Raw genomic sequence first — 115343 nt, 5'->3', positions numbered from 1 at the left:
AGCCCGCGTAGCGGTGGGTCCGTGGGCTGTTGAGGTGGCGGGCCAGCGCCAGCGGAGCGCGCCCGCTGTGATCCGGCCGCCCGCCTCGCGGACTGCGTCGCCGAAACCATGGTTGTCCAGCGCCGCCAGCGCGATGGGTCAGATACTGACGGCGGCGCCGGTCGCAGTTTCGGTGCGCGCTTCGATGATGCTGACATCGCAATGCCGCCGCTGCAGCGCCACCGCGGTTGGCGAGCCGGCGATGCCCGCTCCGATGACGACGATCCGATCCCATGTGCCATGGGATGAACCCAACCCGAGCTTTCCGGGTAGCGTCGGGCGCGTGAGTGCAACGCCAGCTGAATTCGACATCGTGTTGTACGGCGCGACCGGCTTCGTCGGGAAGCTGACGGCCGAGTACCTGGCCAGGGCCGGCGGAGACGCGCGGATCGCGTTGGCCGGCAGGTCGACTGAACGTGTGCTCGCCGTCCGCGAAACGCTCGGCGAATCTGCCCAGGCCTGGCCAATTATGACCGTCGATGCGACCGCGCCGTCGACGCTTGATGCGATGGCCGCGCGCACTCGGGTGGTCATCACCACGGTGGGGCCGTACACCCGCTACGGTCTGCCGCTGGTGGCGGCGTGCGCCGCGGCCGGCACCGACTACGCCGACCTGACCGGCGAGGCGATGTTCGTCCGCCAAAGTATCGACCTCTACCACAAGCAGGCCGCCGACACCGGTGCCCGCATCGTTCATGCCTGCGGATTCGACTCGGTCCCTTCGGATCTGAGCGTGTACGCGCTGTACCGGGCGGCACGGGACGACGGCACCGGCGAGCTGACCGACACCAACTTCGTGGTGCGTTCCTTCCGGGGCGGGCTTTCCGGTGGCACCATCGCATCGTTGGTGGAAGTATTGCGCACCGCCTCCAGTGATCCCGACGCGCGCCGCCAGCTCGCCGATCCCTACACGCTGACCACCCATCGCGGCGCCGAACCGGAACTGGGCCCGCAGCCCGACCTACCGTTGCGTCGCGGCCGTCAACTCGCGCCGGAACTGACCGGCCTGTGGACGGCAGGATTCATGATGGCGCCCTACAACACCCGGATCGTGCGGCGAAGCAACGCATTACTGGACCGGGCCTACGGCCGGGGGTTCCGCTACAGCGAAAACATGAGCGTCGGGTCGTCGCTCCTCGCGCCAATCGCGTCGGCCGTCGTCACCGGGTTCACCAACGCCACGTTCGGACTGGGCAGTCGCTACTTCAGGCTGTTGCCGCGCGGACTGGTTGAGCGTGTCGTTCCCAAACCCGGCACCGGCCCGAGCGCGAAGGCCCGGGAGCGCGGCTACTACAAGGTTGAGACCTACACCACCACGACCAGCGGCGCCCGCTATGTGGCGCGCATGGAGCAGCGGGGCGACCCCGGCTACAAGGCGACCTCGGTGCTGTTGGGGGAGTGCGGCCTCGCGCTCGCGCTCGACCGCGACAAACTCTCCGACCTGCATGGCGTGCTGACTCCGGCGGCGGCGATGGGGGATGCGTTGCTGGCGCGCCTGCCGGCCGCGGGGGTGTCCCTGCAGACCGAGCGGCTTGGCTGATCCGTGCCCCCAGGGCAGCAGAACTCCCAAGATCCCGAACACGCCGGCAGGATCGAGTCCGCCGCCAGTGGTCGGCTCGGCACGGTCGACGCATACGGAGACTGACGTCCCGCCGCCCGGGTCCGCTGCCGCGCGGGAAACCTCTGCCGCCGAGTCGGCCCAGCCTGCCGGGCAAGCGGCCAGGGAGCCCGTCGCAGGGGCTGTGTCGGAGACGCAGCCCGCCCCAGCGCTCGCGCCGGAACCCGCCGCGCTGACCTACACCGACGTTTCGGGCGACACCGCGTGGGCCATCGCGGAGCGGCTCTACGGCGACGGCAGCAAATATCGGATGATCGCCGCTACCAGCGGCGTTCCGAATCCGGATCTGATCCACACCGGCGCCAGGTGCTCACGACACCCCGATTGCGGTCCCCGACGGGCCCATCACCTGGGGATTCGGGCGCTTACACGCCCGTAAGTGGCGGTTCCTAGAATTGACCGGTGACCGCCAGCCCCCGTCCCACCGCCGACCCGCTGCCCAAGTCGTGGGATCCGGCCGCGATGGAGAGTGCGATCTATCAGAAGTGGCTGGACGCCGGCTACTTCACGGCAGACCCGAGCAGTCCCAAGCCCGCATATTCGATCGTGCTGCCACCGCCGAACGTGACCGGCAGCCTGCACATGGGCCACGCGCTGGAACACACCATGATGGACGCCTTGACCCGTCGCAAGCGAATGCAAGGCTACGAGGTGCTGTGGCAACCGGGGATGGACCACGCCGGCATCGCCACCCAGAGCGTGGTGGAAAAGCAGCTCGCGGTCGACGGCAAGACCAAGGAGGACTTTGGCCGGGAGCTGTTCGTCGAGAAGGTGTGGGACTGGAAGCGTGAGTCTGGCGGTGCCATCGGCGGCCAGATGCGCCGGCTCGGTGACGGGGTGGACTGGAGCCGCGACCGGTTCACCATGGACGAGGGCCTGTCGCGGGCGGTGCGGACGATCTTCAAGCGGCTCTACGACGCCGGGCTGATCTATCGGGCCGAGCGGCTGGTCAACTGGTCACCGGTGCTCGAGACGGCGATCTCCGACCTCGAGGTCAACTACGTTGACGTCGAGGGCGAGCTGGTGTCGTTTAGGTATGGCTCGCTCGATGACTCCCAACCACACATCGTCGTCGCCACCACCCGGGTCGAGACGATGCTCGGCGATACCGCGATCGCGGTGCATCCCGACGACGAGCGCTACCGCCATCTGGTCGGTACCAGCCTGCCGCACCCCTTCGTGGACCGGGAGCTCGTCGTCGTCGCCGACGAACACGTCGACCCCGAATTCGGCACCGGCGCAGTCAAAGTCACGCCAGCGCACGACCCGAACGACTTCGAGATCGGGCTGCGGCACCAGCTGCCGATGCCCTCGGTCATGGACACCAAGGGCCGGATCACCGGCACCGCAACGCAATTCGACGGCATGGACCGCTTCGAGGCCAGGGTCGCGGTGCGGGAGGCCCTTGCGGCTGCGGGCCGTGTCGTCGAGGAGAAACGCCCGTACGTGCACAGCGTCGGCCATTCGGAGCGCAGCGGCGAGCCGATCGAGCCACGGCTGTCGCTGCAGTGGTGGGTGCGGGTGGAATCGCTGGCCAAGGCCGCCGGCGACGCGGTGCGCAACGGCGACACCCTGATCCACCCCGCAAGCCTGGAACCGCGCTGGTTTTCCTGGGTCGACGACATGCACGACTGGTGCATCTCGCGACAGCTGTGGTGGGGCCACCGCATCCCGATCTGGTACGGGCCCGACGGCGAGCAGGTGTGCGTCGGTCCGGACGAATCGCCCCCGGCAGGCTGGGAGCAGGACCCCGACGTGCTGGACACCTGGTTTTCGTCCGCGCTGTGGCCGTTCTCGACGCTGGGCTGGCCGGACAGGACTCCCGAGCTGGAAAAGTTCTATCCCACAAGCGTTCTGGTCACCGGCTACGACATCCTGTTCTTCTGGGTCGCGCGGATGATGATGTTCGGCACCTTCGTCGGCGGCGACGACGCCATCACGCTCGACGGCCGCCGGGGCCCGCAGGTGCCGTTCACCGACGTGTTCCTGCACGGACTGATCCGTGACGAGTTCGGTCGCAAGATGAGCAAATCCAAGGGAAACGTCATCGACCCGCTGGACTGGATGGAGATGTTCGGTGCCGACGCGCTGCGGTTCACGCTGGCGCGCGGCGCCAGTCCCGGCGGTGACCTGTCCGTCGGCGAGGACGCCGTCCGGGCGTCGCGCAATTTCGTTACCAAGCTGTTCAACGCCACCCGCTACGCTCTGCTCAACGGTGCGAAACCGGCATCGCTACCCCCGCTAGACGAGCTGACCGACGCCGACCGGTGGATCCTTGGGCGGCTGGAAGAGGTTCGCGCCGAAGTCGATTCGGCCTTCGACGGGTACGAGTTCAGCCGCGCGTGCGAGGCGCTCTACCACTTCACCTGGGACGAATTCTGCGACTGGTATGTCGAACTGGCCAAGACGCAACTTGCCGAGGATCGCACGCACACCACCGCGGTGCTGGCCGCGGCGCTGGACACACTGCTGCGGTTGCTGCACCCGGTGATCCCGTTCATCACCGAGGCATTGTGGCAGGCTTTGATGAACGGGGAGACCGGCCGGGAGTCGCTGGTGATCGCCGAGTGGCCGAAGCCATCCGGCATCGCGCTGAATTCAGCTGCCGCACAGCGGATTAGCGACATGCAGAAGCTGGTGACCGAGGTCCGTCGGTTTCGTAGCGATCAGGGTCTGGCCGACCGGCAACGGGTCCCGGCCCGGTTGGCCGGTGCCGAGGAGTCGGATCTGAACCCTCAGGTGGCCGCCGTGATGTCGCTGGCGTGGCTCACCGGGCCGGGCCCGGATTTCCGCTCGTCGGTGTCGTTGGAGGTCCGGCTTGGCCCCAACATGAACCGTACGGTTGTCGTTGAGCTCGACACCTCCGGCGCCATCGATGTGGCCGCCGAACGCCGCCGCCTCGAAAAAGATTTGGCCGCAGCGCAAAAGGAGCTGGCCTCGACGACCGCCAAACTGGCGAACGCCGACTTTCTGGCCAAGGCGCCGGAAGCTGTCGTCGACAAGATCCGCGACCGGCAACGGGTGGCGACCGAAGAAGCCGACCGGATCACCGCCCGGCTGGCCGCGCTGCAATGACTTTCGAGACTTCCGGCCCTACCGACGTGGCCCCGACCCCGGACGAGATCGCTTCCCTGTTGCAGGTCGAGCACCTGCTGGACCAGCGCTGGCCGGAGACCCGGATCGAGCCGAGCTTGACGCGGATTAGCGCGCTGATGGACCTGCTCGGCTCGCCGCAACTCGGCTACCCGTCGATCCACATCGCGGGCACCAACGGCAAAACGTCGGTGGCGCGGATGGCCGACGCGCTGCTGACCGCGCTGCACCGGCGCACGGGTCGAACCACCAGCCCGCACCTGCAGTCGGCGGTGGAACGCATCGCCATCGACGGCAAACCGATCAGCCCGGCCCAGTACGTGGCGACCTACCGGGAGCTCGAGCCGTTGGTGCAGATGGTCGACCGGCAGTCTCAGGCTGGTGGCGGGCCGGCGATGAGCAAGTTCGAGGTCCTCACCGCGATGGCGTTCGCCGCGTTCGCCGACGCCCCGGTCGAGGTGGCGGTGGTCGAGGTGGGCCTCGGGGGGCGTTGGGACGCCACCAACGTGATCAATGCACCGGTGGCCGTCATCACCCCGATCAGCGTCGACCACGTCGACTACCTCGGTCGCGACATCGCCGGGATCGCCGGCGAGAAGGCGGGCATCATCACCCGTGCCGCCGAGGGTGCACCGGACACCGTGGCGGTCATCGCACGTCAGGCGCCAGAGGCGATGGAGGTGTTGTTGGCCCGAGCGGTGCGCGCCGACGCCGCGGTCGCGCGCGAGGACTCGGAATTCGGGGTCTTGGGCCGGCAGGTCGCGGTGGGTGGCCAGGTGCTGCAACTTCAGGGTCTTGGCGGCGTGTACTCCGACGTCTACCTGCCGCTGCACGGTGAGCACCAGGCGCACAACGCGGTGGTGGCGCTGGCGGCGGTCGAGGCCTTTTTCGGCGCCGGTGCGCAGCGTCAGCTCGACGTGGATGCGGTCCGGGCCGGTTTCGCCGCCGTCACCAGCCCTGGGCGGCTGGAACGCGTGCGCAGCGCGCCCACGGTGTTCATCGACGCGGCCCACAATCCGGCCGGCGCGGGTGCGCTGGCGCAGACGCTGGTCGGCGAGTTCGACTTCCGATACCTGGTCGGGGTGCTCAGCGTGCTGGCCGACAAGGACGTGGACGGAATTCTCGCCGCGCTCGAGCCGGCGTTCGGGTCCGTCGTGGTGACGCACAACGGGTCGCCGCGGGCCCTGGAGGTTGAGTCCCTGGCGGTGGCGGCACGGCAGCGGTTCGGATCCGACCGGGTGATGACTGCCGGGAACCTGCGCGACGCCATCGACGTCGCGACCGCGCTGCTCGACGATGTCGCGGCACAGGAGGACACGTTCTCCGGCACCGGAATCGTCATCACGGGCTCGGTCGTCACCGCAGGCGCGGCTCGGACGTTGTTTGGGCGTGATCCGGAATGACTGACCGCCCCGAGGATCGGGCCCCGAGGCCGCCGGCGGACCCGTGGCGGAGTTTCGGGGCGGTGATGGCCGCGACGCTGTTCCTGGAGGCGATCGTGGTGCTGTTGGCCGTGCCGGTCGTGGGCACGGTCGGCGGCGGGCTGACTGCGATATCGCTGGCCTACCTGATCGGGCTGGCCGCGCTGCTGATCCTGCTTGCCGGCCTGCAGCGCAAACCCTGGGCAATCTGGGTGAACCTCGGCGTGCAGGCGGTGCTGCTCGCCGGCTTCGCGGTCTACCCGGGCATCGGCTTCATCGGTGTCATGTTCACCGGGGTGTGGGCGTTGATCGCGTACTTCCGCGCCGAGGTCCGGCGGCGCCAGGGATACGAACGGTCGCGGCGCCCGCCGGCGCGGTGATCGCTGCGGCATCCGCGGTCTGGCCGGCGGGTTGCGTTGATGGCGGAGCAGGCACCTTGACCGGGTTGCCGCCGCGGTCCGACGCCGTCGTCGCGGTGCCCACGGGCGCCTAGCAGGCAAACCCGGCGACGTGCCCGGAACCGCCGGCAGCCAAGCCGGTACCCCCTCCTCAAACCACACGCCCACCCGCTGGATTCGGGCCGGCCCCGGGCAAGCCACGCCCACCTCACCGCATCCGAATGCGGGGGCTTGGGCATCCACAATTAGCCATCTACTGTTGGGCACCGTGACCGAACGGACCCTCGTGTTGATCAAACCGGACGCCGTCGAAAGGCGGCTGATCGGCGAAATCATCAGCCGCATTGAGCGCAAAGGCCTCACCATCACGGCGCTGGAATTCAGGAACGTCAGCCAGCAGCTGGCCGGCGATCATTACGCCGAACACGAAGGCAAGCCATTTTTTGGCTCGCTGCTGGAGTTCATCACTTCGGGACCGGTGGTGGCGGCGATCGTCGAGGGACCGCGAGCGGTCGCGGCGTTTCGCCAGCTGGCCGGGGGCACCGACCCGGTGGACAACGCTACGCCCGGCACAATCCGGGGCGACTTCGGATTGGAAACGCAGTTCAATTTGGTGCATGGTTCGGATTCGACCGATTCGGCGCAGCGTGAGATCGCGCTCTGGTTTCCGGGCGCTTAGCGCCGAGGCAGGCGTGCGTTAGCGGGTAGCGGAGTACCCAGCTCAGGCGGGAGTGACCGCGCTCGGCGATGTGGGATACTGATCGCGGGTGAACGTCGTCGAACCGGCGACAGACACCCGAATGAAGACTTAGACAAGCGCGACCATCGGTCATACCGCGATGCGGCGCGGCATGTCGAGCCGTCATTCAGCACGGCGCCGAGTGGGTTCTCTTCGAGCCGCTCGGGGCAAGACCATCACAAGCCCGGGAGAAGTGACCCGGGCACATAGCGAAGCCCTCGCGTGGCCGCGTCGATCGGACGCGCCCGGGGGCTTGAGGAGAATACGTGGTAGACGGTGCCCCATCTTCAGACCCAGCAAAAGAGCCGATACAGCGTGAAGAACTGCCGGATCGCCTAAGAGTCCACACGCTGGCGCGAACGCTGGGAACCACCAGCAGGCGGGTGCTGGACGCGCTGACCGCACTCGATGGGCGGATCCGCAGCGCGCATTCCAGCGTGGATCGCGTCGACGCCGTGCGGGTGCGCGATTTGCTGGCCGCGCAAGCAGAGCCCGGCGCCTCCGACCTCCCAGCCGCCCCGGTGGCGCCGGGGGCGCCGGCCGCGCCCGAAGAACCCGAATCGCGGTTGATGCTGGAGACCCTCGTCGAGCGGCCGCACTACATGCCGCTGTTCGTCGCGCCGCAACCGATCGAGGTCGACGACGGCGGCGACGACGACGATGATGACGCCGACGGTGACGACGCCGGCGAAGAGGGCGAGGTCGACCGCCCCGCCAATCGGCGGCGGCGGCGTGGTCGTCGCGGTCGTGGCCGCGGCCGGGGTGAACAGGGTGGACCCGACCGTCCCGGCCCAGCCGGTGACGACACGAACCCCCCAACCGACCAGCGGTCCGAAGCCGAATCCACCAAAACCGAGGATGTGGACGGCCAAGAGGCCGAAGACACCGACGAGACCGAAAACGGCGAGGAAGACAACGGACCGGCGGAGGTCGGCAGCCGGCGCCGCCGCCGCCGGCGGCGGCGCAAGTCCGGCTCCGGTGACGACAACGAGGACGGACCGGCACCCGACGATCCGCCCAACACCGTCGTGCATGAGCGGGCGCCCCGCATGGCCGGCAAGTCCGGCGGCTCGGAGGATGGGGGCGGCTCTGACCCCACTGAGATCAAGGGCATCGACGGCTCGACTCGGCTGGAGGCCAAGCGCCAACGTCGTCGGGACGGGCGCGACGCCGGACGGCGCCGCCCACCGGTGTTGAGCGAGGCCGAATTCCTGGCTCGCCGCGAGGCCGTCGAGCGAGTAATGGTGGTGCGCGACAGGGTCCGCGCCGAGCCGCCGCACCCAGGGACGCGGTACACCCAGATCGCCGTGCTCGAGGACGGCATCGTCGTCGAGCATTTTGTGACCTCCGCCGCTTCTGCGTCTTTGGTGGGCAACATCTACCTCGGGATCGTGCAGAACGTGCTGCCCTCGATGGAGGCGGCCTTCGTCGACATCGGCCGCGGCCGCAACGGCGTGCTCTACGCCGGTGAAGTCAATTGGGATGCCGCGGGATTGGGCGGGGCCGACCGCAAGATCGAACAGGCCCTCAAACCCGGCGACTACGTCGTCGTGCAGGTCAGCAAGGACCCGGTCGGACACAAGGGCGCGCGGCTGACCACCCAGGTGTCACTGGCCGGGCGCTTTCTGGTTTACGTGCCGGGTGCGTCGTCGACCGGGATCAGTCGCAAGCTGCCCGACACCGAACGCCAACGGCTCAAGGACATCCTGCGGGAGGTAGTGCCGGCCGATGCGGGCGTCATCATCCGCACCGCGTCGGAGGGCGTCAAAGAGGACGACATCCGCGCGGACGTCAGCCGGCTGCAGGAGCGTTGGAGCCAGATCGAGACCAAGGCAAACGAGATCAAAGAGAAGGCCGCCGGCGCCGCGGTGGCGCTCTACGAAGAGCCCGACGTGCTGGTCAAAGTCATCCGGGATTTGTTCAACGAGGACTTCGCCGGCCTCGTCGTCTCCGGCGACGAGGCGTGGACCACCATCAACGACTACGTGAATTCGGTTGCGCCCGATCTCGTTTCGAAGCTGACGAAGTATGAACCCCCCACCGGGGAGGACGGGCAGGCCGGGCCCGACGTGTTCGCGGTGCATCGCATCGACGAGCAGCTGGCCAAAGCGATGGACCGCAAGGTGTGGCTGCCCTCGGGCGGCACACTGGTGATCGACCGCACCGAGGCGATGACGGTGATCGACGTCAACACCGGCAAGTTCACCGGGTCCGGGGGCAACCTGGAGCAGACGGTCACCAAGAACAACCTGGAGGCCGCCGAGGAGATCGTGCGCCAGCTGCGCCTGCGTGACATCGGCGGCATCGTGGTCATCGACTTCATCGACATGGTGCTGGAATCCAACCGCGACCTAGTGCTGCGCCGGCTGACCGAGGCGCTGGCCCGTGACCGCACCCGTCACCAGGTGTCCGAGGTGACTTCGCTCGGCCTGGTCCAGCTGACCCGCAAGCGGCTGGGAACCGGGCTGATCGAGGCGTTCTCGACATCGTGTCCCAACTGTTGTGGTCGCGGGCTCCTGCTGCACGCCGACCCGGTCGAGTCGCCGCCAGCCAACGGGCGCAAGTCCGACTCTGGTGGTCGGCGGGCCAGGCGGTCGAAGAAGAACCGATCCGAAGAGTCGGCTGAGAAAGGCGTCGTGGCCAAGGTGCCCGCCCACGCGCCCGGTGAGCATCCGATGTTCAAGGCGATGGCGGCGGGTGGGTCCGGGCTGGCTCGTCGCGGTGAGGACGAATCCGGCGAGTCCGCTGAGGAATTCACCGAAGAGATTCAAGAGCAGACCGAAGCCGAGGTTCCCGCAGACCTGGAGGACACCGACCGGGAAGACTACGAGGACACCGAAGAGGACGAGGACGAGCTCGACGACGCGGAGGACCTCGATGACGATGAGGACCTTGACGTCGATGAGGACCTCGACCTAGACGACGACCTCGACGACTCGGAAGACTCCGACGACGAAGACTCCGATTCGGAGTCCGAAGACGTCGACTCCGACGTCGAGAGCCCCGTCAGTTACGGTGTTGCAGCCGGCTCCGCGTCACTCCTTGGACGTCCGCGGCGGCGGCGCGCCGCCGGCCGGCCGGCCGGCCCACCGATCCATGCGGACTGAAACCCGGCGGTCAACGGGTCCGGTTTGACCCTGTAGCCGCTGGTCACGTACCCTTGGACAGTTGTCGTCAGGGCACGCCAGCCGACGACGGCGGGATACGTGACCCCGCACCACAAGACCCACCACGCGCGCCGCCGGTAGCCCGCGCGCGAGGCGCAACGAACGTAGAAGACGCAGACAAGGGCAGGAGCGCAACGATGGCGACCTACGCAATCGTCAAGACCGGCGGCAAGCAGTACAAGGTCGCCGTCGGAGACGTGGTCAAGGTCGAGAAGCTCGAGTCCGAGCCCGGAGCCAAGGTGTCGCTGCCGGTGGCCCTGGTCGTCGACGGCGCCAAAGTCACCACTGATGCCGCGGCGCTGGCCAAGGTCGCCGTGACGGGTGAGGTGCTCGAGCACACCAAGGGCCCAAAGATCCGTATCCACAAGTTCAAGAACAAGACCGGCTACCACAGGCGGCAGGGCCACCGTCAGCAGCTGACCGTCCTGAAGGTCACCGGCATCAAGTAGGGAGCGAACAGATGGCACACAAGAAGGGCGCTTCCAGCTCGCGCAACGGTCGCGATTCCGCAGCCCAGCGGCTGGGCGTCAAGCGGTTCGGCGGCCAGATCGTCAAGGCCGGCGAGATCCTGGTCCGTCAGCGCGGCACCAAATTCCACCCGGGCGCGGGCGTCGGACGCGGCGGCGACGACACGCTGTTCGCCAAGGCGGCCGGGGCGGTTGAGTTCACCGTCAAACGCGGACGCAAGACCGTGAGCATCGTCGCGGCCGGGGTGACCGCCGACTGAATGTTCTCGAGCGTGAACCTGTGGCGAAAATTCGGGCTAAAACTCGCCGTGGTTGCACGCTCGGCGAATAAGGGGATCACCGATGCCTCGATTCGTCGATCGGGTCGTCATCCATACGCGAGCGGGTTCCGGCGGTAACGGCTGCGCCTCGGTCCACCGCGAGAAGTTCAAGCCGCTGGGCGGCCCCGACGGCGGCAACGGCGGCCGCGGCGGCAGCATCGTCTTCGTCGTCGACCCGCAAGTGCACACCCTGCTCGACTTCCATTTCCGTCCCCACATCACGGCACCGTCGGGCAAACAGGGGATGGGTCGCAACCGCGACGGGGCCGCCGGAGCCGACCTGGAAGTCAGGGTCCCGGACGGCACCGTCGTGCTGGACGAAAACGGCCGCTTGCTGGCCGACCTGGTCGGCGCGGGCACCCGCTTTGAAGCCGCCGCCGGCGGCCGCGGCGGCTTGGGCAACGCCGCGCTCGCGTCGCGCGCCCGCAAGGCCCCCGGCTTCGCCCTGCTTGGCGAGCAGGGACAGTCCCGCGACCTCACCCTCGAGCTCAAGACCGTCGCCGACGTCGGCCTGGTCGGGTTCCCGTCAGCGGGGAAATCCTCGCTGGTGTCGGCGATCTCGGCGGCCAAACCCAAGATTGCCGACTATCCGTTCACCACGCTGGTTCCCAATCTCGGGGTGGTCCCCGCGGGTGAGCACTCGTTCACCGTCGCCGATGTGCCCGGGTTGATCCCGGGTGCGTCCCAGGGCCGCGGCCTGGGCCTGGACTTCCTGCGGCACGTCGAGCGCTGCGCCGTGCTGGTGCACGTCGTGGACTGCGCCACCGCCGAGCCGGGCCGCGACCCGATCTCCGATATCGACGCGCTGGAAGCCGAACTCGCCGCCTACACACCCACCCTGCAGGGGGATGCGGCCCTGGGCGACCTGGCCGAACGGCCCCGGGCGGTGGTGCTCAACAAGATCGACGTGCCCGAGGCCCGCGATCTCGCCGAGTTGGTGCGCGACGACATCACCGCCCAGCGTGGCTGGCCGGTGTACTGCGTGTCCACCGTTACCCGGGAAGGTTTGCAGCCGTTGGTCTTTGGGCTGCGGCAGATGATATCGGACTACACCGCCGCGCGGCCGCAACCGCTGGTGCGTCGGCCGGTGATCCGTCCGGTGCCGGTTGACGACAGCGGCTTTACCGTCGAGCCCGATCCGGGGCAGCCGGGCGGCTTCGTGGTACGCGGCGCGCGGCCCGAGCGCTGGATCGGCCAGACCGACTTCAACAACGACGAGGCCGTTGGCTACCTCGCCGACCGATTGGCGCGCCTGGGCGTCGAAGAAGAGCTGCTTCGGCTGGGGGCTGAGCCCGGGTGTGCGGTGACCATCGGCGAGATGACGTTCGACTGGGAGCCGCAGACGCCCGCGGGAGGTCAGGTCGCGTTGTCCGGCCGCGGCACCGACGCGCGTTTGGACCGTAGTGACCGGGTTGGCGCCGCCGAACGCAAGGCCGCCCGCCGTCAGCGCCGCACGGCTCGGGGCGACGGCTGATGGCCAGTTCGCACCGGGAAGCCATCCGGACCGCGCGCAGCCTCGTCGTCAAGGTCGGCACCACCGCGCTGACCACGCAGTCGGGGATGTTCGACGCCGGTCGGCTGGGCGAGCTCGCCGACGCCATAGAGGGGCGGATGAAGGCGGGTTCCGACGTCGTCATCGTGTCTTCGGGCGCCATCGCGGCTGGCATCGAGCCGCTCGGTTTATCTTGTCGCCCAAAGGATTTGGCGACGAAGCAGGCGGCGGCCAGCGTCGGGCAGGTCGCGCTGGTGAACTCGTGGAGCGCGGCGTTCGCCCGGTACGGCCGCACGGTCGGACAGGTGCTGCTGAGCGCGCACGACATTTCGATGCGGGTCCAGCACACCAACGCCCAGCGCACCCTGGATCGGCTGCGGTCGCTGCACGCCGTGGCGATCGTCAACGAGAACGACACGGTGGCCACCAACGAGATCCGGTTCGGTGACAATGACCGGCTGTCGGCGTTGGTGGCGCATCTGGTGGGGGCCGACGCATTGGTGTTGCTGTCGGATATCGACGGTCTCTACGACTCCGACCCGCGAAAGAAGCACGCGGTAGCGCCGCGGTTTATCGCCGAGGTAACCGGGCCCACCGACCTCGACGGTGTGGTTGCCGGCCGAAGCAGCCACCTGGGCACGGGCGGGATGGCGTCGAAGGTGTCGTCGGCGTTGCTGGCCGCCGACGCCGGGGTGCCCGTATTGCTGGCACCTGCGGCCGACGCGGCGACGGCGCTCACCGACGCCTCGGTGGGCACGGTGTTCGCCGCCCGGCCCCAGCGCATGTCGGCGCGCCGGTTCTGGTTGCGTTACGCCGCCGAGGCGGCCGGCTCGCTGACGCTCGACGCCGGCGCGGTGCGCGCCGTGGTGCGACAACGCCGGTCGTTGCTGCCCGCGGGCATCAGCGCGGTGTCGGGCCGGTTCTACGCCGGCGACGTCGTCGAGCTGCGTGGACCGGACGCGGTGGTGGTGGCCCGGGGCGTGGTCGCCTACGACGCGGCCGAACTGGCCACCATGATGGGCCGGTGCACCTCCGAGCTGCCCGGCGAGCTGCGCCGGCCCGCGGTGCACGCCGACGACCTGGTCGCGGTGCACCGCACGCATCAGTGAGGCGGTAGTGCCGAGGCGGCGCAGCAGGTGGAATAGGGTCGTGATCGGTTCCACCTTTGCTGGAATGGAGGACCCCATGACAGCTATGTCTGCGGCTGGCCGTCCCTACGACACGATCGATCTGTCCTCGCGCGCGTTGGTCCACGCCCGCGGCGGAGCGGGAACGCGCGCTTGCCGTGCTGCGGGCCCAGCCCCGGTCAGTTGGCATCCTCCGGTCGAAGACGCCCTGATGCCCGATCCCGACGTCCCCGGTTACTGGGCGATCACCCGGCGCGCCGACATCGTCACCGTCAGCCGCACCAACCAAGTGTTCCTGTCCGGCAGGGGGTGATCTTCGAGAACGTCCCGGTGGAACTGCTCGAGGCGTCGCAGTCGTTCCTGGCGATGGACCCGCCGCGGCACACCAAGCTGCGCAAGCTCGTCAGCGCCGCGTTCACCCCCAGGCAGGTGCGCCGCATCGAGGACTCGATCAAGGCAAACGCCAAGGCCATCGTCGACGAGCTCCAAACCGTCGGCAGCCGTGTCGATTTCGTCGACCATTGCGCCAAGGAACTGCCCATCCGAACGCTGTCGGACATGGTGGGGATCCCGGAGTCCGAACGCCAGCACGTGGCGCATGCCGCCGATGCGCTCGTGTCCTGGGCCGACGCGGTATACCTCGACGGCCGCAACCCGTTGGAGGTCTTGGTCGAGAACCAGACATACCTGCACGAAGTCGCCGGCGCGCCGGCCGGACAGCGTCGCGAGCGTCCCGGCGACGACTTGTTCAGCGGCCTGGTCAACGCCGAGCTGGACGGCGACCGGCTGGCCGACGCCGACGTGGCCGCGTTCTTCGTCCTGCTGTCCGTGGCCGCCAACGACACCACCCGGCAGACATCCAGCCACGCGATGAAGGCGCTCACCGACTTCCCCAACCAGAGGGCATGGCTGCTCGAGGATTTCGACAACCGCATCGGCATCGCGATGGAGGAGTTCATCCGCACCATGCCCTGCACGTTCTGATCGATCGGCGTCCGATCCTTTGCACGCAGGCGTTTGCGGATGGGATTGCTGAAGATGCCGATATCCGGTGGTGGTTGCCATAAAGTCTCTCGTTACCGAGGTTGCTTGGAGGGGAGGGCCGCCATGCGGCGTGCCGTGTGCGGCAGCCGGGGAATGGTTAAGACGGGACGAGTGGGATGAGTTTTTCACTGTTGGCGCCAGAGATCCTTTCGGGGCAGATCTATTCGGGTCCGGGTCCGGCGCGCCGCTGCTGGCCGCCGCGCAGTCCTGGGCCGGGTTGGTCGATGAGCTGAGTTCGGCGGCTGCCGGGTTTTCGTCGGTGACTTCGGGGGTGGCGGGTTCGTCATGGCAGGGTTCGGCATCGGCGGCGATGGCTTCTGCGGCCAGCTCGTATGCGAGTTGGCTCAACGCCGCGGCGGCCCAAGCGTCGCGTGCTGCGGCCCAGGCTAAAGCTGCGGCGTCGGTCTATGAGACGGCGCGGGCGGCGATGGCGCATCCGCTGGTGGTGGCGGCCAACCGCACGCAGTTGGTGTCGCTGGTGAGGTCGAACCTGTTGGGGTTGCTCGCTCCGGCGATCGCGGCGACCGAGGGCGTTTACGCGGAAATGTGGGCCCAGGATGTGGCCGCGATGGTGGCCTATCACGGCGGGGCCGCTGCGGTGGCCGCCCAGCTGTCACCGTGGCAGCAGGCGCCGGGGAGCCTCCCGGGCCTAGCCGGTGGGGTGGCCGCAGCGCTCGCGGGCGCCGCAAAGACGACGAGCATGGCCGCCGCGCCCGCGGCCGCCGCACAGGCGATCGGACTCCCGGCGATCCTCGGCCTGGGGAACAACGGTGCCTGGAACCTGGGCGTCGGCAACACTGGCGACTACAACCTAGGTAGCGGAAATCTTGGCACTGCCAACCTGGACGGCGGAAACTCCGGGCGGGCCAATCTGGGCAGCGGCAACTTCGGCTTCTTCAACGTGGGCAATGGAAACTCCGGCTACATAAACATCGGCAACGGGAACGTCGGCAACCTCAACTTAGGCAGCGGAAACCACAACGGCGACGGAAACATTGGCTTCGGAGCTAACGGATCGTTCATGGCAGGCTTCGGAAGCGTCGGTTTCTCCAATTTTGGTGCCGGGGACACCGGCACTCTCAACAACGGTTTCGGAAATTTGGGTGACTACAACTTGGGTTACGGAAATACCGGTAACTTTAAGCAGGGCTTCGGCAACACCGGTGACCTCAACCTCGGCTTTGGGAATCATGGCAACAACAACATCGGCTTTGGGCTCACGGGCGACAACCTGGTGGGCATCGGCGAGCTGAACTCGGGCCTCGGGAACATCGGCTTCGGGAACTCGGGCAACAACAACATCGGATTTTTCAACTCCGGCAACAACAACGTGGGCGTCTTCAACTCGGGCAACGGTAACTTCGGCTCCTCGAATTCGGGCGACTTCAACACGGGCTTCTGGAACGCGGGCTCCGTCAACATCGGGTTCGGGAACGGGGGCAGCCACAACCTCGGTTTCGGGAACGCTGGTTCCCACGACATTGGCGCCGACAACGCGGGCGACGACAACGTGGGCTTTGGGAACTCCGGCTCCGACAACAACGGCAGCTTCAACTCGGGCGACGCCAACACGGGTGGCTTCAATTCGGGCTCCGGGAACACGGGCCACTTCAACTCGGGCGACTCCAACGCGGGCCTTTTCAACTCGGGCAGCTTGAACACCGGAATCGGCGGCTCGTAAAAGCTGGGTTAGGGCACCGGTGTTCGTTCTGTGACGCCCGACGGTAGGAGCTCGTCGGCCAGCAATGCCAGCAGTTCCGAACAGCCGCCGTCGACCTTGACGGTGGCCAGGTCGTCGCCTCGGGTGCGGCCGCGGTTGATGATCGCGATCGGGATTCCGAGCGCCGCGGCGTGGCGTACGAACCGGTAGCCGGAGAACACGGTGAGCGACGAACCCGCGACCAGCAGCGCATCGGCCTCATCAACGAGTGAATACGCTTGGGCGACGCGCTCTTTAGGCACATTCTCGCCGAAATAGACGATGTCGGGCTTGAGCATGCCGACGCAGGTCGGACAGTCGAGGTAGCGGAACGACGCGGTATCGGCCGCCGAGGCGACGACGGCGTCGGCGTCGGGTGCCACCGCCAGCTCACCGACGGCTTCGGCGCGTGAGATGAAACCCGGGTTGAGCGCTTCGAGCCGGTTGGCCAGCGCGGCTCGGCTCATGGTGTAGCCGCAGCCCAGGCACGTCACCCAGGCGTAGGTGCCGTGCAGGTTGACCACGTTGTGGCTGCCGGCCTTGGTGTGCAGCAGGTCCACGTTCTGCGTGACCACACCCGTCACCACACCGGCGTGCTCCAGCGCGGCCAACGCCCGGTGGCCGGCATTGGGCCGGGTGTTGTCCATGTGCCGCCAGCCGACGTGGTTGCGTGCCCAGTACCGCTGCCGGAACGCCGGATCCGACGTGAACTGTTGGATCGTCATGGGGTTGCTCGGCGGCGAATCGGGGCCCCGGTAGTCGGGGATACCCGAGTCCGTGGAAATCCCCGCGCCCGTGAGCACCGCGACCCGGCGACCGGCCAGCACCGCGACGAGTTCGGGGCATTGCACGGAACCGAGCGTAGGCATTCGTTGAGGACCCGTCACCCGATCTTGACCGACGGGACGCGACAATGGAGGGCAATGAGCTTCTATTCCGCCTATGCGCACGGGTTCGTGCGCGTTGCCGCGTGCACGCACCACACCACTATTGGTGACCCGGCGTCCAACGCGGCGTCGGTGTTGGGGTTGGCGCGCGCCTGCCATGACGACGGGGCAGCGCTGGCGGTGTTTCCCGAACTGACGTTGTCGGGCTATTCCATCGAGGACGTGTTGCTGCAGGATGCCCTGCTCGACGCGGTCGAGGACGCAGTGCTCGACATCGTCGCCGCGTCCACCGAGCTATTACCGGTTCTGGTGGTCGGCGCGCCGCTGCGGCGCCGGCACCGTATCTACAACACCGCGGTGGTCATCCACCGCGGTGTCGTGCTCGGTGTGTCCCCGAAGTCGTATCTGCCCACCTACCGAGAGTTCTACGAGCGACGCCAGGTCGCACCCGGGGACGGCGAGTACGGCACCATCCGGATCGGCGATACCCAGGCACCGTTCGGCCCTGACCTGCTGTTCGCCGCGTCGGACCTGCCCGGCTTCGTGCTGCACGCCGAAATCTGCGAGGACATGTTCGTGCCGGTGCCGCCCAGCGCCGAGGCGGCGCTGGCCGGGGCGACCGTGCTGGCCAACCTGTCCGGCAGCCCGATCACGATCGGTCGCGCCGAGGATCGCCGCCTGCTGGCCCGCTCGGCGTCGGCGCGGTGTCTGGCCGCCTACGTCTATGCGGCCGCGGGGGAGGGTGAGTCGACGACCGATCTGGCCTGGGACGGCCAGACGATGATCTGGGAGAACGGGGTGCTGCTCGCGCAGTCCGAACGCTTCCCCAGGGGGGAGCGCCGCAGCGTCGCCGACGTCGACACGGAGCTGCTCCGGTCGGAGCGGCTGCGGATGGGCACCTTCGACGACAACCGACGCCACCACCGGGCGTTGGCGGAATCGTTCCGGCGCATCGAGTTCCGGCTCGACCCGCCGTCCGGCGACATCGGGCTGCGACGGGCGGTCGAGCGCTTTCCCTTCGTCCCGGCCGACCCGCAACGGCTGCAACAGGATTGCTACGAGGCCTACAACATCCAGGTTTCCGGACTCGAGCAGCGGCTGCGGGCGCTGCGCTACCCCAAGGTGGTCATCGGCGTGTCCGGGGGGCTGGACTCGACGCACGCGCTGATCGTCGCGGCTCGCGCGATGGACCGCGAAGGCCGTCCGCGCAGCGACATCCTGGCATTCACGTTGCCGGGCTTCGCCACCGGCGACCGCACCAAGAAGAATGCGATTCGGTTGTCACGCGCGCTGGGCGTCACCTTCGAGGAGATCGACATCCGCGACACCGCCGAATTGATGCTCGCCAACATCGGTCACCCGTTTTCCCGCGGAGAGAAAATCTACGACGTCACCTTCGAGAACATCCAGGCCGGCCTGCGCACCGACTACCTGTTCCGGCTGGCCAACCAGCGCGGCGGCATCGTGCTGGGCACCGGCGACCTGTCGGAGTTGGCGCTGGGATGGTCGACATACGGTGTCGGCGACCACATGTCGCACTACAACGTCAACGGCGGGGTTCCCAAGACGCTGATCCAGCACCTGATCCGGTGGGTCATCTCGTCGGGCCAGTTCGACGACGAGGTCAGTGCGACGCTGCAGTCCGTCCTCGACACCGAGATCACCCCCGAACTCGTACCCACCGGTGCGGACGAAGAGATTCAGCGCAGCGAATCCACGGTTGGGCCTTATGTGCTGCAAGACTTTTCGCTGTTCTGTGTGCTGCGCTACGGATTCCGGCCGTCGAAGATCGCTTTTTTGGCCTGGCATGCGTGGAGCGACCCCGAGCGGGGCAATTGGCCGCCCGGCTTCCCGGAGGAGAAGCGACCGTCCTTTTCGCTGGCGGAGATCCGGCATTGGCTGCAGGTTTTCGTCCAGCGGTTCTATTCGTTCAGCCAGTTCAAACGCTCGGCATTGCCCAACGGGCCCAAGGTTTCGCACGGCGGTTCGTTGTCGCCGCGCGGCGACTGGCGCGCTCCGTCGGATATGTCGGCGCAAATCTGGCTCGACGAGATCGAGCGCGAGGTGCCGGAGAGTTAGCGCGGTTTGTTGCTTTCGAACGGCAGATAACCCCGGGGAGTCCGCGCTGCTCCAGTCGCCGCTCTACGAGCTGCTGTTGACGCCGGGGCCATCGTGGACCGTGTGCGACCCGAGACACCGCGGAGATCGCCGGCCCGAACGATGCGCGGCTGCTCGACGTACGCCGCGCGCCCCGCCTAGAACGCTGCTGATGTCGTACCCCCTAGTTGTTCGGCGCAACGGCCAGGTGGTCACAGCAGTCACGCTCGTCTCCTCGGGTTAGGGTGTTCGTTGTGCCCGCCTCGCAGCGACAAATCCCTTGCGTGCCTTACGTTGTCGCTGTGAGGCGAGCACACTGTGTACCGGCTCGACCCACGGATTCGTGGGGCCGATGTGACTACCCTCGCCCAGGACACCACCGATCTAGTGGCCAAATCAGCAGCGCCCTAGCGGATCCGTCCGACACCGCGCAGCCAACCGACCACGCCGGTGTGCACCAGCGAGGTGTGCCCGCATGACCCGGATGGGTGCAATACTGTTGGCCCACTGCAGAATCGGGGTGTGAGTTGGCATCGACAGCGCGAAGACGACCACCACACCGGGCACTGCCGGCGGCCGTGGTCGCGGACATCAGCTCCTCCCGTCGCATAGTGCGTCGATCGCTTCGATGTTGGGTGCGCAGTCACCGGCGCCGGACGCCAGCGTCGACAGTGCGGCTGCCGCGCAGGCCCGCCGCAGCGCGCGCATCCGCTCGGCCCTTGACGCCGGGTTTGCACCCCGGTTGCGCGGCCAACTCGCGGCCAGCACCCCGGCGAACACGTCGCCGGCCCCGGTGGTGTCCACCGCCGTCACCGTAGGGGCGGGCACCTCGAACTCGCCGTCCACGCCGAGGTAGCGGGCGCCGCGCGCGCCCTGGGTGACCACGAAGTGGGTTGGCTGCCAGGACCATTCGCTCGCCTCGGTCGCGTTTGCGATCACGACGTCGGCGACCGCCGCCAGTCGCGCAAGTTGCCGTTTGTCGTGGCCGGCCGGCGAAGCGTTGACCATGACGACCGCGCCGGCCGAGCGCGCGGCCCGCGCCGCGGTTACTGCCGCCGCCACCGGTATCTCGAGCTGGGTCAACAACACCTCGCAATCGGCGACCACCGCCGGGGTCACCGTCAGGCGGGCGTTGGCGCCGGGTGCCACCACGATGGTGTTCTCGGCGTGGGCATCGGCCACGATGATCGCGGCCCCACTTGGTCCGGGCACGGTGATGGTTCCGTCCAGCCCGACGCCGTTGGCCTGCAGGTGCGCGCGCAATTGGTCGGCGGCCGGGTCGTCACCCAACGCGCCGACGAAGCGCACCTGGGCGCCTGCCCGCGCGGCGGCCACCGCCTGATTGGCGCCCTTGCCGCCGGGTGCGCGGCTCAACGACGACGCCAGCACCGTCTCGCCCGGGCGCGGCAGGCTGGCCACTTCCAACGTCAGGTCCATGTTCACGCTGCCCACCACGCACACTCGCGTTGCCATTCCACCGACGTTAGCCGCAGCCGCATTTCGATTCGCCGAGCTGTCCCGACGTTCGGGTTGGCGCGTTAGTCTGCTGCGTGATAGATGCGCAATCCTGGCCGCGAAGGAGGACGGCGATTTGACCTCGGGCGAGCTTACAGAGGTGGAGGCCGAAGCGGCCCCGGCCGAGGAGAGCAAGACCCACAAGACCAACAGAGGTGGGCGTCGCCGTCGGCCGCATTTCCGGGCGAGCATCCAATCCAAGCTCATGGTGCTGCTGCTGCTGTCGAGCATCGTGTCGGTGGCGGCGATCGTTGTCGTCGGCTACCAAGCCGGCCGCGGCTCACTGAAGGCGGCGGCCTACGAACGGTTGATCGAGTTGCGCGAGTCGCAGAAACGGGCTGTGGAGACGTTGTTTTCCGACCTGACGAATTCGCTGGTCATTTATGCCCGTGGATTGACGGTGATCGATGCGGTCGCCCAATTCACCGCTGGCTTCGATCAACTGGCCGATGCAACGATCAACCCCACGCAGCAACAGGCGATTGTCAACTATTACAACAACGAACTCATCAAACCCGTCGAACGCGCGACTGGTGAAAAACTCGACATCAACGCGCTGCTGCCAACCGCTCCCGCGCAGAAGTACCTCCAGGCGTACTACACCGCGCCCTTTGCCTCTGACCAAGATTCGATGCGCCTTGACGACGCCGGCGATGGCAGTGCATGGTCGGCCGCCAACGCGCGCTTCAATGGCTATTTCCGGGAAATCGTCAGCCGGTTCGATTACGACGATGCCGTGTTGCTGGATACCCGGGGCAACATCGTCTACAGCCTGAGCAAAGATCCGGACCTGGGCACCAACATCTTGACGGGGCCGTATCGGGAATCCAATTTGCGCGACGCCTACCTTAAGGCGTTGGGCGCCAACGTTGTTGACTTCACCTGGATCACCGACTTCAAGCCGTATCAGCCCCAGCTCGACGTGCCGACGGCGTGGTTGGTGGCGCCGGTCGAGGTGGGCGGCAGGGCCGAGGGCGTCTTTGCGCTCCCGTTGCCGATCGCCAAGATCAACAAGATCATGACCGCCAACAAGCAGTGGCAAACCGCCGGCGTGGGCGATGGGACGGAGACATTCCTGGCCGGTCCGGACAGTTTGATGCGATCCGATTCCAGGCTTTTCCTGCAGGATCCCAAGGAATATCAGCGGCAGGCGGTGGCCGCGGGCACCCCGGCCGACGTGGTGAACCGAGCCATCCAAATTGGGGGCACGACGCTGTTGCAGCCCGTAGCCAGCGAAGGTTTGCGTGCCGCGCAACGCGGGCAGACCGGAACGGTGTCCGATACCGACTACACGGGCAACAAAGAACTGGAGGCCTACGCGCCGTTGACCGTGTCGAACTCGGACCTGCACTGGTCCATCCTGGCGACGCGGGACAACTCCGAGGCGTTTGCGGCGGTAGCGGCGTTCAGCAGGGCCCTCGTGCTGGTCACGGTGGGGATGATCGTCGTCATCTGTGTGGCCTCGATGCTGATCGCCCAGGCGATGGTACGGCCGATCCGGCGGCTGGAGGCCGGCACGCAACGGATCAGCGCAGGCGACTACGACGTCACGATTCCCGTGACGTCACACGACGAAATCGGTGACCTTACAGCGGCTTTCAACGAAATGAGCCGGAACCTGGAGATCAAAGAGGAGCTACTCAACGAGCAGCGCCGGGAAAACGACCGCCTGTTGTTGTCGATGATGCCGGAGCCGGTCGTGCAGCGTTATCGCGATGGCGAACAAACCATTGCCCAGGAGCACCAGGACGTCACCGTTCTGTTCGCCGACATCCTGGGGCTCGACGAGATCTCTAGCGACCTATCCGGTAACGAGCTGGTCGGGATCGTCGACGAACTGGTCCGACAGTTCGATTCGGCCGCGGAATCCCTTGGCGTCGAACGGATTCGCACGCTGCACAATGGCTATCTGGCGAGCTGCGGGATCACCACGCCGCGGCTGGACAACATCGCCCGGACGGTCGACTTCGCCCTCGAAATGCGGCGCATCATCGAACGGTTCAATCGCCAGACCGGCCATGAGCTGCGCTTGCGGGTCGGCATCAACACCGGCGATGTCATCAGCGGGCTGGTTGGCCGGTCGAGTGTTGTCTACGACATGTGGGGTGCCGCGGTGAGCCTGGCTTACCAGATGCACAGCGGCTCACCCCAACCCGGCATCTACGTCACCTCCCACGTGTACGAGGTGATGAGGGACGTGCGCCAGTTCACGCCGGCCGGCACGATCTCGGTCGACGGAACAGACGAGCCGATCTACCGATTGTCGGAGCGGTCATGAACGTATTCCACGCCTCGTGGTTCTACTGGGCAGTCGGCATCGCGGTCGGATTGCCCGTCGGGCTGATCCTTCTCACCGAGCTGCACCACACGCTCGTGCGCCGGAGCAGCCGCCTGGCCAGGCAGGTGAGCCTGCTGCGCAACTATCTCCTGCCCCTCGGTGCGCTGCTGCTGCTTCTGGTCAAGGCCGCGCAGATCCCGGCCGGAGACGCCATGGTGCGCATCCTGACCACCGTTTTCGGCTTCATGGTGCTGGTGCTGCTGTTGTCCGGGCTCAACGCCACCGTGTTCCAGGGGGCGCCCGAAGACAGTTGGCGCAAGCGGCTGCCCGCGATATTCCTCGATGTCGCGCGGTTTGCGTTGATCGGCACCGGCCTGGCGATGATCCTGTCCTACATCTGGGGCGTGCGCGTCGGTGGCCTGTTCACCGCGCTGGGTGTCACGTCGGTGGTCATCGGCCTGATGCTGCAAAACTCCGTCGGCCAGATCGTGTCGGGATTGTTCATGCTCTTCGAACAGCCCTTCCGGATCGACGATTGGCTGGACACGCCCACCGCGCGGGGACGCGTTGTGGAGGTGAACTGGCGCGCCGTGCACATCGAGACGCCAACCGGGCTGCGGATCACCCCGAACTCGATGCTGGCCACCACCTCCTTCACGAACCTCAGTCGGCCCGGCGGCTCGCACAAGTGCGCAATCACAACCAAATTCGCCCTCGCGGACTCACCCAACAGGGTTTGTGCGATGCTGACGAGGATTGCCGGCTCGCTACCGCATCTCAAGCCCGGGGAAGCGCCGTCGACGGTTGCCCTGGGCGGCGGCGAATACCGCACCACGGTCCGGTTGCGCTCGCCCGCCGACGACGGGGCCGCGCAGGCGACGTTTTTGCCGTGGGTCTGGTATGCCGCACGACGCGAGGGACTTCACCTCGACGAGGCCGATGACGAATTCTCGACGACCGAGCGCGTCTGGGACGCCTTGCGCACGGTGGTGGGTCCGGAGCTGCGGCTGAGTCTCACCGATCAGCAGTCCCTGGTCCCCTACGCGAGGGTGGTGCGGTACGGCACCGACGAAATCGTCCAGCACGCGGGCGTCGTACCCAAGGCAATGACATTCATCATCGCGGGCAGCGTTCGCCTGACGGCGAAGACGGAGGACGGCAGCGTCGTTCCGATTTCTACGCTCAGCGAGGGCGCATTTCTGGGAGTGACCGCGCTGACCCGGCAGCCCAACCCCACCGGCGCGGTGGCGTTGGAAGAGGTGACCGCGCTAGAGATCGATCGCGAACACCTCGAGCAGGTGGTCATGGGCAAACCGGTGCTGCTGCAAGAGCTGGGCCGGCTCATCGACGAGCGGCAAACCAAGGCGCAGCGGGCCAGGAGCGGGCCGTCTTACTCGGTCAGCTAGAGCCCGATACCCTGGGGGAATGAGTGTGCACGCACCATCGGCCCCCGACCTGCGTCACGAGGTGCACGACGCGGCCCGCCGTGCGCGAGTGGCGGCGCGCCGGCTGGCCTCGCTGCCGACGGCCGTCAAAGACCGCGCCCTGCACGCCGCCGCCGACCAGATCCTGGCCCACGCCGACCAGATCCTGGCCGCCAACGCCGAAGACCTCGATGCCGCACGGGCTTCCGGCACCCCCGCCGCGATGCTCGACCGGCTGGCGCTCAGCCAACAGCGCGTCGACGGCATCGCCGGCGGCCTGCGGCAGGTCGCGGGGCTGCCGGACCCGATCGGCGAGGTGCTGCGCGGCTACACCCTGCCCAACGGACTGCGGCTGCGCCAGCAGCGTGTCCCGCTCGGCGTGGTCGGGATGATCTACGAGGGCCGGCCCAACGTCACCGTCGACGCCTTCGGGCTGACGCTCAAGTCAGGAAACGCCGCGCTCTTGCGCGGCAGCTCCTCGGCCGCGAGATCCAACGACGCCCTGGTCACGGTGTTGCGCGCCGCGCTGGTCAGCGAGGAGCTGCCCGCGGACGCCGTCCAGCTGCTGTCGGCCGCCGACCGATCCACCGTCACCCACCTGATCCAGGCCCGCGGCCTGGTGGACGTGGTGATTCCGCGCGGGGGAGCGGGCCTGATCGACGCGGTGGTGCGCGACGCGCAGGTTCCCACCATTGAGACGGGCGTCGGCAACTGCCACGTCTACGTGCACGAGGCCGCCGATCTGGACGTCGCCGAACGGGTGCTGCTGAACTCCAAGACCCGGCGCCCCAGCGTGTGCAACGCCGCGGAGACGCTGTTGGTCGACGCGGCGATCGCCGAGCGGGCGATGCCCCGGCTGCTGGGTGTCCTGCAGGATTCCGGTGTCACCGTGCATCTGGACCCCGACGAGGACGATCTGCGCCGTGAATACCTGGCGATGGATATCGCGGTAGCGGTGGTCGACGGCGTGGACGCCGCGATTGCCCACATCAACGAGTACGGCACCGGTCACACCGAGGCCATCGTGACCACCAATCTGGCTGCGGCCCAACGGTTTACCGAACAGGTCGATGCCGCCGCCGTGATGGTCAACGCGTCGACGGCGTTCACCGACGGCGAGCAGTTCGGCTTCGGCGCCGAGATCGGCATCTCCACCCAGAAATTGCATGCCCGCGGCCCGATGGGACTGCCGGAGTTGACCTCGACCAAGTGGATCGTGTGGGGCGACGGCCACATCCGCCCGGCCTGACCCTCGTTGATTAGGAGAACTCCATCGTGAGCGTGCCCGCGCGGTCCGTGCCGCTATTCGCCGACATCGCCGACGTCTCGCGACGGCTGGCCGAGACCGGCTACCTGCCGGACACCGCCACCGCGACGGCGGTCTTCCTCGCCGACCGGCTCGGTAAGCCGCTGCTCGTGGAGGGCCCCGCCGGCGTCGGCAAGACCGAACTGGCCCGCGCTGTCGCCGCGGCCACCGGCTCCGGCCTGGTCCGGTTGCAGTGCTACGAGGGCGTCGACGAGGCGCGCGCCCTCTACGAGTGGAACCACGCCAAGCAGATCCTGCGGATCCAGGCGGGGTCCGGCGACTGGGAGGCCACCAAGACCGACGTCTTCAGCGAGGAGTTCCTGCTGCAACGTCCGCTGCTGACCGCCATCCGGCGCACCGAGCCGACGGTGCTGCTGATCGACGAAACCGACAAGGCCGACATCGAGATCGAGGGCCTGCTGCTGGAGGTGCTGTCCGACTTCGCGGTGACCGTCCCCGAACTGGGCACCCTGACCGCAACCCGTGCGCCGTTCGTACTGCTGACCTCCAACGCCACCCGGGAGCTGTCCGAGGCCCTCAAGCGCCGCTGCCTATTCCTGCACATCGATTTCCCCACCCCCGACCTGGAACGCCGCATCCTGTTGTCGCGAGTCCCCGAATTGCCCCAACACCTCGCCGAGGAGCTGGTCCGCATCATCGGCGTGCTGCGCGGGATGCAACTCAAGAAGCTACCGTCCATCGCCGAGACCATCGACTGGGGCCGCACGCTGCTGGCGCTGGGCCTCGACACCATCGACGACGCGGTCGTTGCCGCCACGCTCGGCGTCGTCCTCAAGCACCAATCCGACCAGCAACGCGCGGCCGGCGAACTGCGGCTGAACTGATGGCCACACGACGGGTCCGCCCCACCCGGCCGCTCGCCCCGCACGGGCTGCCCGGCCACTTGGTCGGGTTTGTGGAAGCGCTTCGCGGGAGCGGGATTTCGGTCGGCCCATCCGAGACGGTGGACGCCGGCCGGGTGATGGCCACGCTCGGGTTGGGCGATCGTGAGGTGCTGCGTGAGGGGATCGCCTGCGCGGTGCTGCGCCGGCCCGAGCACCGCGACACCTATGACGCCATGTTCGACCTGTGGTTTCCCGCGGCGACGGGGGAGCGTGCGGTGGTCTTGGACGAACTGGAGGGGGCCCCCGGATCTGTGCCACCCGACGATGTCGAGGCGATGCGGCAGATGCTGCTGGATTTGCTCACCGAAAACCAGGACCTCGCCGACATGGACGAGCGGTTGGCGGCGATGATCGCCCGGATCGTCGAGGCCTACGGCAAATACAGTTCCAGCCGCGGCCCGTCGTTCTCGTCGTATCAGGCGCTCAAGGCGATGGCGCTGGACGAGCTGGAGGGCAAGCTGCTGGCCGGGCTGCTGGCCCCCTACGGCGACGAGCCCACTGTGACCCAGGAGCAGATCGCCAAAGCGCTTGCCGCACAGAAGATCGCGCAGCTGCGCAGGATGGTCGATGCCGAGACCAAGCGGCGCACCGCCGAGCAGATCGGCCGCGACCATGTCCAGATGTACGGCATCCCACAGCTTTCCGAGAATGTCGAGTTCCTGCGGGCATCCGGTGAGCAGCTGCGCCAGATGCGCCGCGTGGTGGCCCCGCTGGCCCGCACACTGGCCACCCGGCTGGCGGCGCGCCGGCGGCGCGCGCGCGCGGGATCGATCGACCTGCGCAAGACGCTGCGCAAGTCGATGTCCACCGGCGGCGTGCCGATCGACGTCGTGCTGAACAAACCGAGACCGGCCCGCCCCGAACTGGTCGTGCTGTGCGACGTGTCCGGTTCCGTCGCCGGCTTCAGCCACTTCACCCTGCTGTTGGTACACGCTCTGCGCCAACAGTTTTCGCGCGTTCGGGTGTTCGCTTTCATCGACACCACCGACGAGGTGACCCACATGTTCGGCCCCGAGGCCGACCTGGCCGTGGCGATCCAGCGGATCACCCGGGAGGCCGGCGTTTTCAACCGCGACGGTCATTCCGACTACGGCAACGCCTTCGTCTCGTTCATGCAGGCCTTCCCGGGTGTGCTGTCGCCGCGCAGCTCGCTGCTGGTGCTGGGTGACGGCCGCACCAACTACCGCAACCCGGCCACCGACGTGCTGGCCGACATGGTGACCGCCAGCCGGCACGCGCACTGGCTCAACCCCGAGCCCAAACACCTATGGGGCAGCGGCGACTCGGCGGCGCCGCGCTACCAAGAGGTGATCACCATGCACGAATGCAGGTCGGCCAAGCAGCTGGCCGCGGTGATCGACCAGTTGCTGCCGGTGTGAGCCTTAGCGCGAGCAGACGCAAAAGCCCCTATTTCGGACCCGAAATAGGGGCTTTTGCGTCTGCTCACCTCGCCTTCAGCGCGTTTTGCGGAACACGAGCCAGCGCAGCTCGATCGGGCTCATCTCCCGCTCGACGGGGAATACGTCGAGGCCACTGACCCAATCGGCGTACCAGCTCGTCTGCGGCCAGGCGCCTTCGGGCAAGTGCGCCTTCTCGTAGTCGTATACGGAGTCATCGGCGACGAGTTCGAGGGGCAGTCCCGCCCCCGCGGCCGACATTTCGTGTCGGGTGAACATGCTCGTGTACTCCTGCTGCCCGAACTCACGCGCCGCCTGGTCGGGTGTGTAGCCTCCCCGCGTCAAAAAGGCGTTGAACACCAAGCGCCCACCGGGGGCCAGGCACTGGGCGGCGAGTTCGAAGAGGCCGCGCAACTGTTGCGTGGTCCGGAAATCCGACACCACCTCGGAAAGCACAATCAGCTGATAGTCCCGGCGCAGATCGTCCATGGTCGAAAAGACGTCGCGCACGATGACGCGCACATCGAGGGACTCCTTTTGCGCGTCGGATCGAATCATGTCGGCGAACTTCGGGGTCAACTCCACCACGTCGACCGGGTGTCCACGGCGTGCCAGGGGAAGGGCGTTGCGCCCGGTTCCCGCCCCGATCTCAAGGATTCGATGCATCGTCGGATCGGCTGCCTCGTTGGCCAGCGCCCACACGCGAGCGTCGGGCTCGGTGCCGAATAGCGGCGGCTCGCGGGTATCGATCCAGTTCTCGTAGGCGGCCTCGACCGTCCACCATTGGGTGTCGACCTGGTAGTGCAGGGTAGGTCCGATGGGGGCGTTGAACGAGATGACGATGCTCGAGCGCGGGGAGGTCTTGTACGCCGCCGCCAGCTGGCGTTCGAGCACCGATCTCAGGTGAGCAAGTTCTTCGGCGGAGAACTTACGGCCCACACCCGCGAAGAGGTTGTCACACATCGTCACGTACTCGTCGATCATGCCCGGGACGGCCGGCAGCCTGACCTTGCCGTCCACCACCGATCGGGTATAGAACCGCCGGATCATGGCGTTCTTTACCAATTGAGTCGGCTCGGCTGATTCGATCGGCAAGTTATCCACAGACCCCTTTTACACGACTGAGCGCACCGCCGGGGTGGAACGGCCGTTAGGCCAGCAGCTCGACGTTCACCTCCAGCGCGCGATAGACCTCCAGCGCCCGCCGATCGCGAGTTGCCAGGGGTAGTCGATGCTCGTTTGCGACCGCACCGACCAGCGCGTCGTACACCGCCCCACCGGCGATTTCGGCGGCTCCGAGTCCGGTCAGCAGCGACGTTGCCGCCCGTGGGCCGAGGAATCTGGTCTCTGGGAAGGTGCGCGTCAGCAGCTTGGCGACGGTCGCCGGTGTCCTGCGGGCCGGCGGCGGCAAGCGGGTGAGAACGGAGAAGGTTTCGAACGCGGCGTGGCCGGCAAGACCGAGCGTCCGACCGCGTAGCGCTTGGAAGGTGTCTTCGTGGTGGTCGTGATCGGCGACCACCAGTGCGACGGCGACGCTCGTGTCTACGAGCACGGTGCTACCGCTGGCCGGCATCGCGCAGCGTCCGCACGACCGCGTCGTCAATCTCCGCGCCGCCGGCGGGTATCACTAAGCGGCCGTCCCGCTCATCGAGCGACTCACCGGCGAGGGGCTCGACGCGCAGGGCTGCCCCGTCGGCGGTCACCTCGACTTCACCCGGCCTGAGCCCGAGATGATCTCGCAATGGCTTAGGAATAACCAATCTGCCTGCCTTATCAATGGTTGCACGCATGCCTAAACAATACCGTTTTTTCTGGTCAAGTAAGCTGGCAGATCGTGCAAAAGCACCAACGCAGGCTAGGAGTGATGGGTGGGACGTTTGACCCCATCCATTACGGCCACCTGGTTGCCGCCAGCGAGGTGGCCAACCGGTTCCACCTCGACGAAGTGGTGTTCGTGCCCAGCGGCCAGCCCTGGTTCAAGGAGCGACAGGTCTCCGCCGCGGAGGACCGCTACCTGATGACGGTCATCGCCACCGCGTCCAATCCCCGCTTTTCGGTGAGCCGGGTCGACATCGATCGCGGTGGCCCCACCTACGCCAAGGACACGTTGCGGGATCTGCAGGCGCTCAACCCGGGCTCCGAGCTGTACTTCATCACCGGCGCCGACGCGCTGGCCTCCATCCTGTCGTGGCAGGACTGGGAGGAGCTGTTCGATTTGGCGCGGTTCGTCGGGGTCAGCCGGCCGGGCTACGAGCTGCGCCACGATCACATCACCGACGCCCTGGGTGAGCTGCCGAAGGATGCGTTGACCCTGATCGAGATCCCGGCGTTGGCGATCTCGTCGACCGAGTGCCGCCAGCGCGCCGAACAGTCCCGACCGTTGTGGTACCTGATGCCCGACGGCGTGGTGCAGTACGTCTCCAAGCGCCGGCTCTACCGCACGCCGAATGCCGAGGGCGCGCGTCCCACGTCAAGCCTGTCCGCCGGGAACGACACATGACCGCCACCCAGGAAGCCATCGACATGGCGAGGGTGGCTGCGGGTGCGGCCGCCTCCAAGCTCGCCGACGACGTCATCGTCATCGATGTCTCCGGGCAGCTGGTCATCACCGACTGCTTCGTCATCGCCTCGGCGTCCAACGAACGGCAGGTCAACGCCATCGTCGACGAGGTCGAGGAGAAGATGCGCCGGGCGGGCTACCGCCCGGCGCGCCGTGAGGGTGCCCGGGAAGGCCGCTGGACGCTGCTGGATTACCGCGACATCGTGGTGCACATCCAGCATCAGGATGACCGCAATTACTATGCCCTGGACCGGTTGTGGGGTGACTGCCCCGTGGTGCCGGTGGACCTATCGGCGGACTCCGCGGAATCGGCGAGCGCGCAATGAGGATTCGTCGCCTGGTGATGTTGCGGCACGGGCAGACCGACTTCAACCTCGGCAGCCGGATGCAGGGTCAGCTGGACACCGAGTTGAGTGATCTGGGGCGCGCGCAGGCGGTCGCCGCCGCCGAGGTGCTGAGCAAGCTGCCGCCGCTGCTGATCGTGTCGTCGGATCTGCGCCGCGCCTACGACACGGCGGTCCAGCTGGGGGAGCGCAGCGGGCTGCCGGTCCTGGTGGATGAGCGGCTGCGCGAGACCCACCTGGGCGATTGGCAGGGCATGACGCACACCCAGATCGACGCCGAGGCGCCCGGCGCCCGGCTGGCCTGGCGCGAGGACGCGACGTGGGCTCCGCACGGCGGGGAAAGCAGGGTCGACGTGGCCGCACGCAGCGTGCCGTTGGTTGCCGAGTTGGTGTCCGGCAACCAGGAATGGGGCGGCCCGAACGAGCCGGATCGCCCGGTGGTGCTGGTGGCCCATGGGGGCCTCATCGCCGCCCTGTCGGCAGCGCTGCTGAAGCTGCCGGTGGCAAACTGGCCCAGCCTGGGCGGCATGGGCAATGCCAGCTGGGTGCAGCTGAGTGGGTGTTCCGACGACTCCCGCCCCGAGTCTGACGGCGAGCTGGACCTCATCCGGTGGCGCCTCGACGTGTGGAACGCATCGGCACAGGTCGCCAACGATGTCCTCTGAGCGCGCATCGAAGCCCGTGCTGCTGATCTTCGCTGACTCGCTGGCCTATTACGGCCCCACCGGTGGCTTGCCCGCCGACGACGCGCGCATCTGGCCCAATATTGTTGCCTCCCAATTGGGTTGGGAGCTGGAACTCATAGGTCGCATCGGCTGGACCTGCCGCGACGTCTGGTGGGCGGCGACCCAGGACCCGCGGGCCTGGGCGGCGCTGCCCAGGGCGGGGGCGGTGATCTTTGCCACCGGCGGGATGGATTCTTTGCCGTCGGTGTTGCCGACCGCCCTGCGCGAGCTGATCCGGTACGTCCGGCCGCCGTGGCTGCGCCGCTGGGTCCGCGACGGGTACGCCTGGGTGCAGCCGCGGCTTTCCCCGGTGGCCCGGTCCGCGTTGCCGCCGCACCTGAGCGCCGAATACCTTGAACGGACCCGGGGCGCAATCGAATTCAACCGCCCGGGCATCCCGATCGTGGCGTCGCTGCCGTCGGTGCACATCGCCGAGACCTACGGCAAGGCGCACCATGGCCGTGCCGGGACGACGTCGGCGATCACGGAATGGGCGCAGCGCCACGATGTGCCGTTGGTTGATCTCAAAGCCGCTGTCGCCGAACACATTATGAACGGGCATGGCAATCCGGACGGTATTCACTGGAATTTCGAAGCCCACCAGGCGGTCGCGGAGCTGATGCTCAAGGCGCTGGCCGAGGCCGGCGTATCGAACGAGAAGCCGCGGGGCTGATGACCGTCGTGGTGGTGACCGACGCGTCGTCGCGGCTGCCGGCCGATGTGCGCGAACAGTGGGCGATCCGCGAGGTTGCGCTGCACGTCTTGCTCGACGGCCTCGACCTGCGCGACGGTGTGGACGCGATCCCCGATGACGTCTACAAGCGCCACGCGACGACCGCCGGGGCCACCCCCGCCGAGCTGCGCGCGGCCTACCTGGAAGCGCTGGCCGACAGTGGCGGCGACGGCGTGGTGGCAGTGCATATTTCGTCGGCGCTGTCGGGGACCTACCGTGCCGCGGAACTGACGGCGGCCGAACTCGGTCCGGCCGTGCGGGTCGTCGACTCGAGATCCGCGGCGATGGGCACCGGTTTCGTCGCGCTGGCTGCCGCGCGGGCGGCGGCCGCGGGCGCTGACCTGGAGACGGTTGCGGGCGCCGCGGATGCCGCGGTGCCCCGCACCCACGCGTTCATGGTGGTGCACCGGTTGGACAACCTGCGCCGCAGCGGGCGGATCGGCGGCGCCAAGGCGTGGCTGGGTACCGCGCTGGCGCTCAAGCCGTTGTTGCGCGTCGACGACGGCAATCTTGTTCTGGCGCAACGGATACGGACAGCGAGAGGCGCGATCACCGCGATGGTCGACCAGGTCTGCGAGGTGGTGGGCGAGCGCGCGGCCGCCCTGGCGGTGCATCACGTCGCCAACCCGGATGGGGCCGACACTGTGGTGACGGCGTTGGCTGAACGGCTACCCACGTGCGCGCCGGCGCTCGTTACGCCGTTGGGGCCGGTGCTGGCGGTGCACGTCGGATACGGAGCCGTCGCCGTCTGTCTGCAATTTGACGAGTAGCGCCGAAGCGTCAGATCAGTCGGTCAAAGACCGTCGTTCCTATGGCGTCGTTGTTCCAGACATAGATCGGTCCGACCGAGAAGGGGTAATTCCCGGTATTGAACGGACTGCCCGAGGACACAACGATTGGTGAGTTGGCCGCGGTGACCGTCTGCGTGTAGAGGGTCACGCCGTTGATCGTGGAGACCGTGATGGTTGTTCCCTCGGGCAGGTGATTGCCGACCGCCAGGCCCGGCACCAGCGATTGTGGGATGGTTCCGCCCACCCCACCGGAATCAATGTACGCGTTGACGGTCTGCGGTAATTCGTTGTTGATCTGTACCTGCACGACGGTCCCTGGTGCTCCGTCGAGCTGGACGATGGGCGGCAGTGAGTTGGGGCCGAACTCCAGCAAACCGCGAGGCATGTTGAACAGCACACCCTGATTCATGTTGACCGGTAACGCCGCATTCGTGGGGGTCGAGAACGGGAACATGTTGTTCGGACCCACGCCCAGATAAGCGGGTAACAACGAAACGTCGATGGGGTTGGATGGATCCCCCAGATATGCGGAGGTGGCGACGGCAACGGTGGTCGACGGGCTGACGATTCCGTTCCCGTAATTCACGGTCGTTTGATATGTCTGGTAGTCAACGTAGAGGCGACCGGCGCTGCTAAGGCCGTAACTGACGGAACCCGTCCCGGTGGGCTGGTCGAGAGTCGCCAAATTGACGTAGTGGGGTGGAACCAACAGACCAGTGGAGCCGGAGTCGACGATGGCGGGCATACTTGGTCCGCCGCCTACCGAGATGTTGAGCAGCGGGTTGCCGTATTGATCGACAGAGATGAGCGTTTGGTTCGGCGAAAGAAGAGTGCTGATGCCCGCGGTACCGGTGTGTCCCCACAGCAGCCCGGCACGACCGCCGAGCCCGCCAACGCCGCCAGGCCCGCTGGCCCCGCCCGTGCCGCCGTCGCCGATCAGGAGGCCTCCGTGCCCGCCGGCACCCCCGGGCATTCCGCCGTAAACGCTTTTTCCGCCGGTCCCGCCATCGCCGATCAGACCCGCGGGCCCGCCGGCACCCCCAGCCACTCCGGCGCGAGTGCTGGTGCCACCGGTACCGCCGTCGCCGTACAACCAACCGCCGGGCTTGCCGTCCGTCCCCACGCCTTGAGCGTTGGTGTACCCGTTGGCGCCGTCGCCGACCAGCGGGCGTCCGGTCAGCTCTACGAAGGGCTCATTGATCGGGCCAGCCGCGCTCAACACGAACTGCCTGACGTTGGCGGTCTCGGCGGCCGCATACGCATTCACGCTGGCCACTACAGTGCGGGTGAATTGCTCGTAGGACGTCGCCACCCGCCCGGCCAGCGCCTGATACTGCTGACCATATTCGGCAAACAGCCTGGCCAACGCCGCCGAGACCTCATCAGCGGCCGTAGCCATCACCTCGGTCGTCGGGGCCGCGGCGGTGGCATTAGCGGTGCTCATTGCTGAGCCGATGCTGGTCAGATCCGTAGCCGCCGTCGCCGCCACCTCCGGCGCCACGCTCACGAACGACATCTCATACCTTCCGCCAGGCCCACGAATGCGTGGTCGCGATCGACCACCGGGATACGCAGCGGCAGTGAAGTAACAATGAAATTATTCTGATATCGCCGCCCCGTCCAGCCCAACTTCCGCGGTCTGCCCGCTATTGGGTGAGCCTTAGGCCTCGCGCCCGCCGGGCGTTATCACCGCGTGGGTGGACGATTTGCGGCCACCAGAACCAGCGGCCCAGCATGGTGGCGATCGACGGCATCAGCAACGTGCGCACGATCAACGTGTCGAGCAGCAGGCCAATGCACACGGTCGACCCGAACTGGCCCAGGACCCGCAAGTCGCTGCCGAGCATGGAAGCCATCGTGAACGCGAATACCAGGCCCGCGGCCGTCACCACCCCACCCGTGCCCGACATCGACCGGATGATCCCCGTCTTCAGCCCGGCATGGATCTCTTCCTTGAACCGGGAGACCAGCAACAGGTTGTAGTCGGATCCGACGGCCAACAGGATGATGATCGACAGCGCCATGACGACCCAGTGGATTTTGATGCCGAAGAGGTCCTGCCAGACGAGCACCGACAGACCGAACGACGCGGCAATCGAGCTGGCCGCGGTGCCGACGATCACCAGTGCGGCGACCAGACTTCGGGTGAGCAGCAGCATGATCATGAAGATCAGCGTCAGCGCCGACACCACCGCGATCATCAGGTCGTACTTGGCGCCGTCGTGCATGTCTTTGAAGGTGGCGGCCGTACCGCCCAGATACACCTTGGCGTCCGACAGCGAGGATTGCTTCAGGGCCTCCTGCGCCGCCGTTCGCTCCGCGTCGACCCGGGATATTCCTTCCGGCGTCATCGGATCGCCCTGGTGGGTGATGAAAAAGCGCGCCGACTTGCCGTCGGGTGATAGGAACATTCGCAGGCCGGTCTGGAAGTCCGGGTTGTCGAATGCCTCCGGGGGCAGGTAAAAGAAGTCGTCATTCTTCGATGCGTCGAAGCTTTGCCCCATGACGATCGCCGTATTGCTCATGGACTCCATTTGGTTGAGCATTGCCAAGAACGTGGCGTGCATCGTCAGCGTGAGGCCTTTTGTGGTCTTCATCGTTTCGATCATCGGCGGGATCAACACCAGCATCTCGTGGGTGGCCGCGGCGGTGCGCCCGATGTCACCCGAGAGTTGGTGGAACTTCTCGGCGAGCTGATCGAACCCGTCCAACGCGTCGAATAGGGACCGGAACGACCAGCAGATGGGAATGTCGTAGCAGTGCTTCTCCCAGTAGAAGTAGCTGCGTATCGGCCGCCAGAAGTCGTCGAAGTCCGCGACGTGGTCCCGCAAGGTGTCGGTGATGGCCGATGTTTCAGCCGTGGTCCTTGCGCTGTCGTCGGCCGCACTCGAAAGATCTTGTGTCACTTGGTACATCCGCTGCATGGTTTCGATCATGAACTGCATTTCGTCGGCCATCTTGAGGATGTCGTTCATTCGATCCCGCAGGAAAGCCATATTCTGCATGGTCGTTTGGCTCTGCATGCTGTTCTGGAACGGTATCGAGCTGTGTTGAATGGGAATGCCCAGCGGCCTGGTGATGTCCTGGATCATGGCGATGCCCACGGTGCGGATGATGTTTTTGGCCACTTTGTCCAAAACGAGCATGTCCGCCGGATTCCGCATGTCATGCTCGGCCTCGATCATCAGCATGTCGGGGTTCATCCGGGCCTGAGAGAAATGTCGGTCCGCGGCCGCGTATCCCAGGTTGGACGGGGCGCTGGTGGGCAGGTAGTACCGGTCGTTGTAGCTCGTCACATATCCGGGCAGGGCGATCATGCCGATCAGGACGACGGCGGCGCTGACGGCCAGAACCGGCACCGGCCAGCGCACGACCGCGGTGCCGACCCGCCGCCAGAGCCGGCCCCGTACCGCCCGTTTGCGTTCGAAAAGGCCGAACTTGCTGCCCACGAAGACGACGGCCGGGCCCAGCGTGAGGCCGGCCAGCACGACGACCAGCATTCCGATCGCCACCGGTGCGCCCATGGTGTTGAACCAGGGCAGCCGCGCGAAGCTCAGGCAGTACGTCGCCCCGGCGATGGTCAGTCCCGAACCCAGCACGACCGGGGCCACGCTACGAAACGTGGTGTAGTACGCCGTTTCCCGGTCCTCGCCGGCCTGGCGTGCTTCTTGATAGCGGCCCACCAGGAAGATCCCGTAGTCGGTGCCGGCCGCGATCGCCAGCATCGTGAGGATATTCGCCGCGAACGTGGTGAGCCCGAATACGTTGTGGTACCCGAGAACCGCGATGACTCCCCGCGACGAGGCCAACGCTATGCCGGTCATGAACAGCTGGACGAGCGTGGTGACGATGGAGCGGTAGACCAGCAGCAACATGACCGCGATCGCCGCCAGGGTGAACAGCGTGATCTTGGCCAGGCTGTCGTTCCCGATGATGTGCATGTCGTCGCTGAGTGCGGCGGGACCGGTCACATGGGCCCGCACCCCGGGAGGTGGCGGCGTGCGGTCGATGACCTTGCGCACCGCGTCGACGGAATCATTCGCCTGCGTCGTGCCCTGGTTGCCAGCAAGGTTCAACATGACATAGGAGCCCTTGGCGTCAGCGCTCTGTGCCCCCGCCGCGGTCAGTCGATCCCCCCAGAAGTCCTGGATGTGCTGGATGTGTGTCGGATCCTGCCGCAGTTGGCGAATCAGGTTGTCGTAGAAGCGGTGCGCGTCGTCGCCGAGGGATTGCCGACCTTCCAGGACGATCATGACCGTGCTGTTGGAATCGAATTCCCTGAAGTTGTGGCCCAGGCGCATCATCGCCTTCATCGACGGCGCGTCGAGCGGCGCCATCGGCGCCGAGTGCTGTTCGCTGACCACTTCCAGTCGCGGAACGATGACGTTCACGACGACCGTCAGGAGCACCCAGGCCAGGATGATCGGCACCGCGAAGATGCGGATCGTGTGTGGGATGACGGGTCGGTGGCCGCGCTGCGGGCGCTCGATGCCCTCGATGTTGATCGGCGCGGTGTCCTCGGTGCCGACGCGGGTCCTGCTGTTCACATCGCTCATGCCGACTTCACCAGGCAGAAGGTCTGGGCGCCCAGGCCGTCGGCCCGTTTCTCTTCCCGCACGACTCCGTCGACGGTGATGCGGCAGCCGATCCGATCGCCGTCGCCTTGTGCCATGATGTTGGCGCTCACCGAGGGCAGCGTCGTCGAGATCGTGAACGACCACGGCAGCGCGGCGGCATTGACCTGGTGCGTGTTGGCGTTCTCGTCCCAGTAGTTGATGTTTGCGGTGGTCCCGGCCGACCCGAAGACCTCATAGGTGACGACCTTCGGATTGAACTGCACGATCTCGATCCCGGCGCCGGCGTTCGCATTGAGGTCGGCGGAGCCGAAGATCTTGTGCAGCCGCGACACCACCAGTCCCGAGACCGCCAGCACGACCACCAGCACCAGGGGTATCCAAACTCGTCTGACCGCGCGGGTAATGGGAACCGAGCTCATCTCACCGCCTTCTACGAATATTCAGGCGCCGATCCTGCGGTGTAACGCCCCATCGGAGGGCTTGCTTTCTGCGTCACCGCAGCCGGCAGAATATTTGCTCGGCTAAGCATCCTAGACCTTAGTGCACGGATGCGTTCCTCGGGGTCCCGTCAAGCGGCGAACGACCTAGCGGGCAACGCGGCCGGTGATGGGCGGCAGATCGGCGAGCGTCACGATCCCGGGTTTGGCGGCCACCACCGCGGGCACCGCATTGGTGACCGGCATCGCGGTGTAGATCATGCCCAGGCCCATGAACCCGGGCTCGGGCCAATCCCGCGGCGGCAGGCAGTGCAGGACGGTGCGCATGTTGGGCAACCCAAAAACTTGGATCACGTGGCCGTGCTCGAGCGGCTTGGGCGGAACCACGTGATTGCCCATGACCCAGTTGAATCCGACGCTGACCACGTTGCGGTCACCGGCCCAGCCGCGGTGGTAGCCGTAGACGCCGCCGACGGTTCCGGCCGGGATCTTCATGAAGCCCAAATCGGTGTCGGCGGTGGCGGCGGTGAAGGTGACGTCGAACGTCATGCGGTCCAGCCGTGCCCCGATCGCATCGGCCATCATCGCCGCCGACTCAGCGAAGACCTCGCTTTCGGCCCGCACGCTCTCGGCCAGCCCCGGCGTGTCGGGATCTTGTGAGAACCCCATCGCCGTCTGGGTTTCCGCGGACTCGTAGGTCGAGCAGTCCACCGACTCGGTGATGCGGATCTCGTCGACGCGCTCGCAGGCCGCGCTGAGCACCATGCCGACCAGGTTCGACATCCCGGGATGTGCGCCGCTGCCGAAGATCGTCGAGCCGCCGCGCTCGCAGGCGGCGATGATGCGTTCGCGGTCCGCAGGTGTCTGCTTGCCGCCGGTGATCCAGGCGGCGCTGGAGCACACGTTGACGCCCGACTCCAGCAAGCGCACCAGCTCGCCGATGTTGGGCCACAACGGGTTATAGCAACATGCGTCGGCGCCCAGCGCGAGCAGCGCGTCGATGTCGTTGGTGGCGCGCACGCCGGTCGGCTCCGGCCAGCCCGCCAGCTCGGCGGCGTCAACGCCGACCTTGTCCGGCCCGTGTGCATACACGCCGACGAGCTCCATGTCGGGTCTTCCGATGATGGCGTGCAGCGATCGCCGTCCTATGTTCCCGGTCGTCCACTGGATCACGCGCAGCGGACGGTCTGCGCTGGTTGTTCCCATCGAGTGCTCCTTCGGCGGTGCGACGGGAGTCATTATCGCGGCGATATTCGGATGCGCGCGGGCGCGGGTGTGTGCCAGAGTCGGATGCCGTGACCCTGCGTGTTAGCAGTCCGACCGAGGATGACTGGCCGGGAATGTACTTCCTAGCCGGGGCCAGCTTCACCGATTTCATCGGTCCCCAGGCGGCGAACGCGTGGCGGTCCCTGGTGCCGACCGACGGCGCGGTGGTGGTCCGTGATGGCTCCGACCTGGTCGGGATGGCGCTGTATCTGGACCTGCGGCTGACGGTGCCGGGTGCAACGGTGCTGCCGACGGCCGGTCTCAGCTTCGTGGCCGTCGCACCGACGCATCGCCGACGCGGGTTGCTGCGCGCCATGTGCACCGAATTGCACCGGCGCATAGCCGATTCCGGGTACCCGCTGGCCGCGCTGTATGCCAGCGAGGGCGGCATCTACGGCCGGTTCGGCTACGGGCCCGCCACTGTCCTGCATGAGCTGACGGTCGACCGGCGCTTCGCCCGCCTGCGCGCCGACGCACCCGACGGCGGTGCGGTCCGATTGGTCAGACCGGCCGAGCACCGCGACGAGTTCGCGGCTATCTACGAGCGCTGGCGCCTGCGGGTGCCCGGCGGGCTGCTGCGCCCGCCGGTGCTGTGGGACGAGCTGCTGGCCGAATGTAGTGCCTCGCCCGGTGGGGACCGTGAATCCTTCGCGTTACTGCACCCCGACGGCTACGCGCTGTATCGGGTGGATCGTACCGATCTCAAGCGGGCGCGCGTCGACGAGCTGCGGGCCATTACCGCCGACGCGCACGGCGCGTTGTGGCGAGCACTGCTGGGGCTCGACTCGATGGAGCGGGTCAGCATCGTCACCCATGCGGAGGACCCGTTGCCCTACCTGCTCACCGATGCCCGGCTGGCCCGCAGTACCTGGCGCCAGGACGGCCTGTGGCTGCGGCTCATGGATGTGCCGGCCGCCCTCGAGGCACGCGGCTATGCCGGGGATCTCGCCACGGTGGTCGGCGTATCCGATGGTGGCCGATTCGCGCTGGAGATCCGCGACGGCCGCGCGCGTTGTACACCGACGGATGCGGCGGCCGAGATCGAGATGGGTATCGACGTGTTGGGCAGTCTGTACCTGGGCACGCACCGGGCGTCGACGTTGGCGGCCGCTAACCGGTTGTGCGCCAAGGACTCCCGTTTGGTGGGACGCCTAGATGCGGCGTTTGTCAGCGATGTTCCCGCCGAGAGCGCGTTCGAATTCTAAAGCGCGACCCGCCGATGGGGTCGCTGTCTGATCGACCAAGCGCAGATCTTGATGGTCCGGCCTGCGGTCCGCGCCCCAAGGGGACATCGCACGACACTGCGCTCAGCCCGCCAGAATGCTCAACACCGCAGCAGCCAATAGCAACAGCACCGCGCCCAGCAGGGATCCCACTTTGAGGACTCCCGACACTGTGAAGTGCTGGCCCTTCAACACGGCAACAACGGCTAATGAGACGGTTACTAGCGTCGTAGCGCTGGTTATCGCAGTAGCCGAGCGCGTATTCAATCTGTCGCGCCGGTCATACTCCCGGTCGAGTTCTTCGCGATGAACGCACCCCATTCGCTTCCTTGCTCATCCGTCGCTGGTGTCGCCGTGAATCAGCTTCCGTACGACATCGATCGCCGCCCCCCCAGTGAAGAAGGCTCGCCCCGGGTGCTCACTTCGGTCTCCCACCGGATCAGCGGTGGCGGGGGCTTGGGTTCGTGGGCCGGCGGCGTGTTGGGCGGCGGAGCAGTGGGCTGCTGCGGTTCACCGTTACTCACCTAAACCTCCCAGTTATCGGTTGCTCCCAGACTAACCGCGGCCTGGCGTGATTACGACTTTGGCGCCTCGTGTTGGCGGCGGTCACGACAGCCGGCGGCCCTGCAATGCCTGTGGCCTAGCACGCGCTCGGTTATGGGTGGGAAAGTTCGCCGTGCTATCCAGAGCGGCGCCCGCATGGGTCGCGGTCTCGTGTCGGCTGCTGCGCATCGTGACGGCTCGGGCCGGGACAGCCGACCGGGCCGAGCTATCGTCCACACGGATCACTCATTACGGATCACGTTGTAGTGCAAGCAGAGTCCGGCCACCGACTACAGCCTGGCCAGCTCGTAGTCGGCGATGTGGTCGATGAGGACCTGCAGGTGGTCGTGTGTGGAGCCCAGGGTCTGCTCGATCGCGGTGAGCCGGGCGGCGTAGTGGCCGACGGGATACTCCGCGGTGATGCCGATGCCACCGTGCAACTGGATCGATTCCTGTGCGATATGGCGGCCCGACCGACCGATTTGCAGCTTCGCCCGCGACGCGATCACCGGGTCAAGGTTGCCGTCGGCGATCGACATTGCGGCATAGAGGTTCATGCTGCGGGCCATTTCCAGCGACACATACACGTCGGCGGCGCGCTGGGTGAGCGCCTGGAAGTTGTTGAGCGTGACGCCGAATTGCTTGCGCGTCTTGAGGTAATCGGTGGTGAGGCGGAGGGCTTCCTCCATCGCTCCGACGGCCTCGGAGCACAGCGCCGACTGGATGCGGATGCCGGCGTCGCGGATGGCGGTGGTGGCGTCCCGAGTTCTGGGCCCATCGCCGAGCGGTTCGGCGGGTGTTCGGTCCAGATCGATCTGGGCGCCGCGCTGAGCGTCGAATGTCGGGTACTGGTGCCGATTTACGGCGGCTCCATCGACCAGGAACAACCCGGTGCCACCGTCCGGCAACGCGGCGCTGACCACCACCGTGTCGGCGCAGTCACCGGCGAGCACCGGGTTCTTGCGTCCGGTCAGTGTCCACGAATCTCCTTGCCGCACAGCCTTGGTGGCAACATCGGCGGTAGGCAGGAGATGGCCGGGTTCGAGGTGGGCGAACGCCAGCAGTCGTTGGCCGGCCGCGACATCGTCCAGCAGTTGTATCTGCGCTTCGGTGCCGAGCTCGGCGATGATCGTGCCGGGCGCCAGTGCGGCATGCACGATGGGTTCGGGCGCCAGCCGACGCCCGACTTCGATGAGCACGAGCATGATCTCGATCTGGCCCGCCTCGACCGGCTCGAACCCGAGGCCCAGAATGCCGGTGTCGGCGAGCTGACTCCACACCTCGCGGCTCCAGCCGAGTTCGGTGTCGATCACCTTGTTGCGGCTCTCCGCGTCGTAGCTGCGAGACAGTAGTTCGCGGGTGGTGTCGGCGAGCAGCGTCTGCTCATCACTGCACTGAAAGTCCATGACTGCCTCACAATCCCAACATGCTCATAAGCCCAGAATGGTGGATGCGATGATGTTGCGCTGCACCTCGTTGCTGCCGCCGTAGATGGATGTCTTGCGGTAGTTGAGGTAGTGCGGGGCGCTGGTTCGCGCCCAGTAGGGAGAAGCGAGGTCATCTCCGTCGACCGGCAGCGCATCCGGTCCGGCCACCTCCACCAGCAATTCGGTTGCTACCTGCTGCAATTGGCTGCTCCGCAACTTGAGCACCGACGACGCCGGGTTGGGCTTACCGTCCGCGGAACTCGAGACCACGCGGGCCTGGGTGAGTTCCAGTGCCAGCAGCTCATTTTCGGCCTCGGCCAGTCGCGCGGCGAACAGGGGATCGTCGAGCAGTCCGGTGTGCGCGGCGTGCTTCTTCACCTGGGCGAGGCGCACCTTGGTGCGACCCACGTCCGCGATGCCGGTGCGTTCGTTGCCGAGCAGGAACTTCGCGTATGTCCAACCGTGGTTCTCCTGTCCGACAAGCTGATCGGCGGGCACCCGAACGTCGCAGAAGAACACCTCGTTGACTTCGTTGCCCGCGCCTGTGCACAGCCTCGGGTTGATCCACAGGCAGGCATTGCGAGCCCGCCCGGTGGGGCCGTCATGACGGTCGCCGCGCCTACGGTCGGCGCATGCGAACAGAACTTCCCGCCGAGCGCCTGCGCCGACGGCTCGGTGCCGACCCCGATGCCGACTCGTGTCCCGATCTGGACGCCGCAGAATCCGAGCACCCGGACGAAGGCCCGAACTCGCTGCTGCCGCGCTGGCTTCCGGACACGCCGCGTGGCACGGGCTGGGTGGCCAGGGTCCGTGCCGATCCCGGCCGGGCGGGTGCCATTGCACTGGCGGTGGTGGCCGCCCTCGCGGTGCTGGTCACCATATTCACCCTGGTGCGCGATCGGCCCGCCCCGGTGATGTCGGCCAAACTTCCTTCGGTGGAACGGGTTTCACCGGCTTCGGGGACGAGCCCCCGGTCGTCGGCAAGCCCGGGTGCCGGCCCGGACCGTCCCGTGGTGGTCAGCGTGGTGGGCCTGGTGCACACCCCTGGACTGGTCACCCTGGCGCCGGGCGCGCGGATCGCCGACGCGCTGCAGGCGGCCGGCGGCGCGATCGACGGCGCGGACACGATCGGGCTGAACATGGCCCGCCAGGTCGGCGACGGCGAGCAGATCGTGGTCGGGCTCGCTCCTGCGTCGGGGCAGCCCACGGCCCTGGGCAGTTCGGTGAGCGCGGGCACGGCCTCGGGGCCGGTATCTGGACCGCCCGCTGCCCCCGGCACCTCGGGCAGGCCGCAGCCGGGTGACGTGCTTGACCTCAATTCCGCGACCGTGGAGCAACTCGACACGCTGCCCGGCGTCGGGCCCGTCACCGCCGCCGCGATCGTGGCGTGGCGCCAGCACAACGGCAAGTTCACCAGCGTCGACCAACTCGCCGACGTCGACGGCATCGGCCCGGCGCGGCTCGACAAGCTGCGTGCCCTCGTTCGTGTGTGACCTCGGTGCGCCGCCCGGGCTCCGGCGAATCGGCGGTGGCGCACCTGGACGTGCGCCTGGTCCCGGCCGCATTGACCAGCTGGTCGGTGACCGCTGGCGGGATCGTGTGGCCCATCGGCGGTGCGCTCGCGTCGTGCTGCGGCGCATTGGCCGCCGCATCGGGGGCGTTGTGGTGGCGCGCGACGCGCCAGCCGCGGCGAGCGCCGCGGCTGCGTGCGATCAGCGCCGGGTTGGTGGGGATCGGCGTGGTGGGCGCGGGGTTCGGGCTCGCGGTCGCGATGCGTGCCGACTCGGTCGGTCACCACCCGATCGCCGAGGCGTTTGGCACCTCCGCCCCGGTGACGGTAACCCCCAGCGAGAGCCCGCTGTCGTTGGGGCGCGGCCGGTTGATGTTCCGGGCGACGCTGCAGCGGCTGCGCGACGACGAGACCTCCGGACGGGTAGTGGTTTTCGCGCGCGCGTCGGACTACGGCGAGCTGATGGTGGGCCAGCCAGTGCGGTTCACGGCGCGCATCACCCGGCCCGCCCGCCGTGACCTGACGGTCGCGGTGCTCAACGCGACGGGCCGGCCGACCATGGGCCGGGCCGCGCCGGTGCAACGGGCCGCGCACGCCGTCCGCGGTCGTTTCGCCGCCGCAGCTCGCGGGGTGCTGCCTGCCGATCAGGCTGCGATGCTGCCCGCCCTGGTGCTCGGTGATACCTCGGCGGTGACGACCGAAACCGGCCGCGAATTCCGCGCGGCGGGCATGACGCATCTGACGGCCGTGTCGGGGGCCAACGTCACCATCGTCTGCGCTGCGGTGCTGTTCTCGGCGCGGCTGTTCGGGCCCCGCGCGGCCGTGACGATGGCCGCCGTGGCACTGATCGCTTTTGTCGTCGTCGTGCAGCCGACGGCCAGCGTCATGCGGGCGGCCGTGATGGGCGCCATCGCATTGGCCGGGATGCTGTCTTCGCGTCGGCGGCAAGCGATTCCGGCCCTATCGGCCACCGTATTGCTGCTGATGGCCATTGCGCCGCAGCTGGCCGTCGACATCGGCTTTGCGCTGTCGGTGGTGGCGACGGCCGCTTTGGTGGTCATCGCGCCGATCTGGTCGCGGCGCCTGGTCGGCCGCGGCTGCCCCAAGCCGCTAGCGGACGCCCTTTCGGTCGCATGGGCCGCGCAGGTGGTGACCGCCCCGTTGGTCGCCGGCATCTCGGGCCGGGTCAGCCTGGTGGCGGTGGCCGCCAATCTCGCGGTGGCTGCCGTGATAGCACCCATCACCGTGCTGGGCACCGCGACGGCCGTGTTGGTCGTCGCGTGGCCGGCCGGCGCGCAGCTGCTGATCCGTTTCACCGGGCCCGAGCTGTGGTGGGTGTTGCGGGTGGCGCACTGGGCCGCCGGAATGCCCGCGGCGACCGTGCCGGTTCCCGCCGGTCTTCCGGGCGTGCTGGTGGTCGCCGGCCTGTCGGTGCTCGTGGTTTCGCTGTGGCGCTGGCGGTGGTTTCGCGTGGTGACCAGTTCAGCCCTCGGGGTGGCCATCGCGTGCATCCTGGCCTGGTCACTGTCGGGGCTCGTCGGAGGCCCGTGACAGGATCGTGGGGTGAACGACGTCGCGTCGCTGCACCTGATCCTGGGGGACGAGGAACTCCTGGTCGAGCGGGCTGTGGCGGAGGTGCTGGGGTCGGTCCGGAAGCGCGCAGGCGCCGACTCAGGCACGTCCGACGTCCCGGTGAGCCGAACGCGGGCCGGCGACGTCGGTACCTATGAGCTCGCCGAGCTGCTGAGCCCGTCCCTGTTCGGTGAGGAGCGCCTCGTCGTCCTAGAGGCCGCCGCCGAGGCCGGCAAGGAGGCGGCCGCACTGATCGCCTCGGCCGCGGCCGACCTGCCGCCGGGCACCGTGCTCGCGGTGGTCCACTCGGGCGGTGGTCGCGCCAAAGGGTTGGCCACCCAGTTGCAGAGGCTGGGCGCGCAGGTGCATCCGTGCGCGCGCATCACCAAGGTCAGCGAGCGCGCCGACTTCATCCGCGGGGAGTTTCGCTCGTTGCGCGTCAAGGTCGACGAGGAGACGGTGACGGCGCTGCTGGACGCCGTTGGTTCCGACATCCGGGAACTCGCCTCGGCCTGTTCACAATTGGCCGCCGATACCGCCGGTCGCGTGGATGCCGCCGCCGTGCGTCGCTATCACAGCGGCAAGGCAGAGGTGAAGGGCTTCGACATCGCCGACAAGGCCGTGGCCGGCGATGTGGCGGGCGCCACGGAGTCGCTGCGCTGGGCGATGATGCGCGGCGAGCCGCTGGTGGTGCTGGCCGACGCGCTGGCCGAAGCCGTGCACACCATCGGCCGGGTGGGGCCCCAGTCGGGGGACCCATACCGCCTGGCGGCGCAGCTGGGAATGCCGCCCTGGCGAGTTCAGAAGGCCCAGAAGCAGGCCCGGCGATGGTCGCGCGACACGGTGGCCACCGCGATGAAAGTGGTGGCGGAACTCAACGCGAACGTCAAGGGCGCGGTCGCGGACGCCGACTACGCGCTGGAATCGGCGGTCAGAAAAATCGCCGAACTAGCGGCCGACCGGAGCTGACGGGTCAGCCGAGCGCGTTCAGGGACTTGGCCAGCGCCGACTTCTTGTTGGCCGCCTGGTTCTTGTGGATCACACCCTTGCTGGCAGCCTTGTCCAGCTTGCGGTTGGTCGACACCAGCAATTCCGCGGCCTTTTCCTTGTCGCCGGACTGGGCCGCCTCGCGGAACGCGCGGACCGCGGTGCGAAGCGAGGACTTCACCGACTTGTTGCGCAGCCGGGCGCGCTCGTTGGTACGGTTGCGCTTCTGCTGCGACTTGATGTTGGCCACGCTTGAGTTCCCTTGAGTCGATTCGGCTGACGGCAGGCGTTGGTTCGGCTGCCCAGGTTATCAGTCGGTTACGATTTCCGACAAAAGCGGCACCCCTGGCCTGCTGAAACGGCCAGATTGAGGCAGCATGTCACAGGTGAGCCTTCCAAGCCCGCTCGAACGGACTCAACCACGGTCGCGCGCCCGTACCGAGCGCATCTTCGGCGGGTATAACACGTCGGAGGGCTATTCGATGGCCTTCGACGAGATGTTCGACCCCGCGGGCAATGTCCGCGGCCCATACAAGGGCATCTACGCCGAGCTTGCGCCCTCGGACGCGTCGGATCTGAAGGCCCGGGCGAAGGCGCTGGCCCGAGCCTTCATCGACCAGGGCATCACGTTCTCGCTGTCAGGCCAGGAGCGGCCATTCCCGCTCGACTTGGTGCCCCGGGTGATCTCGGCCGCGGAGTGGAGCCGGCTGGAGCGCGGCATCACCCAGCGGGTCAAGGCTCTCGAGATGTACCTGGACGACATCTACGGCGATCAGGAGATCCTGCACGACGGCGTCATCCCGCGCCGCCTGGTGACCTCCTGCGAACACTTCCACCGCCAGGCCGTGGGCATCGTCCCGCCCAACGGGGTGCGAATCCACGTCGCCGGCATCGACTTGATCCGCGATGACCGCGGAAACTTCCGGGTGCTCGAGGACAACCTTCGGTCGCCGTCGGGGGTCTCCTACGTCATGGAGAACCGGCGCACCATGGCGCGGGTCTTCCCGAACCTGTTCGCCACCCACCGGGTACGGGCGGTCGACGATTACTCATCGCACCTGCTGCGGGCGCTGCGCAACTCCGCGGCCACCAACGAGGCGGATCCGACGGTGGTCGTCCTGACTCCGGGGGTGCACAACTCGGCGTACTTCGAACATTCGCTGCTGGCCCGCCAGATGGGTGTCGAGCTGGTCGAGGGCCGCGACCTGTTCTGCCGCGACAACCAGGTATACATGCGTACCACCGAAGGGGAGCGCCAGGTCGACGTCATCTACCGGCGCATCGACGATGCCTTCCTGGACCCGCTGCAGTTCCGTGCCGATTCGGTGCTCGGGGTGGCCGGTCTGGTCAACGCCGCGCGCGCCGGCAACGTCGTCATCTCCAGTGCGATCGGCAACGGCGTCGGCGACGACAAACTTGTCTATACCTATGTGCCGACCATGATCGAGTACTACCTGCGCGAAAAGCCGCTGCTGGCCAACGTGGATACCTTCCGTTGTTGGCTGGATGACGAACGTGAAGAGGTGCTGGACCGAATCCGTGAATTGGTCCTCAAGCCGGTCGAGGGGTCGGGCGGCTACGGCATCGTGTTCGGCCCGGAAGCCTCCGAGAAGGAACTCGCGGCCGTCGCCAAGAAGATCCGAGACGATCCCAGAAGCTGGATCGCCCAGCCGATGATGGAGCTGTCGACCGTGCCGACCCAGGTCGAAAGCACACTGGCGCCCCGCTACGTCGACCTGCGGCCGTTCGCGGTCAACGACGGCAACGAGGTGTGGGTGCTGCCGGGCGGGCTGACCCGCGTGGCGCTGGTCGAGGGATCGCGGGTGGTCAACTCCAGCCAGGGCGGCGGCTCGAAGGACACCTGGGTGCTGGCGCCGCGCGCGGCGGCCGGCGAGCGTGAACTCGGTGCCGCGCAGGTTGTGCGCGCGCTGCCGCAGTCTTTGCCCGAGCGTCCACTCGACGGGTCGGGTCCACCGCAGCAGGTGCAGCCGATTTCGCAGCCGCAGGATGAGCAACCGCAGCAGCAGCAACAACAGAAGGCCATCCACTGATGCTCGCGCGCAATGCCGAGGCACTGTATTGGATCGGTCGCTACGTGGAGCGCGCCGACGATACCGCGCGCATTCTCGATGTGGCCGTGCACCAATTGCTCGAGGACTCCAGCGTCGATCCTGACCACGCTTCCCGGCTGCTATTGCGGGTGCTCGGCATCGAGCCTCCGGATCACGCCCTGGATGTGTGGTCGCTGACCGACCTGGTGGCGTTTCGCTCCAACACCTCGGGCGGCTGCTCGATCGTCGACGCCATCTCCGCGGCGCGGGAAAACGCAAGGTCGGCAAGGGAAGTCACGTCCAGCGAGACCTGGGAGTGCCTCAACACGACATACCATGCCCTCGCGGAACGCGAACGTGCCGCCAAACGCCTTGGGCCGCACGAGTTTTTGTCGTTCATCGAGGGTCGTGCCGCGATGTTCGCCGGCTTGGCCGACTCGACGCTCTCGCGCGACGACGGGTACCGCTTCATGCTGCTGGGTCGCGCGATCGAACGGGTCGATATGACGGTGCGGCTGTTGCTGTCGCGGGTGGGGGACAGTGCGTCATCCCCGGCGTGGGTGACGCTGTTGCGTTCGGCCGGTGCGCATGACACGTATCTGCGTACCTACCGTGGCGTGTTGGATGCGGGACGAGTGGTCGAGTTCATGATGCTCGATCGGCTGTTCCCGCGCTCGGTGTTCTATTCGCTGAGGCTGGCGGAGCACAACCTCGACGAGCTGTTGCACAATCCGCAGAGCCGGGTTGGGGCGACCGTGGAAGCGCAGCGGCTGCTCGGGCAGGCGCGCAGCGAACTGGAATTCGTGCAACCCGGTGCGTTGCTCGAGACGTTGGAAACCCGGTTGGCGGGCTTGCAGAGAACCTGCCGTGATGTGGGAGATGCCTTGGCGCTGCAGTATTTCCACGCCGCGCCCTGGGTGGCCTGGTCGGACGCGGGCGAGCGCGGCCGACTGGTAACCAGGCAGGGAGAATCCTGATGTGGCGGATGCGGGTGGTACACACCACCGGGTACATCTACCAGTCCCCCGCGACGGCCTCCTACAACGAGGCCAGGCTGACGCCGCGATCCAACACCCGGCAAAACGTCATCCTCAACCGTGTGGAGACCATTCCGGCGACCCGCTCCTACCGCTACATCGACTATTGGGGTACCGCCGTGACGGCGTTCGACCTGCATGCGCCGCACACCGAACTGACGGTGACATCCTCGTCGGTCGTCGAGACCGAGCGCCCCGAGCCACCGGTGGCAAAGGTCACCTGGGAAGACCTGCAATCGGCGGATGTGATCGATCGGTTCGACGAAGTGCTGCGGGCCACCGACTACACCCCGGCAAGCAAACGCGTTGCGGCCGTGGGCAGGCGGATCGCCAAGTACCACGACCCGTGCGAAGCCGTCGCGGCCGCGGCCCGGTGGGCGCGCAGCGAGATGGACTACATTCGCGGCACCACCGGTGTGCACTCGTCGGGGTTGGAGGCACTGGAGAAGGGCAAGGGCGTGTGCCAGGACTTCGCGCATTTGTCGCTAATGGTGCTGCGCAGCATGGGAATTCCCGCACGGTATGTGTCCGGTTATTTGCACCCGAAGCGCAACGCCGTCATCGGAAAGACGGTCGACGGCCGCAGCCACGCCTGGATCGAAGCCTGGACGGGCGGCTGGTGGGCCTATGATCCCACCAATGACACCGAGATCACCGAGCAATACATCAGCGTGGGTGCCGGCCGCGACTACGCCGACGTGTCCCCGATGAAAGGCATTTACTCCGGGGAGGGTGTCACCGACCTCGATGTCGTCGTAGAGATCACCCGTTTGGCCTAAGCCAAGTTCGCCGGGCCCACAACCTGCGTTTCGGTTAAATCGGGTCCGCTCGCGCTGTCCGGCGGCAACATGGGCACTGTGAACGGTTTGGCTGGTAGGACCGGTTCGAGTCGGCGCCAACGAGGCGGACTGGCCTTGCTTGCCTCGATCTGTATCGGGCTGCTCTTCGGCGGACTTGCCATCGGCGTCGCACTGGGCGGCGTGCTGCCGTTGCCCTACGGGCCGGCGACCGCGGTCGTGGCGTACGTCCGCGCCCGGCCGGCCGCGGTGCAAGTCATTGCCGTCGCGGTGTTCGGGTCGTCGGTGCCCTTGGCCGTCTACGCCGCGGCCGCCGCCACCCGGTTGCGGCAGCTCGGAGCGACGGGGCCCGCGGCGGCCCTCGCGCTGGCCGGCGGCACGCTGGCGGCGGGCGCGTTGGGGCTGGCCGGTTTGCTCGGCTGGACGTTGACGCGACCGGAGGTTGGCGCCGACGCCGCGCTGGTTCGGGCGATTTACCTCTTGGTGTTCCTGGTCGGCGGCCCGGGGCACATCGTGGCCCTCGGGCTGCTGGTGGCCGGTGTGGCGCTGCCCGGCCTCACTTGCGGGTTCTTGCCGAGACCGGTGGCCTGGACCGGCCTGACCATCGCCGCCCTCGCCGAAGCGGCGACGCTGGTGTTGGCCTGGCCGGAGCTGGGCGCGATCCTGCCGATCGCCCGGGTCTCGGCGCTGGCCTGGCTGGTCGCGGCGGGCGCGCTACTGTCGCGCGTGCACCTGGACGCGGTGTAGGTCGTCGCCGAGTTCGATCGGTCCGCTGAACTCGGTCGCGGCCAGCGCCCGCCATTGGTCCTCCTGCCCCGGCGCGATCGCGGGCACATAGTGCGTCAAGACCAGGGCGCCCACACCCGCGCGGGCCGCGGTCGCCGCCGCTTCCTGCACCGACGAGTGGTAATCGCAGACGTCCTTGATGCGCTGCTGGCCGACGTTGCTGAGGATGTCCTTGCGTATCACGGTGTGTACCAATGCGCCGGCGCCGGCCGCCAGTTCGTCCAGGCCGGCACAGGGCACGGTGTCGCCGGCCAGCACGACGGAGGCTCCGCCGGTTTCGATTCGGAACCCGATGGTCGGCGCTACCGGCCGGTGGTCGGTGGACGCCACCCGGATCAACACGCCGTCGCGGTCCCACACCTGGCCCTCGGTGTGCTCGTGGACCTCGACCGCCGGCGGCGCGGTCAGATCGGCGTGGTGGGCTATGCGATAGCCGATGTCGTGGCCGAATGCTTTCAGCGTCGCCTCCACCACCTCCGCGGTTCCCGGCGGCCCGATGATCGGCAGGGGAGCGGGATCGGGCGCGAACGTGCTGACCCAGCGCGTGATGAGGAGGTCGCCGAGGTCGGCGATGTGGTCGCTGTGCAGGTGCGTGAGCAGCAGCGCCGACAACCCGGCCGCGCCCACGCCGACGGCCGCCGCGCGCTGCAACACGCCGCGCCCGCAATCCACCAGGAACACCTGGCCGCCGGCCCGCACCAAGGTCGACGGCCCGGCGCGGTTCGGGTCGGGGATGGGGCTACCGGTTCCGAGCAAGGTGATCTCGATCATGGTCCTATCCTTGCAAGCCCAATGCCCGCGAGGTGGCCCAATCGACCGATTCGCCTGTCGGGAAAGGGGATTCGGCCTCGCGATGCGGGTGAGCCGCCGTGCTGGCCGGGGTCCGCCGCGGGGCCGGTAGGCGCCGCGTCTTGCGGGTTGTCTTTCCCGCCGCGTGAGTTAGCCGTAGCCTGGTGTGAATCGGATCACAACCGGCAGGAGGGCTTGATGCGGATCGCGGACGTCTTGCGGCACAAGGGGGCGGCGGTGGTAACGATCAACCCTGATGCGACGGTCCGGGAACTGCTGGCCGGCCTCGCCGAACAGAACATCGGCGCCATGGTGGTGATCGACCAGGAGGGCGTCGTCGGAATCGTCTCGGAACGCGACGTCGTGCGCCAGCTACACACGCATGGCGCCAGCGTGCTGTCGCGTCCCGTCTCCAAGATCATGTCCACCAACGTTGCCACCTGTACCAGATCGGACACGGTCGACAGCATCAGCGTGCTGATGACCGAAAACCGGGTGCGTCATGTGCCGGTGCTGGACGGGAGAAAGCTGATTGGCATCGTCAGCATCGGCGACGTGGTGAAGACGCGAATGGGCGAGCTCGAGGCCGAGCAGCAGCAGCTGCAGTCCTACATCACTCAGGGCTGAGGTTCAGCGTCGCCGAACATTTTCGCAGTGATTGCACGCTCGGTGGCGGCTCAGCGCCAGGCGTAGTCGGCGCGCAGCCGGGCGGCTACGAGATCGAAGGCCTCGCGTTCCAGGATCGCGCCCTCGCGCCGGATGCTCTCCTCGGGCACGTCGAGCACCCGGTCCAGCCGCACCCAGCTCTGTCTGCCCTCGTAATCCCAGATGCCGGAGCCGATCCCGACCCAGTCCGGGTCGGCGGCGTGGCGCTCCTGGCTGGACACCATCAGTCCCAGCAGGACGTTACGGTCACGACCCACGACGAGGACCGGCCGGTCCTTGCCACGGGTGGGATCGTCCTCGTAGACCACCCACGTCCACACGATCTCCCCGGGGTCGGCCCGGCCATCGAGGTTCGGGGCGTAGACCACCTTGCGGGCGCGCTGCGCGGTGGGGAAACTCGTGCTGGTCACCGGGCGACCCGCGGTGACCTCGGCCGGTGGTGGCGGGAGACCCATCGCCATGATGTTCGCGGTGATCTTCACGGCGTGCTGGAGTTCCCGCAGCACGGTCTGCGAATTCTGCAGCTGGCGGGCGACCTTCGGTGCCCCGTTCACCAGGTTTTCCGCCAAGCGCCGGAGCGTCTTCCATTGTGACTTCCCGGCGGACGCCATGTTCGCAGCATAGACGCGCATCCGGACCAGCGATTGTGTCCGGGCTGTTCTGCACGGATACGCTGGGCATACTCGCAACCGCTCAACCAGGAGATTCCCATCAGCAGTTTCGCCGACATGACCTTCACCCCGCCGGCACAGATTCGGAATTTCTGCATCATCGCTCACATCGACCACGGCAAGTCGACGCTGGCCGACCGGATGCTGCAGCTGACCGGGGTGGTCGACGAGCGCTCGATGCGGGCCCAGTACCTGGACCGGATGGACATCGAGCGGGAACGCGGCATCACCATCAAGGCGCAGAACGTGCGGCTGCCCTGGCGGGTCGCTGGAATCGATTACGTGCTGCACCTCATCGACACCCCGGGACACGTCGACTTCACCTACGAAGTCTCGCGCGCGCTGGAGGCCTGCGAGGGTGCGGTGCTGCTGGTCGACGCCGCCCAGGGCATCGAGGCGCAGACGCTGGCCAACCTCTACCTGGCGCTGGACCGCGATCTGCACATCATCCCGGTGCTCAACAAGATCGACCTGCCCGCGGCGGACCCCGATCGCTATGCCGGCGAGATCGCCCACATCATCGGCTGCGAGCCCGGCGACGTGCTGCGGGTTTCGGGCAAGACCGGCGAGGGCGTCGCCGACCTGCTCGACCATGTGGTGCATGAGGTGCCGCCCCCGCAAGGGGATGGCGACGCGCCGCTGCGCGCGATGATCTTCGACTCCGTCTATGACATCTATCGCGGTGTGGTGACCTACGTCCGCGTTGTCGACGGCAGGATCACCCCGCGCGAGCGCATCGCGATGATGTCGACCGGCGCCACTCACGAACTGCTCGAGGTGGGCATCGTCTCGCCCGAGCCGAAGCCCAGCGAGGGTCTCGGTGTGGGGGAGGTGGGCTACCTGATCACCGGAGTCAAGGACGTCCGCCAGTCCAAGGTCGGCGACACCGTGACGACGGCCCGCCACGGGGCCAAGGAGGCGCTGACGGGCTACCGCGAGCCCAAGCCGATGGTCTATTCGGGCCTGTATCCCGTCGACGGCTCGGACTACCCGAACCTGCGCGACGCCCTGGACAAACTGCAGCTCAACGACGCGGCCCTGACCTACGAGCCGGAGACGTCGGTCGCGCTGGGCTTCGGGTTCCGGTGCGGCTTCCTGGGCCTGCTGCACATGGAGATCACCCGCGAGCGCCTCGAGCGCGAGTTCGACCTGGACCTGATCTCGACGTCGCCGAACGTCGTGTACCGCGTCGTGCTGGAAGGCGGGGCGGACAACGCGATTCTTGTCACCAACCCGTCGGACTGGCCCGAGGGCAAGATCCGCACGGTGTACGAGCCCGTCGTCAAGACCACCATCATCGCGCCCAGCGAGTTCATCGGCACCATCATGGAGTTATGCCAGTCACGCCGCGGCGAATTGGGCGGAATGGACTACCTGTCGCCGGAGCGGGTCGAACTGCGCTACACAATGCCGTTGGGGGAGATCATCTTCGACTTCTTCGACGCACTGAAGTCGCGCACCCGCGGTTACGCCAGCCTGGACTACGAGGAGGCGGGGGAGCAGGAGGCCCAACTGGTCAAGGTCGACATCCTGCTGCAGGGCGAGGCCGTCGACGCGTTTTCTGCGATCGTTCACAAGGATTCGGCATACGCCTACGGCAACAAGATGACCACCAAGCTCAAGGAGCTGATTCCGCGCCAGCAGTTCGAGGTGCCGGTGCAGGCTGCGATCGGATCGAAAATCATTGCGCGCGAGAACATCCGGGCGATCCGCAAGGACGTGCTGTCGAAGTGCTACGGCGGTGACATTACACGCAAGCGCAAACTTCTGGAGAAGCAGAAGGAAGGCAAGAAGCGGATGAAGACCATCGGTCGGGTCGAGGTGCCGCAGGAAGCGTTCGTCGCGGCGCTGTCCACCGATGCCGCGGGCGACAAATCCAAGAAGTAGCCCCCGCGAAGAGACGCAAAAGCCGCCGAAATCCCTTGGATTCGGCGGCTTTTGCGTCTGCTCGGCGGCCTAACCCGAAGTTAAGGCTGTTCTGATAGGCGAATCCGCGGTTTGACCTGGGGGTTTGTTGGTTTTGGTGGGTGGTTGTTGTGGCTACGCGGCGATGGTCAGTGGGATGGGGGCCTCGATAAGGTCGAAGGCGCGGCGCTGGTGGGGGGTGGGGTCGGTGAGCTTGTCGATTTCGATGTCGGTGTCGTGGTAGCGGATCCGGTCGCGGGTGAGGGTGCCCAGGTGTGTGAGCAGGTCGCGGAAGCTGCCGACCGGGTTGCCGTCGTCATCGTGTTTGGTGGAGGCCTTGGCTTGGGCGGTGGCGGAGCGGCGTGCGGGGCTACGGGGTTGTCCCGTTGTGGGGTGCTTGGTCGGTGAAGGTCAACGGTGCCCAGGCCTTGCGTAGATGCCAGGTGAGGTAGCAGGCGAGCATGCAGATGAGCATGTGGGCTTTGACCCGGTCTTGGAGGCGGTGGTGGATGGGCCGCAGGTCGAGGTCGTCGGATTTGATGATGCGGAAGTCGCGTTCGACGTTGGCGAGTTTCTTGTAGCTTTCGACTATGGCGGCGGGGTCGAGGGCCTGGGCGTCGACGCTAGTGCGCAGGACATAGATGCCGTCGAGGGCCGCTTCGGCGTCGATGGCGGCCTGGTCGCGGTGGTAGGTGAAGGCGGTGTCGGTGATGGTGAGGTGGAAGTGTTTGCCCACCTTGAATTTTCCGCTGACCCTACCGACCTCGATGCCGATCTTGTCGGCGCCGGACAGGGTGCCCTTGGTGACGCGTTCGGCGATGTGGGCCAGCTCCTTGTCGGTGGCGGCCAGCAGGTCTTGGCGCTTGCGGGCGCGTTCGGCGGCCAGTGCTGGGTTGCGGCAGGCGATCAGCCGTTCGCCGGGGTAGTCGGGGTGGGTGATCTCGGCGAGGTCTTGCTGTCGAACAGGCTCATCTGCAGCGGCCCGTCGTCGCGAGCGAGTTTGGCGATCGACGGGGCGCGCAGCGCGGTGATCCAGTCGAAACACGCTGCGTCGTCGGGGGTGTCGTTGAGTTCGCGCAGCTTGTCGATGCGCGCGCCGGTGATCATGCCGCGGTCACCGACCAGGATCAGCCGCTGGATGGCGAGCTTGTCTTTGATCACCTCAACGATCTGGGTGAACGCGCTCGGGTCGCTGGTGTTGCCCGCGAACACCCGCACCGCGACCGGGCGCCCGTCGGGGTCGGTGAGCACACCGTATTCGATCTGCTGGCACCCTTTCTTGCCGTCGCGGGAATAGCCGTGTGCGGCCAGCTCGCAGCAGCGCCCGGTCACCCACGAGGAACTCAGGTCGAACAACGCCATCCGGCCCGGGTTCACCGACTCCGCGAGATGCTTTGCGGCCAGCTTCTTTCGATCGTCTCCTGGCGGCTGACAAGCCAGTCCATCGCCGCGTAGATCTCATCGGTGGATGCGTCGGCCACACCCAGGTCGACCCCGAGGGTGGTATCAGACCACCAGCCCAGGGTGGATAGCTTCGATTTTGGCCGCACCACCCGCGAGATGATCAACGCGACAGCAATGTCGCGGGCCCGGCATGGCGGGCCTAGCAGTGCGGCCAGCTTGAGCTTGCCCGCCATCGCCGCCACCGCTGCGACATCACCGTGCGGCAGCGACCGCGTCTTGCTGAACTCGCTGCCGGCCGCCACGAGCGTGTGCCCTTAAGCGTCGCCTCGATGGCGGCGATCGCCTCCGGCGGGAGCGGACAGGTTCGCCAGAGTTTGGTGGCGCACCTTGCCCCCGTCGCGGAACGAGCGGCGCAGCAGGATCGTCTCGTAGAGACGTTGCTCGCCTGACTTCGTCACGTATCCACGCAGATTCCGGGCTACGTGCATCGAACCTGAGTATGCCGCCACGCCGTTATCCTAACGCATTCTCATCACACAACGTCGTAACGACACACCATATTCGTGGCTACACTCGCCAACTGTGATTCTACTGATTTCCCAGGTCGGCTACACAATCCTCGAGTACCAGCGGTCGGAACTTCGGCCTAACGCTACATGGGCGCGTTGGCGGGCTGGAACATTCCCGAGCTGTCGGCTTCCTCCTCGGCGCGGATCACGTGGACCACCGCGTTGATCAGCGCCAGATGGGTGAACGCCTGCGGGAAGTTGCCGAGGTGCCGCCCGGTGCGCGGCTCGATCTCCTCGGCGTAGAGGTGTAGCGGGCTGGCGTACGACAGCAGCCGCTCGCACAGGCGCTTGGCCCGGCTCACCTCACCGATCTCGACCAGCGCCGACACCAGCCAGAACGAGCAGATGGTGAACGTGCCTTCCTCGCCGGACAGCCCGTCGTCGGTCTCCTCCACGCGGTAGCGCAGCACCAGGCCGTCCTGGGTGAGTTCGTCGGCGATGGCCAGCACGGTGTTGCGCACCCGCGGGTCATCCGGTGGCAGGAATCGAGTCAGCACCACCAGCAGCAGCGAGGCGTCCAGCGCCTCGCTGCCGTAGCGCTGGGTGAACACCCCCCGGGAGTCCACCCCGTGCTGCAGAATGTCGGCCTTGATCTCGTCGGCGGTAGCCCGCCATTGCTGGGCGTAGCTCTTCTCGCCTTGCCGCTCGGCCAGTTTGGCCCCGCGGTCGAGCGCCACCCAGCACATCACCTTCGACGAGGTGAAGTGCTGCGGCTCGCCGCGAACCTCCCAGATTCCGCGGTCGGGCTCACGCCAGTGCTTGATCGCCTCTTCGACCTGCCTTTTCAGCACCGGCCACAGGGTTTCCGGGACTTGCTCGCGGGATTTGGCGTGCAGGTAGAACGAGTCCAGAATCGAGCCCCAGATGTCGTGTTGGTCCTGGTTGTAGGCGCCGTTGCCGATGCGCACCGGGCGGGCGTGGTCGTAGCCGGACAGGTGGTGCAGTTCCTCTTCGACCAGGCTGCGCTCGCCACCCACGCCGTACATCACCTGCAACGGATGGCGTTCGTCGCTGTTGGCGCCGGACACGTCGGCGATGAACGCGAAGAAGTCGTCGGCCTCGCGGTCCAGTCCGAGGGTGTACAGACCCCACAAGGCAAACGTCGAATCGCGGATCCAGGCGTAGCGGTAGTCCCAGTTGCGTTCGCCCTGAGGCGTTTCCGGAAGCGACGTGGTGCTGGCCGCCAGCAGCGCGCCGGTGGGGGAGTACGTCAGTCCCTTCAGCGTGAGCGCGCTGCGCTGCAGGTAGGCCCGCCACGGGTGGTCGGGGAAGTTGCCGATGTTGATCCACTGCCGCCAGCACTCGGTGGTTTGCCACATCCTGTCGGCGGCCTCTTCGTAGGTTTGGGGTGCCGGATGCTTGGTCCAGCTCAGCGCGACGAACACGTCGTCGCCCTCTTTCATCCGGGTGCGTGCTCGCGCCTCCCGGCCCTCCAGGCCGATCCGCAGGTTGGTGGTCAGCCGCAGTGTCGGATGAGCGTCGGGTTGCTTGCTGGCACGGGCGATGGCCTCACCGTATGCGTTGGCCGAGTATTCCCAGGTGACGCCCAGACGATGGTAGTCGAACGCCGGTTCGCAGCTCATCATCAGCTCGACGGTGCCGCTGACGCAACGCACCGTGCGCAGCAGGATGTGCTCGGCGTCCCAGTCCATCGGGGTGCGACGGTGTGTGCGCGATCGCCGCTCGATGTCGTGCCACTTGCCCATCACCAGCGCGTCGCGCACGATCAGCCAGCCGGTGTGGGTCTGCCAGGTGGTTTCCATGATCAGGCTGCCGGGAAGGTAGCGCCGCGCCGAGGGCACCGAAACGCCATACGGGCCCAGGCGGAAATGGCCGGCGCTGCGGTCCAGGATCGCGCCGAACACGCTCGGGGAGTCCGGCCGGGGCACACACAGCCACTCCACCGAACCGGCGGGTGAGATCAGGCAGGTGGTCTCCCAGTCGGACAGGAACGCGTAATCGGCGATCGGCGGAAACGGGTTGCGCAGCGAGGGGTTGGACGGGAACGTCATGGGCGAGCTGAACGCGACGGGCGTGGACAGGCTTCTTCGGGAGGCGGCGGTCGGAAGCACTTCCAACGCTTCAGCCTCGGCGGCCTGGTCGGTGGGCTGGTCGGCGGGTTCGGCGTGCAGGACCATTTCGACATCATCAACTGTCGACCTGCCCGGCGTCCACTTGCTGCGCTGAGGTGTCGGGCAGGGCTTTTCCCGGGCGCCTGGCGAACCCGGGCGCGCGCTCGGGGAGCGGGCCGATCGCCACCATGTGGCCGAGCATCCGCCGCAACGCTGGTGTGCGGCCGACCAGCCGCACCGCGCGTCCCGGTTCAGGGTCGGCGCCAGCCAACCCCACCGCGATGACGCCGGCGTGCATCGCCCGCTGTGCTGCCTGCAGAAGCGCCGTTGGCGCCCGGCGGCGCGCCTGCAGTCGGGCCAGTTGCCCGGTAGACACCGGCCCGCGCGCAGCGGAGGGGCCAGCAGGCGCGCGGCGGCCACCGCATCGGCGACCGCCAGGTTGATGCCGACGCCGCCGACCGGTGACATCGCGCGCGCCGCGTCGCCGATGCACAGCGCACCGTCGCAGTACCACCGCCGCAGCCGATTAAGTTGCACGTCAAGCAGTTTCACGTCGTCGAACGAATTCACTGCGCCGACGCGGTCGGCGAGCCAGGGCACCATGCCCACCAGCACGCGGTGCAACGCCTCGATGCCCTGTGCCCGCATCTCGGTATCGGTTCCCTTCGGAATCACGTAGGCGATCTGGTAGTAGTCGCCGCGGTCGATCAGGATGATCCCGTGCCCGGCCTGGAACATGCCGGCAAGTCCGGGTGGATCGTCGGGCCGGCGATCCACCCGGAACCACCAGACGTCCATCGGCGCGCCGAACCCGCGTGGTACCAGGCCCAGCGCCGAGCGCACGGTCGACGTCCGGCCGTCGCAGGCCACCGTCAGCTCGGCGCGCATCTGCTTGGTTTCGCCCGCCGGATCGCGATAGGTGACCCCGATGACGCGGCCGCGCTCGTTTCCCGAACCCCGAACCACCCCGGTGACCTCGGTGCAGCGCAACAACCGGAAGTTGGGTTCGGCCTCGGCCGCGCCGGCCAACAGCTCGAGGAAATCCCATTGCGGGACCAGGGCGATGTGCTGGTGTGCGCCGGGGAGGCGGGTCAGGTCCAGGTCGACTTCTTGGCCCTGCAGCCGCATCCGGATGGTGTCGATGAGGCGATGTGGAATCTGGGCGAATCGTGACCCCAAACCAAGTTCGTCGAGCAGCCGCAGGGTGCTGGCGTGCACCGTGTCGCCGCGGAAGTCACGCAGGAAATCGGCGTGCTTTTCCATCACCGTGACGTCAACTCCGGCACGCGCCAGCAGCAAACCGAGCGTCATTCCCGCCGGCCCGCCGCCGGCGACGAGGCACGTAGTGTGGTCCGGTCCCTGGGGCATCGGCCGATATTGGCACATTGGTTTCGGGTGCTGGGCCGAATAACCTGAGTCGGTGGACAAGTTCCTCAGTTGGTGGGACGGCGTGGAGCTCTGGCTTTCCGGGCTTCCCTTCGTGGTGCAGGCCCTGGCGGTGATGCCGGTCGTGTTGGCCCTGGCCTTCACCGCGGCCGCATTGCTGGACGGTCTGCTCGGCAAGGGCATCCAGCTGATGCGTCGCGCCCGCCACACCGACGAGGCGTCCCGGTAGTTTCGATGCCGCGGTCGCACGTCACGCTGGTTCTCGTCGCGCTCATCGTGCTGGTGGTCGTCACCTGGCTGCTCACGCACTGAGGGCGACACGCTAGCGAATTCTGTTAGGCTTCGCGCCATGCACGCAGCAACCGACGCTTGGGAGCGCCCCGGCTTCGCGCTCTGCTGCGGGAATGCGGCCGCGGGCATGTGCGCGGTGGCCGACTTGCACTGTTGTCGCTGACTCCCAACCCGCGCGCGGTTTGGTCGAGTTCGTGATCTGATCGATCGCCTTGCCTGCCTTTCCGCAGCGATGGGACCGTCGTCCATATGTCCCGCACTGGAAGGTCGCCAATGTCGCCAACGCTCCGTGGCCTCGGCAACGTCGTCGCGCTCGCCGTCGCCGTCGGTGTCGTCGCCGCGTGTCATGGTGGTGCCAGCGATGTCGTCGGCGGCGGGGGGGTGGCCAACGCACACACGAGTATCACGCTGGTCGCCTACTCGGCCCCCGAACCCGGTTGGAGCAAGGTGATTCCCGCGTTCAACGCGTCCGAGGAGGGCGAGGGCATCCAGGTGATCACCTCGTATGGTGCCTCCGGCGACCAGTCACGCGGCGTTGTCGATGGCAAGCCGGCGGACATCGTGAACTTTTCGGTCGAACCGGACATCACTCGATTGGTCAAGGCCGGCAAGGTTTCCCAGGACTGGGACACCGACGCCACCAGGGGCATCCCGTTCGGGTCGGTGGTGACGTTGGTGGTACGCAAGGGCAATCCGAAGAACATCCGGGATTGGGACGACCTGCTGCGGCCAGGTGTCGAGGTCATCACGCCCAGCCCCTTGAGCTCGGGGTCGGCCAAATGGAATCTGCTCGCCCCGTACGCCGTCAAGAGCGAGGGCGGCAGAAATGGCCAGGCCGGCGTTGACTTTGTCAACCGGTTGGTGCGCGAACACGTCAGGTTGCGCCCCGGATCGGGGCGAGAAGCCACCGATGTCTTCGTCCAGGGCAGTGGTGACGTGCTGATCAGCTACGAGAACGAAGCCATCGCCACGGAGCGACAAGGCAAGCCGGTCGAACACGTCAACCCGCCGCAGACCTTCAAGATCGAAAATCCGCTGGCGGTCGTGAGCGGCAGCACGAACCTGGGAGCCGCGACCGCGTTCAGGAACTTCCAATACACCGCCGAGGCGCAGAAGTTGTGGGCGCAGGCCGGTTTCCGGCCGGTCGACCCCGCCGTCGCCGCCGATTTCCGGGACCAGTTTCCGGCGCCGGTGAAGCTGTGGACGATCGCCGACCTGGGCGGCTGGGGCACCGTGGATCCGCAGCTGTTCGACAAGAACGCCGGCAGCATCACCAAGATCTACATGCAGGCCACCGGATGACAGCGACGATCCCGGATCCGGGAGCGATCCGGCCCGCACTCGAACCCGACGATGGTGCTCCCCGCCGGCTGGCGGATGCGCGCCCCTTGGGCCGGCCGGGCGGTACGCAACTGCAGGTTGGCGTGGCGATGGTGTGGCTTTCGGTGATCGTGCTGCTGCCGCTGGCCGCGATCGGTTGGCAGGCCGCCGGCGCCGGCTGGCAGGCCTTCTGGCTGGCGGTCACGTCCCGCGCCGCGCTGCAGTCCTTCCAGGTGACGCTGACCATTTCCGCCGTTGTCACGGTGATCAACATGGTGTTCGGTCTGTTGATCGCCTGGGTGCTGGTGCGCGACGACTTCGTCGGCAAACGGCTCGTCGACGCGATCATCGATCTGCCGTTCGCGCTGCCCACCATCGTCGCCAGCCTGGTGATGCTGGCCCTTTACGGGAGTAACAGCCCGGTGGGTCTTCATCTGCAGCACACCGCGTGGGGCGTGGGGGTGGCGCTGGCGTTCGTGACGTTGCCGTTCGTGGTGCGCGCCGTCCAGCCGGTATTGCTCGAGATCGATCGAGAGACCGAGGAGGCGGCGGCGTCGTTGGGTGCCAACGGTCCGAAGATCTTCACCTCGGTGATATTGCCATCGCTAACGCCGGCGCTGTTGTCCGGTGCGGGCCTGGCGTTCTCGCGAGCCATCGGCGAGTTCGGTTCGGTGGTGCTGATCGGCGGCGCGGTGCCGGGCAAGACCGAAGTGTCGTCGCAGTGGATCCGGACCTTGATCGAGAACGACGACCGTACCGGCGCCGCTGCGATATCCATTGTGCTGCTGTCGATCTCGTTCGTTGTGCTGCTGTTCTTGCGTATCATCGGAGCGCGTGCGGCCAAACGTGAGGAGATGGCCGCATGACATCGGCGCCGACGACGATGCAGAGCGATGAGGAGGAGTGGTGCGCATGACATCGGCGCCCGGGGTTCGTTATCTCATCCGATCTATCGCGCTGGCGTACACCTTTGTGCTGCTGGTCATTCCGGTGGCCCTGATCCTGTGGCGGACCTTCCAGCCAGGGTTGGGCCAGTTCTACGACTGGGTCAGCACCCCGGCGGCGATTTCGGCGCTGAACCTGTCGCTGCTGGTGGTGGCCATCGTGGTGCCGCTGAACGTGATCTTCGGTATTCCGACGGCATTGGTGCTCGCCCGCAACCGCTTTCGTGGCAGGGGAGTGCTGCAGGCGATCGTCGATCTGCCCTTTGCGGTCTCGCCCGTGGTCGTGGGTGTCGCGCTGATCTTGCTGTGGGGATCGGCCGGCGCGCTCGGCTTTGTCGAAAACGACCTCGGGTTGAGGATCATCTTCGGCCTGCCGGGCATTGTGCTGGCGAGCGTCTTTGTCACCCTGCCGTTCGTGGTGCGCGAAGTCGAACCGGTACTGCACGAATTGGGAACCGATCAGGAGGAGGCGGCCGCAACCTTGGGTTCTAGCTGGTGGCAGACGTTTTGGCGGATCACGCTGCCATCCATCCGGTGGGGCCTGACGTACGGCATCGTGCTGACCGTCGCCCGGACTCTCGGTGAATACGGCGCGGTCATCATTGTTTCGTCCAACCTGCCCGGGAAGTCGCAAACGCTGACACTGCTGGTCTCCGACCGCTACAACCGCGGGGCCGAGTACGGCGCCTACGTGCTGTCGACATTGCTGATGGCCGTTGCGGTGCTGGTGCTGATAGTCCAGCTGGTTTTCGACGCCCGCCGAGTGCGCAAGGAGGTGACATGACGAACACAGCCGACCACGCCATCGTCGTGCGGAACGCCTACAAGCAGTATGGCGATTTCGTCGCACTGGACCGCGTGGATTTCGCCGTCCCCGCCGGTTCGCTGACGGCGTTGCTGGGTCCCAGCGGTTCGGGCAAGTCGACCCTGTTGCGCACCATCGCCGGCCTTGACCAGCCGGACCATGGGACCGTCACCATCAACGGTCGCGATGTGACCCGGGTGCCGCCGCAGCGTCGCGGCATCGGGTTCGTGTTTCAGCACTATGCCGCGTTCAAGCACCTGACGGTGCGCGACAACGTCGCGTACGGGTTGAAGATCCGCAAGCGGCCCAAGGCGGAGATCAAGGCGAAGGTCGACAACCTGCTGGAGGTGGTGGGCCTCAGCGGCTTTCAGGCTCGCTACCCGAATCAGCTGTCCGGGGGCCAGCGTCAGCGCATGGCGCTGGCCCGAGCGTTGGCGGTCGACCCGGAGGTGCTGCTGCTCGACGAGCCGTTCGGCGCGCTGGACGCCAAGGTCCGCGAGGATCTGCGCAGCTGGCTGCGCCGTTTGCACGACGAGGTGCACGTCACCACGGTGCTGGTCACCCACGATCAGGCCGAGGCGCTGGATGTCGCCGATCGGATCGCCGTCCTCAACAAGGGCCGGGTTGAGCAGGTCGGGTCGCCGACCGAGGTGTACGACGCTCCGGCCAACGCGTTCGTCATGTCCTTCCTCGGCGCTGTTTCCATGCTGAACGGTGCGTTGGTCCGCCCGCACGACATCCGGGTTGGTCGGACCCCCAACCTGGCGGTTGCCGCCGCCGACGGCACCGCGGAGTCCGCCGGGGTGCTCCGCGCGATCGTCGATCGGGTAGTGGTGCTGGGGTTCGAGGTTCGTGTCGAGCTGACCAGCGCGGCCACGGGAGGCGCGTTCACCGCCCAGATCACCCGGGGCGACGCCGAGGCGCTGGCCCTTCGGGAGGGTGACACCGTCTACGTGCGCGCCACCCGGGTTCCGCCGATTCCCGTTGAGGCGACGAGACCCCTCGGCCGCGCCGTGGACGCCGGCCAAGGTCGGGCGACAGTGACGACGGCGTGATGCCCCCTCGGTGCGGGGTGAGACGAAAAGCCGGGTGCCGGACACGGCTGTTGGCCAGCACATCGAGCCGCCGCGCGGCCCCAACGTGCGCGAAACCGCTTACGAGCGCAATGCACCCCGCGCCGATCTACGATCCCAAGCACGGCCCCGCGCCAATCTACGACCCCAGGGCGCCGGAAAGGTTGATGCGTAGAGCTGTGACCTCGGCCGTTATCAGTGTGTGACCGGCGTGTCGGATGTGGCGGGTGTGGCCAACGGGCTTGGATGCAGGTTGCGAAGCCAACCATCCGAACCCGAGGTCACACCCACGTGCCATCTTCTCCGACGCCGCCTGCCGATGCGAACCCGACGCGCCACGAACGCCTGTTGCAAGCCCTGCAGACAGTGCCCGACCCACGCGACCGGCGCGGGGTGCGCTACTCGTTGGCCGGGGTGCTCGCACTGGCGGTCACAGCTACCTTGGCCGGGTGCCGGTCGTTCGCGGCGATCGGCCAATGGGCCGCAGAGGCGGCAAGTGGCACACTGGCTTCGTTCGGAGTCACCAGCGGCAGCGCCCCGGACGAATCGACGTTGCGCAAATTGTTCGCCCGCCTCGATGCCGACGCCCTCGACCAAGCATTGGGCGTGTGGATGTGGACGCGAACCTTCACCGTCGAGCAGCGTCGCGTGATCGCCATCGACGGCAAGACGATCCGAGGCGCGCGCACCCGCGCTGGTGGCAAGGCCCCACACCTGATCGCCGCATTCGACCACGGTGCCGGAGTCGTGCTAGGACAGGTGGCCGTCGACGCAAAGAGCAACGAAATACCCGCTGCGCGAACACTGTTGAGGCATCTCGATCTCGACGATGCAGTGGTGACCCTCGATGCGATGCACACCCAAACCGATACCGCCACACTCATCACCGGCGCAGGCGGCGACTACGTGTTCACAGTGAAGGCGAATATGCCGACCCTGCACCACAAGCTCAAGACACTGCCCTGGAAGGACATGCCCGCCCACACGACCCGGGCCGCTGAGCGTGGCCGACACATCACCCGTTCGATCAAGGTCGCCGACGTTCCCGACTGGATCGACTTTCCCGGTGCAACCCAAGTCGCCCAGCTGCGCCGCACCGTCACCGTTGACGGAAGCAAAACCGTCGAGGTCGTGTACCTGATCACCTCAGCAAACCACACGGCCGCACCGCCCCAGCGGCTCGCCACCTGGGTCCAAGGGCACTGGAGCATAGAAAATCGCCTCCACTGGGTCCGAGACGTCACCTTCGCCGAGGACTCCTCGCAGGTACGCACCGGCCAAGCACCACGGGTGATGGCCACCTGCCGCAACCTCGCCATCGGCATCCTGCGAATCACCGGCTGGGACAACATCGCCGCCGGCCTACGCCACCACGCCACACACCCAGACCATGCCCTCAAACTGGTCCTGACCTCATGAGACGCGACTTTTCCGGCACCCTGTCTACGACCCCAAGCACGGGACATTTACGCGTCGTAGCCGACGACCTTTGCCGCGCCGGTTTGCATAGTTGAAAGGTCCCCATCTGAGTCAACATTGAAGGGAACCTGCCATTAATTGGGCCGATGGCAACGACGCGTCGGTCAGCCCTGCTGCCACGTGGCCGCCGGACCGCATCTGGAGCACGCGCCCATCGGCGAACCACGGTTGAGGTGCAGGCCAAACCCGCCGTCATAGCCAAAGCGGACGGCGCGCAAATACTCTAAGCCGGTCAGTAAAGCATAGGGATTCCGCGTGGCCGATGATTATTGGAAAGCCGCTTCGCGGAATCCGCGATGAAAGCGGTTGACAGCCTTATGATCCATCCTGAAGTTGAACCGCAGATAAGCACAAGCGAAGCCCGGCCTTGCGAAGGACTTCTACGATAGGCTTATCAGACCGATACCCTGTTGGGATATCACCCAGCGAATCTTCCTTGCTGCGTAACGCATCACGGTCCGTTTGTTCATGATTTCATCAGCAAGTTTTCTGCGGATGAGACGGGTCAGGCGTACGGAACTGCCGATAAAGCCCTGCACCTCCTGAAGTATCAGGAGCTAGGTATACAGCGAGTACGGACTAACAACAACATGTTCGTACTTGCAACATTCGCAGCTCCAACGCGACTATCTACTTCGCAACGGTATCGACAGTGCGCGCATACGCCCTGTGCGGCCCCCAATCAGCGTTCCCGCAACGGCGGAATCTCGCCTGCCTAAGCCGCTGTTCCGGTTCATCGCTGGGGCGGAAATTCTTGTTTTTACCGCCGCTGCCCGTCTAGATTATTTCAAGAACGTCGAACTTCTCATCGACACAGGTATTCATGCACTTGAGAAGAATATTCCCGTCCGTGTCCTGATCGTGGGAGGTAACGAGTATGATGATGCCCGGCAGGCCTATCTTCTCAGCCGGATTCGCCGCGGTATTCGACTCATTTCATGATTGCCGACAAGCTATCCAAGCCAAAGCTGTATTCTCTTTTCCAGGCGGCCCGGCGTAACGGTATATTTGTCTTCCCCTCGCGGTATGAAACACTGGGTATCACACCGTTGGAAGCCGCTATGAGTGGAGTCTGCACGCTGGTCACGAACTCGCGCGAGGTAGAGGCATCAAGGCTGTTTCCGAGCGAGTATCGTTTCGTCCCGGAACAGGATAAGTTATGCAGCGCTATCCAGCGGTTCCATACAGAGGGAATAGAAAATTCAGGTGCACAACTCCGAGACAGGATCTCCGGCGAGGTATCGGAGAAATTGTTCGCGGACGACATGCTCGACGCATGGACTCATTTCTCCAGATTGTCATACGGTTCGGTCCGGGATGAAGGAAGGGAAGATTGACGGCAAACAAGTAAATCACACATCGCGGATGACCACCATGATCTCATTGCCACTCGCCAACTCGACGTCTCTCATGATCGCTTCCGGTCGATGGATACCGAAAACGTCCGGAGTCCGGCGGCAGGCCGACGCAACCGCGGCCGACGAAGCGTGGACGATGCTACGAGTGGGCGCCCTCTGTCCCTCGCGACATGGGTCCGAGCATCGGGAGCTCTGATTCCCAAAATGTATTTCGTATGCGATGCAATATTGTTCGATGTAGACGGCACGCTTGTCGATTCCCGGTCAGCTGTCGAACGAACTTGGCGTCTGTGGGCCGAACATTATGGGTTAGACGCTGCCCACGTTGTCCGCATCTGCCATGGACGACGCACCGAGGACACCGTCGCTTTGCTCTTGCCGGAAAGTGAACACGCACGGGCCATTGAGAGGCTGGACGAAAGGGAATTGCTCGACTTGGATGACATGGCACCGATGCCAGGGGCGGCTCGGCTCTTGGCATGCCTAGAAGAGTCATCCTGGGCGATCGTCACCTCATGTACCACCGCGCTAGCCAGGGCGCGACTGGGCGCTGCCCCAGCATCCTTTCCCGCGCGTACGCCAACCGGTGAATCCTCCATAACGAGGCATCTCTGCGCGGTGGTACCCAACCTTGCGGCAGCTTGAAGATAGCCACTGAGATCCAGCGGACCCGTTAAGCTCCACATTTCTTAACAGATGCGCGTGCACTTGTAACGCTCAGCGCGGGTAGCAATCGTTGGACCCGCAGGCATGCGGAATGCTTCTCGCTGACACTTCCGCTTGACGGTTGGTTCCACCTGCGTGATCGGCTCGGCGTGGCCGTCAGGCCGCTACGCGCTCAGCCGCTGCCTGATCGAACCGATCCAGCACCGTCGCGGCCACCAGCCGGTGGGCTCCCAGTGGTGCCGCCATCGCGATGCCGGCACCCCGCGCGAAGCGTTGCACCCGATCCGGCAATCGCCCCGGGGCCAAGAACCACGGCGCGATGACCACCCGGCGGGCGCCGCGGCGCCGCAATTGGTTGGCGGCTTCGGCCAACGACGGTTCCGGATGGCTGGCGAAGGCTGTTGTCGCGGCCGTCCAGCGCGTATCCGCCAACAGCTTCGGCGCCACCTCCGCGGTTCGCGCGTTGGCGGCGGCGTTCGATGAGCCGATTGCCACCACCAGCACGCCGAGGGTGTCGTCGAGCGGAGAAACGCCCAACTCCGTCACACGCTGACGCAGCACTGACACCAGCCGATCATCCTCGCCGAGCACGTCGGCTTGGCAGACTCGATGACTGGCAGCGCAGCGTGCGATCTGGCCAGGGATGTCGACGCGGGCATGGTAGGCGTCGGCCAGCAGCAGGGGACTGACAACAGCCGCGCCAGGGCACCCGTTGAGCACTTCGACCAGGCCTGGCGAATTGTGCTCGCAGAACGCAACCTCAACATCGACCTCGGGCCGCATGCGCGCGACTTGTTGCGCGACGGCCCGTGTGTTGGCCGCCGACCGCGGATCCGCACTTCCGTGCGCGGTCAACACGAGGGTGGTCATTGGCGCCGCTCTCCCCCGCAAGCGGGAGGTGCCCCCTCATCATCGCTTCGTCCCCCGCAAGCGGGCGGTACCCTCACTGCATCGTCGCCGGCGCGGGTGGTCACGAGGCGTGCAATCCACATTCGGTCTTGGCCAGCCCCTGCCAGCGCCCGCTGCGCGGGTCGGCGCCCTCGGCGGGCTTGGCCGTGCACGGAGCACAACCGATCGACGGATAGCCTTCGTGGACAAGCGGATTCACCAACACGTCGTGCTCGGCGATGTAGTCTTGCATGTCCTGGTCGGTCCACGCTGCGAGCGGATTGACCTTCACCAGCTTGAACGCCTCGTCGAAGCTGATCAGAGGGGCGTTGGCGCGGGTGGGCGCCTCGACCCGGCGCAGCCCGGTCACCCAAGCGGAGTAGCCGCGCAGCGCCTTGCCCAGGGGGACGACCTTGCGCAGCCGGCAGCACTCGCCAGGGTCACGCGCGAACAGGTCCTTGCCCAGCAGGTGGTCCTGCTCGGCGACCGTGTGCTCTGGTGTGACGTTGAGTACCCGGATGTCGTAGGCGGATTCGATCGCGTCTCGGGTGCCGATGGTTTCTACGAAGTGATAGCCGGTGTCGAGAAAGATCACCGGTACGCCCGGCCGCACCTTGGCGGCCAAGTCCACCAGCACGGCGTCGGCCATGTTGGAGGCCACCACGTAGTTGCACGTCGCCCACGCCCGGGGGCCGTTGACACCGCCAAAGGTCTCTTCGGTCCATTGCAGTAGTTCGGTGGCGCTGGCGCCGTCGAGTTCGGCCGCGCCGCGCGCCGCCAGCGCACGCAGCTCGGATTCGGTCGGCTTGGTCGTGTCGCCGCTCACCGCAGGTCGTCCTCTTCGGCCCGAATGGCCCACTGCGCGAAGCGTTCACCGTCACTGCGATGCTTGACGAAGTTGCGCACCACCCGCTCGATGTAGTCGCCCAACTCGTTGCTGGCGACCTTGTGCTGACGCAGTTTGCGGCCGAATCCGCTGTCCAGGCCGAGGCTGCCACCCAGATGCACCTGGAAGCCCTCGACCGAGCCGCCATGCCCGTCGTCGACCATCTGCCCCTTGAAGCCGATGTCCGCGACCTGAATTCGCGCGCACGAGTTCGGGCAGCCGTTGATGTTCACCGTGATCGGCACGTCCAGCTGGGAGTTGATGTCCTCGAGCCTGCGCTCCAGCTCGGGCACCAAACCCTGTGCCCGGCCCCGGGTTTCGGCGAATGACAGCTTGCAGAATTCAATCCCGCTGCAGGCCATCAGATTCCGGCGCCAATGCGACGGCCGCGACTGCAGACCCAGCGCCTCCACGCCGGCGATCAGGTCGTCGAGCCTGTCGTCGGGGATGTCGAGGATGACCAGCTTCTGGTAGGGGGTGAATCGGATCCGGTCCGAACCGGCCTGCTCGGCCAGGTCGGCCACCGCGGAGAGGATGGTGCCGGACACTCGTCCGGCGATCGGGGAGAATCCGACGGCGTTGAGCCCGTTCTTCAGCCGTTGCACTCCGACGTGATCGATCGGATGCTTGATCGGCTCGGGGGCCGGGCCGTCGATGAGGGCGCGCTTGAGGTACTCCCGCTCGAGAACTTCCCGAAACTTTTCAATGCCCCAGTCCTTGATCAGGAACTTCAGCCGCGCCTTGGACCGCAGCCGCCGGTAGCCATAGTCACGGAACACCGACGTCACCGCGGCCCACACCTCGGGCACTTCGTCCAGCGGAACCCAGGCGCCGACCCGCTGGGCCAGCATCGGGTTGGTGGACAAGCCGCCGCCGACCCACAGGTCCAGGCCGGGCCCGTGCTCGGGATGGTTGACGCCGATGAATGCGACGTCGTTGATCTCGTGCGCGACATCCTGCAGACCCGAGATGGCGGTCTTGTACTTGCGCGGCAGGTCGGCGAAGTCGGGCTTGCCGATGTAGCGGCGCACGATTTCCTCGATCGCCCAGGTCGGGTCCAGCACCTCGGCGAGCGACTCGCCGGCCAGCGGCGACCCCAGCAGGACGCGCGGGCAGTCGCCGCACGCCTCGGTGGTCTGCAGCCCGACGACATCCAGCCGCCGCCAGATTTCGGGGACGTTTTCCACCTCAACCCAGTGCATCTGCAGGTTCTGCCGATCGGAGATGTCGGCGGTATCCCGGGCGAACTCCGTCGAGATCTGGCCCAGCGTGCGCAGCGCGGCCGCGGATAGCGCGCCGCCGTCGCACCGCACCCGCATCATGAAGTACTTGGCCTCGAGCATATCGATGTTCTCGTCGCCGGTGAACGAGCCGTCGTAGCCCTGCTCGCGTTGGGTGTAAAGGCCCCACCAGCGAAAGCGCCCGCGCAGGTCGCTCTTGTCGATGCTGTCGAACCCGCCCTTGGCGTAGATGTTCTCGATGCGTTCCCGCACGTCGAGCGGGTTGCCGGCCTTCTTCATCTCTTCGTTGGCGTTGAGGGGCTCGCGATTGCCCAGCGCCCACTGGCCCTCGTTGCGGGCCTTCGCGGGACGTGCCGTCGTCATTCGAGGGTGCTCCTTCGCGAACGTTGCAAGCCTTGGAACGCGCCGAAACGCCGGCTCTCCGGCGGCGCAGATCCGGCGGCCAGCTGAAGGTACAGGTGGGCTGGGTCTACGACATCAAGGCAGACAGCTACAGCTGCAGACACGCTTGAGGTCGATATGCCGCCGCGCCACCAGCGGGGTCCGCGGTTTGGGGCGCAGGTCCGGGTTGGCGACGGTCACGGGGACATTCTGCCATGGATGGCACCCAGCCGCGCGACCAGGCCGAATTTCTCCTCATGATGATCAAAACTACGGATCAACCCTGGGTGATTGGGTAAACAAAACCGGGAATCGGCTGAGAGTCACCCGCCCCTAGCGGGTAGCCGAGGGAGGCGTCGGGCCCGATGGGCTCGACCGTTGGGCGCTGTACCGCAAATGTTGCCCGAGTCGAGTGTTAGTAGTGACAAATGTGGCTATAGGTAACTATAGTGACCCGTGTTCCAGGATCTAACGATCGGTGTTCCAAACGTTGAAAGCCGTAGGTGAATGGCATGGTCTCGTCCGGAGAGGGCGCGAGTGGCGCCCGTAGATCCGCCGTCGACGGCGATTCGGTAGCACGGGCGTCTGCTCCCGAGAGCAAACCGGTGGTAAAGGGCATCAAAGGCAGCGGTGCTGGTCGCGCGAGCAGACTGAAGACCCGCTGGCTCGGCGCGCTTGCTGTGGCCGTGGTCTTCGGTGTGGCCGGGCTGGCTTTTGGGGGCTGGTTGCTCTTTCAACAGCACCAGAGGAACGAGGCCGCCAGCCAAGCGCTTGCCGCCGCGCGGAATTACGTCGTCAAGCTGACCAACCTTGACTCGGACGCGGTCGACGCCAGGTTCGGCGACATCCTGGACGGCTCGACTGGCGAATTCCGGGATTCGTACGGCAAGTCTGGTCAGCAGCTGCGCCAAATGGTGGTCGACAACCAGGTGCACACGCGAGGCTCTGTCGTCGAGGCCGCGGTGAAGTCGGCCACGGCCAACAAGGTCGTGGTCCTGATGTTCGTCGACGAATCGATCAGTAATCGCAATAGCCCGCGATCGCAGATCGACCACAGTCGCATCAAGTTGACGATGGTGAAGCTGGACGGTCGGTGGGTGGCCAGGAAGGTACAACTGCTATGAGGTTCCAGATCGGGGCGCGGCAGCCTGGCGGTAGCACGCGTAGCGGCGTATACAGGTTGCTCGCGGTGACAGCCCTCGCGGGTGCTGTCCCGGTTTTGTCGGTCGCGGTATCGACCGGCAGCTCGCACGCGGACAGCGTCAACTGGGAAGCCATCGCGCAATGCGAATCCGGCGGCAACTGGGCAGCCGATACCGGCAACGGTTTCTACGGTGGTCTGCAGATCAGCGAGCCGACGTGGGAGGGCAACGGCGGAACCGGATTGCCGTCGACCACGAGCCCGGACGGGCAGATCGAAGTCGCGGACAGGATCATGGCCACCCAGGGACCGGGCGCGTGGCCGAGATGCAGTTCCTGCAGTCGTGGCGATGCCCCGGCGGGTTCCCTGACCCAGATCCTGACAGCCCTGATGGCGTCCGGCGGGGGCTGCATGGGCAACAACGACGACTGAGCGGGTCAGCCATGACATGATTTGGCATGGCCCTTCGCGAGGCACCGGTGGACCTACCCGAGGTGCGGCCGATTCCAGGACGGCCCTTCGGGTTGTACGTGCACGTGCCATTCTGCGTAACCCGTTGCGGGTATTGCGATTTCAATACCTACACCCCGGCCGAGCTGGGTGGGGTGAACCCGGACGCCTGGTTGCTGGCGGTGCGGACCGAGCTCGAGATGGCGGCCGCACGGCTGGACGCTGCGGTGGTGCACACCGTGTTCGTCGGCGGCGGGACGCCGTCACTGCTGGGCGGTGAGCGCCTGGCCACACTGCTGGATATGGTGCGGGAGCATTTCGTGCTGACTCCCGGTGCCGAGGTCACGACCGAGGCCAACCCGGAGTCGACGTGGCCGGAATTCTTCGCGGCGATCCGAGCGGCCGGTTACACCAGGGTGTCGCTCGGCATGCAGTCGGTGGCGCCGCGGGTGCTGGCGACGCTCGACCGGGTCCACTCGCCGGGGAGGGCGTTGGCCGCGGCCCGCGAGGCGATGGGCGCGGGCTTCGACCACGTCAACCTCGACCTGATTTACGGCACCCCTGGCGAGTCGGATGACGACGTGCTCCGGTCGGTCGACGCGGCGGTGGAGGCCGGTGTCGACCATGTGTCCGCGTACGCCCTCGTCGTCGAGGATGGCACCGCGTTGGCACGGCGGGTTCGCAGTGGCGAGCTGGCCGCGCCCGACGACGACGTGCTGGCGCATCGCTACGAGCTGGTCGACGCGCGGCTATCCGAGGCCGGGTTGACCTGGTACGAGGTGTCCAACTGGTCGAAACCCGGCGGTGAATGCCGGCATAACCTTGGGTACTGGGACGGTGGCCAGTGGTGGGGCGCAGGACCGGGAGCGCACGGTTACGTCGGCGCGACGCGCTGGTGGAATGTCAAGCACCCCAGCACCTATGCGCGGCTGCTGGCCGGTGCGAGGCTGCCGGTAGCGGGCTTCGAACAGCTCGGTTCCGAGGCGTTGCACACCGAAGACGTGCTGTTGAAAATCCGGTTGCGCCAAGGGCTGCCGCTTGCCCTGCTGGGTGCCGCCGAACGCGAGCGCGCCGGGACCCTCTTGGCTGAGGGGGTGGCCGACCGGTTGCTGGTATCCGACGGCGACACTGTGGTGCTCACCCGGCGGGGGCGGTTGCTGGCCGACGCGGTGGTGCGCACGCTGTTGGGGTAACGGCGGCGTGCTAGACCGTATTGAACCATTGCCCGACAATGCGGGCGATCTCGATGTAGAGCGGAATGCCGATCGTGACGTTGTACGAGAACGTCAAACCCAGCGACGCGGCCAGCGGCAGGGTCGGGCTGGCCTCGGGGATCGCAAGCCGCTGAACGGCAGGTACGGCGATGTAGGACGCGGCTGCGCACAGCACCGCGAACAACACGTAGGTGCCTGGCTTGAAGTCGCTATTGGTGAAGTAGGCGTAGGTGTGCCCGAGGAAGATCCCAAGCGTCGCAAACAGATTCGGCGCCAGCAGACCGAAGAAGATGAAACCGGCGCCCGCCGACCGCAGGTCCCTCAACTTGCGCGAGGCCGTCATGCCCATCTCGAGCAGGAACAGGGCGAGCACGCCTTGGAAGGCCGTGACGAAGAAAGTGTCGTCGTCGTGGACCACTTTCTCGCCCTGCAGCCCACTGATGAGGCCGATGACGATGCCGCCGACCAACAGGCACAGGCCTGGGTTGAGGAAGACTTCCTGCAGGAGCTCACGGGAGAAGAAGGACTGTCGCTGGCCGCTCTCCTTGACTTCGTCCGGGTGGTCCCAGTCGGGATGTTCCCGCTTTTCCAGTGATATCTCCAATTCCTCTTCGATCTCCCGTTCGTGCTGGCTCGCCAGGCTCTCGCCGCGAGCGGGCCGGGCGGCGGTGCCGGGCCCCACCCCGACCTTCGCCGGTGGGACGTAGCCGGGCTCGTCCGGCATGTACCCCGCCTCGCTCAGTCCCCGATGCCGCAGTCGCGCCACCAGGTACAGCGCCACCAGGCAACCGGGGATCTCCATGAGGGCCAGCATGACGGGCATATAGGCGTTGAAGGCGATGCCGACGCTGGTGAGAAAGGCCACGCAAGTGGCGAAGGTCCCTGCCGAGTCCGACCCGTAATAGCCGGCGACCGTCGCTCTATCGACCCGGCGCATTTTCGTCAAAATGCTCAGCAAAAAGTAGGCAACCAAACCGATCGCGCAGTTCAGAAGAACGCCCAAAACCATGAAACCGGCGATGTTGCCGATCGCGGACGGCTTGATCTTGGCGAGCTCTTCGCCCCCGTGCCAGCCGATAGCCAGCAGCAGGTACATGGTGAGGCCCTGGTAGATCACGTACGGGAATTCGAACCGCACTTTCAGGATCGGGATCAGGAATCCGAAGTAGAAGAACAGCAACAGCGGCTTGAACAGGTTGTGGGTGAAGTTTTCCCAAAACTCATGCAGCATTGGCGCCTCCCGAGCGTCGTGTGGCAATCAAGGAAGCACCGACCGTCGGCGGCGTGACCACGAACTCCCAGACAACCGCAAAAAATCTAGCGAGGCTGCCGCCAAATCGCCACTCGCCGATGCGCGGGAAACTACAGGCATTACCGAGTTTTCCGCGCGTTACGGCCCTGACACAGTCAGCTGTCATGATTGCGCTGGTGATACGCCGGTCAGGTGAAGAACCGTGAGTTCAATGTGAATCTACTGTGTAATCGCTGTGGATGACGGGAACGTCAACGCGCGGAAGACGCCAGGGAAGGCCTTACCGCGATGTCGCGCTTGCGGTGTGTCACCGACCGCCAGGCGACGGGCGAGTAGTGGGTCGTGATTTCCTCGAACCCGTCGACCCGGCAAACCGTCAATACCCCCGTGTCCTGGTTGATCGAGAGCTCGTCGCACTCGCCCTGGACCTCTTCGCCGTCCGCGAGCTTGATCACGAACATGTGGTCGTCCTCCCTTGATTGGTGCCGGTCGCGATCGGGCTGAGGTGAGCGGACTACACCGGCCGCGGCGCGCCATCAACCCACAGGCCCCCGCATCCAGCTAGTGATGGTAAGAGAACTGCGGGCATGGCAACAGTTGGTTGTGCGCTCGGCCGGTAAACGGTTGGTAAATGTTTGGCGTCTCACCCGAGCCTGAACAGCGCACGGGCGCACCCGTGAATAGCGGCGCACCGGTCGGACACACCAACGCGTCCGCGTTCTGCGCGCCGGACCGGCGTCAGTGATTAATTCCAGGCGTGATTTTCATAATGCCCGACGCCCCGGTTGTCGGAGATTGGGAGGGGTCGCGACGGACTTTGATAGGTTAGGCTACATTTACTAGCTGTGACCGAGCTCAGCGTCGAGACAGATTCCATCAGCACCGCGTCACCGCCCATGCCAGTCATTCCGATGCCCGCCGATGTGAACCCGGCCGACCTGGCAGCCGAACTGGCCGTCCTGCTGGCCGAGCCCGCCGGCGAGGAATACCTGCTCTACGAGCACGACGGTCAATGGGTCCTGGCCGTGGGCGTGCGGGCGATGGTGGAGTTGGACAGCGACGAACTGCGCATCATCCGCGACGGCGTGACCCGGCGGCAACAGTGGTCGGGCAGGCCGGGACCGGTCCTGGGCGAAGCGGTGGACCGGCTGTTGCTGGAAACCCAGCAAGCCTTCGGCTGGATAGCCTTCGAATTCGGCGCGCACCGCTATGGGCTGCAGCAGCGCCTGGCGCCGCACACCCCGCTTGCCCGAGTGTTTTGGCCCCGGACCCGGATCGTCGTGAGCGCGGATGCGGTTCGCCTTTTCGGCGCAGGGGCTGGTCACGGCGAGGCGGTGCAGCGGCTACTCGGCGACGGTGTGCGCGATTTGCCGCAGGCCTCGCCGGTCGAGGTGGCCGGGGACCCGTCCGGCTACCGCGATCGGGTGACGGCGGCCGTTGGTGAGATCGCCGCCGGTAGCTATCACAAGGTGATCTTGTCTCGTTGTGTCGACGTGCCTTTCGCGCTCGACTTCCCTTCGACCTACCGGCTGGGTCGCCGGCACAATACCCCGGCGCGGTCGTTCTTGTTGCGGCTAGGTGGAATTCGCGCCTTGGGCTACAGCCCGGAATTGGTCGCCGCCGTTCACCCCGACGGTGGGGTGGTCACCGAGCCGCTGGCCGGCACCCGAGCGCTGGGGCGCGGTCGTGCGCGTGACCGGCAGGCTCGTGACGACCTGCAATCGGATTCCAAAGAGATTGTCGAGCATGCCATTTCAGTGCGAAGCTCACTTCAGGAGATCACCGAGGTCGCCGAGCCGGGGACGGCGGCCGTCGTCGATTTCATGACGGTGCGCGAGCGCGGCAGCGTGCAGCACCTGGGTTCGACGATCAGTGCGCGGCTGGACCCGCAGCGCGACCGGATGGATGCTCTTGAGGCGCTGTTCCCCGCGGTCACCGCGTCGGGGATTCCGAAGGCGGCCGGCGTCGAAGCCATCCTGCGTCTCGATGAAGGCCCACGAGGCCTGTATTCGGGTGCGGTCGTGATGTTTTCGGCAGACGGTGGGCTCGATGCCGCGCTGGCGCTGCGGGCCGCCTACGAACGCGACGGCCACACCTGGCTGCGGGCCGGCGCCGGCATCATCAAGGCATCGGAACCCGAGCGCGAATTCGAGGAGACCTGCGAGAAGCTGTCCACACTGGCGCCGTATCTCATCGCGCGTCGGTAGTACCTCGTTAGCTTCCTGGTTGCGACGGCCGCCGGCTCCGTAGCGGCGGCGTGATCGACGTCACATCACCGGCTGGGACTTTAGTCCCTAGTCCGCGGCGCCCCGGCGTGTCTGACTTGAATGTAACCGAGATTTACAGATATATTGCCCGTTACTGACATTTACAGATAGCTGGGAGCCGCGATGCCCAAGAGCTTGACCAACCTGCAGCTACTTCACGAGCTGGAGCCCGTGGTGGAGCGCCTGCTCAACCGACACCTGTCGATGTTCAAGGAATGGAACCCGCACGACTACATTCCGTGGTCGGACGGCAAGAATTACTACGCCCTGGACGGTCAGGACTGGGAGCCCCGGCAAAGCCAGCTCTCCGACGTAGCTCAGGTGGCGATGGTGCAAAACCTGCTGACAGAGGACAATTTGCCGTCTTATCACCGTGAGATCGCGATGAACTTCAGCATGGACGGCCCTTGGGGGCAGTGGGTCAACCGGTGGACCGCCGAGGAGAACCGGCACAGTACCGCGCTGCGCGACTACCTGGTGGTGACCCGCGCGGTCGATCCGGTCGAGCTGGAGAAGCTGCGCCTGGAGCAAATGACCAGAGGCTTCAGCCCCGGACAGAACCACCAGGGCGATATGTTTGCTGACAGCTTGTTCGACTCCGTCATGTACGTCTCTTTCCAGGAATTGGCCACGCGCGTGTCGCACCGCAACACGGGCAGGGCCTGCGACGACACGATCGCCGACAAGCTGCTCGCCAGGGTGTCGGCCGACGAGAACCTGCACATGATCTTCTACCGGGACGTCAGCGCGGCCGGCCTGGACATCGCGCCCAACCAGGCGATGAAGTCCGTGCACCGGATTCTGCGCAATTTCAAGATGCCCGGTTTCACCGTGCCAGAGTTCCGGCGCAAGGCCGTGATCATCGCCGTCGGCGGCGTCTACGACCCGCGGATCCACCTCGACGAGGTGGTGATGCCGGTACTGAGGAAGTGGCGGATCTTCGAGCGCGAGGATTTCACCGGCGAGGCGGCGCGGATGCGCGACGATCTAGCCGTGCTGATCAAGGAGCTCGAGCAGGCCGCCGACAAATTCGACGAATCCAAGCGGCGCTACCTTGAACGCGAGGCTCGCAGGACGGAGAAGATCACGGCCAGCAAGGTGCTCAAAACCGAAGGGACGCTTACGCTCAGCCGGCATTAGCCGCGCGATGCGGACTTCGCTCGATGAAGCTTATCCGGCGGCCTGCACAACGTCAGACCGCTTGGTCGGCGGCCGTGGTGTCTACCCACAACGCCTCGACGATGAACCGGGCGACATGGTCCATGGCCCTTGCTGCCTCGGGCGTCATCCGAGGCAGTGATTGGAATACGTGCATCTGGTCCGGCCAGATTTGCAGCTCGCAACTGCCGCCGGCGGCGTGGATGTCGGCGGCGAGTTGCCGTGCGTCCGCCTCCAACATTTCGGCCCCACCGGCCTGGATCAGCGTCGGGGGAAGCACTGGCCCTGCGGCAACGTCGAGGGCCAGGCGGTGGTGAGTGGGGTCGATTCCTGCGTGGTACAAGCCGACCGTCCGGGCTGCGACGGCCGCCCGGACGGCGGGATCCGGGCGTTGCCGTTCCCGCGCGGCCGCGAGCGTGAACGTAAGGTCGATCAGGGGCGATAACAACACCAGTGACGCCGGCGGTTCGGCGGCGACGTCGGGTTGCAGCAGCATGTCCACCGCCAGGTGTCCGCCCGCTGAATCAGCAACGACCACAATGCGTTCCGGGGGCAAGCCGCACGCTGTTGGTAGCCAGTCCCAGGCCGCACGCACGTCGTCGGCCGCGGCGGGGAAGCGGTAGCGCGGCGCGAGCCGGTAATCGACGCAGAACACCGGTAGCCCGGTCAGCGACGAAAGCCAAGACGTCAACCGCCGGTGGGTGCGGGGTGAGCACATCGTGTAGCCGCTGCCGTGCACGTAGTAGATCGCCCCGGCGCTGGTCGACGAGCGGGCTGGCCCGCGAGGAGAGCCAGTGCCATTTGGGCTCGCGCTGGTCGACGAGCGGGCTGGCCCGCGATGCACCCATTCGCCGATGACCCGGCGCCCGTCCGGCAGAACGGAGTTGACCTGCGCGACGTGGGTGCCTGCGAGTGACGGCCCGAACGTGCCCATGAGTCTGGCGATGAGTAGGCGCGAGGCCCAGATCCCCCACGCTCGGTCCGGCGGAATGGCCCCGGTGATCGGCCGTAGCATCAGTTTGCTCACTGCTACCGCGGCGCGTGATCGTAGTGACCCGCGCGCCGGCACGCCGTCGTTCATGAGGACGCAGTGAATCGCAAATGCCACCATTAGTCAACGGCAGTTTGGACCAGGCGTTAGCCCACCCACGGTCGTGGATCCGACCCGTCTCTCGCAGCGGCGTTGGCTTCGTGGCTCGCGGTCGAGCCGTGGTGTCGATCAGTGACCGGGTGCGCCGTCGGCCCCGTGGATGCCGTCGGCGCCAGATTTGCCGACGGTACCGTCTTGGGCCGATATGCCCTGGAACGTAAAGCCAGCTCAGCCATCACAGGGCTGTGGGTTCAGCCGCCGCGGCGACCTGGAGCGCGATCGCGCGTTTGTCGATCTTTCCCACTGGCGTGGTCGGCAGCGACGCCGTCGCGACCAGCATGTCGGGCCGGGCGTGCTTCGCCACCCCGCGCTCGTCAAGGTAGGCATTCAACTCTGCAAGTGTCACCGGCGGTCCGGCGAAAACGACTGCGGCGCATATCTTTTCCCCCATACAGGGGTCGGGCAGCGGAACGGCCGCGGCCGACCAGATCGCCGGGTGGCTCATCAGCTGCTCCTCGAGACCCTGGGCGGCAATCGTCTCGCCGCAACGGCAAATGACATCTTTGACCCGCCCGGTGACCACCAGGTAGCCGTCGTCCCTCAGGCGCACCAGGTCGCCGCTGCGGTAGAACCCGTCGGGATCAAAGCAGCGCTCATTGTCGCGCTCGGCACCGAAATAGCCATTGAAGGTGTACGGACCGCGCACCAGCAGTTCGCCCTCTGCGCCGGGCGCCACCGGACGGCCTTCGGTGTCGACGACACGCAGCTCGTCGGCCGCGCAGAGCGGCCGTCCCTGCGTGTGCTCGAGCAGCTCCGGGGGATCGTCGAGCCGGGTGTAGTTCAGCAGCCCTTCGGCCATCCCGAACACCTGCTGTAGGCCCGGGGTCAGCGCGTCGCGCACCCGGCGCGCCTCCTCGGGCTCCAGCTTGGCCCCGCCAACCTGCAAGAGCCGCAGCGACTTGGGTGTCACCGGTTCCCAATCGCACGCCCGTGCCCACAGCTTGGCCAGCGCGGGCACGAGCGCGGTGACGGTGACACCATGGCGCTCGATCGTGGCGAAGGCGGCCTCCGGGCTTGGATCAGTACCGAAAACGATTGTGGCGCAGGTAGTCATCGCGCCGAGGATGCCGGGACATGCCAGCGGGAAGTTGTGCGCCGCCGGCAACGACACAAGGTACACGTCGTCGCACGTCAGACGGCACAGCTCGGCGCTCGCGGTGGCGTTGTAGACGTAGTCATCGTGCGTACGGGGGATCAGTTTCGGCGCGCCGGTGGTGCCACCCGACACGAGCAGCAACGCGGGCGACGCGGTGTCGCCCCCCATCTCGGGCACGTCACCGGCGGGCAGGTCTGACCAGGACATGAAGGGGCCGGGTTCCCCGTCGACGATGACGTGGCGCAGCCTCGGATGCGCCGCCACCAACTGCTCGGCCATCGAGCGATAGTCGAAGCCGCTCGCCGTATCGGCGATGATCAACCCGACCGCGCCGCTGATCCGGGCGAAGTGACTCAATTCGGCCAATCGATGCCCGGGCAGGCACATCACGGGGATGGCTCCAGCGCGCAGCAGCCCGAACAGCGCGACGGCGAACCGGCACGAATTGGGCAGCTGCAGGAGCACTCGGTCAGCCGGTGCGATCCCGAGCGAGGCGAACCCAGCGGCCGCTCGGTCGACGAGTTTGTCCAGTTCGGAGTACGTATAGCTGCCGAGAGCATCGACGACCCCAACCCGCTGCGGCGACCTCGTTGCGGCCCGGCGGAGCAAGGAATCGAGCCTGCGGCCCGTCCAGTAGCCGGCCGCCCGGTACGCAGCCGCGCGGTGCGGCGGAAAGGGAATGAAGCCGTCCGGCGCCGTGGTTTCGGGCGGTCGGGGAGGGATAACAGGCAACTCGTCAGCTCCCTCGGGGCGGGCGTGTTCTGCCGTTCGAATATAGGGTAGCGTACACCAAGTTAGGGCAGCCTGGGCTAAGCTGACCGTCGGAGGTGGGGTTGTGGGTGGCGCATCATTCGCCGGCGTGCCGGCGAACCGGCAATGCCGCGATTGTCCCCACCAACGTCCCCGGTTTCGCGCGCTGTTGGCCGGTGCGCCATGAGCGGCACGCTGGCGATCGTGGGGGCCGGGGCCAAGGCGGTGGCTGTGGCCGCGAAGGCGGCGGTGCTGCGCGAGATGGGCGTCGAGGTGGCCGACGTCGTGGCGGTCGAACGCGCCGGCGTGGCAGCCAACTGGCGGTCCGGCGGCGGTTGGACGGACGGTCGGCAACGGTTGGGCACCAGCCCGGAAAAGGACGTCGGCTTCCCGTACCGGTCGGCGCTGGTTCCGGGCCGCGACACCGAACTCGACGAGCGGATGATGCGGTTCAGCTGGCAGTCGTATCTCGTTGCGACGGACCAATTCGTGGGCTGGATAGACCGGGGGAGGCCGGCGCCGACCCACGATACGTGGGCTGGGTATTTGGGCTGGGTTGCCGACGTGGTGGGGCTGAAAGTCGTTCGCGGCGAGGTGATTCAGATCTCGGTCGACGGGTCCGCGTGGGTGCTGCACACCCGCGAGTCGAGCTTGTCGGCCGACGCGGTCATGATGACCGGTCCCGGTCAGCCCGAGCGGTCCGTGCTTTCCGGTGAGCCTCGGGTGTTGTCGATCGCGCAGTTCTGGCAGCGCGCCGCGCAACACGAGCGGATCGTCGCCGAAAATGTTGCGGTGATCGGCGGCGGGGAGACCGCGGCGTCGATACTCAACGAGTTATTCCATCACCGGGTTTCGGCGATCACGGCGATCTCACCGCAAGCAACCCTGTTCACCCGGGGCGAGGGTTTCTTCGAGAACTCGCTGTTTTCCGATCCCACGGGCTGGCGCAGCCTCACGCCAGCCGAACGGCGCGACTGCATCGCCCGGACCGACCGCGGAGTCTTCTCCGCGCGGGTTCAGGAGTCATTACTTGCCGACGAGCGGATCAAGCATTTACGCGGACGCGTCGTTCGCGTCGTCAACCGCGACACCCGAATCTGGATCACGGTCTGCACCGACAACTGTGGTAAGCCCTTTGAGACCCTGCATCGCTTTGACCTCGTCATCGACGGATCCGGCGCGGACCCGCTGTGGTTCCTGCCGCTATTGAGCCCGGCCGCCGTGGACCTGCTGGAGCTGGGCGTGGGTGGACCCCTGACGAGCGAGCGACTGGAAGAGGCGATCGGCCACGACTTGGCGGTGGCCGGGGTCAGCCCGAAACTGATCCTGCCCAATCTGTCCGGTGTCAACGAGGGCCCCGGATTTCCGAATCTGAGCTGCCTGGGGCTGCTTTCTGACCGCGTGCTTGGCGCCGGCATCGATGATCTGCCAATGGGGACCAATCCGCCAATGGGGAGAAGCGGTGAGTATCAATCCGTTTGACGACGATAATGGCACGTTCTACGTCCTGGCCAATGACGAGGAACAGCACAGCCTATGGCCGGCATTCGCCGACGTGCCGGCGGGCTGGCGCGTGGTGTTTGGCGAAGACACCCGCGCGAATTGCCTTTCATACGTCGAGAAGAACTGGACCGATATGCGGCCGAGGTCCCTGCGCGAAGCGATGGCCTCCGAGTAATCACATCTGCCACATGAATCCCGGGTCAAGCTACACATATTTGCCCACCTCATAGCGACAAGCTAAGGCACGCAGGCGATTTGCCGCTCGCCCCCGACCCGCGGAGACTCAACCAGATTCGCTTGGTCGTGGCGAAGCTCACCTCACCTCCAACTGGGCCAGAACATCGGAAATGGATGCCCCGCCGAGGAGATCGGCGACCTCGAGGTCGTGATTGAACTCGATCTTGACGCGACGCCGTAGCTCGAGTGCCTGCAACGAGTCCAGGCCGATCGCGACCATGGGCGCTTCCGTGTCGATCGCTTCGGCGCGATCCACACCGATGGCCTCGGCCAGCAGGTGTATCAACCGCCGCGGGAGCGACGCCTGATCGGCGAGGGCGCGGGTTTCGACGACAGGCGAGGTCAGCCGTGACACCAACGGGCCGTAGCCGAGGGTTTGCAGAATCGGTCGTGCACGATCGAAGTCGAAGGCCAAGACGATGGCATTTCGACGAAACCGGGTCATCCCCACGGCGATTGCATCGGCGGGCGCCATGGGAAGCACACCGATGCCGGCCAGCTGCGCCACGCTGTCGGCATCGAGGTCAAAGTGAACGGTCCATTGGCCCCACTGCACGGAAACACAGTCCAGGCCCTCGGCTCGGAGCCGGTGCGCCATGGCGTCGAGCATTCGGTTGGCCGCCGCGTAGACGACCTGGCCGCGACCGCCGATCGTTGCTCTCGCCGAGGAGCACAGAACGACGCGACAGTCGTCGGTCCGGGGAAATGTTGTCAGGACCCGCCAGATGCCGACAACCTTGGCCCGCAACGCCTGCTCGACCTTCTCGGCGGTTATGTGCTCTAGCGTGATCGCCGAATAGTGCACGGCGGCATGGATGATCAGATCCGCGGGTGTGTCTTGGCTTTCGGCGGCCAGTTGCGATACCGCGGCTTGGTCGCCCACGTCGCACTTGGTGACATGGATTTGCGTCGGAGTGGCCGAACGGATCCGTTGCAGTCGATCGGCTATTGCAGCGGTCTCGCCCGACCTGCTGACCAGCGTGATTCGCCGCGCGCCGCGGCGTGCGAAGTGCTCGCAGAATTCGAGCCCGAGGTTTCCGGTTCCCCCGATGATCAGCACGTGCTCGGGGTGCACACTATCGGAGTCGACCACCCCGCCGTCGCCCTCGACGATCCGCTTGGCGTAGAGGCCGCCGTTGCGGAATGCCAGCTCCGGCTCGTCTCCCGTGTGCAGCGCGGCGAGTATCGCGTGTGCCGATTCTGCCGTCGTCGATCCCCCCGCCAGATCGAGATGGCGGAATCCCACACCCAGATGCTCGGCGCCCATGCTGCGAAAGCCCGCACTTGCGGCCGCATGGACCAGATCCGGCGGCGCATCGTCGGCAACCACCGCCTCACCGCCCACCGTCACCAGCCAGCAGTCGGTAACCGTTTCGGATATTCCCGGCCACCACGTGCGGTTCCCGAAGAACGTGGCGACCTCGGCCGCCGCGGCGGGGTCGTCCAGCTTCGGCGACGGCGGAAGCAATATGACCAGGGTGTTGAGATCGACTCCGGTCGTGTTGGTGTCGAGGCCGCGTTCGGCATCGATCACCCGAGCCGTCGCACCAACCTCCGCCGCGGCAACGCGTACGGCTGCGGCCAGGTCCGCGCAGTCGCCCGTGTGATCGACGATGCCGATCGCACGCGGTGGGATGAGTGAGCGCTGTGCCAGCCTGCTCCACTGCTCGACGAGAAGTCGTGCCGGTGTGGTTCTCGGGGCCTCAGCGGGATTCGCCGTGGTGGCAACAACTTGACCCGGGGCATCCTGATACGGCAACCACAGCCGGGTCTCGTGCATTCGCGCGTTGGGGAAATCGGTTAGCGGCAACGGGATTGGAGCGCCCGACTCGCTGCGCAGGCATTCCCAGGAATAGTCCAGGTCATGTACTGCCAGCCAAGCCAGATTGTGGGTGAACCGGTCGAGGCTGGTGGCCGTTCGGTCGGATGTGCCGACCACGATGGCCGCGGCGTCGCCGCCCAGGGCGGCGAGATTGTCTTGAATTGCCAACTGTAGCGCCGGGTGTTCGGCAAGCTCCACGAACGTGTCGACGTCGCGGGCCGCCGCGGCCGCGATCGCCTTGTCGAACCGGACGGTGTTGCGCAGGTTCCAGAACCAGTACTGGTCGACCGGCAGGTCTTGGGTGATGGGACCGCCGAGTGTGGCGCCGAGGCAGTCGATCTCCGTGTCGAGGAATTTCGGGTTCTGCAGCTGGCTGCGCGTGGTGGCACGCAGTTTGTCGGCGAACTCATTGATCAGGCTGGTGTGTGCGGGGTATTGGACGCGAATAACTCGGGCGAACGTGCCGCGCTCGGTGAACGTGTCCACGATGCCCCGCACCGTTTCGCGGTCACCGGAGATTCCCACCATGCTCGGCGAATTGACCACCGACAGTTGCGTCCAGCCCGAGCTTCGCGCCAGCACGTCCTCGCAGGTGTCGCGGTCGGCGGCGACGACCGCCATCGCGTAGTCACCGGAAGCGAACTCGTCGGCGGCACGCGCGCGAATCCCGACCACGGCGGCGGCATCCGTCAACGTGATCGCGCCGGATACATAGGCAGCGGCGATCTCGCCCTGGCTGTGCCCGATGGTGATGCTCGGTGCGATGCCGAATGAGCGCCACATCGCGGCCAGCCCAGCCATTTGGGTAAACAACGCGGGCTGAACGGTGGCCGCGCTATCGTCGGCCGAAAGATGTTCGTCGAGAAGGTAATCCAGCGGTGATCCGCCGAACTGCGCCTGGAATACCGCGGCGCAGCGATCCACCTCGGCCTGGAATGCGGGGACCGATTCGTAGAACAGCCGCCCCATCCCGGGGCGCTGGCCGCCCTGTCCGGGAAAGACATAGGCGACCCGGCGCGCGGCGGCTGGCGCGTTGGTGCGCACCAACGAAGGATGTTCGAGGCCGTCGGCAACCGCCCGCAGGGCGCCGACCAAGTCGTCGCGGTTGGCCACCATAGCCAGCGCGCGGTGCCGGCGGGCGATCCGTGTCCGGAACAGCATTTCGGCGATCCGGTCGGGCGCGACCTCGGGATGATCCACGGCATACGCAAGAAGGGCTGCCGCCTCGTCGCGCAACAGCTCAGGAGTATCAGCCGACAGCAGGACGGGGATGGCGCCGTTCGGCAGCCGGTAGCTAGGAGTCACAGTGCTCACTCGCGGGCATGGCGATGATTACGTGTGCGTTGGCGCCCCCGGCGCCGAACGAAGACACGGCGCCGTAGCGGAGGCCGTCTTTGGGTTGCCACTCGTGCACCTTCGTCGCCAGGCGCAGGCCCGTCAGATCCCAGTCCACCTTCTTGGTCGGGTTGTCCGAGAACAGAGTTGGCGGAATGTGACCATGCCGGCCGGCGAGCAGCAGCTTGATCAGGCCGAGGATTCCGGAAGCCGCTTGGGCATGTCCGGCGTTCGACTTCATCGAGCCCAGCAGCGCCTCGGAGCCCGCCGCCCCGTAGGTCTTGAAGAGCGCGAGCAATTCCACCGGGTCGCCCACTGGAGTCGCGGTGCCGTGTCCCTCGATCATGCCCACATCGACAGGATCGATTCCCGCCGCGTCGATCGTCTTGCGCATGAGCTGCTCTTGCGCGCGCACGCGCGGAACGAGGATCGGCTTGCCTTTGCCGTTGTGGTTGGTGCGGACGGCCAGGATGCGTCCGTAGATCCGGCGTCCGGATTGCCGAGCTCGCGATTCACGCTCGACGACAACCATCCCGGCGCCTTCACCCCAGACCGTGCCGCTGGCGTCGTCCGAATAGGCACGGCAATGCCCGTCGTCGGAAAGCGCATTGAGCCTTGCGAACTCGTAGAAAGCGGCGGGCGAACCCATGACACACACCGCGCCCGCGAGCGCCCAATCGCACTCGCCCGTCCGCACCGAGGTGGCGGCCAGTTGCAACGCGGTGAGCGAGGATGCGCACGCGGAATCGATGGCCATGGACGGACCGGTCAGCCCCAGGCAGTGCGAGATCCGGCCAGCGGCGCCCAGTTGTCCCATCCCGACCAGCCGGTGTCCGCTGTAGGCGTCGACCGTGGTCACGCGCGGGCCATACTCCGTCTGCGACATTCCGACGAAACAGCCGACGTCCGCTCCGTCGAGCGAGCCGGGGTTGATCCCGGCGTTCTCCAATGCCTTCCAGGCCACCCGCAACGCGACTCGTTGCTGGGGATGCATCGCGATGGCTTCGCGATGGGTGACGCCAAAGCGGGCAGGGTCGAACGTTCCCGCACCGTCCAGGAATCCGCCCGCGTCGCAAACCTGACCCCAGCCGTCCACCTGCGACAATGACAGAAGTTCGTCGATGGGCCAGCCGCGATCCCGCGGGAAGGGGGTGATCAGCTCCCGGGCTTCGGTGAGCGCCGACCACAAGGCGCCGGGGGTGTCGATTCCCCCCGGCGCCTCGACGGCCATTCCGGAAATGACGATCGGATCGATACCAGATCCGTTGTCGCTCAAGCTGTTTGCTCGCATCGTGCGCTCGACGCCAACAGCTCCGCGACAGCGTCGATGTGTGACCGCAAATAGAAATGCCCGCCGTCGAACATCGTCACCCTGACGGTGTCGGTGTGCCTACCCCACCCGTACAGATCGCCCAGCGTGATATACGGGTCCCGATCACCGCCCATCGCGTGAATCGGGGCCGCTACCTTGACGTCCTCGGCGCAGGAGTACGCGTCGAAGGCGTGGTAGTCGGCCTTGATCACCGGAAGCGCCAGCCTCATCAGCTCGCGGTCAGCGAACACATCCGTGTCGGTGCCCTCCAGCGCGGCGAGATGGTTGAGGATCTCCTCGTCATCGGTGGGATGAGGTGGTTTGGCCGCGGCGTTGCAGGGGGCAACCGCCGCGGAAACGTTGAGATGCCGCACATCGACTCCCTTGGCCTCCGCGATCCGGACGAACTCGAAGGCGACCAATGCCCCCATGCTGTGACCGAACACGACGATCGGAACCCCGCGATTGTGCTCCGAGGTCGCGAAGTCGTCGAAGGCTCCCGCCGCGATCTCGGGGAGCGAGTCGGGCGAGGCTTCAGAGGCGCGGTCTTGGCGTCCCGGGTACTGGAAAATGATGACCTGGAATTTCGTGCTGAGTATCTTCGAGAACTCGCGGTAGGCCGACGCGCCGGCTCCGGCATGCGGAAAAACCAGCAGCGGAAGACTCTCGGGCGAATCCGGCTCGTGGAACTGCCTGATCCACCCCAGTGTGCGCGGCATTCACCACTACCTTTCGCTTACCGGACAGCCGCAGAACCCATGCAACTTAGCGAAGGCTAACATAAGCTCCGGACTGCGTGGCCGGTACCCGCGCGAGCGGACCAATCACCAGTCCGGTCCTCGCCGAGGTGAACAGTTAGAGGGGCTCGTTGATGCGCATCGTGTCGTTCGGCTTCCAGACCTGGGGGTGCAAGACCCTGCAGGCCCTGATCGATCTGGATCACGAGGTCGTGCTCGCGGTGACCCACCCGGCCAGTGAGCAGTCCTACAAGGCGATCTTCTCGGAGTCGGTCGAGAAACTCGCGACCGAGCACGGCATCCCGGTCCATCTCACCGACCGCGTTGACGCCCAGACCATCGACATGGTCAAGCGCGCCGAACCCGATGTCATCGTCGTCAACAGCTGGTACACCTGGATGCCGCCGGAGCTGTACAACCTGCCCCCGCACGGCACGTTGAACCTGCACGATTCGCTGCTGCCGAAGTTCACCGGATTCTCCCCGGTCCTGTGGGCATTGATCAGCGGCGAGTCCGAGTTCGGGTTGACGATTCATCGGATGGACGACGGCCTCGACACCGGGGACATCCTGATCCAGCATTCGCTGCCCATCGGGCCCACCGATACCGGCACCGACCTGGTATTGCGGGGCATGGATCTGATTCCGGGCGCGCTGGCCGAAGCGCTGAGCGCGTTGGAGTCGCAGACCGCCGTCTGGCGACCACAGAACAAAGCCGAACGGACGTACTTCCACAAGCGTTCCGAGCGGGACAGCTTGATCGACTGGAGCTGGCCCGCCGAGGATCTCGAGCGGTTCGTGCGTGCGTTGTCCGACCCATATCCTCGCCCATTCACCTTCTACCGGGGTGACCGGATCGAGGTGCTCGAGGCGCGGGTTTCCGAGGCCAGGTACGGCGGTACGCCCGGCCGTGTGATCGTGCAGGAGGGCGGCGGCGCGGTGGTGTCCGGACCCGACGCGTTTCGCGGCCGAAACCGCGCCTTGGTGATCACTCGCGTTCGGGCCGCGGGCGGAGTCGAGCGTAACGGGGACGAATTCTTCAGGGGCGGCGGCTATCTCGCAAGCCATACGTTTCCGGCGAACTGAATTTCAGGAGTGGGGCGAGCCATGACAGACGACGTCAAGACGGCACAGGAACGTCGCCGGGAACTGCTGCGCAGCCGGATCCGCGAAAGCGGCATGGCGGCAACGGAATCCGCCGAACAGGCAGCCATCTGCGCCGGAGAACGTTACCCCTTGTCGACCGGCCAGCGCCGGATGTGGTTTCTGCAAACCATGGACCCAGACGACGTGACGCTGAACATCTGCGTTGCCTATCGACTGACGGGTGCGGTGGACGAGGCCCGCTTGCGCGCCGCGTTCGATGCTGTCGTTGCACGCCATGCCATTTTGCGCACCACCTACGGCGTGGACACCGAGGGCGAGCCGTATCAGGTATTTTCCGACGACGCCCAGATCAGTTGGCGAACAGGCGACCTGACTCATCTCCCCGAGGAGGACCGGGAGGCGCGGATCGGGGCCTTGGCGCGAGACGAGTTTGGCTCGCCGTTCGATCTCACCAACGAGTTGCCGCTGCGGATAGCCCTGATCCGGACCGGCACAAACGAATTCGTCCTGCTTCTTGTCGTGCACCACATCTGTTGGGATGACGATTCCTGGGCGGTCTTCTTCTGTGATCTCAGCGCTGCCTACAACTGTCGCCAACCGGGTCGGCCCGCACCACAGTTCGTCGCGGTCGAGGTGCTCGAGACACCAGGGGAACCCGGCATCGCTGACCTCGGCTACTGGGCTGACACGTTGCGGCCGTCACCCGAACCGCTGCCGCTTCCGGGCCTCGCCCCCGCGCGCCCGTCCAGGCGGGCGCGGCGTCGAACTCGGGCGCTGCCCGCCGATCTGTTCGGCCGGGTCGAGGACTTCGCCCGAAAACGCTCCGCGACACCCTTCATGGTGTTGCTGGCGGCCTTCGGTGTGCTGGTGCGTCGCTACACCGGCGCGGAAGATTTCTTGGTCTCCGTGCCGGTCGCTCAGCGCAGGGCAACGGCCGAGGGCGCCATCGGCTATTTCGGCAACACCCTGCTGCTGCGGATCGCCGCGCGATCCACTGACACGTTCACCTCGGTCGTCGACGCGGTGCGCGAAACCTGTCTGGACGGCTTCGCCCATCAGTCGGTCGGCATCGACCGGGTGGTTCGCGAAGTAAACCCGGAGCGCATGGGACACGATGGCATGGACCAGCTGGTCCGACTGGGGTTCAGCATGCGCAAGGGCGCAAGTGAATTCGCGTTGGACGGCGTCGCCGTGCGTCGGCTCGAACTGGGCGCCGTGGCCGCGCACCTTCCGCTTGCCCTTGCGATCGAGCTCGACCCGGAAGGCGTGCTCGCCGAGTTCGAGTACCAGACCGATGCGCTGAGTTCCGCACTCGTCGGCCAAATGCTGGTTCATTACATTCAGCTGTTGGACAACGCGCTGAGCGCGCCCGAACACCGCGTCACCGGCCTGGATATGCTCGGCGCCGGTGAGCGGGCCGCCGTGCTGGCGCAGTCGCATGGCGAAGTCGTCGCGACGCCCGCCACCACGATGGTCGCCGTGCTGGAGAAGGCCGCCGCCACCTCGCCGGACGCGGTCGCGCTCGTTTCCGACGAGGCAGAGCTGAGCTATGCCGAACTGCATCGGCGCGCGAACCGGCTGGCGCGCTGGCTGATCGGGCAGGGTTTCGGGGCGCAGGACGACGAAGCCATCATCGGCCTGCGCATGACCACGTCGATCGAGTTCATCGTCGCCATGCTCGCCGTGCTGAAAGCCGGTGCGGCCTACCTGCCGATCGATCCAGCCTACCCCGACGAACGCATCGACTATCTCGTCGGCGACGCCCGCCCCCAGATGGTCATCGGGCCACCCGAACTCCACGCCGCCGAGCGCGCCGCCGCGCGGCTCTCGGACGCCACGCTAACCGACGCCGACCGGCCGCGCCCGTTGCGTCCCGACCACCTGGCTTATGTTATCTACACCTCCGGCTCCACCGGCCAACCCAAGGGCGTGGCGGTCTCGCATCGCGCGATCGCCGAGCACGTGGACGGTTTCATTGCCGAGTGGAGCATGACCGCCGAGGACCGGTTGCTGCAGTCGTCCTCGGTGAGCTTCGATGCTTCACTGCTGGACATCTTCGTCACGTTGTCGCTTGGCGCACAGCTCATCGTGCCCAGGCCGGAGGCGTTCGGCGACGTCGGATACGTCGCGGACCTGATCGGCCGCCGCGGCGTCACCGTGCTGCACATGGTGCCCTCCATGCTGAGCACCCTGCTGATGTTGCCGCACGTCAAACAATGGCGGGCGTTGCGTCACGTGCCGGTGGGCGGGGAGGCATTGCCCGGTGAGGTAGCCGACCGATTCGCCAGCTATTTCGACGCGGAGTTGCGCAACCACTACGGCCCGACCGAGGCTGTCGTCTGCTCGACACACAAGCTGGTGGAGGGGTCGTATGGCGCGCGCGTGGTGCCGATTGGCGTGCCGAACCGCAACGTCTACGCCTACGTGCTCGACGAGGAGTTGCAGCCGGTGCCCGCCGAGGTGATCGGGGAGCTGTACCTTGGCGGCGTTCAGTTGGCGCGCGGGTATCTGGGCCGCCCGGGCCTCACCGCGCAGCGGTTCGTCGCCGACCCGTTCAACCCCGGTATGCGGCTCTATCGCACGGGAGATCTGGTCCGCCGCAACATCTCCGGTGATCTGGAATTCATCGGCCGGGCCGACGAGCAGGTCAAGATCCGTGGCTTCCGTATCGAGCTAGGCGAGGTCGAGTCCGCGGTCGCGACGCATCCAGCCGTCCGGCACTGCCTCGTCGTCGCGGAGGACGCCGAGGCCGGGCCCACGCTCGCCGCATACCTGGTGCCCGTGGTTGACTCGGCTGACTTAGATCTCGACGAGATACGCTCGCATGCCGCGTCGGTGCTGCCGGAATACATGGTGCCCAGCGCGTTTGCCGTGATCCCCGAGATCCCGCTGACCGTGAGCGGCAAGCTGGACAAGCGGGCACTGCCCGCGCCCACCCCTGTCGCGGCGCGCCGTTACCGTGAGCCGGCGACGGCCACCGAGCGCCGGATGTGCTCGATCTTCGCCCGGTTGTTCGGCTGGGAGCGAGTCGGTGCGCAGGACTCGTTCTTCGGGCTTGGTGGCCACTCACTGCTGGCGGCTCGCCTGGTCGCACAGATCCGTGCCGAATTCGGTGTCGAGCTGAGCGTCCGCGCCGTGTTCGATACCCCGACGCCGGCCGGATTGGCGGCACAACTGCTCGAGCGGTTCCGCGCCGAGTTCGGTATCGACCTTGACGAGCTGGATGCCGAGAAGACTTCCGACGACGCAACACCGCTGGCGCGGTCGAGCCGTCCGGAGCTCGTCGAATCGGTGAGGCCGCAACGGCTGCCGTTGTCCTACTCTCAGCTCGCCGCGTGGTTTCAATACCGGATCGAAGGCGCGCGGGACGGCTTCAACATACCCTTTGCGCTTCGTTTCGACGGTCCGCTGGACACCGTCGCCCTCGCGGCGGCGCTCAACGACGTCGTGGCCCGTCACGAGCCGCTGCGCACGAACTTCGATGAGCACGAAGGCGTGCCATACCAAGTCGTGCACCCGAGCCTTCAGGTGGAACTACCGGTCGCAACGATCGACGCCGACGACCTCGACCGGACGGTGGCCGAGCTGCGTCGGCATGTGTTTACGCCGGAATCCGGGCCGCTCATCAAGGCAACCCTGTTGGCGCTGGGCCCGGATACTCGAAATGCGCACGTGCTGTTCGTGATCGTGCACCACATCGTGAGCGATCAGGTGTCGCTCGGCATCCTCTTCGACGACCTCGTCATCGCGTATCGCGCCCGGGTGAGAGGTAAGGCGCCGCGGTGGGCCACCCTGCCGATCCAGTTCGCGGATTACGCACTGTGGCAACGAAACGCATTGGATTCCGACTGGGGACGCGCCGAGCTGAGGTATTGGTGTGCGGCGTTGGCCGGACTGCCCGACGAGATCTCCGTCGCGCCCGACCGCCCGCGTCCGCCGGCGCTCGGGAAGCGCGGTGTGATGGCGAGTTTCACGGTGTCCGCGGCCCGCCGGACGGCCCTGACGCAGCTCGCCGAGCACAATGGCGCCACCGAGTTCATGGTCTATCAGGCCGTCCTTGCGGTGTTGCTGCACAAGCTCGGCGGCGGCACCGACATCGCACTCGGCAGCCCGGTCGCGTCGCGGGTCGAATCGAGGACCGCGAGCCTCATCGGCCTGTTCGCCAACATGGTGGTGCTGCGCAACGACCTGTCCGGCGATCCGAGTCCGCGAACCATGCTCGCCCGTAGCCGCGACACGGTGCTCGATGCGTTCGCACACCAGGAGCTGCCCATCGAACGCCTGGTCGAGGCACTCAACCCGGCGCGCTCGCTGTCCCGGAACCCGTTGTTCCAGAGCATGATCCACTTTCGCGGTGCGGACCGTGCGCTGACGCCACGCGACCTCACCGGCACCGGCGAAACCACCGTCGTCGTACTTTCGCTGGACTTCGAGGTCTCGCTGGTGGATCTGGACGTGGGGATGACGGTGACCGCGGACGGCGAACTCGACGTGCGGGTCGTCGGCAATGCCGATCTCTACGAGGAAGCGACCGTTGCGCTTATCGCCGATGCCCTCAATGCCGCGCTCGACGCGTTCGCGACCACACCGGACCGTCCGGTATCCACCTTGGAGTTGCTGCCGGCAGCCGACCTGGAGAAGCTGCTCGCTGGGCCGGCCCCACCCGTCGCCGCGCCGCCGGAGCCGATCACCGGCGGTTCGGTGGAAACCGAACGGGTCCTGATCGCCTTGCTGGAAGAGTTGCTCGACATCACCGGCGTCGACCGGGGCGACAACTTCTTCGCTCTGGGCGGCGACAGCATCATCTCCATCAAGTGGTCGGCGCTGGCCACCGCACGGGGACTGGCTTTCACCCCGGCAATGGTGTTCGAGCACATGACCATCGCCGAGCTGGCCGCGGCGGTCGATGCGGCCGCCGATCAACCTGCGGCCGAGGCGGATTCGGTGCCCGCGCCGCAGTACTCGCCGATGAGCGCATCGGGCCTGAGTCCCGAAGCGTTGGCCGAGCTCACCGCGTCCTGGCTCAAGCAGCCGTAATCGCAGTCATGAGCACAGCTCCGCCACAGATCGAGGACGTCCTCGCGCTCAGCCCCCTGCAGGAAGGGCTGTTTGCCTTGTACCGGCTGGCCGAAGGCGGCATCGACGTCTACAGCATGCAGTTCGTGATAGACATCGATGGACCGGTTGATGTCGAGCTGCTCCGTCGCAGCGCTCAAGCCACGCTGGACCGGCACCCGAATCTGCGTGCCGCCTTCTGGGATCGTGATGTACCAAAGCCGGTGCAGATCCTACCCGCCCAGGCCGAACTGCCGTGGTACGAACGGGTAGCGCTGCCAACGGAATTCGACGCCATCGCGCGATCGGAACGACGCCGCCCGTTCGACCTAGGTCGTGGGCCGGCGCTGCGTGTCGTCCTGCTCACTGTTCCCGGTGAGGCCAGCCGTCGGATGATTTTCACCGCACACCACATTCTGGTGGACGGCTGGGGGCTTGCCGTGTTCTTCAGCGAATTGCTCGCCGTGTATCGGTCGGGGGGAACGACCGACGGGCTAGCCACCCCGCGTCCCTATCGGGACTACATCGTCTGGCTCGCCCGGCAGGACAGGGCGGCCGCGCTCGCTCAATGGACCGAGTATCTGCAGGGTTCGTCCGGACCGCTCATGGTGGCAACTGGCCCGGCAATGGGTGCCGGCGTGCCGGAGAAGACGAAACTACTGTTGCCCGAGGCCGATACGGCACGACTGCGAGAGTGGGCGGGTCGTAGCCGCCTGACGCTTGGTACCGCGGTTCTTTTTGCCTGGGCCGTCGTGCTGGGCAGGCTCACCGACCGTCGCGACGTCGTCTTCGGCACCATCGTGTCCGGCCGTCCCGAGAGCTTGCCCGGCGTGCAGACCATGGTCGGACTGTTCATCAACGTCGTGCCGGTTGTGCACCGGGTGAGCAGCACCGACTCGGTGGTCGAGCAGTGTGCCCGGCTGCAGCGCGAATCGTCGGCGATGCGCGACATCGGTTATCTCAGCCTGTCGGAAATCCAACGCGAACACGGCCGCGGAGCCCTGTTTGATTCCCTGTTCGTCTTCGAGAACGCACCGATAGAGGACGCCATCCGCACCGTAAGCACACCCGACGGCGCTCGCTTCCGCCCGGTGGAGATGGAAAGTCTGACGCACTACCCGTTGACGGTTGTCTCACACATGAGCGGCGATGAGTTGGTCGTGCTGGTCGAGGCGATTCGGGAAGCGCTGCCGCATCTTCGGCCCTCGGAGATCGGCGAACGGTTGGCCAGCGTGCTGCGTCAACTCCCCGACATCGGCGACGACACCCCCGATGCGCTGGACGTTCTCACCGCGGCGGAGCGCGCCGAGGTCGATGCCCTGCCGACGCCGTCGGCTCCCACCCCGCGCACGACGGTGTGGGAGATGTTCGAGCGGCAGGCCCGCGCCACACCGGATGCCGTCGCGCTGACCGCCGGTGGGGGTGAGCGCTATTCCTATGCCGCATTGCATGCCGAGGCAAGCCGGCTGGCGGGGGAGCTGGCCGAATGGGGCGCGGGTCCCGAAGCGGTCGTCGCGCTGGTGTTGCCACGCTCGACCCGATCCATTCTCGCCATCTTGGCCGTGCTCGCCGCCGGTGGCGCCTATCTGCCGGTTGATGTCACGCTTCCGCGCGCACGGATTGAATCGATTCTGCGCCAAGCCAACCCGGTGCTCGCAATCACCGAGGCTGGTTGTTCAAAGCTGGTCGACGCTACGATTCCCACGTTGGCCCTCGACAATCCCGCGGTGGCCGAGCGCATTTCGCGGCGTGCTGCCGCCGCTCCGGTGGTTCACCGCCATCCCGAACACTGCGCCTATGTCATCTTCACGTCCGGTTCGACCGGCGAACCCAAGGGGGTCATCGGCACCAATGCCGCGTTACTCAGTTACTTCGCCGACCACCGCGAGCGCGTCTACCGCGGGGCCACCAGGCGGCTAGGACGCCGGCTGCGTATCGCACACGCCTGGTCGTTGAGCTTCGACGCGTCGTGGCAGCCCATGGTCGGCCTGCTGGACGGTCATGGGATCCATCTGTTCGACGCCGACGAGATGCGCGACGCGGATCGGTTGGTGAAAGGCATTGCCGCGTACCGGATCGACATGATCGACACCACCCCGTCGATGTTTGGACAACTGTGTGCCGCTGGATTGCTGGATCACCATCTTTCGGTGTTGGCCCTGGGCGGGGAGGCGATCGACATCGCGCTGTGGGAGCGGTTGCGTGAGCTGTCCGCGCCCCCGGCCCGCAATGCCGTCTACAACTGCTATGGGCCCACAGAAGCGACGGTCGAGGCGGTGGTGGCACCCGTCATCGCTTACCAGTCACCGACCATCGGCACCGCCAACGCTGGAAGCTTCGCTTATGTCCTGGATTCGGCGCTGCGGATGGTGCCCAACGGCGTGGTGGGTGAGCTTTACCTGTCGGGCGCGCAGCTGGCCCGTGGCTATGTCGGCAGGTCCGCAATGACCGCTACTCGCTTCGTCGCGGATCCGCTCCGTCCGGGCCAGCGCATGTACCGCACCGGAGACCTCGTGCGTCGCCTACCGCACGGCGGCTACGCCTACGTCGGACGCGGCGACACCCAGGTCAAGATTCGCGGCTACCGCGTCGAGATCGGCGAGGTCGAGGCCGCACTGCGTGGCCAGCCCGAGGTGCACGATGCGGCCGTTTCGGTGCAGCGTCGCGAGGGTGGTGCCAGCCTGGTGGGCTTCGTTGTGTGGCAACCGAATGCGGATGCCGATCCGGTGCGGCTGCGGGTCGCGCTGACCGGGCGCCTGCCCGCGTACATGATTCCGGCCCGGATCGTGGCATTGCCTCAGCTGCCGGTGAACGCCAACGGCAAGCTGGATACCCATGCATTGGACCGGCTGGCCCAGAACGCGCTCGCGCATGTCTCGGGTGGTGGCGCGGCGTCGGCGTCCACCCATACCGAGCGGCTGCTGTGTGAGGCATTCGACGAGCAATTCGACGGCATGGTGCCGCATATCGACGACGACTTCTTCTCGTTCGGGTTGGACAGCATTGTGGCGATCTCGTTGGTCCACAAGGCCCGACGGCGCGGTCTGGCGCTGAGTCCCCGAATGGTGTTCGCCGCCCCGACAATTCGTCAACTCGCGGCCACGATCGATGCGGCGGCCGGCTCGGATCCGGCTGGCGAGCGTGCCGAATACGGTGAGGTGCTGCCGCTGCCGATGGTGTCCTGGCTTTACGAGTACGGGCACTATCGCCGGTTCACCCATACCGTTCTGCTCCGATTGCCTCCTGAAATCGATAGCCCGTCAATCGAGTTGATGCTGCAGATGTTGCTCGATGGGCACGACACCCTGCGATCGATCCTGACGGACACGCCCGAGGGGCCTCGGCTGGCTACCCGTGCACCCGGTGCGGTCCGTGCCGCGGACCTGCTTGACCGCGTTCAGCTACCGAATTCGACCGATGCGGAACTGAGGTCGGCCATAACACGTTCCGCACGTGAGGCCAACGACGAGATCGACCCCCACGCGGGTGTGATGCTGCGAGCGGTATGGTTCTCCCGCGCCGAGCGTGATCAGGTGCTGCTGATCGCCGCGCACCACTTGGCGGTGGATGTGGTGTCCTGGCACATCATGCTGGGCGATATCGCGGAGGCGTGGCGCGCGGTGAAATCGGGTGCGGCACCGAAGACGCTGCCGGAGTTCACTTCCTACCGCCGGTGGTCGGAACTGATGTGGGAGCGGGCCGGCACGCCGGAGGTGGGGACCCAGCGCGACTACTGGATCGCGCAGGTCCGCGATCCCGACCCCGCGTTGGGCAGGCGGCATCCGGACCCGACCCGGGATACCTGGTCCACGTTGCGAGTCGCCCCGGTCCTCACCCCGGCTGCGGTCACCGAGCAAGTGCTGGCCACTCTCACCAGAGATCAGGGAATGCGCGAATTTCTGCTGGCCGCAACCACGATGGCCATTGCCAGTTGGCGCCGTGTCCGGGCGCAGGATCCGGCTTTGGGCACGCTAGTAGCCCTCGAGGGCCATGGGCGCGCCGACGCGATGCTGGACGCCGACACCACGAACACCGTCGGCTGGTTCACCACTGCCTTTCCGGTGCGGCTTGGCGTGGGTGCGGATGTTGTGGATGTCGAGCGGGCCGAGGACGATCCGGCGGCGGCTCGGGCGTTGCTCGGCTCGGTCGCCACCCAACTTCGCGGCATCCCCAATGAGGGTTTGGACTATGGTCTGCTTCGTTACGTCGAACGCATCCCCGAGTTGCAGCGGGGTGCCGAACCGCAGATTCAGTTCAGCTATCTGGGACGGATGGACCTCAGCGGCGTGACCGATCACCCGTGGTCCCTGCTCACGGGGCCATATATCGATGCTCTTCCGATTGATCCCGAGCCGGATCTGCCACTGCGTTTCGCCCTGAACATCAGTGTGCTTGTGGGTGCGACGGCCGAGGGCACGCAACTGCTCACCAACTGGCGCTACAGCGACGCCCTGTTCGCGCCGTCGGATATCGGCCGTATGACGCAGTTCTGGGAGCGCGGCATCGTGGCGCTGCTGAGGGGGCTGACATGATCAGCAAGGAAGAGATCAGGGCCACGGTTGCCGCCCAACTCGGCTGCCCGGCCGCGGACATAACCGACCACGACGATCTGATCCAGTTGGGCCTGAACTCGATCCGCATGATGGCGCTGTCGGGCGGTTGGCGTAAACGGGGTGTCGACGTCACCTTTGCCCAACTAGCCGCCGCCCCGACGGTCGATTCCTGGCACGGCCTGCTTCGTGGTAAACCGACGCGAAGCGCCGCAGAGCCAGTCACAGACCAGCCCACCGATTCCGAAGATTCACCGTTCCCCTTGGCCGCCATGCAGCACGCGTATTGGATCGGCCGCTCCGACGAGCAAGCGCTTGGCGGTGTGGCGGCGCATCTCTACGTCGAATTCGACGGCGGACAACTGGATCCCGTGCGTCTGGAGCGCGCCGTGTCCAACCTCGTCGCGGCGCATCCGATGCTTCGCACCCAATTCCTCGCCGACGGGACCCAGCAAACGATGGCCCGCCCGGGTGGGCCGGTGTTCAATGTCGTCGATCTCCGCGGACAGAGCCCGGCGAAGGTCAAGTCCGCACTGGTGGACTTGCGTGACCGTAAAACCCACCAGCGCCTGGCAATTGAAGACGGCCAAGTCATCGACATCACCCTGACTTTGCATGACGAGGACCGCGGGCGGCTGCATCTGGACGTCGACATGCTGGCGGGCGACGCGATGAGCTACCGTGTGCTGGTTTCGGACCTGGCCGAGTTGTACCGGGGGGCGACGCTGCCCGAACTCGGGTACAGCTACCGCCGCTATCGCACGGAGCACCAGGAAGACCGCGCCGCGCGGGAACGAGACCGCCACTGGTGGCAGCAGCGGCTCCCCGCGATGCCCGGTGCGCCCGAACTGCCGACCGTCCCGGTCGGCGAACGTACGGCACCACACCGCACCGTCCGCTACGACCACTGGTTGGCCCCGGACGCCAAACAGCGGCTGGTGGCCGGCGCCCACGCACGCGGTGTCACGCCGGCGATGGCGTTGGCGGCGGTCTTCGCCGACGCCGTCGGCGGCTGGTCGGCAGATGGCCGGTTTTTGCTGAATGTGCCGTTGTTTCACCGTGAACCGGTGCACCCGGACATCGATCGGGTGGTGGGAGACTTCACCTCGTCGATCATGCTCGAGGTCGACGTCACCGAAAACGCGTCGGTGGCCGACCGGGCCCGCGCAATTCAGCGCAGCATGTATGAAAGTGGTTCGCACGCGGCCTATTCCGGCCTCGATGTCCTGCGTGACCTGGGCAGACACCGCGGCGAGCCGGTGCTGGCGCCGGTGGTGTTCACCAGCGCGCTCGATCTAGGTGAGCTGTTCGCGGACCACGTCATCGAAACCTTTGGTGAGCCAGTGTGGATCATCTCGCAGGGACCCCAAGTGTTGCTGGACGCACAGGTCACCGAGGTGCGGGGAGGGTTGCTGCTCAATTGGGACGTCCGCGCGTCGGCGTTCCCGGACGGCCTGATCGACGCGATGTTCGCCGCCTTTACCGAAACGGTTGACCGGCTCGCCGAGGACGACGCCGGCTGGGACGCCGAGGCGCCGGTTCGTTTGCCAAGCGCACAGGCGGAGCTACGCGCGGCGATCAACGCGACTGACGGTCCGGTCAGCGGGAGGCGGCTGCATCAGGGCTTTTTCGAGCACGCCGAGGCGAATCCGGACGCGCCGGCCGTGCTGTGGGGTATCGGTGACGATGAGGGCGCATGGAACTACCGCGAACTGGCGAAGCGGGCGCTTGCGGTCGCGGGGGCTCTGCGCGCTCAGGGCGTGGATGCCGGTGACGCCGTCGCCGTCCAATTGCCCAAGGGACCCGATCAAGTCCTGGCGGTGCTCGGGGTGCTCGCCGCCGGCGCAACGTACGTGCCGATCGGATCCGATCAGCCGGATGCGCGGCGCGCCAAGATTATTCAGGGCGCTGAGGCCGTCGCGGCGCTCACCGTCGATGGCGCCGGAACCGGCCTATCCATTCCGTGTCTTTCCATCGATGCGGCGGGCAACTACGCGGAACCGCTGCCGGCGCCGGCATTCCCCGATGCCAATGCGATCGCTTACATATTGTTCACGTCGGGTTCGACCGGTCTACCCAAGGGCGTCGAGGTACCGCACAGCGCGGCGATGAACACGATCGACGCGGTGAATGAGTGGTTTGGGGTCGACGGCTCCGATCGAGCACTCGCGCTGTCGGCCCTCGAGTTCGACCTATCGGTCTACGACATCTTCGGCATGTTCTCAGCGGGTGGGACGCTGGTCGCGGTCGGTGCCGACCAACGGGCCGCAGCGAGCGCGTGGGTGGAATTGATTCGCCAGCACCGGGTTTCGATTCTCAACTGTGTGCCAAGCATGCTCGACATGATCTTGGAGCAGGGTCGGGGTCGGTTGGGCGATTCGCTGCGTGCCGTCATCCTGGGCGGGGACTGGGTGGGCGCTGAGTTGGCTCGCCGGCTGGCCAGGCAGGTGCCCGGATGCCGGTTTTCTGGTCTGGGCGGTGCGACGGAGACAGCCATCCACAGCACCATCTGCGAAGTGGCCGGCGAACCACCGGCGCACTGGGCGACGGTTCCGTTCGGCATTCCGTTGCGCAATGTGCGGTGTCGGGTCGTCGCGCCGTCGGGCCGCGATTGCCCCGACTGGGTTCCGGGTGAACTGTGGGTCGGCGGCGCGAATGTCGCTGCCGGCTACCGCAACGACCCGCAACGAACCGTCGAGCGTTTCGTCGAGCACGACGGCATTCGTTGGTACCGGACCGGCGACCTCGCCAGGTACTGGCCGGACGGCACCATCGAGTTTCTCGGCCGAGCCGACAACCAGGTGCAGATTCGGGGATACCGGGTCGAACTCGGCGAGGTGGAGAGCGCGCTGCGCACGGTGCCAGGCGTGCGCCACGCCGTCGCGGCCGTCGTCGGCGCCAACGCGCCGAAGCTGGTTGCCGCCGTCGTCGCCGATCCGAACGAGGTTGGCGATATCACTGTGGCGGTTAGAGAGGCTGTTGCCGAGCTGTTGCCGAGCTATATGGTTCCCACACGCATCGCATTTCTCGAGCGGTTTCCGTTGACCCCGAACGGCAAACTGGATCGTCGCGCGGTGGCCGAGCTGCTCGAATCGGAAGCCGCACAGGCGTTGGCAACCAAAGACGATGCTCCGCGCGATGATATTGAGGCCGCGCTCGCCGACATTGTCGCCGAGGTGCTGGGCCTAGCCGGTCAGGCCTCGGTCGGCGTGCACGACGACTTCTTTGCGCTTGGCGGGGATTCGGTGTTGGCCACCACCGTCATCGCGCGGGTACGCGACTGGCTCGACATCGATCATGCCGTCGTCTCGGACCTGTTCGCCACCCGAACCGTCGCCGGCTTGGCCGCGCGGCTGAATGGCCGGGAAGCGCACCGCGGTACGCCACAACGGCTGGCCGTGATCGCGCGCCACTACCTTGATATTGCGGCAATGACCGACGAGGAGGTGCTCGCCCAAGACCTTGGGGGCTAATTCGTGGCGAGTGAGCCGACGATGATGCTGCCCACGCTGCACTCCTGTAGCTCGTCGATTCCGGTGGCCGCGACGAAGGCGGCGGTGTCACCGAAGCCCTGCGCGCAGGCTCCGAGACCCATCGCGGTGGCGGCCAGGTAGATCGTCTGCATGAGGACGCCGACATCCTTGAGAACGGTGGCGTAGGCGATCTGCTCGTAGGTCCACATGATGCGACCACAGCGTGCGGCCATGACGACGAGCACTTGCGGCTCGGCGCCTGCGGTCAGTGTCGCTGCGGCCGTTTTCATCAACTGGGACACCGGCTTCGAATCCGCGGCGGCGACCGGGCGGAGCAGATGGTCGAACGAGTCGTAGTGGTACATGCCCGGCCTCAACCCGGCGACGTTTCGCACCACGGGATAGAGCTCGAGTTCATACAGGCCGCCGCCGGATGGGTAGGGCCGGGATGCGAGTTCTTCGCCGTCACCGACCGGCAACGTTCTCCGTGTCCGCGCGGTGCGGTACAGCAGTTCGGCGAGTTGTTCGATGGTGATCGGGTGGGCGTCGTCGAATGTCCTTGTCGAAACGCGATCTTCGAGGACGGCCGTCAGGGTCGGATCCTGTGCCCGCCTGGCCACCAGATCGGGCACCAGCAGCGCGATCGGCTCACCCGGATAATTCGCCCTGCGCGCGGGCGGCTGTGGGAATCGGGCCTTCGCCCACTTGGTCGGGCCGAAGGTCTCCCACGTGACGGTGCGCTCACCCAGCGTGCTGCGGCGGTGAAACCACAGATCCGGTGCGCTCCAGCCGAGGACGTCGAAGCTGCGCTCTTCGTCGCCAGCCGGAACGAGGATGCCACACCACTGCAGATCCTCGATGAACCGCGAGGCGAGCGCGGCCGGCAAGCCCGAGCCGTCCTCTGTGGCCCCGTCGAGAAGGACGAGCAGGCGTGGGTCATAGATGCGCACATCGCACCATGCCCGCGGATGTTCGAGGACGAAGCTCTCTGAATCCCGGTGCAGTACAGCAAATTTCGACAGCACGACGCATCGCGACGACAGCGGCCGCTGCGCCGGTTGTCCGAACGGCACAATGGAGTAGAAGTCCCGGTCGCCGTCGCGCACCGCGATCGTCAGCCATCCGCCGGCGGCAAGCTGAGCTATCAGCGTGCCGACATCGCCTGGTGGCTCAGGTGTTTTCGGTGACATGTCCGACAACGTTGCCGGCCCTAGATTCAGACCTTTGAGCGCCCGTAGCTGGCCAGCGGTCAGCCGCGTCAGCTTCTGGCTGCGCGGAGGATCAAGCAGCACGGCCCCCGCGGGCGTGGTCACGCAGGTGACGCCCGGACGGAACGCGAATCTCGTTTGGTCGGGGTAGGTGATGCCGGGCAATCCGAAGACCCTTCCGTTTCTGAATGCGATTCAGCGTAGTAAGAGAGCTATGCCGATGAATGTTGATCAGAAGGACGCCCTCCTGGTGTCGTTGACGGGCTTGGAATCCCAATACATCCAGGAGGGCGTCATGGTTCAGGGTAGTGGTCTGTCGCGCGGTGACAAGCGGCGCAATGCCAGGTTGGCTCGGTTGCGGGAATTGGTGCCGGCCAGCAACGCGATTTTGGCGATCGATTTGGCCGATGAGAAGCAGGCGGTGGTGCTCTGCGATCATGATTCGCGGGTGCTGGCCCGTCGCACGGTGAAAGCCAAGGCGTGGCGGCTGGGCCCGGTACTGGCGTGGCGCGCCAGGAGGCGCGCAAGCATGGTTTCGCTGATGTGACGGTGGGTTGTGAACCGACCGGGCATCGCTGGCGGGTGCTGGATCAGCTTGCTGCCCAACAGGATATGGCGTTGGTGTGTGTGCAGCCGCTGCTGGTTGGGCGGGCCCGCGAGACCGAGGACTACACCCGAGATAAGACCGATCACAAGGATGCGGTGCTGATCGCGCGGCTGGTGGCCCAGCTGGACTGCTATGTCCCCGAGCGTGCCGACGAAAGCTGGGCGCAGCTGCGCCAGTTGGGCGCCTATCGGGACCGGCTGATCACCACAGCCACCGCGGCCATCCAGCAGCTGCGCGATCTGCTGGAGTGCGCCTGGCCGGCGGTGCTGACCGCGGCCGCCGACCCGTTTGACTCGATCACCTGGTGTGCGGCACTGGCGGTGGTGCTGGAGCGTTGTGATGGCCGCCCGCAGCGGCTGGCCCGGCTCGGCCCGACGCGGTTTGAGCAGGCGGTACGCCGGGAGTTCGCGCGCTGGGGGGGAAGGCGGGGGCCCCGGCGGCGCATCCTGACCGCGGTCTTTACCGCGCTGACCGATCCGGCCGGGTATTGGCGCAGCGCCTGGGTGCGCTGCAGCGCGCCAAGTGGGTGCTGGCCGATTGGCGCGCCACCAAGACCCGCTTGGCCGAGGTGGAGACCCACATGGTCGCCATCCTCGATGAACTCGGGTTGACCGAGCTGGTCAGCAGCATCCCCGGCGTCTCGGCACTGGGGGCGGCCGCCATCCTGGCTGAAACCGGCGACCCCACCCGCTTCGATAGCCCGCGCGCGCTGGTCAAACACGCCGGGCTGTGCCCGCGGGAGAACGCCAGCGGCACCATGACGGGCCGGTCGCGGATCTCCGGGCGGGGCCGGCCCCGGCTGCGGCTGGCGGCCTGGCGCGCCGTGTGGGGCGCCCTGCCGAATAACCCGGTAATGGCCGCCCGCTACCGGCATTTGACTAGCCCGAAGTTGCGACGGGTTCTGACGCGGAAGTGTGATGTGACCTGACGTTTCGGGTGTTGAAGCCCTGGTGTTTGTAGTCAGAATACTGGTGTGTTGTGTTGATGATCGTCGCGGTAGGTCGGTTACGATGCTTGGTATGCCGCGCAACATGGGGAAAGTCCACGTAGTCAGAGTCAAGAAGACTCATGTGGATAAGCAGGGGCGGCGGCGTGACTACGAATCGGTGTATCTGCGCCGCACGTTTCGCGACGGCGCCAAAGTGCGGAACGAGACGGTGGCCAACCTGTCGATGCTGCCGGCGGCCTCGATCACCGCGCTGGAGGCGACGCTGAAGGGGCAGGCCCTGATCCCGGCGGGCAGCGAGTTCACCAAGACCCGCTCGCTGCCGCACGGGCATGTGGCCGCGGTGTCGGCGATGGCGCATCGGCTCGGGTTTCCCGCGCTGCTGGGCCCGGCCTGCCGGTCACGCGATGTGGTGTTCGCGTTGATCATCTCGCGGGTGATCCGCCCAGCGTCCAAGCTGTCCACCCTGTCACGGTGGCCCGATACCACGTTGGGTGTCGATCTGGACGTGGCGGGGGCGTCGACCGACGAGATCTACGCGGCGATGGACTGGCTGGCGCACCGCCAAGATGCGATCGAGCGCAAACTGGCCGCCAAACACCTGAGCCCGCAAGCAAACCCGCATCGGATGGCGTTGTTTGACCTGACCAGTTCGTGGGTGACCGGGCGGTGTTGTGAGCTGGCCGCGCACGGGTATTCCCGCGACGGCAAGAAGGGCTGCGCGCAGATCGAGTACGGGTGCTCACCGACCCCGGCGGACGGCCGGTGGCGGTGCGGGTGGTGCGCGGGGATACCGCCGACCCGGTCGCGTTCACCGAGATCGTCGCCGAACTGCCCGCCACCTTCGGCCTCACCGACCTGGTGCTGGTGGGTGATCGCGGCATGATCACCTCCGCGCGCATCGGCATGCTGCGCGAACTCAACGACAACCCCGACGCCCCAACCGATTTCGGGTGGATCACCGCGCTGCGGGCACCGGCGATCGCCAAACTCGCCCGTGACGACGGGCCACTGCAGATGACCCTGTTCGACACCCAGGACCTGGCCGAGATCGTCCACCCCGACTACCCCGACGAACGGCTCATCGCCTGCCGCAACCCGCTCTGGCGGCCGAGCGTGCCCGCAAACGCCGCGATCTACTGGACGCCACCGACAAAGAGCTCGCCCGGATCAAGGACCGGGTGGACCGCGGCACCTTGTCCGGCGCCGCCGAGATCGGCAAAGCCCTCGGCAAAGTCAGCGGAAAATACAAGGTGGACAAGCACTTTGTCACCACCATCACCGACACCAGCTTCACCTTCGCACGCAACCAGGCGGCCATCGACGCCGAAGCCGCCCTGGATGGCATCTACGTGCTACGCACCAGCGTTGACCCCGACACCCTCGATGCGGCCGGCGTCGTCGCCGGCTACAAGAACCTGGCCAATATCGAACGCGACTTTCGCATCATCAAAGCCGACGACCTGGATCTGCGACCCATCTATCACCGTCTCGATCAGCGCGTGCGCGCACGTGCTGATCTGCCTGCTGGCCTGCTACCTCGTCTGGCACCTACGCAAGGCCTGGGCGCCGCTGACCTTCACCGACGAAACACCACCGGCGCGCGACAACCCGGTCGCGCCCGCGCAACGCTCCGCCGCCGCCAACGCGAAAGCCTCGACAAAACACGACGCCGACGGCAACCGCTACGCAGCTTCCGCGGCCTGCTCGACCATCTCGGCACCCTCACCCGCGACCGCATCCGCTACCACGACACCGACATCGAAATCGACAAACTCACCGAACCCACCCCCGACCAACGCCGCGCCTTCGACCTCATCGACACCACCATTCCCCTCACCATCGCCGCGTAGCCAGAACAAACACCCACCCGAACCGGCAAAACCCCAGGTAAACCCAAGAAATCACCTAACCCAACAGTCGCAACTTCGGACTAGCCGAGAGCGCAATCCGCTCAAAGACGGGCAAGCCCGAGCCGCTATCGCGGCCGCGCTGCTGCGCTGGATACATACCATCGTCACCCGCCGGGTGACCTGGGACGCCGCCATCGCCGGCCCCACCGAGCTGCCCGCAGCTGCCTAACCTCACCCACCCCGAACCAACCGAATGAAATAGGTTGGGGCCAAGCTCCACTCGGCGTAGAGGACCACCTCGACCGACACCATGAGCAGGCCCCGCCCATTCCTCACCGAACTCGATTGCACGCTGTCGGGGCATCACGAACCCCGGTTGATCGCTACGTAGAGACGAGGAACGGGCAGGCCCCCCAACCCCTTGACAAAAACCCCTTACGTTGGTGTCAAGGCCCTCAGCGTAGGCGAGCCAAGATTCATGTCGGCCCCGGCCGCCAACCTTCCCACCGCCGCCCAGTTGACCGGCTTGCTCGACAGCCTCGCCGATCCCAGCGTTCCCTTTGCGAACAAGAGCGACTTGGTTGAAGGCGGCATCAGCGGGACCGAGGCGCACCTTGCGGACCACGAGCTGAAGAAAGCGGCCAGGAACGGGGACCTGCCCTTGGCGTTCAACGTAACCAACATCCAACCGGGAGCTCCCGGTGTGGCCACGGCCGACGTGTCCGTCTCGGGTCCGAAGCTCTCAACCCGGGTTACCCAGAACGTTACGTTCGTCAATCAGGGCAGCTGGATGCTGTCGCGCAGCTCGGCGATGGCGCTGCTGCAGGCCGCCGGACACTGATCGCCAAGTCGGCGTTCACCCAGCGGCTATTTTGTCAAGGCGCTCAGGTCCAGTTTCGCGATGCGCCTAGGGTCGGCCAGCACGTCGATCGCGGTGATTCGTCCGTTGCGCACGACGAACCCCATGATCGCGGTTGGCCGGCCGGCGACGAAGATGACCGCGCCGGCCGCGCCATTGACGGTAGCGACGCGCACTTCGCGCTCCGGCCTTGCGTAATCTTGGGCCACCTTGGCCACCGAGGACGCGCCCTCGGTGCGGAAGCGGGCGGCAGCTGCGCCGAAGTCGCCGCGCAACACCACGTTCGGGTCCAGCACGGATACCAGGCGGTCGAAGTCACCGCTGCGTCCGGCCGCGAAAAAGGCGTCGACGGCGTCGTGTTGGGCAGCGATGTCGCCGTCCGGAACGGGGCCCGCCTGCTGGATGCGCCGACGCGCGCGACTGGCCAGCTTGCGGGTGGCCTCCGGAGACCGCTCGACAATCGGCGCGATCTGATCGAACGGAACGGCGAAGGCGTCGTGCAGCACGAACGCCAAACGTTCCGCCGGCCGCAAGGTGTCCAGCACCACGAACAACGCCAGGCCCACCGCGTCGGCCAGCATCGCCCGATGCTCCGGGTCGAATTCCCCCGTCGCGTCCACGATCGGATCCGGCAGGTGCGCGACCAATTCCTCGGCGCGCTGCGCCCGGCGCTGCCGCAACACGTTCAGGCAGATCCGTGCCACCACCGTGGTCAGCCACGCGTCGACATTGTCGATCCCGTCGGCGGTGTGGCGGCTCAGCCGCAGCCACGCTTCCTGGACGGCGTCCTCCGCGTCGTCGATCGAGCCGAGCATCCGGTAGGCCAGGGCGCCCAGTTGCGGGCGGGCCGCCTGGAAACGTGCCGTCAACGCGGCATCGGCAGTCATCGCTGGCCGGCGTCGGGCAGCGCGCATACCCGGTTACCCGAAAAGCCCGAAGACCCGATGCCGAGCGCGATGTTGAACCGGGCACGAAGGTTGCCCAGCGTGATGATGTGGGTCAGCCCGACGAGCGCGGCGGTGTCGAAGTGCGCGCGCAGCGCGTCAAAAAGCCCGTCGCTCACCTCGACCGGGGTGCGGCTGATCGCCGTGGCGTACTCGAGGATCAGCTTGTCGACGTCGGAGAAGCACGCAGCGTGCCGGTAGTCCGCCAGCGCCAGCAGCTCTTCGTCGGTGATGCCGAGCCCGCGCGCGATTTGTGATCCCAGGTCGATGCAGTATTCGCAGCCGACCGTGGTCGCCGACTTCAGCTCGGCCAGCGCCCGGTGCCGGGGACTGAGCACGTCGAGTCTCGACTCCGCCCGTTCCAGCCTGCCGTAGGCATTGAGCAACCTGGGGATGTGGGCGTACATCCGCAGCGGTTCGAGCATTTCGGCGGTTCGTAATCCGTTGTGTAAGCCGGCCATCTTCGCCAGCTTGCGTTTGGTGAAAAAGAAGGCAATCTTGGCGCCTAGGCCGGCGTCGCGGTCGGAGACTCCCTTGAGCCGGTACATGGCATCCTCCTCACAGTCGGGTGGCACCGTTGGCGGTCTTCACTATGTCGACACCCGGCGGCGCCCAAGCGTGACCGCGCAGCCTAGGTTTGTTCGCTGAGCGGCCGGTCCATGTCGAAGACCCGCGCGTGCAACACCGTCCGGTTGCGCAGCGCCGCGCGTACCGCCCGGTGCAGACCATCCTCCAGATAGGTGACGCCCTTCCATCTCACCGCGTGCGGGAAGAGGTCACCGTAAAAGGTGGAGTCCTCCGAGAGCAGGCGATCCAGCGCGAGCACCGTCGTGGTGGTGACCAACTCGTCGAGCCGAATCTGCTGCGGCGGGATCCGTGCCCAATCCCGATAGGACAGCCCGTGATCGGGGTAAGGCTTGCCCTCCCGCACACCCTTGAAAATCATTCGCGGATCAGCTCTGACGCGTCGCAGCGGCCCGACGGGATCATGGTGGACAGGCTAGTCGCATTTCATCACCACAATCACAGCTCGCGCCCCGCGATCAGCGCTACCGCCACGGCCGGACCTCCCCGGCGCCGCTGTTAGCGCAGCACGACAGTCCGGTCTGCTGAGACCGTAAAATGAAGCGGTCAGGATGATCAGGGAGGTTTCCTCCGGAGGTGTGCGTCGATGGGCAGTGCCGACGAGCGGCGCTTCGAGGTGCTGCGCGCGATCGTCGCCGACTTCGTTGCCACCAAGGAACCGATCGGCTCGAAGTCCCTGGTCGAGCGCCATAACCTGGGCGTTTCCAGTGCGACCGTCCGCAACGACATGGCGGTGCTCGAGGCCGAGGGCTACATCACCCAGCCGCACACCAGCTCCGGGCGGGTGCCCACGGAGAAGGGGTACCGCGAGTTCGTCGACCGGCTCGAAGACGTCAAGCCGTTGTCACCGCCGGAGCGCCGCGCGATCCAGAGTTTCCTGGAGTCCGGTGTGGACCTCGACGACGTGCTGCGCCGCGCGGTTCGGCTGCTGGCGCAGCTGACCCGCCAGGTGGCCGTGGTGCAGTACCCGACGTTGTCGACGTCGACCGTTCGCCATCTGGAAGTGATCGCGCTGACGCCGGCCCGGTTGCTGATGGTGGTCATCACCGATTCCGGCCGCGTGGATCAGCGCATCGTCGAACTCGGCGATGTCATCGACGATCATCAGCTCTCCCAGCTGCGCGAGGTGCTCGGCCAGGCGCTGGAAGGCAAGAAGCTCGCCGCGGCTTCGGTCGCGGTTGCCGACCTCGCGGGGCAGCTTAACGGCGCCGGCGGCTTCGGCGACGCGGTCGGCCGTTCGGCGACGGTGCTGCTGGAGTCCCTGGTGGAACACACCGAGGAACGCCTACTGCTCGGTGGCACGGCCAACCTCACCCGCAACGCCGCGGACTTCGGTGGTTCGTTGCGCTCCATCCTGGAAGCGCTCGAGGAGCAGGTTGTGGTGCTGCGGCTGCTGGCGGCCCAACAGGAAGCCGGCAAGGTGACGGTGCGCATTGGCCATGAGACGGCGGCCGAGCAGATGGCGGGCACCTCGATGGTGTCCACTGCCTACGGCACCTCGGACACCGTCTACGGCGGAATGGGCGTGGTGGGACCAACACGGATGGACTATCCGGGAACTATGGCAAGTGTCGCCGCGGTTGCCCTGTATATCGGCGAAGTCCTGGGTGCTCGATGACCGCGCACCGACAGCAGAATCGGTGGACAGCCGCCTGAGAAGCGGCATGAGATCCGGCATTAGGAGAGGCAGGCGTGGCACGCGATTACTACGGGCTGCTCGGCGTCAGCAGGACCGCCAGCGATGCGGACATCAAGCGCGCCTATCGCAAGTTGGCGCGCGAACTGCATCCCGACATCAATCCCGATGAGGCCGCGCAGGCGAAGTTCAAGGAGATCAGCCTCGCCTACGAAGTGCTGAGCGACCCGGACAAGCGTCGGATCGTCGACATGGGCGGGGATCCGCTGGAAAGCGCCGGCGCATCGGCCGGCGGGTTCGGCGGCTTTGGGGGTTTGGGCGACGTATTCGAGGCCTTCTTCGGTGGCGGCTTCGGTGGCGGCGCGGGATCGCGCGGCCCCACCGGCCGGGTGCGTCCGGGTTCGGATTCGCTGTTGCGCATGCGGCTCGATCTCGAGGAGTGCGCGACCGGCGTCACCAAGCAGGTCACCGTCGACACCGCGGTGTTGTGTGACCGGTGTCAGGGCAAGGGCACCAACGGCGACTCCGCGCCGATGCCCTGCGACACCTGCGGCGGCCGCGGGGAGGTGCAGACCGTGCAGCGTTCGCTGCTGGGTCAGATGCTGACGTCACGCCCGTGCCCCACCTGCCGCGGTGTCGGGGTGGTCATCCCCGACCCGTGCCATCAGTGCATGGGTGATGGCCGGGTGCGGGCCCGTCGGGAGATCAGCGTGAAGATCCCTGCCGGAGTCGGGGACGGGATGCGCGTGCGGCTGGCCGCACAGGGCGAGGTTGGGCCCGGGGGAGGACCGGCCGGTGACTTGTACGTCGAGGTCCATGAGCAGGCCCATGACGTCTTTACCCGAGAAGGCGACCACCTGCATTGCACCATCTCGGTACCGATGGTCGACGCGGCGCTGGGTACCACGGTCACTGTCGACGCCATCCTGGACGGACTGAGCGAGATCGCCATTCCGCCCGGCACACAGCCGGGTTCGGTCATCACCCTGCGTGGCCGCGGGATGCCGCACCTGCGGTCGGCCACGCGCGGTGATCTGCACGTCCACGTCGAGGTCGTGGTTCCCACGCACCTCGACCACCACGACACCGAACTGCTGCGCGAGCTGAAGAACCGCCGCAGCCGCGACGTGGCCGAGGTGCGTTCGACGCACGCCGCCGGGGGCGGACTGTTCAGCCGGCTCCGCGAGACCTTCACCGGACGCTAGTCGGGATTTTCTGGGGGCCGTGCACATGGCGGCGACGCTCTTCTACGTCGATACACTGCCCGACGCCGGCGCTCTGGCGGTCGTGGACGGCGACGAGGGTTTTCACGCCGCCACGGTGCGGCGGATCCGTCCCGGCGAACGGCTGGTGCTCGGCGACGGCGCCGGTGGCATGGCCCACTGCCTGGTGGAGTACGCCGGGCGCGACGGGTTGCGTGCCCGGGTGTTGGGGCGCTGGAGCGTCACGCCCGGGCGGCCGGCGGTAACGGTGGTGCAGGCGCTGCCCAAGTCCGAGCGCTCCGAACTGGCGGTCGAATTGGCCACCGAGGCCGGCGCCGACGCGTTCGTGGCGTGGCAGTCGGCGCGGTGCGTGGCCCGCTGGGATGGCGCCAAGGCCGACAAGGGGCTCCGCCGATGGCGTGCGGTCGCCCGCTCGGCGGCGCGGCAATCCCGCCGCGCGCACATCCCGCCGGTCGAGGGCGTGCTGTCCACGGAGGCGCTGACCCAGCGGGTTCGTCAGGAGATCGCCACGGGAGCCGTGGTGTTGGCCTTACACGAGTCGGCAACCGTTCGGCTCGCGGATCTCCCGGTGGCGCAAGCGAATTCGCTGATGCTCGTGGTGGGTCCGGAGGGCGGTATCGCCCAGGAGGAGCTCGCCGTGTTGACGGAGGCGGGCGCTGTCGCGGTCCGGCTGGGCCCGACCGTGCTGCGGACGTCGACCACGGCCGCGGTGGCGCTGGGGGCGTTGGGCGTGCTCACCCCGCGATGGGATGGTGCCGGCAGCCCCGCGGGGTGCGACGACGAAGGGAGAGCGTGGTGACCGAGCCGGCCCATGACCTGAGTGCGATCTTCGACGAACACGTCGCCCACGAGTTTGTCACCAAGGACGTCGCCGCGACCATGGCGACGATGTCCGCAGACCCATTCGTCAATCACGTGCCCACCATGATGGGCGGCGTCGGCTGCGACGGGGTTGCCGACTTCTACGACAAGTTCTTCATCGGGCACTGGCCCTCCGACACCAAGATCATCCCGGTCTGCCGCACCGTGGGCACCGGCCGCGTCGTCGACGAGATGGTCATGTCGTTCACGCATGACATCCCGATGCCGACGTTCCTTCCCGGCGTGGCGCCCACCGGTCGTGCGGTCATGTTGCCGGTGGTGGTCGTGATGGGGTTCGAGGGGGAGAAGGTCGCCTACGAACGGATCTATTGGGATCAGGCTTCACTGCTGGCACAAGTGGGGCTCCTGGACAGCACGGTATTGCCCGTCACCGGTGCGGCCCAGGCCCGCAAGGTGCTT

General features: G+C 66.6%; 86 protein-coding genes and 12 pseudogenes (2 of these 98 only partly in view). 63 read left to right on the top strand and 35 right to left on the bottom strand.

What is annotated here, in order from left to right:
* Window positions 1-294 (bottom strand): annotated as a pseudogene (locus G6N24_RS25855) (NAD(P)-binding protein); it reaches 684 nt to the left of the window's first position.
* A 28-nt stretch (window positions 295-322) separates the two neighbouring features.
* Here G6N24_RS25855 and G6N24_RS12360 point away from each other — a divergent pair.
* The 13 genes and pseudogenes from G6N24_RS12360 to G6N24_RS12300 all read left to right on the top strand — a co-directional run.
* Window positions 323-1579, top strand: coding sequence for a saccharopine dehydrogenase family protein (locus tag G6N24_RS12360; protein WP_085162946.1), 1257 nt, complete (start codon window positions 323-325; stop codon window positions 1577-1579).
* Between the two features lie 202 nt (window positions 1580-1781).
* The gene (locus G6N24_RS25850; RefSeq protein WP_372514472.1) at window positions 1782-2036 is read left to right on the top strand and encodes a LysM peptidoglycan-binding domain-containing protein; all 255 of its coding nucleotides are present in this window, start codon (window positions 1782-1784) and stop codon (window positions 2034-2036) included.
* A 23-nt stretch (window positions 2037-2059) separates the two neighbouring features.
* A complete protein-coding gene (locus G6N24_RS12350; RefSeq protein ID WP_085162945.1) occupies window positions 2060-4732 on the top strand; it encodes a valine--tRNA ligase in 2673 nt (890 codons plus the stop codon).
* The gene (gene folC, locus G6N24_RS12345) at window positions 4729-6153 is read left to right on the top strand and encodes a bifunctional tetrahydrofolate synthase/dihydrofolate synthase (RefSeq protein WP_085162944.1); all 1425 of its coding nucleotides are present in this window, start codon (window positions 4729-4731) and stop codon (window positions 6151-6153) included. The genes G6N24_RS12350 and folC overlap by 4 nt, the downstream gene beginning before the upstream one ends.
* On the top strand, window positions 6150-6551 hold the full coding sequence (locus G6N24_RS12340) for a DUF4233 domain-containing protein (protein WP_085162943.1): 402 nt from the start codon (window positions 6150-6152) through the stop codon (window positions 6549-6551). Before folC ends, G6N24_RS12340 begins: the two co-directional genes overlap by 4 nt.
* A 286-nt stretch (window positions 6552-6837) precedes the next feature.
* Window positions 6838-7248: a nucleoside-diphosphate kinase gene (gene ndk / locus G6N24_RS12335; protein ID WP_085162942.1), complete on the top strand. Its 411-nt coding sequence runs from the start codon at window positions 6838-6840 to the stop codon at window positions 7246-7248.
* 326 nt (window positions 7249-7574) lie between these two features.
* Complete coding sequence (locus G6N24_RS12330) at window positions 7575-10415, top strand: Rne/Rng family ribonuclease (protein ID WP_085162941.1); 2841 nt, start codon at window positions 7575-7577, stop codon at window positions 10413-10415.
* A 197-nt stretch (window positions 10416-10612) separates the two neighbouring features.
* A complete protein-coding gene (gene rplU / locus G6N24_RS12325; RefSeq protein ID WP_085162940.1) occupies window positions 10613-10924 on the top strand; it encodes a 50S ribosomal protein L21 in 312 nt (103 codons plus the stop codon).
* An 11-nt stretch (window positions 10925-10935) separates the two neighbouring features.
* Window positions 10936-11202, top strand: coding sequence for a 50S ribosomal protein L27 (gene rpmA, locus G6N24_RS12320; protein ID WP_085162939.1), 267 nt, complete (start codon window positions 10936-10938; stop codon window positions 11200-11202).
* Window positions 11203-11284: 82 nt separating this feature from the next.
* Window positions 11285-12736, top strand: a complete 1452-nt coding sequence (obgE, locus tag G6N24_RS12315; protein WP_085162938.1) for a GTPase ObgE — start codon at window positions 11285-11287, stop codon at window positions 12734-12736.
* Window positions 12736-13863, top strand: a complete 1128-nt coding sequence (gene proB, locus G6N24_RS12310) for a glutamate 5-kinase (RefSeq protein ID WP_085162937.1) — start codon at window positions 12736-12738, stop codon at window positions 13861-13863. Before obgE ends, proB begins: the two co-directional genes overlap by 1 nt.
* 76 nt (window positions 13864-13939) lie before the next feature.
* A pseudogene (locus G6N24_RS12305) lies at window positions 13940-14844 on the top strand (cytochrome P450); the annotation flags it as partial.
* A 197-nt stretch (window positions 14845-15041) separates the two neighbouring features.
* Window positions 15042-16597: pseudogene (locus tag G6N24_RS12300) on the top strand (PPE domain-containing protein); the annotation flags it as partial.
* 17 nt (window positions 16598-16614) lie between these two features.
* Here the strand turns inward: G6N24_RS12300 and G6N24_RS12295 are convergent.
* A complete protein-coding gene (locus tag G6N24_RS12295) occupies window positions 16615-17493 on the bottom strand; it encodes an NAD-dependent protein deacetylase (RefSeq protein WP_085162936.1) in 879 nt (292 codons plus the stop codon).
* Between the two features lie 54 nt (window positions 17494-17547).
* Between G6N24_RS12295 and G6N24_RS12290 the strand changes: the two genes are divergently transcribed.
* Window positions 17548-19590 carry an NAD(+) synthase gene (locus G6N24_RS12290; protein ID WP_085162935.1) on the top strand — a complete coding sequence of 681 codons (2043 nt, stop codon included), beginning with the start codon at window positions 17548-17550 and terminating at the stop codon, window positions 19588-19590.
* Between the two features lie 609 nt (window positions 19591-20199).
* Here the strand turns inward: G6N24_RS12290 and G6N24_RS12285 are convergent.
* Window positions 20200-21081, bottom strand: coding sequence for a PfkB family carbohydrate kinase (locus tag G6N24_RS12285; RefSeq protein ID WP_085162934.1), 882 nt, complete (start codon window positions 21079-21081; stop codon window positions 20200-20202).
* Between the two features lie 118 nt (window positions 21082-21199).
* Between G6N24_RS12285 and G6N24_RS12280 the strand changes: the two genes are divergently transcribed.
* From G6N24_RS12280 to G6N24_RS12260, 5 genes are read left to right on the top strand one after another with little or no spacing between them, the layout of a single operon-like run.
* The gene (locus tag G6N24_RS12280; RefSeq protein ID WP_085162983.1) at window positions 21200-23401 is read left to right on the top strand and encodes an adenylate/guanylate cyclase domain-containing protein; all 2202 of its coding nucleotides are present in this window, start codon (window positions 21200-21202) and stop codon (window positions 23399-23401) included.
* Window positions 23398-24807 (top strand): mechanosensitive ion channel domain-containing protein, encoded by a 1410-nt coding sequence (locus G6N24_RS12275; RefSeq protein ID WP_085162933.1) that lies wholly within the window; start codon window positions 23398-23400, stop codon window positions 24805-24807. Before G6N24_RS12280 ends, G6N24_RS12275 begins: the two co-directional genes overlap by 4 nt.
* 19 nt (window positions 24808-24826) lie before the next feature.
* Window positions 24827-26074 carry a glutamate-5-semialdehyde dehydrogenase gene (locus G6N24_RS12270; protein WP_085162932.1) on the top strand — a complete coding sequence of 416 codons (1248 nt, stop codon included), beginning with the start codon at window positions 24827-24829 and terminating at the stop codon, window positions 26072-26074.
* A gap of 26 nt (window positions 26075-26100) precedes the next feature.
* A complete protein-coding gene (locus tag G6N24_RS12265) occupies window positions 26101-26976 on the top strand; it encodes an AAA family ATPase (RefSeq protein WP_085162931.1) in 876 nt (291 codons plus the stop codon).
* Window positions 26976-28415 (top strand): vWA domain-containing protein, encoded by a 1440-nt coding sequence (locus G6N24_RS12260; RefSeq protein ID WP_085162930.1) that lies wholly within the window; start codon window positions 26976-26978, stop codon window positions 28413-28415. The genes G6N24_RS12265 and G6N24_RS12260 overlap by 1 nt, the downstream gene beginning before the upstream one ends.
* A 75-nt stretch (window positions 28416-28490) precedes the next feature.
* Here the strand turns inward: G6N24_RS12260 and G6N24_RS12255 are convergent, their stop codons facing one another.
* The 3 genes from G6N24_RS12255 to G6N24_RS12245 are packed head-to-tail and all read right to left on the bottom strand — an operon-like array spanning window position 28491 to window position 30223.
* Complete coding sequence (locus G6N24_RS12255) at window positions 28491-29537, bottom strand: class I SAM-dependent methyltransferase (protein ID WP_085162929.1); 1047 nt, start codon at window positions 29535-29537, stop codon at window positions 28491-28493.
* A gap of 46 nt (window positions 29538-29583) precedes the next feature.
* A complete protein-coding gene (locus tag G6N24_RS12250; protein WP_085162928.1) occupies window positions 29584-30006 on the bottom strand; it encodes a type II toxin-antitoxin system VapC family toxin in 423 nt (140 codons plus the stop codon).
* Entirely contained in the window at window positions 29990-30223 is a 234-nt protein-coding gene (locus G6N24_RS12245) for an AbrB/MazE/SpoVT family DNA-binding domain-containing protein (RefSeq protein ID WP_085162927.1), read from the bottom strand. The genes G6N24_RS12250 and G6N24_RS12245 overlap by 17 nt, the downstream gene beginning before the upstream one ends.
* A gap of 74 nt (window positions 30224-30297) precedes the next feature.
* Here G6N24_RS12245 and nadD point away from each other — a divergent pair, with 74 nt between their 5' ends.
* The 5 genes from nadD to G6N24_RS12220 are packed head-to-tail and all read left to right on the top strand — an operon-like array spanning window position 30298 to window position 33565.
* Entirely contained in the window at window positions 30298-30933 is a 636-nt protein-coding gene (nadD, locus tag G6N24_RS12240) for a nicotinate-nucleotide adenylyltransferase (RefSeq protein WP_232070544.1), read from the top strand.
* Window positions 30930-31319, top strand: coding sequence for a ribosome silencing factor (rsfS, locus tag G6N24_RS12235; RefSeq protein WP_085162925.1), 390 nt, complete (start codon window positions 30930-30932; stop codon window positions 31317-31319). Before nadD ends, rsfS begins: the two co-directional genes overlap by 4 nt.
* A complete protein-coding gene (gene gpgP, locus G6N24_RS12230; protein ID WP_085162924.1) occupies window positions 31316-32002 on the top strand; it encodes a glucosyl-3-phosphoglycerate phosphatase in 687 nt (228 codons plus the stop codon). Before rsfS ends, gpgP begins: the two co-directional genes overlap by 4 nt.
* On the top strand, window positions 31992-32735 hold the full coding sequence (octT, locus tag G6N24_RS12225; RefSeq protein ID WP_085162923.1) for a diglucosylglycerate octanoyltransferase: 744 nt from the start codon (window positions 31992-31994) through the stop codon (window positions 32733-32735). The genes gpgP and octT overlap by 11 nt, the downstream gene beginning before the upstream one ends.
* Window positions 32735-33565: a DegV family protein gene (locus tag G6N24_RS12220; RefSeq protein ID WP_085162922.1), complete on the top strand. Its 831-nt coding sequence runs from the start codon at window positions 32735-32737 to the stop codon at window positions 33563-33565. Before octT ends, G6N24_RS12220 begins: the two co-directional genes overlap by 1 nt.
* Before the next feature lie 10 nt (window positions 33566-33575).
* Here the strand turns inward: G6N24_RS12220 and G6N24_RS25370 are convergent, their stop codons facing one another.
* From G6N24_RS25370 to G6N24_RS12200, 4 genes are all read right to left on the bottom strand, one after another.
* On the bottom strand, window positions 33576-35102 hold the full coding sequence (locus G6N24_RS25370; RefSeq protein WP_085162921.1) for a PecA family PE domain-processing aspartic protease: 1527 nt from the start codon (window positions 35100-35102) through the stop codon (window positions 33576-33578).
* A gap of 130 nt (window positions 35103-35232) precedes the next feature.
* Window positions 35233-38142 (bottom strand): MMPL/RND family transporter, encoded by a 2910-nt coding sequence (locus tag G6N24_RS12210; protein WP_085162920.1) that lies wholly within the window; start codon window positions 38140-38142, stop codon window positions 35233-35235.
* Window positions 38139-38582: an MmpS family transport accessory protein gene (locus G6N24_RS12205; protein ID WP_085162919.1), complete on the bottom strand. Its 444-nt coding sequence runs from the start codon at window positions 38580-38582 to the stop codon at window positions 38139-38141. Before G6N24_RS12205 ends, G6N24_RS12210 begins: the two co-directional genes overlap by 4 nt.
* Before the next feature lie 165 nt (window positions 38583-38747).
* Entirely contained in the window at window positions 38748-39806 is a 1059-nt protein-coding gene (locus G6N24_RS12200) for an NAD(P)H-dependent amine dehydrogenase family protein (RefSeq protein WP_085162982.1), read from the bottom strand.
* A gap of 134 nt (window positions 39807-39940) precedes the next feature.
* Here G6N24_RS12200 and G6N24_RS12195 point away from each other — a divergent pair, with 134 nt between their 5' ends.
* Window positions 39941-41071: an enhanced intracellular survival protein Eis gene (locus G6N24_RS12195; protein WP_407938710.1), complete on the top strand. Its 1131-nt coding sequence runs from the start codon at window positions 39941-39943 to the stop codon at window positions 41069-41071.
* A gap of 851 nt (window positions 41072-41922) precedes the next feature.
* On the opposite strand, the gene G6N24_RS12190 is transcribed toward G6N24_RS12195, so the two are convergent.
* Together G6N24_RS12190 and G6N24_RS12185 are read right to left on the bottom strand one after the other, a co-directional pair.
* Window positions 41923-43038: an acyl-CoA dehydrogenase family protein gene (locus G6N24_RS12190; protein WP_085162916.1), complete on the bottom strand. Its 1116-nt coding sequence runs from the start codon at window positions 43036-43038 to the stop codon at window positions 41923-41925.
* 24 nt (window positions 43039-43062) lie between these two features.
* Window positions 43063-43596: pseudogene (locus G6N24_RS12185) on the bottom strand (acyl-CoA dehydrogenase family protein); the annotation flags it as partial.
* Window positions 43597-43691: 95 nt separating this feature from the next.
* Here G6N24_RS12185 and G6N24_RS12180 point away from each other — a divergent pair.
* From G6N24_RS12180 to holA, 3 genes are read left to right on the top strand one after another with little or no spacing between them, the layout of a single operon-like run.
* Window positions 43692-44552 carry a ComEA family DNA-binding protein gene (locus G6N24_RS12180; RefSeq protein ID WP_085162915.1) on the top strand — a complete coding sequence of 287 codons (861 nt, stop codon included), beginning with the start codon at window positions 43692-43694 and terminating at the stop codon, window positions 44550-44552.
* 35 nt (window positions 44553-44587) lie between these two features.
* Window positions 44588-46120: a ComEC/Rec2 family competence protein gene (locus G6N24_RS12175; RefSeq protein WP_232070801.1), complete on the top strand. Its 1533-nt coding sequence runs from the start codon at window positions 44588-44590 to the stop codon at window positions 46118-46120.
* 30 nt (window positions 46121-46150) lie between these two features.
* A complete protein-coding gene (gene holA / locus G6N24_RS12170) occupies window positions 46151-47110 on the top strand; it encodes a DNA polymerase III subunit delta (protein ID WP_139822635.1) in 960 nt (319 codons plus the stop codon).
* Between the two features lie 4 nt (window positions 47111-47114).
* Here holA and rpsT read toward each other — a convergent pair whose 3' ends face one another.
* Window positions 47115-47378: a 30S ribosomal protein S20 gene (gene rpsT, locus G6N24_RS12165; RefSeq protein ID WP_085162914.1), complete on the bottom strand. Its 264-nt coding sequence runs from the start codon at window positions 47376-47378 to the stop codon at window positions 47115-47117.
* Window positions 47379-47505: 127 nt separating this feature from the next.
* On the opposite strand from rpsT, the gene G6N24_RS12160 reads away from it, so the two are divergent.
* The 4 genes from G6N24_RS12160 to G6N24_RS12145 all read left to right on the top strand — a co-directional run bounded on the left by G6N24_RS12160 (window position 47506) and on the right by G6N24_RS12145 (window position 51760).
* On the top strand, window positions 47506-49179 hold the full coding sequence (locus tag G6N24_RS12160; RefSeq protein WP_085162913.1) for a circularly permuted type 2 ATP-grasp protein: 1674 nt from the start codon (window positions 47506-47508) through the stop codon (window positions 49177-49179).
* Window positions 49179-50156, top strand: a complete 978-nt coding sequence (locus G6N24_RS12155) for an alpha-E domain-containing protein (protein WP_085162912.1) — start codon at window positions 49179-49181, stop codon at window positions 50154-50156. Before G6N24_RS12160 ends, G6N24_RS12155 begins: the two co-directional genes overlap by 1 nt.
* Window positions 50156-50995, top strand: a complete 840-nt coding sequence (locus G6N24_RS12150) for a transglutaminase family protein (protein ID WP_085162911.1) — start codon at window positions 50156-50158, stop codon at window positions 50993-50995. Before G6N24_RS12155 ends, G6N24_RS12150 begins: the two co-directional genes overlap by 1 nt.
* Before the next feature lie 135 nt (window positions 50996-51130).
* Window positions 51131-51760, top strand: coding sequence for a hypothetical protein (locus G6N24_RS12145; protein ID WP_232070543.1), 630 nt, complete (start codon window positions 51131-51133; stop codon window positions 51758-51760).
* Here the strand turns inward: G6N24_RS12145 and G6N24_RS12140 are convergent.
* A complete protein-coding gene (locus G6N24_RS12140; protein ID WP_085162910.1) occupies window positions 51728-52570 on the bottom strand; it encodes a ribonuclease Z in 843 nt (280 codons plus the stop codon). The two genes, G6N24_RS12145 and G6N24_RS12140, sit on opposite strands and share 33 nt — an antisense overlap.
* Before the next feature lie 216 nt (window positions 52571-52786).
* Between G6N24_RS12140 and G6N24_RS12135 the strand changes: the two genes are divergently transcribed.
* On the top strand, window positions 52787-53215 hold the full coding sequence (locus G6N24_RS12135) for a CBS domain-containing protein (protein ID WP_085162909.1): 429 nt from the start codon (window positions 52787-52789) through the stop codon (window positions 53213-53215).
* 50 nt (window positions 53216-53265) lie between these two features.
* Here G6N24_RS12135 and G6N24_RS12130 read toward each other — a convergent pair whose 3' ends face one another.
* Window positions 53266-53865, bottom strand: a complete 600-nt coding sequence (locus G6N24_RS12130; RefSeq protein ID WP_085162980.1) for a type II toxin-antitoxin system PemK/MazF family toxin — start codon at window positions 53863-53865, stop codon at window positions 53266-53268.
* On the opposite strand from G6N24_RS12130, the pseudogene lepA reads away from it, so the two are divergent.
* Window positions 53844-55812 (top strand): annotated as a pseudogene (gene lepA, locus G6N24_RS12125) (translation elongation factor 4). The gene G6N24_RS12130 and the pseudogene lepA sit on opposite strands and share 22 nt — an antisense overlap.
* Window positions 55813-55965: 153 nt before the next feature.
* Here lepA and G6N24_RS25845 read toward each other — a convergent pair.
* From G6N24_RS25845 to G6N24_RS12110, 3 genes and pseudogenes are all read right to left on the bottom strand, one after another.
* Window positions 55966-57722, bottom strand: a pseudogene (locus G6N24_RS25845) (IS1634 family transposase).
* Between the two features lie 164 nt (window positions 57723-57886).
* A complete protein-coding gene (locus G6N24_RS12115) occupies window positions 57887-59941 on the bottom strand; it encodes a glycoside hydrolase family 15 protein (protein ID WP_085162093.1) in 2055 nt (684 codons plus the stop codon).
* A gap of 10 nt (window positions 59942-59951) precedes the next feature.
* Window positions 59952-61243 (bottom strand): annotated as a pseudogene (locus tag G6N24_RS12110) (FAD-dependent oxidoreductase).
* 52 nt (window positions 61244-61295) lie between these two features.
* Between G6N24_RS12110 and G6N24_RS12105 the strand changes: the two are divergent.
* The 9 genes and pseudogenes from G6N24_RS12105 to G6N24_RS25840 form a co-directional block, all read left to right on the top strand.
* Window positions 61296-61490 carry a hypothetical protein gene (locus tag G6N24_RS12105; RefSeq protein ID WP_085162094.1) on the top strand — a complete coding sequence of 65 codons (195 nt, stop codon included), beginning with the start codon at window positions 61296-61298 and terminating at the stop codon, window positions 61488-61490.
* Window positions 61491-61825: 335 nt separating this feature from the next.
* Window positions 61826-62854, top strand: a complete 1029-nt coding sequence (locus G6N24_RS12100; RefSeq protein ID WP_197743091.1) for a sulfate ABC transporter substrate-binding protein — start codon at window positions 61826-61828, stop codon at window positions 62852-62854.
* Window positions 62851-63738, top strand: coding sequence for a sulfate ABC transporter permease subunit CysT (cysT, locus tag G6N24_RS12095; RefSeq protein WP_085162096.1), 888 nt, complete (start codon window positions 62851-62853; stop codon window positions 63736-63738). Before G6N24_RS12100 ends, cysT begins: the two co-directional genes overlap by 4 nt.
* A 46-nt stretch (window positions 63739-63784) precedes the next feature.
* A complete protein-coding gene (gene cysW / locus G6N24_RS12090; protein ID WP_085162098.1) occupies window positions 63785-64600 on the top strand; it encodes a sulfate ABC transporter permease subunit CysW in 816 nt (271 codons plus the stop codon).
* Window positions 64597-65676, top strand: coding sequence for a sulfate/molybdate ABC transporter ATP-binding protein (locus tag G6N24_RS12085; RefSeq protein WP_085162097.1), 1080 nt, complete (start codon window positions 64597-64599; stop codon window positions 65674-65676). The genes cysW and G6N24_RS12085 overlap by 4 nt, the downstream gene beginning before the upstream one ends.
* 384 nt (window positions 65677-66060) lie before the next feature.
* Window positions 66061-67113, top strand: a complete 1053-nt coding sequence (locus G6N24_RS12080; RefSeq protein ID WP_163745636.1) for an ISAs1 family transposase — start codon at window positions 66061-66063, stop codon at window positions 67111-67113.
* Window positions 67114-67773: 660 nt separating this feature from the next.
* Window positions 67774-68115, top strand: a complete 342-nt coding sequence (locus G6N24_RS12075) for a glycosyltransferase family protein (RefSeq protein WP_139822601.1) — start codon at window positions 67774-67776, stop codon at window positions 68113-68115.
* On the top strand, window positions 68112-68510 hold the full coding sequence (locus tag G6N24_RS12070) for a glycosyltransferase (protein WP_085162631.1): 399 nt from the start codon (window positions 68112-68114) through the stop codon (window positions 68508-68510). Before G6N24_RS12075 ends, G6N24_RS12070 begins: the two co-directional genes overlap by 4 nt.
* A gap of 90 nt (window positions 68511-68600) precedes the next feature.
* Window positions 68601-69017, top strand: a pseudogene (locus G6N24_RS25840) (HAD family hydrolase); the annotation flags it as partial.
* Window positions 69018-69130: 113 nt separating this feature from the next.
* Here the strand turns inward: G6N24_RS25840 and G6N24_RS25835 are convergent.
* The 6 genes and pseudogenes from G6N24_RS25835 to G6N24_RS25825 form a co-directional block, all read right to left on the bottom strand.
* A pseudogene (locus G6N24_RS25835) lies at window positions 69131-69217 on the bottom strand (hypothetical protein); the annotation flags it as partial.
* Between the two features lie 136 nt (window positions 69218-69353).
* Window positions 69354-70067 (bottom strand): sirohydrochlorin chelatase, encoded by a 714-nt coding sequence (locus G6N24_RS12055; RefSeq protein WP_085162633.1) that lies wholly within the window; start codon window positions 70065-70067, stop codon window positions 69354-69356.
* A 1-nt stretch (window position 70068) separates the two neighbouring features.
* Window positions 70069-70189 (bottom strand): annotated as a pseudogene (locus G6N24_RS25830) (hypothetical protein); the annotation flags it as partial.
* Window positions 70168-70911, bottom strand: coding sequence for a phosphoadenylyl-sulfate reductase (locus G6N24_RS12050; protein WP_085162634.1), 744 nt, complete (start codon window positions 70909-70911; stop codon window positions 70168-70170). The gene G6N24_RS12050 and the pseudogene G6N24_RS25830, both read right to left, overlap by 22 nt.
* Entirely contained in the window at window positions 70908-72575 is a 1668-nt protein-coding gene (locus G6N24_RS12045; protein ID WP_085162635.1) for a nitrite/sulfite reductase, read from the bottom strand. Before G6N24_RS12045 ends, G6N24_RS12050 begins: the two co-directional genes overlap by 4 nt.
* A gap of 114 nt (window positions 72576-72689) precedes the next feature.
* Window positions 72690-72746: an Ms4527A family Cys-rich leader peptide gene (locus G6N24_RS25825; protein ID WP_372506756.1), complete on the bottom strand. Its 57-nt coding sequence runs from the start codon at window positions 72744-72746 to the stop codon at window positions 72690-72692.
* Window positions 72747-73105: 359 nt separating this feature from the next.
* Between G6N24_RS25825 and G6N24_RS12040 the strand changes: the two genes are divergently transcribed.
* From G6N24_RS12040 to hemW, 3 genes are read left to right on the top strand one after another with little or no spacing between them, the layout of a single operon-like run.
* The gene (locus G6N24_RS12040) at window positions 73106-73717 is read left to right on the top strand and encodes a hypothetical protein (RefSeq protein ID WP_232070540.1); all 612 of its coding nucleotides are present in this window, start codon (window positions 73106-73108) and stop codon (window positions 73715-73717) included.
* A gap of 56 nt (window positions 73718-73773) precedes the next feature.
* Complete coding sequence (locus G6N24_RS12035) at window positions 73774-74166, top strand: transglycosylase family protein (RefSeq protein WP_232070800.1); 393 nt, start codon at window positions 73774-73776, stop codon at window positions 74164-74166.
* 26 nt (window positions 74167-74192) lie between these two features.
* On the top strand, window positions 74193-75377 hold the full coding sequence (gene hemW, locus G6N24_RS12030) for a radical SAM family heme chaperone HemW (protein WP_085162637.1): 1185 nt from the start codon (window positions 74193-74195) through the stop codon (window positions 75375-75377).
* Window positions 75378-75387: 10 nt separating this feature from the next.
* Here hemW and G6N24_RS12025 read toward each other — a convergent pair whose 3' ends face one another.
* Both G6N24_RS12025 and G6N24_RS12020 read right to left on the bottom strand, forming a co-directional pair.
* Window positions 75388-76629: a sodium-dependent bicarbonate transport family permease gene (locus G6N24_RS12025; RefSeq protein WP_085162638.1), complete on the bottom strand. Its 1242-nt coding sequence runs from the start codon at window positions 76627-76629 to the stop codon at window positions 75388-75390.
* A gap of 272 nt (window positions 76630-76901) precedes the next feature.
* The gene (locus G6N24_RS12020) at window positions 76902-77111 is read right to left on the bottom strand and encodes a hypothetical protein (protein WP_085162639.1); all 210 of its coding nucleotides are present in this window, start codon (window positions 77109-77111) and stop codon (window positions 76902-76904) included.
* Window positions 77112-77495: 384 nt separating this feature from the next.
* Between G6N24_RS12020 and G6N24_RS12015 the strand changes: the two genes are divergently transcribed.
* Together G6N24_RS12015 and G6N24_RS12010 are read left to right on the top strand one after the other, a co-directional pair.
* On the top strand, window positions 77496-78857 hold the full coding sequence (locus G6N24_RS12015) for a salicylate synthase (protein WP_085162640.1): 1362 nt from the start codon (window positions 77496-77498) through the stop codon (window positions 78855-78857).
* Between the two features lie 183 nt (window positions 78858-79040).
* Window positions 79041-80057, top strand: a complete 1017-nt coding sequence (locus G6N24_RS12010) for an acyl-ACP desaturase (protein WP_085162641.1) — start codon at window positions 79041-79043, stop codon at window positions 80055-80057.
* 52 nt (window positions 80058-80109) lie between these two features.
* Here the strand turns inward: G6N24_RS12010 and G6N24_RS12005 are convergent, their stop codons facing one another.
* Together G6N24_RS12005 and G6N24_RS12000 are read right to left on the bottom strand one after the other, a co-directional pair.
* Window positions 80110-81156, bottom strand: coding sequence for an alpha/beta hydrolase (locus tag G6N24_RS12005; protein WP_085162651.1), 1047 nt, complete (start codon window positions 81154-81156; stop codon window positions 80110-80112).
* 244 nt (window positions 81157-81400) lie between these two features.
* Complete coding sequence (locus G6N24_RS12000; RefSeq protein ID WP_085162642.1) at window positions 81401-83053, bottom strand: (2,3-dihydroxybenzoyl)adenylate synthase; 1653 nt, start codon at window positions 83051-83053, stop codon at window positions 81401-81403.
* Window positions 83054-83254: 201 nt separating this feature from the next.
* Here G6N24_RS12000 and mbtG point away from each other — a divergent pair, with 201 nt between their 5' ends.
* Window positions 83255-84553: an NADPH-dependent L-lysine N(6)-monooxygenase MbtG gene (gene mbtG / locus G6N24_RS11995; RefSeq protein ID WP_085162643.1), complete on the top strand. Its 1299-nt coding sequence runs from the start codon at window positions 83255-83257 to the stop codon at window positions 84551-84553.
* Window positions 84534-84749 carry an MbtH family protein gene (locus tag G6N24_RS11990; RefSeq protein ID WP_085162644.1) on the top strand — a complete coding sequence of 72 codons (216 nt, stop codon included), beginning with the start codon at window positions 84534-84536 and terminating at the stop codon, window positions 84747-84749. Before mbtG ends, G6N24_RS11990 begins: the two co-directional genes overlap by 20 nt.
* Before the next feature lie 138 nt (window positions 84750-84887).
* Here the strand turns inward: G6N24_RS11990 and nbtC are convergent, their stop codons facing one another.
* From nbtC to G6N24_RS11975, 3 genes are read right to left on the bottom strand one after another with little or no spacing between them, the layout of a single operon-like run.
* Window positions 84888-87872: a nocobactin polyketide synthase NbtC gene (gene nbtC, locus G6N24_RS11985; RefSeq protein ID WP_085162652.1), complete on the bottom strand. Its 2985-nt coding sequence runs from the start codon at window positions 87870-87872 to the stop codon at window positions 84888-84890.
* A 55-nt stretch (window positions 87873-87927) separates the two neighbouring features.
* Window positions 87928-89259, bottom strand: coding sequence for a beta-ketoacyl [acyl carrier protein] synthase domain-containing protein (locus G6N24_RS11980; protein WP_169716103.1), 1332 nt, complete (start codon window positions 89257-89259; stop codon window positions 87928-87930).
* On the bottom strand, window positions 89241-89999 hold the full coding sequence (locus G6N24_RS11975) for a thioesterase II family protein (protein ID WP_085162645.1): 759 nt from the start codon (window positions 89997-89999) through the stop codon (window positions 89241-89243). The genes G6N24_RS11980 and G6N24_RS11975 overlap by 19 nt, the downstream gene beginning before the upstream one ends.
* Window positions 90000-90151: 152 nt before the next feature.
* Between G6N24_RS11975 and G6N24_RS11970 the strand changes: the two genes are divergently transcribed.
* From G6N24_RS11970 to G6N24_RS11955, 4 genes are read left to right on the top strand one after another with little or no spacing between them, the layout of a single operon-like run.
* Entirely contained in the window at window positions 90152-91102 is a 951-nt protein-coding gene (locus tag G6N24_RS11970) for a methionyl-tRNA formyltransferase (RefSeq protein ID WP_085162646.1), read from the top strand.
* A gap of 21 nt (window positions 91103-91123) precedes the next feature.
* Window positions 91124-96160, top strand: a complete 5037-nt coding sequence (locus G6N24_RS11965; protein WP_085162647.1) for a non-ribosomal peptide synthetase — start codon at window positions 91124-91126, stop codon at window positions 96158-96160.
* An 8-nt stretch (window positions 96161-96168) separates the two neighbouring features.
* Window positions 96169-100710 carry a non-ribosomal peptide synthetase gene (locus tag G6N24_RS11960; RefSeq protein ID WP_085162648.1) on the top strand — a complete coding sequence of 1514 codons (4542 nt, stop codon included), beginning with the start codon at window positions 96169-96171 and terminating at the stop codon, window positions 100708-100710.
* Window positions 100707-104201: a non-ribosomal peptide synthetase gene (locus G6N24_RS11955; protein ID WP_085162649.1), complete on the top strand. Its 3495-nt coding sequence runs from the start codon at window positions 100707-100709 to the stop codon at window positions 104199-104201. Before G6N24_RS11960 ends, G6N24_RS11955 begins: the two co-directional genes overlap by 4 nt.
* On the opposite strand, the gene G6N24_RS11950 is transcribed toward G6N24_RS11955, so the two are convergent.
* On the bottom strand, window positions 104198-105574 hold the full coding sequence (locus tag G6N24_RS11950) for a SagB family peptide dehydrogenase (protein ID WP_169716104.1): 1377 nt from the start codon (window positions 105572-105574) through the stop codon (window positions 104198-104200). The genes G6N24_RS11955 and G6N24_RS11950 overlap by 4 nt on opposite strands.
* A gap of 55 nt (window positions 105575-105629) precedes the next feature.
* Here G6N24_RS11950 and G6N24_RS11945 point away from each other — a divergent pair, with 55 nt between their 5' ends.
* The 5 genes and pseudogenes from G6N24_RS11945 to G6N24_RS11925 form a co-directional block, all read left to right on the top strand.
* On the top strand, window positions 105630-105956 hold the full coding sequence (locus G6N24_RS11945; RefSeq protein WP_163745497.1) for a hypothetical protein: 327 nt from the start codon (window positions 105630-105632) through the stop codon (window positions 105954-105956).
* Between the two features lie 2 nt (window positions 105957-105958).
* Window positions 105959-106627, top strand: coding sequence for an IS110 family transposase (locus G6N24_RS11940; protein WP_163745496.1), 669 nt, complete (start codon window positions 105959-105961; stop codon window positions 106625-106627).
* On the top strand, window positions 106597-106944 hold the full coding sequence (locus G6N24_RS11935; RefSeq protein ID WP_163745495.1) for a transposase: 348 nt from the start codon (window positions 106597-106599) through the stop codon (window positions 106942-106944). Before G6N24_RS11940 ends, G6N24_RS11935 begins: the two co-directional genes overlap by 31 nt.
* A gap of 91 nt (window positions 106945-107035) precedes the next feature.
* Window positions 107036-108815, top strand: a pseudogene (locus tag G6N24_RS26085) (IS1634 family transposase).
* Window positions 108816-109299: 484 nt separating this feature from the next.
* Window positions 109300-109656 (top strand): annotated as a pseudogene (locus tag G6N24_RS11925) (hypothetical protein); the annotation flags it as partial.
* 26 nt (window positions 109657-109682) lie between these two features.
* Here G6N24_RS11925 and G6N24_RS11920 read toward each other — a convergent pair.
* From G6N24_RS11920 to G6N24_RS11910, 3 genes are all read right to left on the bottom strand, one after another.
* Window positions 109683-110561, bottom strand: coding sequence for a sigma-70 family RNA polymerase sigma factor (locus G6N24_RS11920; RefSeq protein ID WP_085161016.1), 879 nt, complete (start codon window positions 110559-110561; stop codon window positions 109683-109685).
* Window positions 110558-111166 carry a carboxymuconolactone decarboxylase family protein gene (locus tag G6N24_RS11915; RefSeq protein ID WP_085161064.1) on the bottom strand — a complete coding sequence of 203 codons (609 nt, stop codon included), beginning with the start codon at window positions 111164-111166 and terminating at the stop codon, window positions 110558-110560. Before G6N24_RS11915 ends, G6N24_RS11920 begins: the two co-directional genes overlap by 4 nt.
* Window positions 111167-111249: 83 nt before the next feature.
* Entirely contained in the window at window positions 111250-111564 is a 315-nt protein-coding gene (locus G6N24_RS11910; RefSeq protein ID WP_085161018.1) for a type II toxin-antitoxin system VapB family antitoxin, read from the bottom strand.
* A gap of 225 nt (window positions 111565-111789) precedes the next feature.
* On the opposite strand from G6N24_RS11910, the gene hrcA reads away from it, so the two are divergent.
* The 4 genes from hrcA to G6N24_RS11890 form a co-directional block, all read left to right on the top strand.
* Entirely contained in the window at window positions 111790-112821 is a 1032-nt protein-coding gene (gene hrcA / locus G6N24_RS11905; RefSeq protein WP_085161020.1) for a heat-inducible transcriptional repressor HrcA, read from the top strand.
* A gap of 74 nt (window positions 112822-112895) precedes the next feature.
* Complete coding sequence (dnaJ, locus tag G6N24_RS11900; RefSeq protein ID WP_085161022.1) at window positions 112896-114044, top strand: molecular chaperone DnaJ; 1149 nt, start codon at window positions 112896-112898, stop codon at window positions 114042-114044.
* Between the two features lie 25 nt (window positions 114045-114069).
* Window positions 114070-114861 carry a 16S rRNA (uracil(1498)-N(3))-methyltransferase gene (locus G6N24_RS11895; protein ID WP_085161024.1) on the top strand — a complete coding sequence of 264 codons (792 nt, stop codon included), beginning with the start codon at window positions 114070-114072 and terminating at the stop codon, window positions 114859-114861.
* Window positions 114858-115343, top strand: partial view of an ester cyclase gene (locus G6N24_RS11890; protein ID WP_197743090.1) — the 5' portion only. It continues 66 nt past the right edge of the window; only the first 486 of its 552 coding nucleotides appear in the window; it begins with the start codon at window positions 114858-114860; its stop codon lies beyond the right edge, outside the window. The genes G6N24_RS11895 and G6N24_RS11890 overlap by 4 nt, the downstream gene beginning before the upstream one ends.

Origin of the sequence: Mycobacterium lacus, from assembly GCF_010731535.1 — a bacterium.
Lineage (GTDB): Bacteria > Actinomycetota > Actinomycetes > Mycobacteriales > Mycobacteriaceae > Mycobacterium > Mycobacterium lacus.
The sequence above is the reverse complement of the archived record's forward strand: the minus strand, read 5'-3'. Positions and strand labels throughout refer to the sequence as shown.

Coding starts and splice junctions, on each gene's coding strand:
- G6N24_RS12070 (WP_085162631.1), top strand. CDS start 68,112: ATGATTGCCGACAAGCTATCCAAGCCAAAGCTGTATTCTCTTTTCCAG.
- cysW (WP_085162098.1), top strand. CDS start 63,785: ATGACATCGGCGCCCGGGGTTCGTTATCTCATCCGATCTATCGCGCTG.
- rplU (WP_085162940.1), top strand. CDS start 10,613: ATGGCGACCTACGCAATCGTCAAGACCGGCGGCAAGCAGTACAAGGTC.
- folC (WP_085162944.1), top strand. CDS start 4,729: ATGACTTTCGAGACTTCCGGCCCTACCGACGTGGCCCCGACCCCGGAC.
- G6N24_RS12190 (WP_085162916.1), bottom strand. CDS start 43,038: ATGGACTTTCAGTGCAGTGATGAGCAGACGCTGCTCGCCGACACCACC.
- G6N24_RS12290 (WP_085162935.1), top strand. CDS start 17,548: ATGAGCTTCTATTCCGCCTATGCGCACGGGTTCGTGCGCGTTGCCGCG.
- cysT (WP_085162096.1), top strand. CDS start 62,851: ATGACAGCGACGATCCCGGATCCGGGAGCGATCCGGCCCGCACTCGAA.
- G6N24_RS12100 (WP_197743091.1), top strand. CDS start 61,826: ATGTCGCCAACGCTCCGTGGCCTCGGCAACGTCGTCGCGCTCGCCGTC.
- G6N24_RS11910 (WP_085161018.1), bottom strand. CDS start 111,564: ATGATTTTCAAGGGTGTGCGGGAGGGCAAGCCTTACCCCGATCACGGG.
- G6N24_RS12150 (WP_085162911.1), top strand. CDS start 50,156: ATGTGGCGGATGCGGGTGGTACACACCACCGGGTACATCTACCAGTCC.
- G6N24_RS11975 (WP_085162645.1), bottom strand. CDS start 89,999: ATGCCGCGCACACTGGGGTGGATCAGGCAGTTCCACGAGCCGGATTCG.
- G6N24_RS12140 (WP_085162910.1), bottom strand. CDS start 52,570: ATGATCGAGATCACCTTGCTCGGAACCGGTAGCCCCATCCCCGACCCG.
- G6N24_RS12275 (WP_085162933.1), top strand. CDS start 23,398: ATGAACGTATTCCACGCCTCGTGGTTCTACTGGGCAGTCGGCATCGCG.
- G6N24_RS12005 (WP_085162651.1), bottom strand. CDS start 81,156: ATGAACGACGGCGTGCCGGCGCGCGGGTCACTACGATCACGCGCCGCG.
- G6N24_RS12180 (WP_085162915.1), top strand. CDS start 43,692: ATGCGAACAGAACTTCCCGCCGAGCGCCTGCGCCGACGGCTCGGTGCC.
- rsfS (WP_085162925.1), top strand. CDS start 30,930: ATGACCGCCACCCAGGAAGCCATCGACATGGCGAGGGTGGCTGCGGGT.
- G6N24_RS12270 (WP_085162932.1), top strand. CDS start 24,827: ATGAGTGTGCACGCACCATCGGCCCCCGACCTGCGTCACGAGGTGCAC.
- octT (WP_085162923.1), top strand. CDS start 31,992: ATGTCCTCTGAGCGCGCATCGAAGCCCGTGCTGCTGATCTTCGCTGAC.
- G6N24_RS12245 (WP_085162927.1), bottom strand. CDS start 30,223: ATGCGTGCAACCATTGATAAGGCAGGCAGATTGGTTATTCCTAAGCCA.
- G6N24_RS11955 (WP_085162649.1), top strand. CDS start 100,707: ATGATCAGCAAGGAAGAGATCAGGGCCACGGTTGCCGCCCAACTCGGC.
- G6N24_RS12115 (WP_085162093.1), bottom strand. CDS start 59,941: ATGGTCCTGCACGCCGAACCCGCCGACCAGCCCACCGACCAGGCCGCC.
- mbtG (WP_085162643.1), top strand. CDS start 83,255: ATGAGCGGCACGCTGGCGATCGTGGGGGCCGGGGCCAAGGCGGTGGCT.
- G6N24_RS12045 (WP_085162635.1), bottom strand. CDS start 72,575: ATGACGACGGCACGTCCCGCGAAGGCCCGCAACGAGGGCCAGTGGGCG.
- G6N24_RS12295 (WP_085162936.1), bottom strand. CDS start 17,493: ATGCCTACGCTCGGTTCCGTGCAATGCCCCGAACTCGTCGCGGTGCTG.
- gpgP (WP_085162924.1), top strand. CDS start 31,316: ATGAGGATTCGTCGCCTGGTGATGTTGCGGCACGGGCAGACCGACTTC.
- G6N24_RS12285 (WP_085162934.1), bottom strand. CDS start 21,081: ATGGCAACGCGAGTGTGCGTGGTGGGCAGCGTGAACATGGACCTGACG.
- hemW (WP_085162637.1), top strand. CDS start 74,193: ATGGCCCTTCGCGAGGCACCGGTGGACCTACCCGAGGTGCGGCCGATT.
- G6N24_RS25370 (WP_085162921.1), bottom strand. CDS start 35,102: ATGTCGTTCGTGAGCGTGGCGCCGGAGGTGGCGGCGACGGCGGCTACG.
- G6N24_RS12040 (WP_232070540.1), top strand. CDS start 73,106: ATGGTCTCGTCCGGAGAGGGCGCGAGTGGCGCCCGTAGATCCGCCGTC.
- G6N24_RS12250 (WP_085162928.1), bottom strand. CDS start 30,006: ATGCCGGCCAGCGGTAGCACCGTGCTCGTAGACACGAGCGTCGCCGTC.
- G6N24_RS12200 (WP_085162982.1), bottom strand. CDS start 39,806: ATGGGAACAACCAGCGCAGACCGTCCGCTGCGCGTGATCCAGTGGACG.
- G6N24_RS12160 (WP_085162913.1), top strand. CDS start 47,506: ATGTCACAGGTGAGCCTTCCAAGCCCGCTCGAACGGACTCAACCACGG.
- G6N24_RS12205 (WP_085162919.1), bottom strand. CDS start 38,582: ATGAGCTCGGTTCCCATTACCCGCGCGGTCAGACGAGTTTGGATACCC.
- G6N24_RS11935 (WP_163745495.1), top strand. CDS start 106,597: ATGGTCGCCATCCTCGATGAACTCGGGTTGACCGAGCTGGTCAGCAGC.
- obgE (WP_085162938.1), top strand. CDS start 11,285: ATGCCTCGATTCGTCGATCGGGTCGTCATCCATACGCGAGCGGGTTCC.
- G6N24_RS12085 (WP_085162097.1), top strand. CDS start 64,597: ATGACGAACACAGCCGACCACGCCATCGTCGTGCGGAACGCCTACAAG.
- G6N24_RS12195 (WP_407938710.1), top strand. CDS start 39,941: ATGTACTTCCTAGCCGGGGCCAGCTTCACCGATTTCATCGGTCCCCAG.
- G6N24_RS12025 (WP_085162638.1), bottom strand. CDS start 76,629: ATGCTGCATGAGTTTTGGGAAAACTTCACCCACAACCTGTTCAAGCCG.
- G6N24_RS11960 (WP_085162648.1), top strand. CDS start 96,169: ATGAGCACAGCTCCGCCACAGATCGAGGACGTCCTCGCGCTCAGCCCC.
- G6N24_RS11970 (WP_085162646.1), top strand. CDS start 90,152: ATGCGCATCGTGTCGTTCGGCTTCCAGACCTGGGGGTGCAAGACCCTG.
- rpmA (WP_085162939.1), top strand. CDS start 10,936: ATGGCACACAAGAAGGGCGCTTCCAGCTCGCGCAACGGTCGCGATTCC.
- G6N24_RS11945 (WP_163745497.1), top strand. CDS start 105,630: ATGAATGTTGATCAGAAGGACGCCCTCCTGGTGTCGTTGACGGGCTTG.
- G6N24_RS11980 (WP_169716103.1), bottom strand. CDS start 89,259: ATGCGAGCAAACAGCTTGAGCGACAACGGATCTGGTATCGATCCGATC.
- G6N24_RS12130 (WP_085162980.1), bottom strand. CDS start 53,865: ATGGCGTCCGCCGGGAAGTCACAATGGAAGACGCTCCGGCGCTTGGCG.
- G6N24_RS12220 (WP_085162922.1), top strand. CDS start 32,735: ATGACCGTCGTGGTGGTGACCGACGCGTCGTCGCGGCTGCCGGCCGAT.
- G6N24_RS12155 (WP_085162912.1), top strand. CDS start 49,179: ATGCTCGCGCGCAATGCCGAGGCACTGTATTGGATCGGTCGCTACGTG.
- G6N24_RS12055 (WP_085162633.1), bottom strand. CDS start 70,067: ATGACCACCCTCGTGTTGACCGCGCACGGAAGTGCGGATCCGCGGTCG.
- G6N24_RS12260 (WP_085162930.1), top strand. CDS start 26,976: ATGGCCACACGACGGGTCCGCCCCACCCGGCCGCTCGCCCCGCACGGG.
- G6N24_RS11915 (WP_085161064.1), bottom strand. CDS start 111,166: ATGTACCGGCTCAAGGGAGTCTCCGACCGCGACGCCGGCCTAGGCGCC.
- G6N24_RS12020 (WP_085162639.1), bottom strand. CDS start 77,111: ATGTTCGTGATCAAGCTCGCGGACGGCGAAGAGGTCCAGGGCGAGTGC.
- G6N24_RS12210 (WP_085162920.1), bottom strand. CDS start 38,142: ATGAGCGATGTGAACAGCAGGACCCGCGTCGGCACCGAGGACACCGCG.
- proB (WP_085162937.1), top strand. CDS start 12,736: ATGGCCAGTTCGCACCGGGAAGCCATCCGGACCGCGCGCAGCCTCGTC.
- G6N24_RS11895 (WP_085161024.1), top strand. CDS start 114,070: ATGGCGGCGACGCTCTTCTACGTCGATACACTGCCCGACGCCGGCGCT.
- G6N24_RS12135 (WP_085162909.1), top strand. CDS start 52,787: ATGCGGATCGCGGACGTCTTGCGGCACAAGGGGGCGGCGGTGGTAACG.
- G6N24_RS12340 (WP_085162943.1), top strand. CDS start 6,150: ATGACTGACCGCCCCGAGGATCGGGCCCCGAGGCCGCCGGCGGACCCG.
- hrcA (WP_085161020.1), top strand. CDS start 111,790: ATGGGCAGTGCCGACGAGCGGCGCTTCGAGGTGCTGCGCGCGATCGTC.
- G6N24_RS11920 (WP_085161016.1), bottom strand. CDS start 110,561: ATGACTGCCGATGCCGCGTTGACGGCACGTTTCCAGGCGGCCCGCCCG.
- G6N24_RS11965 (WP_085162647.1), top strand. CDS start 91,124: ATGACAGACGACGTCAAGACGGCACAGGAACGTCGCCGGGAACTGCTG.
- nadD (WP_232070544.1), top strand. CDS start 30,298: ATGGGTGGGACGTTTGACCCCATCCATTACGGCCACCTGGTTGCCGCC.
- G6N24_RS12010 (WP_085162641.1), top strand. CDS start 79,041: ATGCCCAAGAGCTTGACCAACCTGCAGCTACTTCACGAGCTGGAGCCC.